The sequence below is a fragment of the Microbacterium terricola genome, assembly GCF_027943945.1.
Taxonomy (GTDB): Bacteria; Actinomycetota; Actinomycetes; order Actinomycetales; family Microbacteriaceae; genus Microbacterium; species Microbacterium terricola.
In genome coordinates this window covers 1,025,429-1,140,527 of sequence record NZ_AP027141.1, presented here as the reverse complement: position 1 = coordinate 1,140,527, position 115,099 = coordinate 1,025,429, and the positions used below count along the sequence as shown (strand labels likewise).

Annotated in this window: 105 protein-coding genes, 1 tRNA gene and 3 rRNA genes (1 of these 109 only partly in view); 26 read left to right on the top strand and 83 right to left on the bottom strand. The window is 69.0% G+C overall.

Features of this window, described 5'->3' with window-relative positions:
• The 13 genes from ftsZ to Microterr_RS05230 all read right to left on the bottom strand — a co-directional run.
• Positions 1-813: the 5' portion of a cell division protein FtsZ gene (gene ftsZ, locus Microterr_RS05290; RefSeq protein ID WP_263795739.1), read on the bottom strand. Its footprint begins 333 nt before the window's first position; the window shows 813 of its 1,146 coding nt (coding positions 1-813); it begins with the start codon at positions 811-813; its stop codon lies off the left edge, out of view.
• Between the two features lie 181 nt (positions 814-994).
• Positions 995-1,966, bottom strand: a complete 972-nt coding sequence (locus Microterr_RS05285; RefSeq protein ID WP_263795740.1) for an FtsQ-type POTRA domain-containing protein — start codon at positions 1,964-1,966, stop codon at positions 995-997.
• A gap of 1 nt (position 1,967) precedes the next feature.
• Positions 1,968-3,362, bottom strand: coding sequence for a UDP-N-acetylmuramate--L-alanine ligase (gene murC / locus Microterr_RS05280; RefSeq protein ID WP_263795741.1), 1,395 nt, complete (start codon positions 3,360-3,362; stop codon positions 1,968-1,970).
• 56 nt (positions 3,363-3,418) lie between these two features.
• On the bottom strand, positions 3,419-4,492 hold the full coding sequence (locus tag Microterr_RS05275; protein WP_263795742.1) for a UDP-N-acetylglucosamine--N-acetylmuramyl-(pentapeptide) pyrophosphoryl-undecaprenol N-acetylglucosamine transferase: 1,074 nt from the start codon (positions 4,490-4,492) through the stop codon (positions 3,419-3,421).
• A 46-nt stretch (positions 4,493-4,538) separates the two neighbouring features.
• Positions 4,539-5,789 (bottom strand): putative lipid II flippase FtsW, encoded by a 1,251-nt coding sequence (ftsW, locus tag Microterr_RS05270; RefSeq protein WP_263795743.1) that lies wholly within the window; start codon positions 5,787-5,789, stop codon positions 4,539-4,541.
• A complete protein-coding gene (gene murD, locus Microterr_RS05265) occupies positions 5,740-7,287 on the bottom strand; it encodes a UDP-N-acetylmuramoyl-L-alanine--D-glutamate ligase (protein WP_263795744.1) in 1,548 nt (515 codons plus the stop codon). The genes ftsW and murD overlap by 50 nt, the downstream gene beginning before the upstream one ends.
• The gene (gene mraY / locus Microterr_RS05260) at positions 7,284-8,390 is read right to left on the bottom strand and encodes a phospho-N-acetylmuramoyl-pentapeptide-transferase (RefSeq protein ID WP_263795745.1); all 1,107 of its coding nucleotides are present in this window, start codon (positions 8,388-8,390) and stop codon (positions 7,284-7,286) included. Before mraY ends, murD begins: the two co-directional genes overlap by 4 nt.
• Positions 8,387-9,799 (bottom strand): UDP-N-acetylmuramoyl-tripeptide--D-alanyl-D-alanine ligase, encoded by a 1,413-nt coding sequence (locus Microterr_RS05255; protein WP_263795746.1) that lies wholly within the window; start codon positions 9,797-9,799, stop codon positions 8,387-8,389. Before Microterr_RS05255 ends, mraY begins: the two co-directional genes overlap by 4 nt.
• 20 nt (positions 9,800-9,819) lie before the next feature.
• Complete coding sequence (locus Microterr_RS05250; RefSeq protein WP_263795747.1) at positions 9,820-11,610, bottom strand: peptidoglycan D,D-transpeptidase FtsI family protein; 1,791 nt, start codon at positions 11,608-11,610, stop codon at positions 9,820-9,822.
• Positions 11,611-11,614: 4 nt separating this feature from the next.
• On the bottom strand, positions 11,615-12,190 hold the full coding sequence (gene ftsL / locus Microterr_RS05245) for a cell division protein FtsL (RefSeq protein ID WP_263795748.1): 576 nt from the start codon (positions 12,188-12,190) through the stop codon (positions 11,615-11,617).
• A complete protein-coding gene (gene rsmH, locus Microterr_RS05240) occupies positions 12,187-13,140 on the bottom strand; it encodes a 16S rRNA (cytosine(1402)-N(4))-methyltransferase RsmH (RefSeq protein ID WP_263795749.1) in 954 nt (317 codons plus the stop codon). The genes ftsL and rsmH overlap by 4 nt, the downstream gene beginning before the upstream one ends.
• Positions 13,141-13,238: 98 nt before the next feature.
• Complete coding sequence (mraZ, locus tag Microterr_RS05235; protein ID WP_263795750.1) at positions 13,239-13,670, bottom strand: division/cell wall cluster transcriptional repressor MraZ; 432 nt, start codon at positions 13,668-13,670, stop codon at positions 13,239-13,241.
• A gap of 216 nt (positions 13,671-13,886) precedes the next feature.
• Positions 13,887-14,258 carry a DUF3040 domain-containing protein gene (locus tag Microterr_RS05230; protein WP_263795751.1) on the bottom strand — a complete coding sequence of 124 codons (372 nt, stop codon included), beginning with the start codon at positions 14,256-14,258 and terminating at the stop codon, positions 13,887-13,889.
• Between the two features lie 66 nt (positions 14,259-14,324).
• On the opposite strand from Microterr_RS05230, the gene Microterr_RS05225 reads away from it, so the two are divergent.
• The gene (locus Microterr_RS05225) at positions 14,325-15,419 is read left to right on the top strand and encodes a polyprenyl synthetase family protein (RefSeq protein ID WP_263795752.1); all 1,095 of its coding nucleotides are present in this window, start codon (positions 14,325-14,327) and stop codon (positions 15,417-15,419) included.
• Between the two features lie 18 nt (positions 15,420-15,437).
• On the opposite strand, the gene Microterr_RS05220 is transcribed toward Microterr_RS05225, so the two are convergent.
• The gene (locus Microterr_RS05220) at positions 15,438-15,767 is read right to left on the bottom strand and encodes an Rv2175c family DNA-binding protein (protein ID WP_263795753.1); all 330 of its coding nucleotides are present in this window, start codon (positions 15,765-15,767) and stop codon (positions 15,438-15,440) included.
• Positions 15,768-15,906: 139 nt separating this feature from the next.
• On the opposite strand from Microterr_RS05220, the gene Microterr_RS05215 reads away from it, so the two are divergent.
• Both Microterr_RS05215 and pknB read left to right on the top strand, forming a co-directional pair.
• Complete coding sequence (locus Microterr_RS05215; protein ID WP_263795754.1) at positions 15,907-17,184, top strand: LysM peptidoglycan-binding domain-containing protein; 1,278 nt, start codon at positions 15,907-15,909, stop codon at positions 17,182-17,184.
• Between the two features lie 43 nt (positions 17,185-17,227).
• On the top strand, positions 17,228-19,177 hold the full coding sequence (gene pknB, locus Microterr_RS05210; RefSeq protein WP_263795755.1) for a Stk1 family PASTA domain-containing Ser/Thr kinase: 1,950 nt from the start codon (positions 17,228-17,230) through the stop codon (positions 19,175-19,177).
• 503 nt (positions 19,178-19,680) lie between these two features.
• Here pknB and Microterr_RS05205 read toward each other — a convergent pair.
• From Microterr_RS05205 to Microterr_RS05195, 3 genes are read right to left on the bottom strand one after another with little or no spacing between them, the layout of a single operon-like run.
• Complete coding sequence (locus tag Microterr_RS05205; RefSeq protein ID WP_263795756.1) at positions 19,681-21,018, bottom strand: class II 3-deoxy-7-phosphoheptulonate synthase; 1,338 nt, start codon at positions 21,016-21,018, stop codon at positions 19,681-19,683.
• Between the two features lie 50 nt (positions 21,019-21,068).
• Positions 21,069-21,755, bottom strand: coding sequence for a lysophospholipid acyltransferase family protein (locus Microterr_RS05200; RefSeq protein ID WP_263795757.1), 687 nt, complete (start codon positions 21,753-21,755; stop codon positions 21,069-21,071).
• A gap of 2 nt (positions 21,756-21,757) precedes the next feature.
• Positions 21,758-22,693: an ROK family glucokinase gene (locus tag Microterr_RS05195; RefSeq protein ID WP_263795758.1), complete on the bottom strand. Its 936-nt coding sequence runs from the start codon at positions 22,691-22,693 to the stop codon at positions 21,758-21,760.
• Positions 22,694-22,853: 160 nt separating this feature from the next.
• Here Microterr_RS05195 and Microterr_RS05190 point away from each other — a divergent pair, with 160 nt between their 5' ends.
• Positions 22,854-24,680, top strand: a complete 1,827-nt coding sequence (locus Microterr_RS05190) for an AMP-dependent synthetase/ligase (protein ID WP_263795759.1) — start codon at positions 22,854-22,856, stop codon at positions 24,678-24,680.
• Between the two features lie 85 nt (positions 24,681-24,765).
• Here the strand turns inward: Microterr_RS05190 and Microterr_RS05185 are convergent, their stop codons facing one another.
• The 3 genes from Microterr_RS05185 to Microterr_RS05175 form a co-directional block, all read right to left on the bottom strand.
• On the bottom strand, positions 24,766-25,254 hold the full coding sequence (locus tag Microterr_RS05185) for a peptide deformylase (RefSeq protein ID WP_263795760.1): 489 nt from the start codon (positions 25,252-25,254) through the stop codon (positions 24,766-24,768).
• A gap of 8 nt (positions 25,255-25,262) precedes the next feature.
• Complete coding sequence (locus tag Microterr_RS05180) at positions 25,263-26,687, bottom strand: MinD/ParA family ATP-binding protein (RefSeq protein ID WP_263798824.1); 1,425 nt, start codon at positions 26,685-26,687, stop codon at positions 25,263-25,265.
• A gap of 108 nt (positions 26,688-26,795) precedes the next feature.
• Positions 26,796-30,203: a pyruvate carboxylase gene (locus Microterr_RS05175; RefSeq protein ID WP_263795761.1), complete on the bottom strand. Its 3,408-nt coding sequence runs from the start codon at positions 30,201-30,203 to the stop codon at positions 26,796-26,798.
• A gap of 71 nt (positions 30,204-30,274) precedes the next feature.
• Between Microterr_RS05175 and Microterr_RS05170 the strand changes: the two genes are divergently transcribed.
• The gene (locus Microterr_RS05170) at positions 30,275-31,096 is read left to right on the top strand and encodes a ParA family protein (RefSeq protein ID WP_263795762.1); all 822 of its coding nucleotides are present in this window, start codon (positions 30,275-30,277) and stop codon (positions 31,094-31,096) included.
• Positions 31,097-31,166: 70 nt separating this feature from the next.
• Here the strand turns inward: Microterr_RS05170 and Microterr_RS05165 are convergent, their stop codons facing one another.
• The 3 genes from Microterr_RS05165 to Microterr_RS05155 all read right to left on the bottom strand — a co-directional run bounded on the left by Microterr_RS05165 (position 31,167) and on the right by Microterr_RS05155 (position 33,014).
• On the bottom strand, positions 31,167-31,712 hold the full coding sequence (locus Microterr_RS05165; protein ID WP_263795763.1) for a MerR family transcriptional regulator: 546 nt from the start codon (positions 31,710-31,712) through the stop codon (positions 31,167-31,169).
• A 103-nt stretch (positions 31,713-31,815) separates the two neighbouring features.
• A complete protein-coding gene (gene ftsR / locus Microterr_RS05160) occupies positions 31,816-32,505 on the bottom strand; it encodes a transcriptional regulator FtsR (RefSeq protein ID WP_263795764.1) in 690 nt (229 codons plus the stop codon).
• Positions 32,505-33,014 carry an FHA domain-containing protein gene (locus Microterr_RS05155; RefSeq protein WP_404810161.1) on the bottom strand — a complete coding sequence of 170 codons (510 nt, stop codon included), beginning with the start codon at positions 33,012-33,014 and terminating at the stop codon, positions 32,505-32,507. Before Microterr_RS05155 ends, ftsR begins: the two co-directional genes overlap by 1 nt.
• A 185-nt stretch (positions 33,015-33,199) precedes the next feature.
• Between Microterr_RS05155 and Microterr_RS05150 the strand changes: the two genes are divergently transcribed.
• Positions 33,200-33,550: a hypothetical protein gene (locus Microterr_RS05150; protein WP_263795765.1), complete on the top strand. Its 351-nt coding sequence runs from the start codon at positions 33,200-33,202 to the stop codon at positions 33,548-33,550.
• 15 nt (positions 33,551-33,565) lie between these two features.
• Here Microterr_RS05150 and Microterr_RS05145 read toward each other — a convergent pair whose 3' ends face one another.
• Entirely contained in the window at positions 33,566-33,964 is a 399-nt protein-coding gene (locus tag Microterr_RS05145; RefSeq protein ID WP_263795766.1) for a four-helix bundle copper-binding protein, read from the bottom strand.
• 109 nt (positions 33,965-34,073) lie between these two features.
• Here Microterr_RS05145 and Microterr_RS05140 point away from each other — a divergent pair, with 109 nt between their 5' ends.
• Together Microterr_RS05140 and lpdA are read left to right on the top strand one after the other, a co-directional pair.
• Positions 34,074-34,709: a copper resistance CopC family protein gene (locus tag Microterr_RS05140; protein ID WP_263795767.1), complete on the top strand. Its 636-nt coding sequence runs from the start codon at positions 34,074-34,076 to the stop codon at positions 34,707-34,709.
• 10 nt (positions 34,710-34,719) lie between these two features.
• Positions 34,720-36,117, top strand: coding sequence for a dihydrolipoyl dehydrogenase (gene lpdA, locus Microterr_RS05135; RefSeq protein WP_263795768.1), 1,398 nt, complete (start codon positions 34,720-34,722; stop codon positions 36,115-36,117).
• 225 nt (positions 36,118-36,342) lie between these two features.
• Here the strand turns inward: lpdA and Microterr_RS05130 are convergent, their stop codons facing one another.
• Positions 36,343-36,972: a CYTH domain-containing protein gene (locus tag Microterr_RS05130; RefSeq protein ID WP_263795769.1), complete on the bottom strand. Its 630-nt coding sequence runs from the start codon at positions 36,970-36,972 to the stop codon at positions 36,343-36,345.
• Positions 36,973-36,974: 2 nt separating this feature from the next.
• Positions 36,975-37,205 (bottom strand): response regulator, encoded by a 231-nt coding sequence (locus tag Microterr_RS05125; protein ID WP_263795770.1) that lies wholly within the window; start codon positions 37,203-37,205, stop codon positions 36,975-36,977.
• Positions 37,206-37,307: 102 nt separating this feature from the next.
• Here Microterr_RS05125 and Microterr_RS05120 point away from each other — a divergent pair, with 102 nt between their 5' ends.
• Positions 37,308-38,039 (top strand): glutamine amidotransferase, encoded by a 732-nt coding sequence (locus Microterr_RS05120; protein WP_263795771.1) that lies wholly within the window; start codon positions 37,308-37,310, stop codon positions 38,037-38,039.
• Positions 38,040-38,159: 120 nt separating this feature from the next.
• Here Microterr_RS05120 and Microterr_RS05115 read toward each other — a convergent pair whose 3' ends face one another.
• Together Microterr_RS05115 and Microterr_RS05110 are read right to left on the bottom strand one after the other, a co-directional pair.
• Entirely contained in the window at positions 38,160-40,664 is a 2,505-nt protein-coding gene (locus Microterr_RS05115) for a glycogen/starch/alpha-glucan phosphorylase (protein ID WP_263795772.1), read from the bottom strand.
• Positions 40,665-40,756: 92 nt separating this feature from the next.
• Positions 40,757-41,800: a YihY/virulence factor BrkB family protein gene (locus Microterr_RS05110; protein WP_263795773.1), complete on the bottom strand. Its 1,044-nt coding sequence runs from the start codon at positions 41,798-41,800 to the stop codon at positions 40,757-40,759.
• Between the two features lie 171 nt (positions 41,801-41,971).
• On the opposite strand from Microterr_RS05110, the gene Microterr_RS05105 reads away from it, so the two are divergent.
• Positions 41,972-43,642: a GspE/PulE family protein gene (locus tag Microterr_RS05105; protein WP_404810162.1), complete on the top strand. Its 1,671-nt coding sequence runs from the start codon at positions 41,972-41,974 to the stop codon at positions 43,640-43,642.
• A gap of 69 nt (positions 43,643-43,711) precedes the next feature.
• On the opposite strand, the gene Microterr_RS05100 is transcribed toward Microterr_RS05105, so the two are convergent.
• The 11 genes from Microterr_RS05100 to Microterr_RS05050 form a co-directional block, all read right to left on the bottom strand.
• Entirely contained in the window at positions 43,712-44,950 is a 1,239-nt protein-coding gene (locus tag Microterr_RS05100) for a type II secretion system F family protein (RefSeq protein ID WP_263795775.1), read from the bottom strand.
• A complete protein-coding gene (locus Microterr_RS05095) occupies positions 44,950-46,086 on the bottom strand; it encodes a type IV pilus twitching motility protein PilT (RefSeq protein WP_263795776.1) in 1,137 nt (378 codons plus the stop codon). Before Microterr_RS05095 ends, Microterr_RS05100 begins: the two co-directional genes overlap by 1 nt.
• Complete coding sequence (locus Microterr_RS05090; RefSeq protein WP_263795777.1) at positions 46,083-46,775, bottom strand: hypothetical protein; 693 nt, start codon at positions 46,773-46,775, stop codon at positions 46,083-46,085. The genes Microterr_RS05095 and Microterr_RS05090 overlap by 4 nt, the downstream gene beginning before the upstream one ends.
• Complete coding sequence (locus tag Microterr_RS05085; RefSeq protein ID WP_263795778.1) at positions 46,772-47,422, bottom strand: hypothetical protein; 651 nt, start codon at positions 47,420-47,422, stop codon at positions 46,772-46,774. The genes Microterr_RS05090 and Microterr_RS05085 overlap by 4 nt, the downstream gene beginning before the upstream one ends.
• Positions 47,422-48,477 (bottom strand): pilus assembly protein PilM, encoded by a 1,056-nt coding sequence (gene pilM / locus Microterr_RS05080; RefSeq protein WP_263795779.1) that lies wholly within the window; start codon positions 48,475-48,477, stop codon positions 47,422-47,424. The genes Microterr_RS05085 and pilM overlap by 1 nt, the downstream gene beginning before the upstream one ends.
• 13 nt (positions 48,478-48,490) lie before the next feature.
• On the bottom strand, positions 48,491-49,315 hold the full coding sequence (locus tag Microterr_RS05075; protein WP_263795780.1) for a prepilin peptidase: 825 nt from the start codon (positions 49,313-49,315) through the stop codon (positions 48,491-48,493).
• Positions 49,312-51,279 (bottom strand): hypothetical protein, encoded by a 1,968-nt coding sequence (locus Microterr_RS05070; RefSeq protein WP_263795781.1) that lies wholly within the window; start codon positions 51,277-51,279, stop codon positions 49,312-49,314. The genes Microterr_RS05075 and Microterr_RS05070 overlap by 4 nt, the downstream gene beginning before the upstream one ends.
• Entirely contained in the window at positions 51,270-51,887 is a 618-nt protein-coding gene (locus tag Microterr_RS05065; RefSeq protein ID WP_263795782.1) for a hypothetical protein, read from the bottom strand. The genes Microterr_RS05070 and Microterr_RS05065 overlap by 10 nt, the downstream gene beginning before the upstream one ends.
• Positions 51,888-51,916: 29 nt before the next feature.
• On the bottom strand, positions 51,917-52,330 hold the full coding sequence (locus Microterr_RS05060) for a type IV pilus modification PilV family protein (protein ID WP_263795783.1): 414 nt from the start codon (positions 52,328-52,330) through the stop codon (positions 51,917-51,919).
• Between the two features lie 82 nt (positions 52,331-52,412).
• On the bottom strand, positions 52,413-52,808 hold the full coding sequence (locus Microterr_RS05055) for a prepilin-type N-terminal cleavage/methylation domain-containing protein (RefSeq protein ID WP_263795784.1): 396 nt from the start codon (positions 52,806-52,808) through the stop codon (positions 52,413-52,415).
• A 224-nt stretch (positions 52,809-53,032) separates the two neighbouring features.
• Positions 53,033-53,320 (bottom strand): DUF1905 domain-containing protein, encoded by a 288-nt coding sequence (locus Microterr_RS05050; RefSeq protein ID WP_263795785.1) that lies wholly within the window; start codon positions 53,318-53,320, stop codon positions 53,033-53,035.
• Positions 53,321-53,351: 31 nt separating this feature from the next.
• On the opposite strand from Microterr_RS05050, the gene Microterr_RS05045 reads away from it, so the two are divergent.
• Positions 53,352-53,960: a GNAT family N-acetyltransferase gene (locus Microterr_RS05045; protein WP_263795786.1), complete on the top strand. Its 609-nt coding sequence runs from the start codon at positions 53,352-53,354 to the stop codon at positions 53,958-53,960.
• Here Microterr_RS05045 and Microterr_RS05040 read toward each other — a convergent pair.
• Positions 53,905-54,318 carry a DUF2809 domain-containing protein gene (locus Microterr_RS05040; protein WP_263795789.1) on the bottom strand — a complete coding sequence of 138 codons (414 nt, stop codon included), beginning with the start codon at positions 54,316-54,318 and terminating at the stop codon, positions 53,905-53,907. The two genes, Microterr_RS05045 and Microterr_RS05040, sit on opposite strands and share 56 nt — an antisense overlap.
• Positions 54,319-54,449: 131 nt before the next feature.
• Here Microterr_RS05040 and Microterr_RS05035 point away from each other — a divergent pair, with 131 nt between their 5' ends.
• Positions 54,450-55,937, top strand: a complete 1,488-nt coding sequence (locus Microterr_RS05035) for an HNH endonuclease signature motif containing protein (RefSeq protein ID WP_263795790.1) — start codon at positions 54,450-54,452, stop codon at positions 55,935-55,937.
• A gap of 16 nt (positions 55,938-55,953) precedes the next feature.
• On the opposite strand, the gene Microterr_RS05030 is transcribed toward Microterr_RS05035, so the two are convergent.
• From Microterr_RS05030 to Microterr_RS05005, 6 genes are all read right to left on the bottom strand, one after another.
• Positions 55,954-56,958, bottom strand: coding sequence for an aldo/keto reductase (locus Microterr_RS05030; RefSeq protein ID WP_263795791.1), 1,005 nt, complete (start codon positions 56,956-56,958; stop codon positions 55,954-55,956).
• Positions 56,959-57,337: 379 nt separating this feature from the next.
• Positions 57,338-58,246, bottom strand: a complete 909-nt coding sequence (locus tag Microterr_RS05025) for a L,D-transpeptidase (RefSeq protein ID WP_263795792.1) — start codon at positions 58,244-58,246, stop codon at positions 57,338-57,340.
• 50 nt (positions 58,247-58,296) lie between these two features.
• On the bottom strand, positions 58,297-59,493 hold the full coding sequence (locus Microterr_RS05020; protein ID WP_263795793.1) for a cation:proton antiporter: 1,197 nt from the start codon (positions 59,491-59,493) through the stop codon (positions 58,297-58,299).
• 80 nt (positions 59,494-59,573) lie between these two features.
• Positions 59,574-60,674, bottom strand: coding sequence for a fatty acid desaturase family protein (locus Microterr_RS05015; RefSeq protein ID WP_263795794.1), 1,101 nt, complete (start codon positions 60,672-60,674; stop codon positions 59,574-59,576).
• A gap of 31 nt (positions 60,675-60,705) precedes the next feature.
• Entirely contained in the window at positions 60,706-61,788 is a 1,083-nt protein-coding gene (locus tag Microterr_RS05010) for a sensor histidine kinase (RefSeq protein ID WP_263795795.1), read from the bottom strand.
• Positions 61,781-62,488: a response regulator transcription factor gene (locus Microterr_RS05005; RefSeq protein WP_263795796.1), complete on the bottom strand. Its 708-nt coding sequence runs from the start codon at positions 62,486-62,488 to the stop codon at positions 61,781-61,783. Before Microterr_RS05005 ends, Microterr_RS05010 begins: the two co-directional genes overlap by 8 nt.
• Positions 62,489-62,574: 86 nt before the next feature.
• On the opposite strand from Microterr_RS05005, the gene Microterr_RS05000 reads away from it, so the two are divergent.
• Together Microterr_RS05000 and Microterr_RS04995 are read left to right on the top strand one after the other, a co-directional pair.
• Positions 62,575-63,183 (top strand): M15 family metallopeptidase, encoded by a 609-nt coding sequence (locus Microterr_RS05000; protein ID WP_263795797.1) that lies wholly within the window; start codon positions 62,575-62,577, stop codon positions 63,181-63,183.
• The gene (locus Microterr_RS04995) at positions 63,180-63,746 is read left to right on the top strand and encodes a VanZ family protein (protein WP_263795798.1); all 567 of its coding nucleotides are present in this window, start codon (positions 63,180-63,182) and stop codon (positions 63,744-63,746) included. Before Microterr_RS05000 ends, Microterr_RS04995 begins: the two co-directional genes overlap by 4 nt.
• 38 nt (positions 63,747-63,784) lie before the next feature.
• Here Microterr_RS04995 and Microterr_RS04990 read toward each other — a convergent pair whose 3' ends face one another.
• A complete protein-coding gene (locus tag Microterr_RS04990) occupies positions 63,785-65,707 on the bottom strand; it encodes a bifunctional diguanylate cyclase/phosphodiesterase (RefSeq protein ID WP_263795799.1) in 1,923 nt (640 codons plus the stop codon).
• Positions 65,708-65,895: 188 nt separating this feature from the next.
• Here Microterr_RS04990 and Microterr_RS04985 point away from each other — a divergent pair, with 188 nt between their 5' ends.
• Together Microterr_RS04985 and Microterr_RS04980 are read left to right on the top strand one after the other, a co-directional pair.
• Positions 65,896-67,272, top strand: coding sequence for a TrkH family potassium uptake protein (locus Microterr_RS04985; protein WP_263795800.1), 1,377 nt, complete (start codon positions 65,896-65,898; stop codon positions 67,270-67,272).
• Positions 67,265-67,963 (top strand): potassium channel family protein, encoded by a 699-nt coding sequence (locus Microterr_RS04980; RefSeq protein ID WP_263795801.1) that lies wholly within the window; start codon positions 67,265-67,267, stop codon positions 67,961-67,963. Before Microterr_RS04985 ends, Microterr_RS04980 begins: the two co-directional genes overlap by 8 nt.
• A 480-nt stretch (positions 67,964-68,443) precedes the next feature.
• On the opposite strand, the gene Microterr_RS04975 is transcribed toward Microterr_RS04980, so the two are convergent.
• A complete protein-coding gene (locus Microterr_RS04975) occupies positions 68,444-69,181 on the bottom strand; it encodes an NYN domain-containing protein (RefSeq protein WP_263795802.1) in 738 nt (245 codons plus the stop codon).
• A gap of 286 nt (positions 69,182-69,467) precedes the next feature.
• Here Microterr_RS04975 and Microterr_RS04970 point away from each other — a divergent pair, with 286 nt between their 5' ends.
• Positions 69,468-70,166 (top strand): hypothetical protein, encoded by a 699-nt coding sequence (locus Microterr_RS04970; RefSeq protein ID WP_263795803.1) that lies wholly within the window; start codon positions 69,468-69,470, stop codon positions 70,164-70,166.
• A 215-nt stretch (positions 70,167-70,381) separates the two neighbouring features.
• Here Microterr_RS04970 and Microterr_RS04965 read toward each other — a convergent pair whose 3' ends face one another.
• Complete coding sequence (locus tag Microterr_RS04965; RefSeq protein ID WP_263795804.1) at positions 70,382-71,068, bottom strand: hypothetical protein; 687 nt, start codon at positions 71,066-71,068, stop codon at positions 70,382-70,384.
• Between the two features lie 147 nt (positions 71,069-71,215).
• Between Microterr_RS04965 and Microterr_RS04960 the strand changes: the two genes are divergently transcribed.
• A complete protein-coding gene (locus Microterr_RS04960) occupies positions 71,216-71,659 on the top strand; it encodes an SRPBCC family protein (protein ID WP_263795805.1) in 444 nt (147 codons plus the stop codon).
• 131 nt (positions 71,660-71,790) lie between these two features.
• On the opposite strand, the gene Microterr_RS04955 is transcribed toward Microterr_RS04960, so the two are convergent.
• Both Microterr_RS04955 and Microterr_RS04950 read right to left on the bottom strand, forming a co-directional pair.
• Positions 71,791-72,261: a hypothetical protein gene (locus tag Microterr_RS04955; protein WP_263795806.1), complete on the bottom strand. Its 471-nt coding sequence runs from the start codon at positions 72,259-72,261 to the stop codon at positions 71,791-71,793.
• A gap of 101 nt (positions 72,262-72,362) precedes the next feature.
• The gene (locus tag Microterr_RS04950) at positions 72,363-72,956 is read right to left on the bottom strand and encodes a hypothetical protein (RefSeq protein ID WP_263795807.1); all 594 of its coding nucleotides are present in this window, start codon (positions 72,954-72,956) and stop codon (positions 72,363-72,365) included.
• Positions 72,957-73,395: 439 nt separating this feature from the next.
• On the opposite strand from Microterr_RS04950, the gene Microterr_RS04945 reads away from it, so the two are divergent.
• Both Microterr_RS04945 and Microterr_RS04940 read left to right on the top strand, forming a co-directional pair.
• Positions 73,396-73,716: a hypothetical protein gene (locus Microterr_RS04945; RefSeq protein WP_263795808.1), complete on the top strand. Its 321-nt coding sequence runs from the start codon at positions 73,396-73,398 to the stop codon at positions 73,714-73,716.
• A 97-nt stretch (positions 73,717-73,813) separates the two neighbouring features.
• Positions 73,814-74,173: a nuclear transport factor 2 family protein gene (locus Microterr_RS04940; RefSeq protein ID WP_263795809.1), complete on the top strand. Its 360-nt coding sequence runs from the start codon at positions 73,814-73,816 to the stop codon at positions 74,171-74,173.
• A 164-nt stretch (positions 74,174-74,337) separates the two neighbouring features.
• Here Microterr_RS04940 and Microterr_RS04935 read toward each other — a convergent pair.
• Positions 74,338-74,411 (bottom strand) — tRNA-Pro (locus tag Microterr_RS04935).
• 240 nt (positions 74,412-74,651) lie between these two features.
• Between Microterr_RS04935 and Microterr_RS04930 the strand changes: the two genes are divergently transcribed.
• Positions 74,652-75,233 (top strand): GNAT family N-acetyltransferase, encoded by a 582-nt coding sequence (locus Microterr_RS04930; protein WP_263795810.1) that lies wholly within the window; start codon positions 74,652-74,654, stop codon positions 75,231-75,233.
• A gap of 65 nt (positions 75,234-75,298) precedes the next feature.
• On the opposite strand, the gene Microterr_RS04925 is transcribed toward Microterr_RS04930, so the two are convergent.
• Positions 75,299-77,182, bottom strand: a complete 1,884-nt coding sequence (locus Microterr_RS04925) for a glycoside hydrolase family 55 protein (protein WP_263795812.1) — start codon at positions 77,180-77,182, stop codon at positions 75,299-75,301.
• 175 nt (positions 77,183-77,357) lie between these two features.
• Here Microterr_RS04925 and Microterr_RS04920 point away from each other — a divergent pair, with 175 nt between their 5' ends.
• Positions 77,358-78,074 carry a lysoplasmalogenase gene (locus Microterr_RS04920; protein WP_263795813.1) on the top strand — a complete coding sequence of 239 codons (717 nt, stop codon included), beginning with the start codon at positions 77,358-77,360 and terminating at the stop codon, positions 78,072-78,074.
• Entirely contained in the window at positions 78,071-78,433 is a 363-nt protein-coding gene (locus Microterr_RS04915; protein WP_263795814.1) for an RNA-binding S4 domain-containing protein, read from the top strand. Before Microterr_RS04920 ends, Microterr_RS04915 begins: the two co-directional genes overlap by 4 nt.
• A 12-nt stretch (positions 78,434-78,445) precedes the next feature.
• Here the strand turns inward: Microterr_RS04915 and Microterr_RS04910 are convergent, their stop codons facing one another.
• The gene (locus Microterr_RS04910; protein ID WP_263795816.1) at positions 78,446-79,345 is read right to left on the bottom strand and encodes an NUDIX hydrolase; all 900 of its coding nucleotides are present in this window, start codon (positions 79,343-79,345) and stop codon (positions 78,446-78,448) included.
• Positions 79,346-79,466: 121 nt separating this feature from the next.
• On the opposite strand from Microterr_RS04910, the gene Microterr_RS04905 reads away from it, so the two are divergent.
• Positions 79,467-79,880, top strand: a complete 414-nt coding sequence (locus Microterr_RS04905) for a GNAT family N-acetyltransferase (protein ID WP_263795817.1) — start codon at positions 79,467-79,469, stop codon at positions 79,878-79,880.
• A gap of 21 nt (positions 79,881-79,901) precedes the next feature.
• On the opposite strand, the gene der is transcribed toward Microterr_RS04905, so the two are convergent.
• From der to tyrS, 21 genes are all read right to left on the bottom strand, one after another.
• The gene (gene der / locus Microterr_RS04900; protein WP_263795819.1) at positions 79,902-81,428 is read right to left on the bottom strand and encodes a ribosome biogenesis GTPase Der; all 1,527 of its coding nucleotides are present in this window, start codon (positions 81,426-81,428) and stop codon (positions 79,902-79,904) included.
• Positions 81,418-82,140 carry a (d)CMP kinase gene (gene cmk, locus Microterr_RS04895; protein WP_263795823.1) on the bottom strand — a complete coding sequence of 241 codons (723 nt, stop codon included), beginning with the start codon at positions 82,138-82,140 and terminating at the stop codon, positions 81,418-81,420. The genes der and cmk overlap by 11 nt, the downstream gene beginning before the upstream one ends.
• Complete coding sequence (locus Microterr_RS04890) at positions 82,133-83,260, bottom strand: prephenate dehydrogenase (RefSeq protein WP_263795824.1); 1,128 nt, start codon at positions 83,258-83,260, stop codon at positions 82,133-82,135. The genes cmk and Microterr_RS04890 overlap by 8 nt, the downstream gene beginning before the upstream one ends.
• The gene (locus Microterr_RS04885) at positions 83,257-84,033 is read right to left on the bottom strand and encodes a pseudouridine synthase (protein ID WP_263795825.1); all 777 of its coding nucleotides are present in this window, start codon (positions 84,031-84,033) and stop codon (positions 83,257-83,259) included. Before Microterr_RS04885 ends, Microterr_RS04890 begins: the two co-directional genes overlap by 4 nt.
• Entirely contained in the window at positions 84,030-84,620 is a 591-nt protein-coding gene (scpB, locus tag Microterr_RS04880) for an SMC-Scp complex subunit ScpB (RefSeq protein WP_263795826.1), read from the bottom strand. Before scpB ends, Microterr_RS04885 begins: the two co-directional genes overlap by 4 nt.
• On the bottom strand, positions 84,610-85,431 hold the full coding sequence (locus Microterr_RS04875) for a segregation and condensation protein A (protein ID WP_263795827.1): 822 nt from the start codon (positions 85,429-85,431) through the stop codon (positions 84,610-84,612). Before Microterr_RS04875 ends, scpB begins: the two co-directional genes overlap by 11 nt.
• Positions 85,415-86,248: a ParA family protein gene (locus Microterr_RS04870; RefSeq protein WP_263798826.1), complete on the bottom strand. Its 834-nt coding sequence runs from the start codon at positions 86,246-86,248 to the stop codon at positions 85,415-85,417. The genes Microterr_RS04875 and Microterr_RS04870 overlap by 17 nt, the downstream gene beginning before the upstream one ends.
• 178 nt (positions 86,249-86,426) lie before the next feature.
• Positions 86,427-87,341 (bottom strand): site-specific tyrosine recombinase XerD, encoded by a 915-nt coding sequence (xerD, locus tag Microterr_RS04865; protein WP_263795828.1) that lies wholly within the window; start codon positions 87,339-87,341, stop codon positions 86,427-86,429.
• A gap of 9 nt (positions 87,342-87,350) precedes the next feature.
• Positions 87,351-87,980 (bottom strand): NUDIX domain-containing protein, encoded by a 630-nt coding sequence (locus tag Microterr_RS04860; protein WP_263795829.1) that lies wholly within the window; start codon positions 87,978-87,980, stop codon positions 87,351-87,353.
• Positions 87,973-89,667: a CTP synthase gene (gene pyrG, locus Microterr_RS04855; protein ID WP_263798827.1), complete on the bottom strand. Its 1,695-nt coding sequence runs from the start codon at positions 89,665-89,667 to the stop codon at positions 87,973-87,975. The genes Microterr_RS04860 and pyrG overlap by 8 nt, the downstream gene beginning before the upstream one ends.
• 46 nt (positions 89,668-89,713) lie before the next feature.
• On the bottom strand, positions 89,714-91,408 hold the full coding sequence (recN, locus tag Microterr_RS04850; protein ID WP_263798828.1) for a DNA repair protein RecN: 1,695 nt from the start codon (positions 91,406-91,408) through the stop codon (positions 89,714-89,716).
• Positions 91,405-92,370, bottom strand: coding sequence for an NAD kinase (locus Microterr_RS04845; RefSeq protein WP_263795831.1), 966 nt, complete (start codon positions 92,368-92,370; stop codon positions 91,405-91,407). Before Microterr_RS04845 ends, recN begins: the two co-directional genes overlap by 4 nt.
• Positions 92,367-93,167, bottom strand: a complete 801-nt coding sequence (locus Microterr_RS04840) for a TlyA family RNA methyltransferase (RefSeq protein WP_263795832.1) — start codon at positions 93,165-93,167, stop codon at positions 92,367-92,369. Before Microterr_RS04840 ends, Microterr_RS04845 begins: the two co-directional genes overlap by 4 nt.
• Positions 93,164-93,328 (bottom strand): hypothetical protein, encoded by a 165-nt coding sequence (locus Microterr_RS04835; protein ID WP_263795833.1) that lies wholly within the window; start codon positions 93,326-93,328, stop codon positions 93,164-93,166. The genes Microterr_RS04840 and Microterr_RS04835 overlap by 4 nt, the downstream gene beginning before the upstream one ends.
• Before the next feature lie 47 nt (positions 93,329-93,375).
• Complete coding sequence (locus Microterr_RS04830; RefSeq protein ID WP_263795834.1) at positions 93,376-94,410, bottom strand: HAD-IIA family hydrolase; 1,035 nt, start codon at positions 94,408-94,410, stop codon at positions 93,376-93,378.
• Complete coding sequence (locus Microterr_RS04825) at positions 94,410-95,936, bottom strand: primosomal protein (RefSeq protein ID WP_263795835.1); 1,527 nt, start codon at positions 95,934-95,936, stop codon at positions 94,410-94,412. Before Microterr_RS04825 ends, Microterr_RS04830 begins: the two co-directional genes overlap by 1 nt.
• Before the next feature lie 77 nt (positions 95,937-96,013).
• Positions 96,014-96,130: ribosomal RNA gene (rrf, locus tag Microterr_RS04820) — 5S ribosomal RNA — on the bottom strand.
• Between the two features lie 99 nt (positions 96,131-96,229).
• Positions 96,230-99,333, bottom strand: a 23S ribosomal RNA gene (locus Microterr_RS04815).
• A gap of 404 nt (positions 99,334-99,737) precedes the next feature.
• A 16S ribosomal RNA gene (locus Microterr_RS04810) occupies positions 99,738-101,259 on the bottom strand.
• The 16S, 23S and 5S rRNA genes sit together here, the layout of an rRNA operon.
• 690 nt (positions 101,260-101,949) lie before the next feature.
• A complete protein-coding gene (locus Microterr_RS04805) occupies positions 101,950-102,768 on the bottom strand; it encodes a DUF4184 family protein (RefSeq protein WP_263795836.1) in 819 nt (272 codons plus the stop codon).
• Positions 102,769-102,794: 26 nt separating this feature from the next.
• Complete coding sequence (gene tyrS / locus Microterr_RS04800) at positions 102,795-104,099, bottom strand: tyrosine--tRNA ligase (protein WP_263795837.1); 1,305 nt, start codon at positions 104,097-104,099, stop codon at positions 102,795-102,797.
• Between the two features lie 105 nt (positions 104,100-104,204).
• Between tyrS and Microterr_RS04795 the strand changes: the two genes are divergently transcribed.
• Positions 104,205-104,795, top strand: a complete 591-nt coding sequence (locus Microterr_RS04795; protein WP_263795838.1) for a hypothetical protein — start codon at positions 104,205-104,207, stop codon at positions 104,793-104,795.
• On the opposite strand, the gene Microterr_RS04790 is transcribed toward Microterr_RS04795, so the two are convergent.
• A complete protein-coding gene (locus tag Microterr_RS04790) occupies positions 104,796-105,434 on the bottom strand; it encodes a SatD family protein (RefSeq protein ID WP_263795839.1) in 639 nt (212 codons plus the stop codon).
• Positions 105,435-105,587: 153 nt separating this feature from the next.
• On the opposite strand from Microterr_RS04790, the gene Microterr_RS04785 reads away from it, so the two are divergent.
• Entirely contained in the window at positions 105,588-107,204 is a 1,617-nt protein-coding gene (locus Microterr_RS04785) for an L-lactate permease (RefSeq protein ID WP_263795840.1), read from the top strand.
• 3 nt (positions 107,205-107,207) lie between these two features.
• Here the strand turns inward: Microterr_RS04785 and argH are convergent, their stop codons facing one another.
• The 7 genes from argH to argC are packed head-to-tail and all read right to left on the bottom strand — an operon-like array spanning position 107,208 to position 115,087.
• The gene (gene argH, locus Microterr_RS04780; RefSeq protein WP_263795842.1) at positions 107,208-108,638 is read right to left on the bottom strand and encodes an argininosuccinate lyase; all 1,431 of its coding nucleotides are present in this window, start codon (positions 108,636-108,638) and stop codon (positions 107,208-107,210) included.
• On the bottom strand, positions 108,635-109,768 hold the full coding sequence (locus tag Microterr_RS04775; protein WP_263795843.1) for a heparan-alpha-glucosaminide N-acetyltransferase domain-containing protein: 1,134 nt from the start codon (positions 109,766-109,768) through the stop codon (positions 108,635-108,637). The genes argH and Microterr_RS04775 overlap by 4 nt, the downstream gene beginning before the upstream one ends.
• Positions 109,747-110,670, bottom strand: coding sequence for an ornithine carbamoyltransferase (argF, locus tag Microterr_RS04770; RefSeq protein WP_263795844.1), 924 nt, complete (start codon positions 110,668-110,670; stop codon positions 109,747-109,749). The genes Microterr_RS04775 and argF overlap by 22 nt, the downstream gene beginning before the upstream one ends.
• The gene (locus tag Microterr_RS04765; protein WP_263795846.1) at positions 110,667-111,923 is read right to left on the bottom strand and encodes an acetylornithine transaminase; all 1,257 of its coding nucleotides are present in this window, start codon (positions 111,921-111,923) and stop codon (positions 110,667-110,669) included. Before Microterr_RS04765 ends, argF begins: the two co-directional genes overlap by 4 nt.
• On the bottom strand, positions 111,923-112,819 hold the full coding sequence (gene argB, locus Microterr_RS04760) for an acetylglutamate kinase (protein WP_263795847.1): 897 nt from the start codon (positions 112,817-112,819) through the stop codon (positions 111,923-111,925). Before argB ends, Microterr_RS04765 begins: the two co-directional genes overlap by 1 nt.
• Complete coding sequence (gene argJ, locus Microterr_RS04755; protein WP_263795848.1) at positions 112,816-113,973, bottom strand: bifunctional glutamate N-acetyltransferase/amino-acid acetyltransferase ArgJ; 1,158 nt, start codon at positions 113,971-113,973, stop codon at positions 112,816-112,818. The genes argB and argJ overlap by 4 nt, the downstream gene beginning before the upstream one ends.
• Positions 113,974-114,019: 46 nt before the next feature.
• A complete protein-coding gene (argC, locus tag Microterr_RS04750; RefSeq protein ID WP_263795849.1) occupies positions 114,020-115,087 on the bottom strand; it encodes an N-acetyl-gamma-glutamyl-phosphate reductase in 1,068 nt (355 codons plus the stop codon).
• Positions 115,088-115,099 lie beyond the last annotated feature (12 nt).

Below are 115,099 nucleotides of genomic sequence, written 5' to 3'. Positions count from 1 at the left end.
CTCGAAGATGCCGAGGTTCGACCCGCCCTGGATCGACAGGAGCACGCCGTGGGCGCCCTCGATCGAGGCTTCCAGCAGCGGCGATTCGACCGCGAGCTCCGCGGCCTTGATCGCGCGGTCGGCGCCGCGCGCCGACCCGATGCCCATGAGCGCCGAGCCCGCACCCTGCATGACCGACTTCACGTCGGCGAAGTCGAGGTTGATCAGACCGGGCGTCGTGATCAGGTCGGTGATGCCCTGTACACCGGCGAGGAGCACCTGGTCTGCGGTGGCGAACGCCTCGATCATCGAGATGCCGCGGTCGCTGATCTCGAGGAGACGGTCGTTCGGCACCACGATGAGGGTGTCGACCTCTTCCTTCAGCTTGCCCACGCCGGTCTCGGCCTGGCTCTGCCGGCGGCGGCCCTCGAACGAGAAGGGCTTGGTGACGACACCGATGGTGAGCGCACCGATCGACTTCGCGATCTTGGCCACGACCGGAGCACCTCCGGTGCCCGTGCCGCCGCCCTCGCCCGCCGTGACGAAGACCATGTCGGCGCCGCGCAGGGCCTCTTCGATCTCCTCAGCGTGGTCTTCGGCCGCGCGTCGCCCGACCTCGGGGTCGGCGCCCGCGCCGAGCCCGCGGGTGAGCTCACGCCCGACGTCGAGCTTGACGTCGGCGTCGCTCATCAGCAGCGCCTGCGCATCGGTGTTGATCGCGATGAACTCGACTCCGCGCAGCCCCAGCTCGATCATCCGGTTCACGGCGTTCACGCCGCCGCCACCGACTCCGACCACCTTGATCACTGCGAGGTAGTTCTGGTTCTGGCTCATGCCCTTGTTCTCCGTCTCGTCCGAACCAAACCTTGAACCTCTACTAGAGGTTTAAAGAATTGCTCGGTATGCAATTCCTGACTCGAAAGTAGAACGCGCACGTCGACCGGGATGCAGCGCGGTGGGCGTGTCGCCGCATCCGCGCCGGAATCGGCCTCAGCCTTCGAGGACGGGTTGAAGGTCAGCGGATGACGACGGCTTCGGGCGACGAGACGTCGTACGCGCTGACCGATTCGGGCGACCGCGCCTTCATCGCCTTGGCGAGGACGACGGCCTTCGTGGCGGAGTCCTCCGCGCTCCCCCACACCACGTCCGTCCGGGTGCCGCCGAGCCTCAGGGTGACGTCGTCGGGCGTCGAGGCCCTGATGCCGGTCACCTGCTTGCGGATCGACGACGGCAGCGAGCGCATGACCTGCCCGACTGCGGCGAACGCCGGCGAGTCGACGCCACCGGTGACCCGGAGCAGCGGACTGCCGGCCTCGGGCTCCTGGGTGGTCGAGAGGGCGACTCCGGCCGCGTCGACGAGCGTGTAGCCGGCGGCGCTCTTGATCACGCCGATCGGTGTGCGCTCCACGATCCGCACCACGAGGTCGTGCGGCGGCCGCGCCTCCAGGGTGTACGTCTCCACAAGCGGGAAGGTGACCAGCGCCGCCTTGACGGCGCTCTCGTCCACCAGCGGCAGCGGGGTGCCCATCTGGCCGGCGAGTGCGGCCTCGACGTCGGCGGCATCGAGCTGCTTCGCTCCGGCGACCGTGATCCGCTCGACCGCGAACAGCGGGCTGTAGGCGGCGCCGAGGGTGATCAGCGCGAGGATCACGAGCGAGCCGGCGACCCCGATCCAGATGAGGCGACGGCGGCGCTGCCGAGCCGTGAACCGCCGCACCTCCGCCCGCAGTGCGCGCCGGCGCGCCCAGGCGGCGCCCCACACGTCGCGGAGGCGCACAGGCGGGGCGGATGCGGCATCCGCCGTCTCGTCCTGATCTGCGTCGATCGCGGGCTCGCGCTCTTCGATCGGGTCGTCGCCCCGCAGTCCGTCGGCCACCTTCCGTGACGGCGCGAGGAAGCCGGCCGGCTCTGCCGGCTCGTCGGCCGGCTCGTCGAGCGCCGCGGTCGGCCGGGAGACCGGCGGGGGCAGGGGCGAGGGCCGGCGCATGCTACGTCCGCGCCGCCAGCGCCTCGAGGACCTGCGGGATGATCAGGTAGACGTTGCCGCAGCCGAGGGTGATGACGTAGTCGCCCTCTTCGGCGACGGCGGCGGTGTACTCGGCCGCCTGCTGCCAGTCGGGCACGTAGTGCACGTGCGCGGGGTCGGCGAAGGCGCCGCTGACCAGCGCGCCGGTGACGCCGGGCACCGGGTCTTCACGGGCGCCGTACACGTCCAGCACGACGGTGTGGTCGGCGTTGCGCTCGAGCACCTCCGCGAACTCGCGGTACATGTGCTGGGTGCGCGAGTAGGTGTGCGGCTGGTGCAGCGCGATGATGCGTCCCTCGCCGACGACCGTGCGGGCGGCGGACAGCGCCGCCTCGACCTCGGTCGGGTGGTGCGCGTAGTCGTCGAAGACGCTGACGCCGTGTGCGACGCCGTGCAGCTCGAAGCGCCGCACGGTGCCGGTGAAGCCCTCGACGGCGCGCACGGCGCTCTCCAGGTCGTGGCCGAGGGTGAGCAGGACCGCCACGACGCCCGCGGCGTTGACCGCGTTGTGGGCGCCCGGCACCTGCAGTCGCCCCTCGACCGCGCGGCCGTCGTGGGTGAGGGTGAAGGCGACCGGCCCATCGGTGCGCACCTGCGAGAGGCGCACGTCCGCAGCATCCGACTCTCCGAAGGTCATCACGCGGTCGTGCGTGATCCGCTCGGCGACGATCCGCGCGCCGGGGTCGTCGGCCGAGATGACGACCGCTTCGCGGGCCTTGTTCGCGAAGGTCGCGAAGCCGTCGTAGAACGCGTCGGCGCTGCCCCAGTGGTCGAGGTGGTCGGGGTCGACGTTCGTGATGAGCGCGATCGAGGTGTCGTAGAGCAGGAAGGTGCCGTCCGACTCGTCCGCCTCGATGACGAAGAGCTCGTCGGAACCCGTCCCGCTGGAGACGCCGAGCTGGGCGATCACTCCCCCGTTCACGAACGTGGGGTCGACGCCCTGCGCCTGCAGCGCGGTGACGATCATGCCGGTCGACGTCGTCTTGCCGTGCGCACCGGCGACCGAGACGAGCCGGCGTCCGCCGATCAGCCAGTGCAGCGCCTGGGAACGGTGGATCACCGGCAGCCCGCGCTCCTTGGCGAGGACGAACTCGGGGTTCTCCGGCCAGATCGCGCCGGTGTGGATGACCGTGTCGGCGTCGCCGAGATTGGCGGCGTCGTGTCCGACGTGCACGCGCGCACCGAGGTCCGCGAGATCGCGCAGCGCCTGGCTGTCGGCGCGGTCGGATCCCGACACGCGGATGCCCCGCGCGAGGAACATGCGGGCGAGCCCCGACATGCCGGAGCCGCCGATGCCGATGAAGTGCGCGGCCTCGATGTGCTCGGGGATGGGAAGGCTCAGGTCGGGTCTGATCATGACCCGTCAAGTCTAGGTCGGCCCTCCTGCGCGACGGCTCTGCGCCGCGCCCGCGCTCAGCGGCCGAGGGCTCCGTCGATGAGCGCGATCACGTTCTCGGTGCCTGTGCGCGTGCCGACGGATGCTGCTGCCGCCGTCATGGCGGCGCGCCTGGCCTCGTCCGCGAGCAGCGGGACGACGTCGCTGCGCACCCGGTCGCCGGTGAACTCGGCGTCGGGGATGAGGATCGCGGCGCCCGCGTCGACGGCGGACGCGGCGTTCAGGGCCTGCTCGCCGTTGCCGACCGCGTACGGCACGTACACGGCGGGGATGCCGAGCGCACTGATCTCGCTGACGGTCGCCGCGCCCGAGCGGGACACGATGAGGTCGGCCAGGGCGAAGGCGAGGTCCATCCGGTCGACGTAGCGCCGCAGGGCGTAGCCGGGCACCTCGGGATCGGTGAGGTCGGACGCCTCACCGGTGACGTGCAGCAGGTTCCAGCCCTCCTCGAGCACGGCGCTCCACGCCTCGCCGAATGCGACGTTCAGGCGCAGCGCCCCCAGGGATCCGCCGAACACGAGCAGGGTCGGGCGCCCCGCATCCAGTCCGAAGTGCGCCGCCGCCTCCGCGCGCAGGGCCTCGCGGTCGAGCGCGACGATCTCGCGGCGCAGCGGCATGCCGACGACCTCGCCACGGCGCAGCGGCGTGCCATCGAAGGCGACGCCGACGCGGGCCGCGCGGCGCGCCCCGAGCACGTTCGCGAGCCCCGGCTTGGCGTTGGCCTCGTGCACGACGAACGGCACTCCCGCGCGCCGGGCGGCGAGGTAGGCCGGCGCGGCCGCGTAGCCGCCGAACCCGACGACGACATCGACACCGTGCTCGGCAATGTGGCGTCGCACCTGCGCGATGGCGCCCCGGAACCGGGCGGGGAACTTCGCGGCAGCAGAGTTCAGTCGCCGCGGGAACGGGACCTTGTCGACGATCAGCAGCTCATAGCCGCGGTCGGGCACGAGCCGCGCCTCGAGGCCTTCGGCGGTGCCGAGCACGAGCACGCTCGCCTCCGGGTCGCGCGCGCGGAGTCCGTCGGCGACAGCCAGCAGCGGGTTGACGTGTCCGGCGGTCCCGCCGCCGGCGAGCAGGTAGGTCGTCACCCGTCGACCCTACCCGGGCGGCGCCGTGGTCCTGGCAGCGGCAGTGTCAGCGCGCCTGGCGGGGCGCGACCCGCTGCTGCACCGGGTGGATGCCGCCGCGGACCGGCAGCGTCCGGGCGAACGACAGCAGCGCGCCGCAGGCGACGAGCACCGAGAGGAGGGACGTGCCGCCCTGCGACATGAACGGCAGCGGCACGCCCAGCACCGGCAGCACCCGCAGCACGACGCCGATGTTGATGAGGGCCTGGCCGACGATCCAGACGATGATGCCGCCGGAGACGATGCGCACGAACGGGTCGGGCGTCTTCCGGATGACGTGGAACGCCCCCACCGTGAACAGCGTGAACAGGGCGAGCACCACGATGCACCCGATGAGGCCGAGCTCTTCGCCGACGATCGCGAAGATGTAGTCGTTCGACGCGGCGGGCAGCCAGTCGTACTTCTCGCGCGAGTTGCCGAGGCCCAGGCCGAAGATGCCGCCGCCCGCGAGGGCCCAGATGCCGTGCAGCGGCTGGTAGCAGCTGTTCAGGTAGTCCGCGAGGCAGTCCGGGTTCAGGAAGCTCATGATGCGCTTCATGCGGTTCGGGCTCGTGACGGCGAACACGCCGAGGATGCCGACGGCCGCGATCAGCGGCAGCAGGAAGATGCGCAGCTTCACCCCGGAGAAGAACAGCGCGCCGAGCACGATGAGCACGAGGATGATCACGGTGCCGAGGTCGTGGCCGGCGAGCACGGTGCCGATCACGAGCGCGGAGACGGGGACGAGGGGGATGAACACGTGCCGCCAGAGCGCGAGGAGCGTCTGCTTGCGGAACAGCACGTAGCCGATCCAGAGGCAGAGGGCGAGCTTGAGGAACTCGGACGGCTGCGCCTGGAACCCGCCGATGGTGATCCAGTTGCGGTTGCCGTCGTTGGTCACACCGAGGGGCGTGAAGACGAGCAGCTGGAACAGGGTCGCCCCGATCAGGGCGGGCCACGCGATCTTCTTCCAGAACGACACCGGGAACCGGCTGGCCACGAACATCAGCGGGATGCCGATCATGGCGAACACCGCCTGCTTCAGCACGTCCTCGTACGGCGGCTCCCCCGCGGCGGTCGCGGTGGCCGACGTCGCCGACAGCACCATCACCAGCCCGAACCCGGTGAGCATGAGCGCCGTCGAGGCGATCAGCAGGAACTCGCTGGGCACCGGTGCGAAGACGGCGCCGAGCGAGACGCGTGCGGCGAGGCCGCGCCGGGCGGGGGCCTCAGCCTGCGGGTTCGCGGGGCGGAGGGTCGGTGCGTCGGTCGTCGTCACCGGCTGTCCTCCCGATCCGTTCCCTCACCGCGCTCGCGAAGCGCGTGCCGCGGTCGGCGTAGGACGAGAACTGGTCGAAGGATGCTGCGGCGGGGGCGAGCAAGACCACGTCCCCGTCACGCGCGATCCCTGCCGCCAGTTCGACGACCCGTGCCATGACCCCTTCAGTCTCAGGGGCATCGACCTCGAAGACGGGCACCGCCGGCGCGTGTCGTGCGAACGCCGCGACGACCTCGGTCCGGTCGGCGCCGATGACGATCGCCGCTTTGGCCGTGCGCCCGCGTCCCGCGACCAGCTCGGAGATGTCGACGCCCTTGAGCAGCCCGCCGACGACCCACACCGCGCCGGGGTAGGCGGTCAGCGAGGACGAGGCGGCGTGCGGATTCGTGGCCTTCGAGTCGTCGACCCACGTCACGCCCTCGGCCACGGCGACGACCTCGATCCGGTGCGGGTCGAGGCGGAACGTCTCGAGCGCCTCGCGGATGGCCCGAGGCGGCACGTCCAGCGAGCGGGCGAGAGCCGCGGCGGCCAGGATGTTGGCCACCACGTGCGGGGCGGCGAGGCCCCGGGCAGCGAGGTCGGCGACGGTCGTCAGCTCGAGCGCGCTGGTGCGGCGGTCCTCGAGGAAGGCACGGTCGACGAGGATCCCGTCGACGACGCCCAGGTCGCTCGGGCCCGGCACGCCGAGGTCGAACCCGATCGCCCTCGCGCCATCGACCACATCGGCGTCCTCGACCATCTCGCGTGTCGCGACGTCAGCCTTGTTGTAGACGCAGGCGACCCTGGTGAGGTCGTAGACGTGGGCCTTCGCCGCTCGGTAGGCCTCAGCGGAGCCGTGCCATTCGAGGTGGTCGTCGGCGAGGTTGAGGCAGACGGAGGCGTGCGGTGACACCGGCTGCGGCCCGCTCTGCAGGCCGAGGTACCAGAGCTGGTGGCTGGACAGCTCGACGACGAGCACGTCGAACCCCGCGGGGTCGCGCACGGCGTCGAGCACCGGCGTGCCGATGTTGCCGACCGGAGCCGCGCGCAGGCCGCCCGCGACGAGCATGGTGGCGGTGAGCTGCGTGGTGGTGGTCTTCCCGTTCGTGCCGGTGATTAGCATCCACTCCGCAGGCGAGCCGTCGGCGCGGACGACCTTGTCGCGCACGCGCCAGGCCAGCTCGATGTCTCCCCACAGCGCGATGCCCTCCCGCTGCGTCCACTCGATCAGCGGATGCTGGGGCGGGAACCCCGGCGAGGCCACGACGACCTCCGGCGCGAACTCGGCGAGCTCGGCGGGCACCTCGGCGAGCGACCCCACCCACAGGCGCGCGCCGATGACCGGCAGCAGACGCTCGTACTCCTCGTCGGCGCGCTCGGTCACGACGAGCACCTCGGCGCCGAGCTCGGTGAGCGTGTCGGCGACCGAGAAGCCGGTGGTCGACAGCCCGAGCACGGCGACGCGCAGGCCCTTCCAGTCGGCGTGCCAGCTCGTCAGGGCGTCCAGCCGCGCGGTCATGTCCGCGAGAGCCACTCGACGTACGCGAGCCCGACGCCGCTGACGGCGAGGATCGCGGCGATGATCCACATCCGCACGACGATCGTCGCCTCCGGCCACCCGCGCATCTCGAGGTGATGGTGGAACGGACTGTTCAGGAACAGGCGTCTGCCGCGCGTCGCCCGGAAGTACACGCGCTGGAGGATGACGGAACCCGGGCCGATGATGAAGGCGCCGGCGACGAGGATGCTGAGGATCTCCGTGCGCGACAGGATCGACATCGAGGCGATCACCCCGCCGATGGCGAGCGAGCCGACGTCTCCCATGAAGATCTGCGCGCGCGGCGCGTTCCACCACAGGAACCCGATGAGCGCGCCGACGAACGCGGCGGCGACGATCGTGAGGTCGAGCGGATCGCGCGTCTCGTAGCAGGCCGACTGGTAGGCGGCGACCAGCGCCTCCGAGTAGCAGCGCTGCTGGTACTGCCAGAAGGTGACGAGGCTGAGCGCCCCGATCGTGAAGATGCCGATGCCGGTCGCGAGCCCGTCGAGACCGTCGGTGACGTTGGTGCTGTTGGACCAGGCCACCCCGATGAAGGTGATCCAGAGCAGGTAGATGAGGACGCCGGCGGCGCCGATGGCCATGAACGACAGTGCAGGCACGTCGCGGAACACCGAGATGAACGGCGAGGCGGGCGTCTGGTCGTACTGGTTCGGGAACTGCAGGGCGACGATGGCCCATGGCACGGTGACCAGCACCTGACCGAAGATCTTGCGCCAGCCGGTGAGACCGAGGCTGCGCTGGCGGTGCACCTTCATGTAGTCGTCGATGAAGCCGACGATGCCGAATCCGACCATCATCCACAGCACCAGGAGGCCGGAGATGGTGGGAGGGAATCCGCCCGCGTACGTGCCGACGAAGTAGCCCACCACGGTGGCGACGATGAAGATCACGCCGCCCATCGTCGGAGTCCCGCGCTTGGCCTCGTGGGCCGGGACGTTGCCGTCGGCCTCGGTGCGGATGATCTGACCCCAGCCCCACTGGCGGAAGAGCCGCAGGATGACCGGGGTGAGCAGAAGGGTGAACGCCAGGGAGATCGCCGCCGCCGTCAGTAGTGATCTCACGAGACCGATTCTCCCAGACGATCACCCAGGAACCGCAGACCCGCCGCGTTGGACGACTTCACCAGTACCCGGTCGCCGTCGCGCAGTTCGCCCTGCAGGTAGTCGAACGCCTCGTCCGCCGTCGCGAAGAACACGGCCTCGCCGTCCCAGGAGCCCTGCGAGATGGCTTCGAGGAACATGCGGCGGGCGTCGGCGCCGACCACCACGATCCGCTGGATGCCGAGGCGGACGGCGAGCAGCCCGACGCGGTCGTGCTCCTCTTCGGCGAACTCGCCGAGCTCGCTCATGGCACCGAGCACGGCGACGGTGCGTTCGCCCGGCCGTGTGATCTGGGCGAGGGTGCGCAGCGCCGCAGCCATCGAGTCAGGGCTCGCGTTGTACGCGTCGTTGATGATGCGGATGCGGTCGGTGCCCAGCGGCTGCATGCGCCACCGCTCGGCGAGCTCGAGCGTCTCCAGTCGCGCGACCGCGGCGGCAGCGTCGACGCCGAGGGCGGTCGCCGTGGCGATGGCCGCGAGGGCGTTCATGACGTGGTGCGCGCCGAGGACGCGCAGGCGCAGCGCGTGCTCCACGCCGTCGACGGTCACCGTGGTCGACGTGCCCGTCGCCGTGACCTCGATCTCGCCGGCGCGGACGTCGGCGCCCTCGCCCCGCCCGAACCAGCGCACCGAGACTCCGCGCTCGTCCGCGATGGGCGCCATCGCCGCCACCCGCGGATCATCGGCGTTCAGGACGGCGAGCCCCCCAGGGCGCAGGGCGCGGACGAGCTCCGACTTGGCATGGAACGTCGCCTCGATGCCGCCGAAACCGCCCGCGTGGGCGAGGCCGACCATCAGGACGACGCCGAAGTCCGGTTCGACGAGACCGGCGAGCCGTGCGATCTCGCCCGGCGCGCTCGCGCCGAACTCGCTCACCAGATAGCGCGTGCCGTCGCCGACCCTGAGCATCGTGAGCGGCGCGCCGACCTCGTTGTTGAACGAGGCGCGCGGCGACACCGTCTCGCCCTCGTCCTCGAGGATGCGGGCCAGCATGTTCTTGGTCGTCGTCTTGCCGTTGGAGCCCGTGATGCCGACGATCTGCAGCCGGCCGTGCGCGCGCACTCCGGCCACGTTCTCCCTGGCCAGGTCCGCAAGGGCCGTGACGACGTCGGCGACGACGATCTGCGTGATCTGCGCGTCGACCGGATGCTCGACGATGGCCAGGGCCGCACCGGCTTCGGCGACGGTCGGCACGAAGAGGTGCCCGTCGGTGTGCTCGCCGGGTTTGGCGACGAAGACGTCACCGGGGCCGATCAGGCGGGAGTCGGTGTCGACGGCGCCGGACACGGTGGTGGCCAGGGTGTCGCCGCCGGCGAGGAAGGGTTCACCCGAGAGGGCGTGGACGATCTGCGCGATGGTGAGTGTGATCATGGGGTTCTCCGGCCCCGGCGTCACTGGGCGAACTTGGCGAGCTTCACCAAGTCCGTCGTCGAAGGCATCACCCGGTAGGTCTTCAGCACCTGGGTCATCGCCTTCTGCCAGGCCGACGCGTTGGCCGCAGACGACTTTATCCTGCTGGGCTCGTCGAGCGTGACCGCGACGATGTACTGCGGGTCCTCGAGGGGTGCCATGCCGATCATCGTCGTGAAGTAGGCGCCCGCCTTGTAGCCGGTGCCCGCATCGTTGATCTTCTCGCCCGTGCCCGTCTTCACGCCGATGTTGTAGCCCTCGATCTTGATCCGCTTGGCGTTCGTGCTCTGCGTGGCGACGTTGCCGATGATCTCGCGCACCTGCTCCGCCGTCGACGCGCTCACGACCTTCACCGGCTCGGGCAGCTCGGGCTTCACCACGGAACCGTCGGCCTTCGTGCACGATTCGACCAGCTGCAGCGGGAGCCGCACACCGTCGTTGGCGATGGCCCCGTAGGCGCCGACCAGTTCGGGGAGGGTCGTCGTGAGGCCCTGACCGTACGACGTGTTGTAGGTGGTCTGCGCCCCCCACTCCTCGACCGGGTAGATCAGCCCGTTCTGCTCGCCCAGGAAGTTCACCGAGCTGCCGTCGCCGATGCCGAACTTCTTCAGGTAGGTGTAGCGGGTCTTCGCGCTGACCTTCTCGCTGAACTTCGAGATGCCGACGTTCGAGGAGTCGATGAGCACGCCCGCGAGCGTGTAGTTGTAGGCAGGGTGGGCGAACGAGTCGCGCACACGCGCCCCGTTCGGGAAGGTCTCGCTGCCCGAGGCGGTGATGCTGGACTGCGGCGTCTGCCCGCCCGCGTCGATCACGGTCGCCGCGGTCAGCGCCTTGAACGTCGAGCCCGGTTCGAACCAGTTGGTGAAGATGCGGCTCGCGCGGTCGCGGACCTTCGCCTCGCCCGGCTCGTTCGGGTCGACGCTGGGCCATTCGGCGGCCGCGCGGATCTTGCCCGTGGCCACCTCGTAGACCATGATCGATCCGCTCTTCGCCTTCATGTTCTGGCCCTGCTCGGCGATCAGCTGCTGCATGTACCACTGCAGGTCGTTGTCGATCGTGAGCTGCACGGTGCCGCCGTCCGCGGCCTCCTGCCGCACCTCGGTGCCCGGGATGATCACGCCGTCCTTGCCGCGCTGGTACGACTGCTTTCCGTTGGTGGGCGTGAGGCAGTCGTTCTCGAGGACCTCCAGGCCCGCCAGGGCCTCGCCGTCCGAGCTGACGAACCCGACGAGGTTGCCGGCGACCGCACCGTCCGGGTACGACCGCGCCGGATGCGACAGGCACACGAGGTAGGGCGCGCCCAGGTCGGCGAGCCCCCGGTAGACCTCGGTGTCGACGCCCTTGTCCAGGTACACGAATCGCGAGTCGGGGTCTTCGGCGAGGGTGTCGGCGACGATCTGCTGCACCTTCTCGACCTTCTGACCCGTGATCTCCGCGATCTGCACCGACACCGTCGACCACGGGTCTGCGGTGGAGGTGCCGTCGATGATATCCGCGTCGATCTGCGTGATGAGCAGCGGATCGAGCTGGCAGTCGTACTGGAGGATGCTGCCGGCGAGCAGGTTGCCCCCGGCGTCGACGATCGACCCGCGCGCGCCGTAGAGGGTCTGACCGCCCGCGAGGGCGTTCTCCATCGAGTCCTCGATGTGCTCCTCGGCGTTGACCACCTGGATGTCGACGAGGCGCACGATGAAGCCGGCCAGCACCGCCAGGACGACGGCTAGCGCGACGACGGTGCGGCGACGTTGGCTTCGGGTGCTTCGCGTCGACATGGATTCAGTGTGTGGCCGGCGTGGGCAGACCGTCGGTCAGCGGCACCGGAGTGTTGAGGACTGCGTCGTCGGCGATCACCGGCTGGCCGACGATCGTCGCCTCGGGGTCGGTGACGAGCGGGGTGTCGGTGATGAGCGCGTTGGCGACGGCGCCGCGGTTGATGGCGTCGACCGAGGTCGCGCCGAGAGCGACGTCGCCGCTGCCGAGGAGCTTTCCGTCGCTCAGGCGCAGGTACGACGGCGACTCGTTGATCACCATGCCGAGTGCGGAGGCGTTGGCGGCGAGGTACTGGGGCGAGCTGAGACCGGCGAGATCGTCGGCGATGATCTCCTTGTCCCAGTCCAGCTGCCGCTTCTGCTGGGTGAGGTCGGCGATCTCGTACGAGCCCTGCGTGGTCAGCACCGAGAGCGACATCTGCGCCGCGCCGATCGCGATCGCGCCGGCCACGGCGACGATGCCGTACAGCAGCCTCGGCCGCCTGGCCGGTGCCGGCGCCGCGACCACGTGGAGGCGCCGAACCGGCGGGTCCTCCCAGAACGGGACGACGGATGCTGTCGCCGACTGCTGTGCGATGCTCATGCCCCCTCCCGCAGACGCTCGGCGGCGCGCAGGCGCACGGGGGTGGCGCGCGGGTTGCGCGCGCGCTCGTCGTCGGACGCCTGCTCTGCACCCTTGACGAGGAGCTTGAAGCGAGGGGCGTGCTCGGGGAGCTCGACCGGGAGGCCCGGTGGGGCCGTCGAGGCGGACGCCTGCGCGAACTCCCGCTTGACGAGCCTGTCCTCCAGCGACTGGTACGACATCACCACGATGCGCCCGCCCACGGGAAGCAGATCGAGCGCGGCCGGGATCGCGCGCTCCAGCACGCTGAGCTCGCGGTTGACCTCGATGCGCAGCGCCTGGAACACGCGCTTGGCGGGGTGCCCGGCGCTCTTGAGCGCTGCGGGGGTCGCCGCCTGCAGGATGTCGACGAGTCGGCCGGAGCGATCGATCGGCCCGTCGGCGCGTGCGTGCACGATCGCGCGGGCGTAGCGGGCCGACAGCTTCTCCTCGCCGTAGCGCTCGAAGATGCGGCGCAGCTCACCCTCGCTGTACGCGGCGAGCACGTCGGCTGCCGTCGTGCCGGCGGACTGGTCCATCCGCATGTCCAGCGGAGCGTCCTGCGCGTAGGCGAAGCCGCGGTCGGCGACATCGAGCTGCAGCGACGAGACGCCGAGGTCGAACAGGATCGCGTCGACCCGGTCGCGACCGGTCGAGGCGACGGCCTTCGCGATGCCGTCGTAGACGGTGTGCACGAGCGTGACGCGGTCACCGAATGGGGCCAGCCGCTCCCCCGCGATCCGCAGCGCGTCGGTGTCGCGGTCGAGGCCGATCAGCTGCAGCCCGCTGAATCGCCGGAGGAACGCCTCGGAGTGCCCGCCCATGCCGAGCGTGGCGTCGACGAGGACGGCGCCGTCGCGCTCGAGCGCGGGCGCCAGCAGTTCGACACAGCGGTCGAGCAGCACAGGGGTGTGGATGTCGTCGGAGCTCATGATGCGGGGCGGGTCCCTGGGTCCTGATCCCCATCCGCTCGACCTGGCGCCGGGGAAGTGCGTCAGGGCGTCAGCGGCTGGGAGTCAGGACCAAGGGCTCAGAACAGGCCCGGGATCACCTCCTGCTCCAGTTCGGCGTAGGTCTCCTCGTTGCCCTCGGCGTAGGCGTTCCACGCGTCGGCGTTCCAGATCTCGGCGTGCGCGCCGACACCCGTGACGACGAGCTCGCGCTCGAGGCCGGCGTAGGTGCGCAGCGGCTGCGGGATGGTCACGCGGTTCTGACCGTCCGGCTTCTCGGCGCTCGCGCCGGACAGGAACATGCGCAGGAAGTCGCGCGCCTGCTTGTTGGTCAGCGGGGTCTCTCGGATGCGCTCGTGGATGCGCTCGAACTCAGCCGCGGAGAAGACGTAGAGGCACCGCTCCTGTCCGCGGGTGATGACGACGCCGGCGCCGAGATCGTCGCGGAACTTGGAGGGAAGGATGACGCGCCCCTTGTCGTCGAGCTTGGGAGTGTGCGTGCCGAGAAGCATCTGCGCCGCCTCCCGTTCGCCCCGATCCGTCGGATTGCCACCACATTACTCCACTTCCCTCCACTTTGTCTCCCCAAATGTGCGCGATCTCCACCGGCCCTCCACTCGCCCCACAAGAGGGCAGATGCCGGACGGAGAGACACCCCTCGGCGCACGAAAAAAGCACCGACCGTGAAGGTCGGTGCTCAGTCGGCTGGCGTCAGCGGATGGTGCGGATCAGCGATCCTCGTTGCGGCGGTCCCAGCGGTCGTTCATGCGATCCATGAAGGATGCGGACGGCTGCGGCGAGGCGGGCGCACGGTGCGGCTTGTCCGTGGGGACGACCGGCGTGCCCCTCGTGGGCGTGACCGCGAGGACGACGCCGCCGAGCATGGCGACGAAGCCGAGCACACCGACGACGACGAGCTGCGTGGAGACGCCGATGACGAGGGCCCCGAGGCCGAGGAGCACGAGGATCGTGCCGTAGACGATGTTGCGGTAGCTGAGCGTCCGACCGTTCCGCGCGGCGCTGACGACATCTGCGTCGTTGTGCATGAGATGGCGCTCCATCTCATCAAGCAGACGCTGCTCCTGTTCTGACAGTGGCATGCATCCCCCTCTTGCTCGATCGGACGCTTCGAGTCTACGCGTCACGCTGATCACTAGGCTAGGCCCGTGTCTTCCTCTGTGGACCCGATCGCGGCGGTTTCCCAGCGAGTGGATGCCTTCCTCACGTCCCAGCGCGTTCTCGCCGCCGATCTGGGCGCCGAGGCGCAGCTGTTCGTCGAGGCGGGCGCCAGAGCTCTGAGCGGCGGAAAGGGTCTTCGCGGGCGCTTCTGCCTGGCCGGCTGGCGCGCCGTCGCCGAGGCCGGAGGCCCCGCCGCGACGCCGGACGATGCGGTGGTGACGGCCGCCGCCGCGCTCGAGATCTTCCAGGCCGCCGCGCTGGTGCACGACGACATCATCGACAACTCCGACACCCGACGTGGCCGCCCTGCCGCGCACCGCGCGCTCGAGCAGCAGCACCGCGAGGCGGGCTGGATCGGCGATGCGGCGGCGTTCGGCCGTTCGGGCGCGATCCTCCTCGGCGACCTGCTGGTGGCGTGGAGCGACGACCTCTTCGAGGAGGCCCTGGCGGCGACGCCCGCCGATCGCGCGGCCGATGCGCGCGCCCGCTACGCCACCATGCGGCGCGAGGTGACGATCGGCCAGTTCCTCGACATCGCCGAGGAGTCGGCCTACCTCACCGAGTCCGATGACCGCCACGCGGAGCGCGCGCTGCGGATCGCCTCGCTCAAGTCGGCGCGCTACAGCATCCAGCATCCCCTGGCGATCGGCGCCGCGCTCGCCGGAGCGGATGCTGCGCAGCAGGTCGCGCTGGAGGGCTTCGGGCATCCGGTGGGGATCGCCTTCCAGCTGCGCGATGACGTGCTCGGCGTGTTCGGCGACGAGAGCCGCACCGGCAAGCCGTCCGGAGACGACCTGAGGGAGGGCAAGCGCACCGTGCTCGTCGCCTATGCACGGGAGGCCCTCGCCCCCTCAGCGCGTCGGATCATGGATGAGCTGATCGGCGACGCCGAGCTCGATGCGGATCAGATCGCGTCACTGCAGCGCACCATCGTCGACACCGGCGCCCTGGAGCGGGTCGAGCAGCTGATCGCCGACTCCGCCCACCGCGCCGACCGGGCACTCTCGGGCGCTCGGCTCGGCAACGCCGCGGTCGGCGAGCTGCGCGACCTGGCGCGCGCCGCGACCGTCCGCGTCACCTGACGCGGCGCACCGACCGGATCAGAGCAGGGTGCGCGCGACGCGCCTGACCTCGCTCTTGCGCCCCTGACGCAGCGCGTCGATGGGCGCGGCGCCGATGGAGTCGTCCACGCCGAGCAGCCAGTCGATCGCCTCGTCGTCGGTGAAACCGGCGTCGTGCAGCACGATCACCGTGCCGCGCAGCGACGGCAGCGGCGCCCCGTCCACGAGGAAGACGGCCGGCACCTTGAGCGGCCCGTCGCGTCGGGATCCGACGAGCTGGTACTCGTCGAGCAGACGGCGGACGCGACCGAGCGGTTCGCCCAGCGCCTCCACCAGTTCGGGCAGGGACAGCCATTGGGTATCCGTCACGAAGCAACTATCTCATCCTGACGGGAGCCCTTGGTTCTGCACTTCTGTCACTCCAGCCTCGTGCTTCACTCCCTTTATCACCCGTTGACAGGAATTGACTTCCATGACACGGTCTTTTGAGGTGAAGAGGGGGTAGCTCTTGCGTTCAACCGATCGTCGATTCCGCATCCGCACCACACGCACACTCGCCGCAGGAGTCCCGGCATCCCTCGTGGGATCGCTCGCTCTGGTCTTCGGCGCAACGCCCGCACAGGCCGCAGAGCCGGTGAGCGCGATCGATCGCCACCCGGTGATCCGCGGCACGGGCCATGTCGCCGGCACGACCGCTGCGCACGCGCTGAAGGCCCCGGCGAAGAAGTCGAAGCCGAAGACCTACACGGTCCGGGCCGGCGACACCGTCTGGGCGATCGCCGTCCGCCACGGACTGCGCACCGCCGACGTGCTGGCCCTCAACGGCCTCACCGCGCGCTCGGTGATCTTCCCCGGGCAGAAGCTGCGGCTGAGCGGCAAGGCATCCGCCGGCTCGGCGCCCGCGAAGGCCGAGGCGTCGGGGAAGGCGTCGGCGAAGACTTCCGCGAAGGGCAGCCACACCGTCCGCGCCGGCGACACCGTCTGGGCGATCGCCCAGCGGCACGGCACGTCGGTCGGCGCGATCCTGCGGGCCAACGGCATGAGCGCGTCCTCGATCATCTACCCCGGCCAGAAGCTGGCACTCCCCGGCTCCGGCGGGCACACGACGAAGCCCGCGAAGAGCTCGAAGAGCACCCCCGCCGCCAGTCGTGCCTCGGCGGTTTCGGTGAAGAAGGCGCACACGGTGCACGCGGGCGACACGGTGTGGTCGATCGCGCAGAAGTACGGCACCTCGGTCGACGCCGTCCTCCGCACCAACAAGCTGAGCGCGGACTCGATCATCTACCCGGGTCAGAGGCTCGCGATCCCCGGCAAGTCGGCCGCGGCTGCTCCGAAGAAGCACGCCGGGAGCACGACGAGCACGAAGACGCCGATCGTGAAGCTGGACGGCGAGCAGGCGAAGAACGCGAAGCTCATCATCCGGGTCGGCCGCTCGCTCGGCGTCTCCGAGCACGGCATCGCGATCGCACTCGGCACGGCCATGCAGGAGTCGTCGCTGCGCAACCTCGCCGGCGGCGACCGCGACTCGATCGGGCTCTTCCAGCAGCGGCCCAGCACCGGCTGGGGCACGAGGATGCAGATCCACAACGCCACCAGGTCGACCAAGGTCTTCTACGGCGGGGCGCACGATCCCAACGGCCACCGCACGCGCGGGCTGCTCGACATCCCCGGCTGGCAGAAGCTCAGCTACACCGAGGCCGCCCAGGCCGTGCAGATCTCCGCGTACCCCGATGCGTACGCCAAGTGGGAGCGTCATGCCCGCGCGTGGCTTGCCGCGCTGGGGTGAGCCGCTGCGGGGCCGCGCGGCCCGTCGTCCGTAGACTCTCAGAGTGAGCACGAGTCAGCAGACCGACCCGCTCATCGGCCGCCTCGTCGACAACCGATACCGGGTGCGCGCGCGGATCGCGCGCGGCGGGATGGCGACCGTCTACGTGGCGACCGACATGCGCCTCGAGAGGCGCGTCGCCCTCAAGGTCATGCACGGCCACCTCAGCGACGACACCGTGTTCCAGAGCCGGTTCATCCAGGAGGCGCGCGCCGCAGCGCGGCTGGCCGATCCGCACGTCGTGAACGTGTTCGACCAGGGCCAGGACGGCGACATGGCCTACCTGGTCATGGAGTACCTGCCGGGCATCACCCTGCGCGAGCTGCTGCGCGAGCAGCGCCGGCTCACCATCCCGCAGACCGTGACGATCATGGATGCGGTGCTGTCCGGCCTCGCCGCCGCGCACAGGGCGGGGATCGTCCACCGCGACGTCAAACCCGAGAACGTGCTCCTGGCCGAGGACGGCCGCATCAAGATCGGCGACTTCGGCCTCGCCCGCGCCACCACGGCCAACACCGCCACCGGGGCCCAGCTGATGGGCACGATCGCCTACCTCGCGCCCGAGCTGGTCACCCGCGGAACCGCCGACGCGCGCAGCGACATCTACTCGCTCGGGATCATGCTCTACGAGATGCTCGTCGGCGAGCAGCCGTACCGGGGCGAGCAGCCGATGCAGATCGCGTTCCAGCACGCCACCGATTCGGTGCCGCGCCCGAGCGTGCGCAACCCCGGCGTGCCCGAGCAGCTCGACGAGCTCGTGCTCTGGTCGACCGAGCGCTCCCCCGACGACCGTCCGACCGACGCGCGCGAGATGCTCGACCGGCTCCGCGAGATCGAGCGCCAGCTCGGCATCACGCCGCAGGTGACGCGCACGACGCCGACGGGCATCATCCGCGACGAGAGCGGCGCGTCCGGCGAGCTCACCAAGGTGCTTCCGACCGCGATCACCGGGCCGACCGCATCCGTCGACGACATCGACAACGCCAACACGCTGCGAGCCGCGACCAAGCGGCGTTCGCGCCGGGGTGGCTGGCTCGTGCTGCTCGTGCTGCTGCTGGCCGCCTCGGCGGCCGGGATCGGCTGGTGGTTCGGATCGGGGCCCGGATCGCTCGTGGCCGTGCCGCAGATCGCGAACCTGTCGTTCGACGATGCGCAGGGCGCCCTCGCCGAGCACGACCTGGTCGCCGTCGAGGGCGAGGCCTTCAGTCTCTCCGTCGCACCGGGGCTCGCGGTGAGCAGCGATCCCGCGGCCGGGACCTGGCTCGACAAGGGCGACGAGGTGACCGTCCTGATCTCGCAGGGCCCCGCTGAGACCGAGGTCGAACCCCTCGCCGGCAAGACGACCGAGCAGGCGACCGGCATCCTGCAGAGTCACACCATCGAGGTGACCGAGACCCGGCACGAATTCACCGACCAGGACGAGGACACCGTGCTGCGCGTGAGCGTGGTGCCCCGGGCCGGCGGAGACAAGGTCAGCTGCGCCAAGGGCTGCACCGTGCACGAGGGCGACAGCGCGATCCTCGTCGTGTCGGCAGGCCCGGTGCCCGCCGTCCAGGGCAAGACCCTCGAGCAGGCGACGAGCGACCTGAACGCGGTCGACCTGAAGGTCGCGGCCGATGCCCCGACGGAGTACAGCAGCGACGTGCCCGAGGGGCAGGTGCTGTACATGTGGGAGCGCGACGGCGGCGGCAACTGGCGACCGGGCGAGACCGTCACCCTCGTGGTGTCGGCGGGGCCCGAGCCGATCGCGGTGCCCGATGTGAACGGGTGGACGATCCGCGACGCCGTGGCGGAGCTGGAGGCGCGCGGCTTCGCGGTCAACCCGAGCATCGAGGACACCGAGCTGCTCCTCGGCTTCAAGTCCTGGGACGTCTACCACGTCCGCGGGATGAGTCCCGGTGCCGGCGAGCTGGTCGACCCGTCGACCGTGATCAACCTCACCGCCGGTCCCTGACTTCGACGGTCTGGCCGCCGCATCCGCTCTCCCGCTGTCGGTCGATCCGTCCATGCGTGCGGAGGACGATCGGCGACCCGAGGAGAATCTGCCGACCGAAGATCCTCAGATCGCCGATAGTCCTCACGACGGATCCCCGAACCGGCGGATCCCCGAACCGGCGGATCCCCGGGTATCAGGATGCGGCGGCTGCGGCATCCGGCGGTTGCGCCGAGCTCACCATGTCGCGAGATAAGGAAATGGCACGGCGGGCGGAGCGGATCGCCCCGATGGCACCTCCACTCACGGCATCTCCTTGTCTCGCGACAAAGAGTGGGAGGGGTCTCACCGGACGACCCCTGAGTGAGTCGGATGCGGCGGCTGCCGCATCCGATCTCCGCCCCACCCGTGGGTTCGTGAGGAAGATCGGCGAACTGAGGAGAATCTGCCGACCGAAGATCCTCAGATCGCCGAAAGTCCTCGCGACGACGGCGAGCGGGATGCTGCGGGCCTCCGCAGCGGGATCAGCGCTTCTCGAGCTCCTCGGCGACCAGGAACGCCAGCTCCAGCGACTGCATGTGGTTCAGGCGCGGGTCGCACAGCGACTCGTAGCGCGTCGCGAGGGTGGCCTCGTCGATGTGCTCGGAGCCGCCGAGGCACTCGGTGACGTCGTCACCGGTGAGCTCGACGTGGATGCCACCGGGGAACGTGCCCACGGCGCGGTGCGCCTCGAAGAAGCCGCGCACCTCGTCCACCACGTCGTCGAAGCGCCGCGTCTTGTAGCCGGTCGGGGTGGTGATGCCGTTGCCGTGCATCGGGTCGGTGACCCACAGCGGCGTGGCGCCCGAGTCGCGCACGGCCTCGAGCAGCGGGGGCAGCGCGTCGCGGATCTTCCCCGCGCCCATGCGCGTGATGAAGGTGAGGCGCCCCGGCTCCCGCTCGGGGTCCAGCTTGTCGATGAGCTCCAGCGCGGTGTCGGGCGAGGTCGTCGGCCCGAGCTTGACGCCGATGGGGTTGCGGATCTTGGAGAAGTAGTCGACGTGCGCGCCGTCGAGCTCGCGCGTGCGCTCGCCGATCCACAGGAAGTGCGCCGAGGTGTTGTACGGGGTGCCCGTGCGCGAGTCGATGCGCGTCATCGGCCGCTCGTAGTCCATCAGCAGGCCCTCGTGGCCGGTGTAGAACTCGACGCGCTTGAGCTCGTCGAAGTCGGCGCCGGCGGCCTCCATGAAGCGGATGGCGCGGTCGATCTCGCCGGCCATGCGCTCGTACTGCTGGTTGGCCGGGTTCTCGGCAAAGCCCTTGTTCCACGAGTGCACCTCGCGCAGGTCGGCGAAGCCGCCCTGCGTGAACGCGCGGATCAGATTGATGGTCGATGCGGCGGTGTGGTAGCCCTTGAGCAGCCGCGCGGGGTCGGCCTGACGGGACCCCTCGGTGAAGTCGAAGCCGTTGACGATGTCGCCGCGGTAGGCGGGCAGGCTCACGTCGCCGCGGGTCTCGGTGTCGCTCGAGCGCGGCTTGGCGAACTGCCCGGCCATGCGGCCCATCTTCACGATGGGCATCGAGGCGCCGTAGGTCAGCACGACCGCCATCTGCAGTACCGTCTTGATGCGGTTGCGGATCTGCTCGGCCGTGGCGCCCGCGAACGTCTCGGCGCAGTCGCCGCCCTGCAGCAGGAACGCACGACCGGATGCTGCCCGCGCGAGGCGATCGCGGAGGTTGTCGACCTCGCCGGCGAAGACGAGGGGCGGCAGACCGGCGAGCTCGGCGGAGGTCGCGGCGACCGCATCCGCATCCGGCCAGTTCGGCTGCTGCTTGATGGGCAGAGTGCGCCAGTGGTCGAGGGGATCGAGCTGCTCGGGCATCCGCTCAGTCTATCCGGGCTGATCCGGCACGCGGCTCCACGTGACGGGCGTCACGCACCGCCCGTGGCGCGGTCCTTCACGGTCGAGGCGTACACGTCGTCGTACTGCTGCTCCCCCAGTCGCTGGAGCGCCACCATGATCTCGTCGGTGACCGAGCGGAGGATGTAGCGGTCGCCCTCCATGCCCGCGAAGCGCGAGAAGTCGATCGGCTCGCCGATGACGACGCCCACGCGGACGACCCGCGGGACCGTGGTGCCGATCGGCATCATCGTGTCGGTGTCGACCATCACCACGGGGACGACCGGCACGTGCGCCTCGAGCGCCATCCGGGCGATGCCGGTGCGGCCGCGGTACAGGCGCCCGTCGGGGCTGCGGGTCCCCTCCGGGTAGATGCCGAGCAGGTCGCCGCGCCCGAGCACCTGGAGGCCGGTGTTCAGCGACGCCTCGGACGCCTTGCCGCCGGAGCGGTCGATCGGGATCTGGCCGGTGGCCTTCATGAAGACGCGGGTCGCCCAGCCCTTCAGTCCCTTGCCGGTGAAGTAGTCGCTCTTGGCGAGGAACGACACCGGGCGGTCGATCATGAGCGGGAGGAAGACGGAGTCGCTGACGGAGAGGTGGTTGCTCGCGAGGATCGCGGCGCCCTCGACCGGGATGTTGCGGCGGCCGACGACCCATGGGCGCCAGATCGCCTTGACGATCGGACCGATCACCACGTACTTCATCAGCCAGTAGAACATCGTCAGTCCCTCGTGACCGCCAGGTCGGCCGCGCCGATCAGGCCGGCGTCGTTGCCGAGCTCGGCGATCGCGAACTCGGCCACAGGGCGGTCGCCGTAGCCGGGGAGCGACGTGCCGTAGGCCAGGCGCACCGGGTCGAGCAGGTCGGCGCCGAGCTCGGCCACTCCCCCGCCGATGACGTAGAGCTGGGGGTCGAGCACGGCCTGGAAGCCGCCGCACGCCTCGCCGAGGGCGGTCGCCACGCGGCGCAGCGCCTCGATCGCACCGGGGTCGCCCGCCAGCACGAGCCGCGAGACCGCGGGACCCGAGATGGCGCCCTTCTCCGCGCGCAGCTCCGCGAGCGCTGCGCCGATGCCGCCGCCGTCGGCGATCTCGCCGGCTTCGCGCTGCAGTGCACGTCCCGACGCGTACTGCTCCAGGCAGCCGTTCTGCCCGCATCCGCAGGGTCGTCCGCCCCGGATGAAGCGGATGTGTCCGAGCTCGCCGGCCAGGCCGTGGCCGCCCCGGTACAGAGTGCCGTGCGAGATGACCGCACCGCCGACGCCGGTGCCCATGGTCAGCATCACCATGTCGTCCACGTCGCGGCCCGCCCCGAAGCGGAACTCCGCCCAGCCGGCCGCGTTCGCGTCGTTGTCGACCGTGACGGGCAGGTCGATGCGCTCCTCGAGGCGCGCCTTCAGCGGCTCGTTGCGCCACGCGATGTTCGGCGCGTGCACGACGACGCCGCGGTCGCCGTCGACGAAGCCCGCCGCGGCCACGCCGACGGCGGAGATGTCGTGGTGGGCGGCGAAGTGGTTCGCCATGTCGATGACCGCATCCGCCAGCTGCGCCGGCGCGACGGGGGTCTCCACTCGCAGCTTCTCGACGATTCGACCGTCTGCGTCGACGACGCCTCCGGCGATCTTCGTCCCACCGATGTCGATCCCGACCTTGAGCACTGCGCACCTTCCGAAGACACTGTCGCCCCCGCGTGCGCGACGGCGCCTTGCAGTCTATCCAGGCGTCGCGCCCGCGCATCCCCCGTGGAGCCGCCTGACGGCGGGTTAGACTCGATCCGAGGTTCACCCGATCCCCCCAACCGGTACCGAAGGAGCTGCCGTGGTGCAATTCGAAGTCCCCGCGATCGTCCCCGCCGACCCGCAGGCGAACGTCGCCGACCTGCTGGTCGAGCGAGTCAAGGCCACACCCGATCTGGCGCTGTTCGCCGTCCCGGACGGTGAGGGCTGGCGCGACATCACGGCCAAGGAGTTCGAGTCGCAGGTGATCGCGCTGGCCAAGGGCCTCGCGGCCGCCGGCATCGAACCCGGCGACAAGGTCGGGTTCATCGCCCGCACCACGTACGACTGGACGCTGGTCGACTTCGCGCTCTTCTACGCCGGTGCGGTGATGGTGCCGATCTACGAGACCAGCTCGGCCGCGCAGATCAAGTGGAACCTGACGGACTCCGGTGCGATCGCCTGCATCGCCGAGTCGCACGACCACTCCGAGCGCCTGGCCGAGGTGCGCGCAGAGCTGCCCCTGCTCCGCTCCGTCTGGGAGATGCACGCCGGCGACCTCGACAAGCTCGTCGCCGACGGCGCCGAGGTCACCGACGCCGAGATCGAGCGCCGCCGCCAGATCGCGAACGGCGCCGACATCGCCACCCTCATCTACACGTCCGGCTCGACCGGGCGCCCGAAGGGCTGCGTGCTGACGCACAGCAACTTCGTCGAGCTGTCGCGCAACTCCGCGCTCTCGCTGAACGAGGTCGTCTCGACGCCCGGCGCCTCGACGCTGCTGTTCATCACCACGGCGCACGTGTTCGCGCGCTTCATCTCCATCCTCGACATCCACGCCGGTGTGAAGACGGGCCACCAGCCCGACACGAAGCAGCTGCTGCCGGCGCTCGGCTCGTTCAAGCCCACGTTCCTGCTGGCCGTGCCGCGCGTGTTCGAGAAGGTGTACAACTCGGCCGAGCAGAAGGCCGAGGCCGGCGGCAAGGGCAAGATCTTCCGCGCCGCCGCCCACACCGCGATCGAGCACTCCAGCCTCCTGCAGGACGGCAAGAAGGTCCCGCTGCTCACGAAGATCAAGTTCGCCCTGTTCGACCGGCTCGTGTACTCGAAGCTGCGCGAGGCCATGGGCGGCCGGGTCGTCTACGCCGTGTCGGGCTCCGCCCCGCTGGGCCCGCGCCTCGGGCACTTCTTCCACAGCCTGGGCGTGACGATCCTCGAGGGCTACGGCCTCACCGAGACGACCGCCCCGGCATCGGTGAACATCCCCAGCAAGGCGAAGATCGGCACGGTCGGCCCCGCGCTGCCCGGCGTCGGCATCCGTCTGGCCGAGGACGGCGAGGTCGAGGTCCGCGGCATCAACGTGTTCCGCGAGTACTGGCGCAACGAGGAGGCCACCGCGGCGGCCTTCAACGACGGCTGGTTCAAGACCGGCGACATCGGCTCCTTCGACGACGAGGGCTTCCTCACCATCACGGGTCGCAAGAAGGAGATCATCGTCACGGCCGGCGGCAAGAACGTCGCTCCCGCCGCGCTCGAGGACCCGATCCGCGCCAACCCGATCGTCGGTCAGGTCGTCGTCGTCGGCGACCAGAAGCCGTTCATCTCGGCGCTGGTCACCCTCGACCCGGAGATGCTGCCCACCTGGCTCGCGAACAACGACCTGCCCAAGGACCTGTCGCTGGCCGACGCCGCCAAGAACGGCGCCGTGCGCGCCGAGATCCAGCGCGCGATCGACGAGGCGAACACCGTGGTCTCGCGGGCCGAGTCGATCCGCAAGTTCACGATCCTCGACAGCGAGTGGACCGAGGCGAGCGGGCACCTCACCCCGAAGATGAGCATCAAGCGCAACGTGATCCTCGACGACTTCGCGGGCGAGATCGCCGAGCTCTACAACGTCCCCGTCTCCACGACGAACGTCTCGCTCGGCTGACGAGCGATGTGCAGGAAGGCCCGGCCCCTCTGGGGTCGGGCCTTCTTCGTCGGCGGATGCTGCGCCGTCGCGGTGGGGTGAGCCGCTACCAGCTGCTCTCGCGGATCTCGCGCATCGCGATCTTGCGCTCCTCCGGCGTGAGTCGCGCGAGGTACAGCATCCCGTCGAGGTGATCGGTCTCGTGCTGGAGCATCTGGGCGAAGAGGCCGTCGCCTTCGAGCTCGACCTCGTCGCCGGCGAGGTCGATGCCGGTCACCCGCGCATGCGGGTGGCGCACGGCGTCGTGCCAGAGGTTCGGCACGGACAGGCAGCCCTCGCCGATCGGCTCCGGCTCGCCGGACACCTCGACGAGCACGGGGTTGAGGATGTAGCCGATGACGCCGTCGACGTTGTAGCTGAAGGCGCGCAGGCCCACGCCGATCTGCGGGGCGGCGACGCCGGCGCGGCCGGGGAGTGCGACGGTGTCGAGGAGGTCGGCCACGAGGGCGTGCACGCCCTCGTCGATCTCGGTGATCGGGGCACAGGCCTGCCGCAGGACGGGGTCGCCGAACACACGGATGGTGCGAACTGCCATGGTGCGGCCTACGCTGCCGGCGCCTGGGCGCGCAGGCCCTCGACGACCGCGGCGGCGAGCTGCCTGGCCGCCTCACGGGTGGCCGGCTGCAGCTCGGTGAACGAGATGGCCGAGCCGGCGGCGATGTGCGCGTCGTACGGCACCCGCACGACCGCGCGGACGCGGCTGCGGAAGTGCGCCTCGAGCTCGTCGGCGCGCACGAGCGGGGCGCCGGGACGAGAGTTGTTCAGCACGACGACCGCATTGCGCGCGGCGACGCTGTATCCGTTGCTCTCCAGCCACGTGAGCGTCTCCGACGCGAGACGCGCCTCGTCCACGCTGAGCCCGGCGATGATGACGAGCTGATCGGCGATCTCGAGTGTGGCGCCCATCACCGAGTGGACGATGCCGGTGCCGGTGTCGGTCAGGACGATGGAGTAGTAATGCGCGGCGATCGCGGCGACGTCGTTGTAGTCGTGGTCGCTGAAGGCCTCGGAGACCCGCGGGTCGCTGTCGGAGGCGAGCACATCGAGGCGCGTGTCGTCACGGGCGACGATGGTGGAGACGTCGTTGAAGCCGCCCACCTCACCGCGGGTGCGGACCAGATCGCGGACGGTGCGGCCACTGCGGTGCGCGATGCGCTCGGCGAGGGTGCCGCGGTCGGGGTTGGCGTCGATCGCGATCACGCGGTCGTCGCGGGCGTCGGCGAGCGCCATGCCCAGGATGGTGGTGACGGTGGTCTTGCCGACGCCGCCCTTGCGCGACATCACCGGCACGAAGCGCGCGGCACCGGTCAGGGGTGCGGCGATCCGGCGATCGAGCGCCTTGCGCTCCCTGGCGCGCCTGCCGTCGCCGAGGTTGATGCGGTGGCCTGACACCGAGTACACGAACTGCTGCCAGCGGCCCTCCGGCTCGGGGTGCACGATCTGGTGCGGATCGAGCAGCCGGTCGGGCGTGAGCAGATCTGCGGTCTCGCGGCTCGGTTCGAACTCGCCCACGCGCTTCGACGTCATCGGCACCTCCAGCTGGTGCGCCTCGCGGCGCGTCGACGGGTGCGACCCCGTCGTGGTCGGGACGACCTCGCCGATGGGCGCGATCACAGGGACGTGGCTCTCGTATCGAGCGGGCGCGGCATCCTTGTCCACTCGCGCCTCCTCCGGCTCCTGCGAGACGTGATCGACGGCGTCCTGCACCTCGACGGCGTCCTCGATCCGGTCTTCAGCCTCCTCGCCGGGATAGGCATGGTCAAGCGCCTCGTCGACCGGCTCATCGTCGACGACCTCGCCTTCGACGGTGTCGGCGGACAGTCGCTCGTACTCCACCTCGTCGCCCAGCACGTCGTCGTCGCCCAGGTCGTCGTCCTCGTCGTGCGGCAGCGCCACCGACACCTGCGCGGTGTGGGTGCCGAGGATGTCGAAGCCCGCGGTGGCGAGGCTGCCCGAGTCGGACAGCATCCCGTTCTGGTCGTCATCGGCCGGGGTCAGGTCGGTGCGGTCGGGCGTCAAGAGTTGCGTCTCCAAAGGGCGGGCTCGGGTGGGCGACAGCGGTCGCCACCCTCCAGGCTACTGCGCGGGGCGGACGACGACCAAAAGGTCGCCGGCATCCACCTGCGCCGTGGCGGCGATCGCGAGGCGCTCGATGACGCCGTCGACGGGGGCGGTGATGGCCGCCTCCATCTTCATCGCCTCGATCGACGCGACCGGCTGACCGGCGCTCACGGTGTCGCCGACCGCCACCTTGACGGTCACGACACCCGAGAACGGCGCCGCGACCTGGCCCGGCTTGGACGTGTCGGCCTTCTCGGCCTGACGCGCTTCGACCTCGATGCTGCGGTCGCGCACGAAGACCGGCCGCAGCTGTCCGTTGAGGGTCGTCATCACGGTGCGCATACCCTTGTCGTCGGCCTCGCCGATCGCCTCGAGACCGACGAACAGCTGCACGCCCTTCTCGATCTCGACGACGTGCTCACTGCCGGGCGCGAGCCCGTACAGGTAGTCGACCGTGTCGAGCACGCTGAGGTCGCCGAACAGCTCGCGCGACTGCTCGAACGCGCGCGTCGGCGCGGGGAAGAGCAGCGTGTTCAAGGTGCGGCGACGCGATGCGGGGTCGCTCGCCAGCGCCGCCGACTCCTCGCCCGTCAGCGGGGTGACGTCGATGCTGATGTTCCGCCCCTTCAGCACCTTGGTGCGGAACGGCTCCGGCCAGCCGCCTGGCAGGTCGCCCAGCTCCCCCGCCATGAAGCCCACGACGGAGTCGGGGACGTCGTACTTGTCGGGGTTCTCGGCGAAGTCGGCCGGATCGGCCTTCACCGCGGCGAGGTGCAGGGCGAGGTCGCCGACCACCTTCGACGAGGGCGTCACCTTCGGCACGCGGCCGAGGATGTCGTTCGCCGCGGCGTACATGTCCTCGATGAGCTCGAAGTCGTCGGCGAGGCCGAGGGCGATCGCCTGCTGACGGAGGTTCGACAGCTGTCCGCCGGGGATCTCGTGGTGGTAGACGCGGCCGGTGGGGCCGGGCAGTCCCGACTCGAACGGACGGTACAGGTGGCGCACGGCCTCCCAGTACGGCTCGAGGCTCGCGACCGCGCCCAGGTCGATGCCGGTGTCGCGCTCCGTGTGCGAGAGCGCGGCGACGAGCGCCGACAGGGAGGGCTGGCTCGTGGTGCCCGACATCGGGGCGGCCGCCGCGTCGACCGCGTCGGCGCCGGCGGCGCTGGCCGCGAGCAGCGTGGCGAGCTGTCCGCCGGCGGTGTCGTGCGTGTGCACGTGCACCGGCAGGTCGAACCTCTCCCGCAGTGCGCTCACGAGTCGCGACGCCGCGGTCGGCCGAAGGAGCCCCGCCATGTCCTTGATCGCGAGGACATGCGCACCGGCCTCGACGATCTGGTCGGCCAGGCGCAGGTAGTAGTCGAGGGTGTAGAGGTCCTCGGCCGGATTGAGCAGATCGCCGGTGTAGCAGACCGCGACCTCCGCGACCGCGGTGCCGGTGTCGAGGACGGCCTGGATCGCCGGACGCATCTGCGAGACGTCGTTGAGGGCGTCGAAGATGCGGAAGATGTCGACGCCGCTCGCGGCGGCCTCGCGGACGAACGCGTCCGTCACCTCGGTCGGGTACGGGGTGTAGCCGACCGTGTTGCGACCGCGCAGCAGCATCTGGATCGCGACGTTGGGCAGCGCGGTGCGCAGCTTGTCGAGGCGCTCCCACGGGTCCTCGCCGAGGAAGCGCAGCGCGACGTCGTACGTCGCGCCGCCCCACGCCTCCACCGACAGGAGCTGCGGGGTGAGCTGCGCGACGTAGGGCGCGACCGCCGCGAGGTCCTTGGTGCGCACCCGGGTGGCGAGCAGCGACTGGTGGGCGTCGCGGAACGTGGTCTCGGTGACGGCGAGGGCGTTCTGGGCGCGCAGCGACTGGGCGAAGCCGGCCGGTCCGAGCTCGAGCAGTCGCTGGCGCGAGCCCGGCTGCGGGGCCGCCGACAGGTCGATCTTCGGCAGCTTCTGCCGCGGGTCGATGGAGATCGGGTTCTCGCCGTAAGGGCGGTTGACGGTGGTGTCGACCAGCCAGTTCAGGATCTTCGTGCCGCGGTCCTTCGACTCGCGGCCGCGCAGCAGCTCCGGTCGCTCGTCGATGAACGACGTGCTGAGGTCGCCGGCCTCGAACGCGGGGTCGTCGAGCACGGCCTGCAGGAACGGGATGTTCGTGGAGACGCCGCGGATGCGGAACTCGGCGAGGGCGCGACGGGCGCGGACGACCGCGGAGTGGAAGTCGCGGCCGCGGCAGCTGAGCTTGGCGAGCATCGAGTCGAAGTGGGGGCTGATCTGCGACCCGGCGGCCGTGGTGCCGCCGTCGAGGCGGATGCCTGCGCCACCCGGCGAGCGGTACGTCGTGATCTTCCCGGTGTCCGGGCGGAAGCCCTGCGACGGGTCCTCCGTGGTGATGCGGCACTGCAGGGCGGCGCCGCGCAGCTGGATGCGGTCCTGCGTGAGCCCGAGCTCGCCGAGGGTCTGTCCGGCCGCGATGCGCATCTGCGACTGCACCAGGTCGACGTCGGTGACCTCCTCGGTCACGGTGTGCTCGACCTGGATCCGCGGGTTCATCTCGATGAACACCACCTCGCCGGTGCGGGGTCCTGCTGTCTCGAGCAGGAACTCGACCGTCCCGGCATTCTGGTAGCCGATCGACTCGGCGAAGGCGACGGCGTGCCGGTGGAGCGCATCGCGCACGTCGTCGGCGAGGTTCGGCGCCGGTGCGATCTCGATCACCTTCTGATGGCGACGCTGCACGGAGCAGTCCCGCTCGAACAGGTGCACGGTGCCGCCGGCCGCGTCGGCGAGGATCTGCACCTCGACGTGGCGGGGGCGCAGCACGGCCTGCTCGAGGAACATGCGGCTGTCGCCGAACGCGCTGCCGGCCTCGCGCATGGCCTCGGCCAGCGCAGGCGCGAGCTCATCGAGGTTCTCCACCCGGCGCATCCCCCGACCGCCGCCGCCGGCGACGGCCTTGGCGAACAGGGGGAAGCCGATGTCATCGGACTGCGCGACGAGGGCGTCGATGTCGTCGGAGGCGGGGGTCGAGCGCAGCACGGGCACGCCGGCGGCGATGGCGTGCTCCTTGGCGGTGACCTTGTTGCCCGCCATCTCCAGGACGGATGCGGGCGGCCCGATGAACGTGATGCCCTCTGCGGCGGCCCGCTCGGCCAGGTCGGGGTTCTCGGAGAGGAACCCGTACCCCGGGTAGATCGCGTCGGCGCCGGCTTCCTTGGCCACACGGACGATCTCCTCGACGTCGAGGTAGGCGCGGACCGGGTGCCCGACCTCGCCGATCTGGTAGGCCTCGTCCGCCTTCAGCCGGTGCAGCGAGTTGCGGTCCTCGTAGGGGAAGACGGCGACGGTGCGCGCCCCCAGTTCGAATGCGGCGCGGAACGCTCGAATGGCGATTTCTCCGCGGTTTGCGACCAGAATCTTGCGGAACATGGGCACCTCGTGGGGCGTCGTCGGTGGGCCTGAGTGTGCTCACAGCCTAGGGGACGGTAACGTAGACGCTTGTGCACGTACTCTCCGTCAGCTCGCTCAAGGGCGGGGTCGGTAAGACAACCGTGACGCTGGGACTCGCTTCCGCTGCTTTCGCGCGAGGGGTTCGCACGCTCGTGGTGGACCTCGACCCCCAGTCCGACGTCTCGACGGGCATGGACATCCAGGTCGCGGGTCGTCTCAATGTCGCCGATGTCCTCGCGAACCCGCGCGAGAAGACCGTCCGCCAGGCCATCACCTCCAGCGGGTGGGCCAAGGTGCACCCCGGCACGATCGATGTGATGATCGGCAGCCCGTCCGCCATCAACTTCGACGGACCGCATCCGAGCGTCCGTGACGTGTGGAAGCTCGAGGAGGCGCTCGCGACGATCGAGGCCGACTACGACCTGGTCCTGATCGACTGCGCTCCCTCGCTCAACGCGCTGACCCGCACGGCGTGGGCGGCATCCGACCGCGTCATCGTGGTGACAGAGCCTGGTCTGTTCTCCGTCGCCGCCGCCGACCGCGCGCTGCGCGCGATCGAGGAGATCCGCCGCGGCCTCTCCCCCCGCCTGCAGCCGCTGGGCATCGTCGTCAACCGGGTGCGCCCGCAGTCGATCGAGCACCAGTTCCGCATCAAGGAGCTGCGCGACATGTTCGGCCCCCTCGTGCTGTCGCCGCAGCTGCCGGAGCGCACGTCGCTGCAGCAGGCGCAGGGCGCGGCGAAGCCGCTGCACATCTGGCCCGGCGACTCCGCGCAGGAGCTCGCCGCCGATTTCGACGCGCTGCTGGATCGCGTGATCCGCACGGGCCGCATCCCGATCCCCGACGAGTTCGGGACGACCCGCCAGTCCTGACACCGCACCGCGAAAGGGCAGGTTCTCGTGATCGAGAACCTGCCCTTTTCGCGAAGGAGGCGGGTGCGGCCTAGGCCGTGCGCACGGCGCGACGAGCGGCGAGCTCATCGACGGGGTCGGGCAGCTGCGGGTCGAAGTCGAGCAGTGTCGACTCCACCTCGTGCAGGACCTTGCCGACGGCGATGCCGAAGACGCCCTGACCGCGGCTGACCAGGTCGATGACCTCGTCGTTGGACGTGCAGAGGTAGACCGAGGCGCCGTCGCTCATGAGCGTCGTGCCGGCGAGGTCGCGGATGCCGGCTGCCCGGAGCTGCTCGACCGCGGTGCGGATCTGCTGCAGCGAGATGCCGGTGTCGAGCAGGCGCTTCACGAGCTTGAGCACCAGGATGTCTCGGAAGCCGTAGAGGCGCTGCGAGCCGGAGCCGGAGGCACCGCGGACCGTGGGCTCGACGAGCTCGGTGCGGGCCCAGTAGTCCAGCTGACGGTAGGTGATGCCGGCGGCGCGCGCAGCGACCGCTCCGCGGTAGCCGACCTCGTCGTCCATGGCGGGCAGTCCGTCGGTGAAGAGGAGCTCCGTGACGAACTGCGAATCATCGCCTGAATCGTTTCCGGTCATGCGCATCCTCCTCTCGGTCCGAACATCTCAACGCTAGATGAGCGGGGGGTCTCGGGCAACGACATCCGCTCCGAGCGGCTCGGCGTGTCGCGCCTCGGGCGGGTCAGCCCAGCAGTCGGTCGAGTGCCGCGCGCACGAACACCGCACGGATCTCGTCGATGCGCTTGGCCAGTTCGGGGGCGATCTCTCCCCCGCGTCCACGGGACGCGGCGTCCGTCCTGCGCAGCAGCGGCGCGAGGGCCGAGCCGATCAGGGCGACGTCGCGCTCGGCGCTCTGCCGCATCGACCGCAGGTGGCGCGGCTCGATGCCGTGCCGGTCGAGGGCGACGAGCGCCCGCAGGGTCGACGCGGACTGCTCGGTGTACGTGTCGCCGCCCGGGATCATGCCGGAGCCGATCGCGTCGTTGAGCAGCTGGGCGTTCGCGCCGGTCGCGTGCAGCAGCTCGTCGCGGCGGTAGCGGCGGCCCGCCGGCACGATCGACGGCGGCGCGGCGGTCGGGGTGGCCGGCTCGCGGCCCGCATCGAGGTCGTCGAGGTAGTCGCGGATGACGCTGTGCGGCAGGTAGTGGTCGCGCTGAAGCGTCAGCGCGAGCCGCAGCCTGTCGAGGTCGGCGGGCGAGAACTTGCGGTATCCCGACTCGGTGCGGGTGGGCGTGATGATGCCCTGCACCTCGAGGAAGCGGAGCTTGGATGCGGACAGCCCGGGGAACTCGGGATTGAGCCGTGCGAGCACCTGACCGATGCTGAGGTATCCCGCGGACGTCGAACGTTCGCGGGCGGAAGCGGTCGCCATCATCCTTCGGTGACCTGCGTCAGGTCGGCGGGCGAGACGAAGAAGTTGAGACGGAACTTGCCGACGCGCACCTCGGAGCCGTTGCGGAGAGTGGCGCGGTCGGCGCGCTCCCCGTTGACGTAGGTGCCGTTGAGCGAGCGCTGGTCGACGAGCTCGAAGGTGTTGCCCGTGCGGGTGATCTCGGCGTGACGCCGCGAGACCGTGACGTCGTCGAAGAAGATGTCGGCCTCGGGGTGGCGTCCGACGGTGGTCACGTCGGTGTCGAGCAGGTACCGCGCGCCGGTGGTGGGGCCGGAGCGGACGATGAGGAGCGCGGAGCCCTTGGGCAGCGCCTCGATCGCTTCGAGCTCTGCCTCGTTGAGCTCGGCGCCGAACGGGACGAACGAGAGGTCGGAGTCGTGGCCGAACGTCTGAGTGGTGTCCGTGGAGCGCTCGGTGTGCCCCTGTCCGGAGTCGCCACCGGCAGCCCGGCGGATGTCGTCCGGTTCGGGTCGGTGATTGTCCTGCACGGTGGTCCTCCTCTTGTCCCAGCCTAGTTGATCGACCGCCTCCCGACAGTGCGATTTCGTGCCACGACGGCGCGCGTCGGAGCACTGAGGCCGGATGTGTCGTCGTGTGTCGGTCGGGGTGCCGCACTGCGAGGACTCGATTTAGCCTGACGGGGGTAATTGAAACTACCGACGAGGAGCCCACCGTGTCTACGCCTTTCCGCCCGTCTCCGCCCCTTCAGGTGCGTGAGGTCTCGGCGTGCATGTGCGTCCACGGAAACCGGTGCTCCTCCTACGCCCCCGGACACGCCCTCCACCTGATCCAGGCGCGGCTCGCCTCGGCCACCCCGACGGAGTGGGTGGACGCGATCGTCGAGGCCGCGGATGCGCCCACCGGCGAGGTCTCGCTGCGCACGATCGACGGCGTCGCCATCACCGTGTGGAACGCCGCGGGCGCTGCGGAGCAGGTCACCGCCGGGACGCCCGTCGCCCTGCACGCGCGCTACGACGTGCTGTCGCTCGGCACGCGCCGCTTCAACATCTCCCGCCTCGACTGAGGCGGCGGGCGGCCGTCAGGCCGTGGCCATCGTCGCCTTCATCGCCATGCAGGCGTCCATGCATGCCTGGCACGCCTGCGCGCACATCTTGCAGACCGGGCTCTCATCGGCGTGGGCCATGCACATGTCCATGCAGACCTGGCACATCGCGATGCAGGCGTCGAGCATCGCCATCATGGCGGCGGGCGTCATCCCCTGCATGCGCATCATCGAGCGCATCATCGTGTTGCACATGTCGGCGCAGTTCATGCACGCCGGTGCGCAGTCCATCATCTGAGTCGAGCACACCGTGCACGCCTGCTCGCAGGCCGAACACGCATCCATACAGGCCTGCATGGCGTCCATGTCCATCGACTCCATGCCGGGCATCGACATCATGTCCTTGGACATGGCGTCCATCATCATCGCGTCCATTCCACCACTCGCTTCCGTCGGGCTGTGGCGGGCAGGAGAGCCCGCCTGTGCGGGCCATGCTAGACGCGCCCGATCGCCGCGTGAACCCCGGAGTAGGCTCGAACGGGTGTTGTCACATGGAATTCACAATCCCCGCTCACGCCGCGCCCTGGGGGCCATCGCGGCCGCTCTGATCGCCGGCTCGGCGGTGCTCTTCTCGGCCGCTCCGGCCAGTGCACACGACGAGCTGCTGTCCACCGATCCGGCCGACGGCTCGACGGCGGCGGCCATGCCCGAGCAGATCACGTTCACCTTCAGCGCGAACATCTCCCCCGACGACGGTGCGACCGAGATCGCGGCGACGGATGCCGGGGGCACGTCCGTGCTGGCCGGTGATCCGGTGGTGCAGGACAACACGGTGACCCAGCCGCTCGCCGCGGGCGGCTCAGGCGAGATCACGGTGCTCTGGAAGGTGGTCTCCAGCGACGGCCACCCGATCTCGGGCGAGTTCGCCTTCACCGTCGAGGCGGCCGAGCCGACGGCGTCGGCCTCCGCAGCACCGACGGCGACAGCATCCGGCTCCGCGTCGGCGTCCGCGCAGCCGAGCGAGACGCCGTCGCCGACCGCGACCACCGCCGGTGACGAGGCCGGCTCGTCGAGCGCGCTGCCCTGGATCATCGGCGGCGGCATCGCCCTCGCCGTCGTGGCCGCCGTGGTCTACCTGGTGGTCCGCCGCCCACGAACCTCGTCCTCCTCCGACCAATAGACTGGGAACCATGCCTCATTACGACGTCGTCATCCTCGGTGCCGGCCCCGGCGGTTATGTCGCGGCTGTGCGTAGCGCCCAGTTGGGCCTGTCTGTCGCGGTCATCGAGGAGAAGTACTGGGGCGGTGTCTGCCTGAACGTGGGCTGCATCCCCTCCAAGGCCCTCCTCCGCAACGCCGACCTCGCCCACGTCTTCCACGACCAGGCCGAGCTGTTCGGCATCTCCGGCGACGTGCACTTCGACTTCGGCACCGCGTGGGACCGCAGCCGCAAGGTGTCCGAGACGCACGTCAAGGGCATCCACTTCCTGATGAAGAAGAACAAGGTCACCGAGTACGAGGGCCGTGGCACGTTCACCGGCCCCAACGCGATCACGGTCGCCAAGGCCGACGGGTCGACCGAAGAGGTCACGTTCGCCAACGCGATCATCGCGACCGGCTCGAAGGTGCGCTTCCTCCCGGGTGTCGAGCTCACGCCGAACGTGGTGACCTACGAGGAGCAGATCCTCACCCGCGACCTGCCCGAGTCGATCGTCATCGTCGGCGCCGGCGCCATCGGCATGGAGTTCGCCTTCGTGCTGCACAACTACGGCGTCAAGGTCACGATCATCGAGTTCCTCGACCGGGCGCTGCCCAACGAGGACGCCGACGTGTCGAAGGAGATCGCGCGCCAGTACAAGAAGTACGGCATCGACATCCTCACCTCGACGAAGGTCGACACCGTCGTGGACTCGGGCGACAAGGTCACCGTCACCTACACGCCCAAGGACGGCGCTCAGACGTCGATCGAGGCGTCGAAGGTGCTCATGTCGATCGGCTTCGCCCCCAACATCGAGGGCTTCGGGCTCGAGGCGACCGGCGTGAAGCTGACCGACCGCGGCGCGATCGACATCGACGACTACATGCGCACCTCGGTGCCGCACATCTACGCGATCGGCGATGTCACCGCCAAGCTGCAGCTGGCGCACGTCGCCGAGGCGCAGGCCGTCGTCGCCGCCGAGACCATCGCCGGCGCCGAGACGCAGACTCTGGGCGACTACCGCATGATGCCGCGCGCCACGTTCTGCTCGCCGCAGGTGGCGTCGTTCGGCCTCACCGAGCAGCAGGCGCGCGACGCCGGCTACGACGTCAAGGTGGCGAAGTTCCCGTTCTCGGCCAACGGCAAGGCGAACGGTCTCGGCGAGCCCATCGGCTTCGTCAAGCTCATCGCCGACGGCGAGCACCTCGAGCTGCTCGGCGGCCACCTCATCGGCCCCGACGTCTCCGAGCTTCTGCCCGAGCTCACGCTCGCACAGAAGTGGGACCTCACCGCTCTGGAGGCCGCGCGCAACGTGCACACCCACCCGACGCTGTCGGAGGCCCTGCAGGAGGGCTTCCACGGCCTCGCGGGGCACATGATCAACCTCTGATCGCGGATGCAGAGGGGCCCGGGCTTCGGCTCGGGCCCCTCTGCGTGGTGCGGGCGGCGTATTCCAGGCTTCAGGTGTCAGCTCCTGCCGCCCGCAGCCGCGCATGCGACCACAACTGCCACCTCACCGCGCGACAGCATCCTCCGCCCGGGAATGAGGTGTCAGTTCGTGCCGCATGCAGACGCGCACGCGGCCACAGGTGCCACCTGATGCCCGGCCGGGCTGTCAGGCCCCGAGGGCGCGCGCGAGCTTCGAATCGGATGCTGCGGGCCGGGCGCCTGCGGCGGTCGCGGCCGCTTCCACGGCGGCGAAGAACGCGTCGTGGTCGGCGGGTGCGGCGGGGCCGAGCTCGATCTCCCACTCGCGCCAGGAGCGGGCGTCGCCCGTGCGCTCGTCGAGCGCGTCGACGTGGTCGTCGACGAACTCGGCGACCACTCCCCCTGCACCGTCGCGCAGGAGGTAGGCGATCCGCCGGTTGCGGATGCGCGCCAGCGGGAGCAGCTCGGACTCGGTGATGGCCGACGTCTCGGTGCGGACAGCATCCGGGATCGTCTCGTCGTCACCGAGCGGCCACCCGGTCTCGACGCGGCCGGCGCCGATCCGCGGCCCCTTCAGGTGCCAGCCGGCGTCATGGCCGCCCGTGCGGCGGCGCAGCGCGGAGCCTGCGCGGGCGAGCGCCGCGTCGGCCGAGTCGAAGTAGCGGGCATCCAGCTCACGCACCTCGGCGGCGTCGACGGCGGCGACCCCGGGCAGCCCGGAGAAGTCGGGCAGCGGGGTGTCGGCGTCGACGTCGAACTTCAGCTCGACCTCGAGTGACCGCGTCGGCTCATCCCCGGCCTGCGCGGCGAGACCCACCGCTAGAGGTCCTTGTCGTCGTCGCGATCCGGGTCGATGTCATCCTCCGCCGCGACGAAGCGGTATGCGGCCTCCGACGGCCCGTCGCTGTCGCCCGTGTGGTCGAGCGAGCCCTCGCGCGCGTAGACGATCTGCGTCTCGCTGTACGGGAGGATGAGCCGGTCCTGGGCGTCGTCGTCGAGTGGGATGACCTGCCCGTCCAGCGGGCCGCCGTGCAGTCGTGCAATAGCCATGTGATGACCTCCTGATCCGACCCTATCCGCACACGGCGACAGGCTTGCGGTGGTTGCCGGCGCGTGGCCGTCGGTGCTACACCGCACCATAGGCTGGAAGGCATGAAGCCGTTCCTCCTACTGGCCACGCGCGCCGAAGACGTGCCGGCCGACGAGGAGTACGCGCTGTTCCTGCGCTACACCGGCCTCGACGAGCAGCACCTCGTGCGGGTGCGCATGGAGGCGGGCCCGCTCGGCGCGGTCGACCTCGACGAGTACTCCGGGATCTTCGTCGGCGGCGGACCGTTCAATGCGTCAGACCCGGAGGAGAAGAAGTCGGCTGTGCAGCACCGGGTCGAGGCCGAGTTCGCGGCGCTCCTGGACGAGGTGGTCGCGCGCGACTTCCCGTTCCTCGGCGCCTGCTACGGGGTGGGGACGGTCGGCACGCACCTGGGGGCGCTGATCGACGGCACCTACCGCGAGCCGATCAGCGTCGTCGAGGTGACCCGCACCGAGGCGGGTGCCGCCGATCCGCTCCTGGCTGAGCTGCCCGATGTGTTCCCGGCGTTCGTCGGGCACAAGGAGGCGATCACGGTCCTGCCGCCCGCGGCCACCCTGCTGGCACGCGGCGAAGGCTGCCCGGTGCAGATGTTCCGGGTCGGCGAGAACGTCTATGCCACGCAGTTCCACCCCGAGTGCGATGTCGAGGGCATCTCGACGCGCATCCGCGAGTACGCCGGGCACGGGTACTTCGCCGAGGGCGAGCTGCAGCTCACGCTCGATGCCGTGCGGCGGCTGCCGGTGACGCACACCGGCAGCATCCTGCGCGCGTTCGCCGAGCGCTACGCGCGGTAGCGCGAAGCGCCGGATCCCGGCATCCGCGCCATCGATCGGCAGCGCGGACGCAGGGAACAGGAGCGGATGCGGTCGCCCCGCCGTTTCGTCTCGCGTCGCTCGCTCGACGACCCGCGGGGACTACAGCGAGGGCGGAGTGTGCCAGATGCGCTCGATGTAGTCGCGCATCGAGCGGTCGGACGAGAAGAAGCCGCAGCGAGCGACGTTGAGGATCGCGGAGCGGGTCCAGGCATCCTGGTCGGCGTACGCCGCGTCCACCTTCGCCTGCGCGTCGATGTACGCCGAGTAGTCGGCGAGCACCATGAAGCGGTCGTCGTACAGCAGGTTGGAGACGATCGGCTCGAACACCGACTTGTCGCCGTCCGAGAACGCCCCGCTCGCGATCAGGTCGATGGCTCTGCGCAGGTGGTCGTCCGCCTGGTAGAACTCGCTCGGCTTGTACCCGCGCGCCCAGAGGCCCTCGACCTCGGGCTCGCTCATGCCGAACAGGAAGAAGTTGTCGTCGCCGACGAGCTGGCGGATCTCGACGTTCGCGCCGTCGTCGGTGCCGATCGTGAGCGCGCCGTTGAGGGCGAACTTCATGTTGCCGGTGCCCGAGGCCTCCTTGCCCGCGAGCGAGATCTGCTCGGACAGGTCGGCTGCGGGGATCAGGCGCTCGGCGAGCGTGACGTTGTAGTTCGGCGGGAACAGCACCTTGAGCCGGCCCTCGACCCGCGGGTCGTCGTTGACGACCGAGCCGACCGCGTTGATGAGGTGGATGATCCGCTTGGCCATCGCGTAGCCCGGTGCGGCCTTCGCGCCGAAGATGAAGGTGCGCGGCTGGACGTCGGATGCGGCGACCGCCCCCGACACGATGCCCTCGTACGCGGTGACGATGTGCAGGAGCTTGAGCATCTGCCGCTTGTACTCGTGCAGGCGCTTGACCATCACGTCGAGCATGTGGCCGTCGCTGACCTCGAATCCGTCGCGCGCGAGCAGCACGTCGTTCAGCCGGCGCTTGTTGGCCGCCTTGACCTCGGCGAACGCGGCGCGGAAGTCGGGATCCTCCGCGTAGGCCTCGAGCTCGCGCAGGCGCTCCATGTCGGTGAGCCAGCCGCCGCCGAGCGCCTCGGTGATGAGGCCGGAGAGCTGGGGGTTCGCGAGGCGCACGAAGCGCCGGGGCGTGATGCCGTTGGTGACGTTGGTGAACTTGCCGGGGTAGAACTCGTCGAAGTCGGGCAGCACCTTGTCGCGCAGCAGCTGAGAGTGCAGCTCGGCGACGCCGTTCACCTTGGCGCCGGCGACGGTCGCGAGGTACGCCATCCGCACCGAGCGCTCGGGGAACTCCGAGATGATCGACATGTTGCGGATGCGCATCTCGTCGTCGCCGAAGCGCTCGCGCACCGCCACGAGGAACTCCTCGTTGATGCGGTAGATGATCTCGAGGTGCCGCGGCAGGAGCCGCCCGAGCAGGTCGACCGACCACACCTCGAGCGCCTCGGGCAGCAGCGTGTGGCACGTGTACGCGAAGCACTGCTGCGTGATCGCCCACGCAGCATCCCAGTCCATGCCCTTCTCATCCGTCAGCACGCGCATGAACTCGGGGACCGCGATCACCGGGTGCGTGTCGTTGAGCTGGAAGATGACCCGCTCGGGGAGCTTGGTCAGGTCGAAGTCGGGGAGCAGCTGGTGGTCGAGGAAGTCGCGGATGGAGGCGGCGACGAAGAAGTACTGCTGCTGCAGGCGCAGTTCCTTGCCCTGCGGGGTGGAGTCCTCCGGGTACAGCACCTTGGAGATGTTCTCGGCGAAGGTCTGCGCGCGCACGGCCTCCTCGTAGTCGCCCGAGTTGAACACCCGCAGGTCGAAAGAGTTGGTGGCCTTGGCGCTCCACAGGCGCAGCGTGTTGACGCGGCCGTTCTGATACCCGGGGACCATGTAGTTGTAGGGCACGGCCTCGACGTCCCAGCCGGGCACCCAGCGGTTGCGGGTCACTCCCCCGTCGTCGTACGTCTCGGTGTGGCCTCCGAAGGAGATCGTCTGGGCGGCCTCGGGGTGCGGGAACTCCCACGGCGAGCCGAGCGACAGCCAGGCGTCCGGCTGCTCGACCTGCTGTCCGCCGACGAACGTCTGGCGGAAGATGCCGTACTCGTAGCGGATACCGTAGCCGACGTTCGGCACGCTCATCGTCGCGAGCGAGTCGATGAAGCACGCGGCGAGGCGGCCCAGGCCGCCGTTGCCGAGGCCCGGTTCGACCTCGAGCTCGCGCAGCTCACCGATGTCGATGCCGCAGGCGGCGAGCGCGTCGGTCGCGATATCGGTGAGCCCGCTCGCGAGGAGGTTGTTGTCGAGCTGGCGCCCGAGGAGGTACTCGGCGGAGAGGTAGCAGACGCCCTTGGCCTGCGTCTCACGCTGACGGCGCTGGTCTTCGAGCCAGCGCGCCACGAGGTAGTCGCGCACGGTGTACGCGAGTGCGATGTACCGGTCGTTCGGGTTGGACGCCGACAGCGTCACGCCCCGCTCGAGGTTGAGGTTCTGCAGGAACTCGCGGACGAAGCCGTCGACGGTGCTCGGAGGTGCGATGACGGGGGCCAGTGCGAGCGGGTGGGTCGCTCCCGTCGAGTTCGACGGAGCGGTGGGACCGGTCACAGCAGAATTCTCAGACACCTGTACAACGTACGACAGCGGCCGCCCGGATCCCAGCCGGTTCGCCGTGCCGTAACAAGAGCCTTACGCGGGCGTCACGCGGACGCGGCCGCCTTGGGCTTCTGCTTCTGCTTCTGCTTCTGCTTCTGCTTCTGCTTCTGCTTCTCGTCGGCGAGCGCCGCGCGTGCGCTGGTGAGTTCGTCGGTCGCGGTCTGCACCGCGTCCTCGGCCTGCCGCACCCGGCGCTGCGCGAACGTCTCGGCGCCGTGACGCGCCCGCACTCGATCGTGCTCCTCCGCGACCGAGGTCACGATGTACGCGCTGGAGATGAGGATGACCTGCGACGACAGGTTGAGCCACAGCAGCAGGGCGATGAGCGAAGCGAACGACGCCAGCAGCGGGTTGGAGGAGGCTCCCCCGATGAACAGCCCGGAGAGCTGCTGCAGCACGGTGAGTCCGACCGCGCCCAGCAGGGCCCCCGTCCAGAGCGAGCGGGCGCTCGCGGCGACCCCCGACAGCACGCGGAACAGGACGGCGATCGCGAGAGCGTCGAGGGCGAACACGACGATCAGCGAGAGGATGCGGGTTCCCCAGACGACCAGGGTGTCGTCGGCCGGCACGCCGAGCTGGTCGGTGACGATGCCGATCCCGGCCGTGGCTCCCATCGTGGCGACCGCAGAGGCGCCGAGCGCGGCGCCGATGCCGATCGCGAGTGCCAGGTTGCGCAGCAGCACCCACACGAACATGACGTCGTCGTGCACCTTGCCGGCGATCAGCCGGAACGCGGTGCGCAGCGACCCGATCGCGCCGATCGCGGCGCCGACGAGACCGATCGCCGAGATCGCCCCGGCGATCGACAGACCGACGGGCGCCTGGATCGTCGATACGTCGATGAGGCCGTTCTCGCCCACGAGCCCGGGGATGGCAGCATCCACCGCGTCGACCAGCGCCTGCCAGGCCGCGGGATTGCCCGCCAGCCAGAGCGAGGCGAGTGAGAATCCGAGCAGAACGCCCGCGAAGACGCTGAAGAGGGTGCGGTACGTGACACTGTCGGCGAGCATGGGTCCGCGCCGCTCGCCGTAGAGCAGGAACGCGCGGACGGCCTTGAGGGTGAGCACCCACGCGATGAACCGCTTCATGGGGTCAGAGTAGCCCGCGACGGTTCGGCGCGAGCGGGGGGTTGACAGGGTGGCGGGGTGGCCCTGACGCGCGGCGCGAAGCGAGTCACACCAGTCACATGAGTCACAGAAATCTCGCTATTCACATTCATGGCCCAAGCGGCATAGGATAGCCGCGGGGAAGGGGTTCACGTGAAGGGACTCGCCGAAACCCTCGTGCGCACTGGGGCAGTCCGCGCCGAGGATATGAGAGGTGTCGTTGCAGAAGTCGGGGAAGGACCCGCTCTGCGACAGCAGCTGATCCTGTCGCGCCTTGCGACCGAAGTGCAGGTCGCCCAGGGCATCGCCGAGCAGACCGGCTTCCCCTACATCGACCTCGCGACCGTGACCCTGAACGCCGAGACGATCGGCGCCGTGCCAGCCGCGCTCTGCCGCCGCTACCACCTGATCCCCGTCGAACGCGGGCGTCGCAGCCTGACGATCGGGATGCTGGATCCCACCGATCTCATCGCCCTCGACGACATCGCGACGGTCACCGATCTCAACATCCGGCCCGCGGTCGTCGCGGCCGATGCCCTGAACTCCGCGTTCACCCGGTTCCTGCGCTCCGATGAGGAGCTCAGCGACCTCTCCGAGCAGATCGGCGAGATCGCCGCCGCCGAGGGCACGGCAGGTTCCACCGAGACGCTCGACGACCAGGTCGACGACGCGCCCACCGTGCGCTTCGTGAACCTGCTCATCACCCAGGCCATCAACGACCGGGCCAGCGACATCCACATCGAGCCGGGCGAGAAGCAGCTGCTCGTGCGCTACCGCATCGACGGCGTGCTGCACGAGATGCAGCGGGCCGACCGGTCGATCCAGGACGGCGTCATCTCGCGCCTGAAGATCATGGCGTCGATCGACATCGCTGAGAAGCGCAAGCCGCAGGACGGCCGCCTCTCGGTGAACCACGACGGACGCAAGGTCGACCTGCGTCTGGCGACGCTGCCGACGGTGTGGGGCGAGAAGATCGTCATGCGCATCCTCGACAACACCGCGCAGTCGCTGTCGCTCAAGGACCTGCGCTTCTCGATGATCAACGAGAAGCGGTTCACCGACTCGATCACGCGGCCGCATGGCATGGTGCTCGTCACGGGCCCCACCGGCTCAGGTAAGTCGACCACGCTCTACACGGCGCTCAACACGGTCGCGAACCCGCGCATCAACGTCATCACCGTCGAGGACCCGGTCGAGTACCGGATGGCCGGGATCAACCAGGTGCAGGTGAATGCCCGCGCCGGCATGACCTTCCAGGCCGCGCTGCGGTCGATCCTGCGATCGGACCCCGATGTGGTGCTGGTCGGCGAGATCCGCGACCAGGAGACGGCGACGATCTCGATCGAGGCGGCGCTCACCGGTCACCTCGTGCTGTCGACGCTGCACACCAACGACGCGCCGAGCGCGCTGACCCGCCTCGTCGAGATGGGCTGCGAGCCCTTCCTCGTGGGCACGGCGCTGGCCGGTGTGGTCGCCCAGCGCCTGGCGCGGCGCCTGTGCCTGAACTGCCGCGAGGCGTATCACGAGTCGCGTGACGTGCTCGAGGCCGTGCGCTTCCCCTACAACCCGGCGGACCCCCCTGTGCTGTTCCGCGCGGCCGGCTGCACCGAGTGCTCGGGCACCGGCTATCGCGGTCGCGTCGCCCTGCACGAGATCATGACGCTCTCGGACGAGCTCGAGAAGATGACCGTCGCGCACGCGACCGGCACCGAGCTGCGCATGGTCGCCATCAAGGAGGGCATGGTCTCGCTTCGCGAGGACGGCTTCAGCAAGGTGACCCAGGGCATCACGACGATCGAGGAAGTCCTGCGCGTCTCGATCTGACGTGGAGGGGTGGTGTCGGATGCCGGCTGCACCCCCAAGCTGCAGCCGGCATCCGAGTCTGTGGGTGGATCAGCCCGTCTTGGCGATCTCGCCGTAGATGGAGAAGATCGGCAGGTAGAGCGAGACGACCATGCCGCCGATGATGACGCCGATGCCGACGATGAGGATGGGCTCGATCGTCGCCGTGAGCTGCTCGGTGGCCGTCTTCACCTCGGCCTCGTAGAAGTCGGCGATCGACGCGAGCATGTCGGCGAGCGTTCCGGATTCCTCGCCGACGGACGCCATCTGCGCGACCATCGGCGGGAAGACCTCGGCCTTCGCCAGCGGCGCGGAGAACGAGCGACCCTGACGCACGGAGTCCTGCACCTCGCGCACGGCCTGCTCGATCTTCCAGTTGTTCGAGGCCTCGCCGACGATCGACAGCGCCTGGATCAGGGGGACGCCCGATTTGAGCATCATCGAGAGGCTCCGCGCGAAGCGCGCGACGGCGATCTTGGTCGCGAGCGGGCCGAACACCGGCAGCTTGAGCTTGATCGGGTCGACGACCCGCCGCACCTTCTCATCGTCCTTGTGACGTGTCCACCAGATCCAGCCGATGACACCCAGCAGGATCATGGACGGAAGGATCCACAGCATGTTGTTCGAGAGCATCACGAGGATCTGCGTCGGGATCGGCAGCTCCGACCCGAACCCCTCGAACATCTGCTTGAAGATGGGCACGACGAACGTGATCATCGCGAGGGAGCCGAGGATCGCGATGACGAACACCACGATCGGATACGTCGTCGCCGACTTGATCTTGTTGTGCAGCTCGGCTTCGCCCTGGTAGGTCTCCGCGATGGTGTTCAGCGCGTCGCCCAGGAAGCCGCCGCTCTCGCCGACCTTCACGATGCTGACCATCAGCGGGGGGAACACGTCGGTGTGCTGGGCGAACGCCCCCGACAGCGACATGCCCGACTCAACCCCGGCGTGCACGGCGACGAGCGCGCTCTGCAGCTTCTTGTCCTCGGACTGCTCGATCAGGATGCCGAGGGTCCGCATCAGCGGGAGCCCGGCGTTGATGAGGCCCGCCATCTGCTTGGCGAAGACGGCCAGACTGTCGACTTTGACGCGCTTCTCGAAACCGGGGATCACGAGCTCCTGATTGAGGCCGGTCTTCGACAGCTCGACCACCTCGAGCGGTGTCAGTCCCTGCGCACGGAGCTTGGCGGTGACGGCGCTGGTGCTGCCCGCCTCGATCACGCCCTTGACGACGTTGCCGATCTTCGCGTCGACCGCGCGATAGCTGTACTCCTGGACGAGCGACATCAGTAGCTCCCGCCGACGGGCTGCGGCGCGCGAACGCTCCACGCCTCCGCGTCGTAGTCGCGCGGTCGCACCCGCACGCCCTCGAGGGTCGACGGATCCATCGCGAACGACTTGGCGACCGAGAGAGCCAGCGTGCCGTCCTCGACGAGCCTCTTGAGGTCCTGGTCGAGCGTGTGCATGCCGAGCGAGCCGCCCGCCTGCAGCATCGAGTAGATCTGGCTCACCTGGCCCTCGCGGATCAGGTTGGCGATGGCCGGGGTGTTGATGAGCACCTCGGTCGCGATGACGCGCCCCTTGCCCTGCGCCTTCGGCAGCAGCGTCTGGCTCATGATGCCCTGCAGCGTGTCGCCGAGCTGCGTGCGGACCTGATCCTGCTGGGAGGGCGGGAAGGCGTCGATGATGCGGTTGATCGACTTCGCCGCGCTCTGCGTGTGGAGCGTCGAGAGCACGAGGTGACCGGTCTCCGCCGCCGAGAGGGCCGTCGAGATCGATTCGGGATCACGGAGCTCACCGACGAGGATGACGTCGGGGTCCTGACGCAGGATGCGGCGCAGCGCCTCGGAGAACGACGCGGTGTCGCTGCCGATCTCGCGCTGGTGCACGAGCGACATCTTGCTGGTGTGCTGGAACTCGATGGGGTCTTCGACCGTGATGATGTGCGAGGGCATCGTGCGGTTGACGATGTCGATCATCGCGGCGAGGGTCGTCGACTTGCCCGAGCCCGTCGGTCCGGTCACGAGCACGAGGCCGCGCGGACGCTTTACAAGATCGGCGGCGACGAGCGGTACGCCAAGTTCCTCGAGCGGGATCGCCTTCTCGTTGATGAATCGCAGCGCCGCTGCGACCTCGCCGAGCTGCCGGAAGACGTTGACGCGGAAGCGCGCCACACCAGGAGCGTTGTACGAGAGGTCGACCTCGCCCTTCTTCGAGAACTCCTCGTACTGGTCGCTGGACAGGAGTCCGCCGACGGCGCTCTCGATCCACGCCGGCGGGGTGACGCCCTCGTAGCCGGGAATCGGCTCCAGGTCGCCGTCCACGCGCATGCGGGCGGGGTGCTTCGCCGTGAGGTGGACGTCGGAGGCGCGGGCGGCGAGTGCGACGCCGAGCATGCCGAGCAGGTCGTCTGATGCGGTCATGATGCGTCCTCCGTGCGGATGAAGGCGAGGGCGGACACCGAGAGCGTGAGCGCGCCCGTGCTGCCTGTCAGGGTGGCCTTCTCGATGCCGATCAGGCGCGGTCCGGCTCCGAGCGCCTCGAGGAAGTCGGCCGCGACCTCGGCGTCAGCCACCTCGACGTTGATCGAGATGGGCACCTGCTGCTGCGGCGAATCGACGTCCTCGGGCGCAGCCGGCGTCTCCTCCGTGGTCGTGGTGGTCTCGCCTTCCGCGGGAGCCTCGCCCTCGTCGGTCGTCGCCTCCGCGTCAGCGGGCGCCTGGGCCGCGGCAGCGACGCCTTCGAGGTCGATCGACGTGCGGGGCACCCACGCGACGGACTCGCCGGCGACGGTGCTGACAATCCGCGCGTCGGTCTCCTCGGCCGCGTCCGCGATCAGCTCGTGCACGTCGTCGAGCTTCGCCAGCGCGGTGATCTCGGTGCGCAGCTCGGCGACGTGGTCGTCGATCTGCTCGCTGTTCTCGGCGGCCGCGTTCAGCTGGTCGACCTGGATCTGGTACACGTCGTTCGACTGCGCGACGGTCTTCGCGCTCGCGAGCGTCGTCTGGGCGTTGCCGTACAGAGGCAGCGCGATCAGCGCGATGCCGGCGATGACGATGGCTGCCGTCAGCACGGCGCCGAGCAGGTTGATGAACTGCTTGGGGAGGTTCACTCCGCCTCCTCCTCTGCGTAGTCGCCGGTGTACAACGACTGGTCGAACGCCACGGCGAGCGTGTAGGTGTAGGACGTGGATTCGTCGCCGCCGCTGTTGAGCTGGGGGCCATCGGCGTTGATCACCGATTCGAGATCGCGGGTGTCGCGGATCAACGGCACGATGTCCATCGGCGACGAGGCCGAGAGCGCGAAGGTGCCGATCAGTCCGACCTCGACCGCCCTGTCCTCCCCCGCCGGCACAGGCCCGACGGTCAGGTCGAAGCCGGAGATCGTCACGTCGTCCGGCAGCACGCCCGCGAGTTCCGCCACGGCGGCGGGCCAATCGAGATCTGACGCCATCGCGTCGACGCGGAAGTCGGAGAGCTCCGACTCGAGGTCGAGCGCGGCCCGGATGTCGGCGTGTGCTGCGAGGTCGGTGAGAAGCTGGGTCGTGCGCGCATTCTCGGCGGCCAGGGTCTGATCCGCCGTCCACTGGATGGCGTAGACGCCAGCGCTCACGGCGACGACGAGCAGCAGGGCGGCGACGATGCCCCATCCCCAGCGACGCAGCAGCGCCGAGCGCTCGCGGCGATCGGTCTCCGCTCGAGGCATGAGGTTGACGCGCGGCGCACCGCCGAACGTGATCGTGGAGGTGTTGACCGACATCAGCGACCGTCCTTCATGGCGATGCCCGCCGTCGTCAGGAGATCGAGGGCGAGATCTCCCTCGGGGGCCTCGCCCTTGACCGACATCACCTGGGCGACGCCGACGTATTCCACCGGCATCGGCAGATCGGCGCCGAGCGCCTCGGCCACGCCGGGCACCGCCGCTCCGGCGCCGGTGAGGAGGACCCGTGTCACCGGCTGCTCGCCCACCCGCTCGGAGTAGAACGCGATGGTGCTGCGCAGCCGCGCGACCAGGTCGCCGATGGCCGCGTCGGACATGCCGACGGATGACCGCACGCGACCGCCGACGCGCGAGCGGCGTCCCTGCGGCTCAGGCGGCACGGTCTCGAGCACCTCCTCGAGTACCACCGGCGCGGCCTGCTCGCTGTCTTCCGACGTGAGCGAGAGCGACCGCGCCTGCACGGCGGGAGTGGCGATGTCGATGGGGATGATCCGCACGAAGTGCGGGATGCCGTCGCGCATCACGACCACGTTGCTGGTGTGGTCGCCGAGCGCGAGCACGGCGACGGTCTCGCCGGCGGCAGCGACGCGCTTGGCTGCTCGGGCGACGGCGAAGGCGGAGAGGTCCACCTCGTCGACGACGAGCTTCGCCTTGCCGACGGTCGTGATCAGGTCCTCGATCGTCTCCGCCACGGCGGCGACGAGCAGACCGGTCAGCTGGTCCCGATCCTGCGACACCGGATAGAAGTCGAGCACGGCCTGCTCGGCGGGCACCGGCAGCAGATCCTGCACCTGGTAGGGCAGCGCCTGACGCAGCAGATCAGGGCGCATGGCCTGGGTGGTGTACTCGCGGACGAGGATGCGGCGGCTGCCGACGCCGAGCACGACGTTCTTCGCCTTGAAGCCGGCACGGCTCCACAGCTGCCGCAGCGCCAGCGCGATCGCATCGCGATCGATCACCTCGGAGTCCCGCGCCGCCTCCGGCGGCAGGGGGACCGAGCCGTACGCGACCAGGGTCGGGTTGCGCCCCATCGTCACCTCGGCAGCGCGCACGCTCTCCTCGGTGATCTCCAGCCCGATGACGGTTTTGGCCATGATCATCCTCCTTCTAGACCGCGAGCAGCCCGATGTACCAGCGTGCGATCGGCTCGCCCGCGAAGATTCCCACCCACGCGCCGGCCAGCATCCATGGTCCGAACGGGATGGCCGTCTTGCGACCGGCACGCCGGCGTGCCAGCAGTGCCACCCCGTAGATCCCACCCAGCAGGAATGCCGCGAACGCACCGACGATGAGCGCCCCCCAGCCGAGCCAGCCGAGATACAGGCCGACCACGCCGGCGAGCTTCACGTCTCCCCCGCCCATGCCGTCCGGGCGCACGAGCCGCAGGAGGAAGTAGAACCCGTAGAGCGCCGCACCGCCGATGGCCGCGCGCGCGAGCGACTCCCATTCCGCACCGAGCACACAGGCGACGGTGAAGAGCACCAGCGCGACCAGGTAGGACGGGAGCACGATCGCATTCGGCAGTCGTCGCGTGTCGAGATCGATGAGCGTCAGGGCGATGCTGATGGCCGCGAAGTAGAGGTACGCCACCAGGACGATCCATTCGCTGGCGTCGGGTCGTTGAGCGAGCGAAGCGAGACGAAACGCATCGAGCCACGCCGACGCCACGGCAACGAACGCCACTCCGGTCGCCAGTTCCACGAGCGGATAGCGCGCAGAGATCGGCGCGCCGCACGAGGCGCACTTCCCACGGAGCGCGAGCCACGACAGCACCGGCACGTTCTGCCACGGCCGCACCGGCGCATCGCAGCCGGGGCACTGGCTCGGTCGGTTGAGCGAGATGCCGGCGGGCACGCGATAGACGACGACGTTCAGGAACGAGCCGATGATCAGCCCGAACACGCCGGCGCAGAGGAGGACGAAAAGGGTCACGGCGCTCCCATGTCGCGCCTGCTGATCAGGGCGCCGAGAGCTGCTGCCGACGCGGTGCTCACGCCGAACCCGGGCACACCGATGGGCTGATACACGAGCTGGTAACCCGGCGCGCCACCCGCGTCGAAGATCATCGATCCGCTGTAGAGCTGCCCGGTCCAGTTGCCGTTCGCACCCACGTTCGCGATCGACAGCGTGCACGGCGTGTAGATGAGCCCCGAGATCAGCGGGCTCGTGCTCGCCTTCGTGGCGTAGAGGTTGATCTTGGACCCGCTCTTCTTGCAGGTGGGTGAGTCGTTGTCGACCGTGTCGGGCATGAGGAAGTCGAGCTTGTGAGGCTGGCCGTCCTTCGAGGAGAACGTCACCTCCTGGAACTTGTGCTCCACGTCATTGTCCGGCAGCAGGATGAGCAGGTCGGCATCGAGTTGAAGGGTCGTCTGGAAGCCGTACACCTTGGCGCACTTGCGAAGGTCGACCACGGTGGGCGTCGTGTACGACGCGATCTTCGCGACATTGGCGGGATGCCAGGTGTCGAACGTGCAGTCCGGTGCCGTCGGCCACACATCGACGGTGTATCCGCCGGCAATCCAGTTGTCCTGCACGTAGTCGTAGTCATCCCACTTGTACGTGCCGGTCTTCAGCTCGTCGGGAATCGTCATGATCGGCTTCGCGGGAACCGTCGGTGCGGTGAGGCCGGTCACGTTGTAGCTGTTGCCGCCGGCGGCGGTCGGCGGTCCCCATCCGGTCGACGCCGTGCCCGCGAGACGCAGCTTGCCGCCGATGATGGTGTCGGGCGCGATGTAGCTGACACCGCCCGCCTTCGTCGAGACGACGTCGCCGGTGATCTTCGATGTCTGCAAATTGGCCTTGTAGGTGCCGGCGACCGTCATCGATGCGGCCTTCACGTTGTAGAAGTTCTGGTCACCGGGATGCGCTCCGATGATCGCACCGCCGATCGTCGTGCTCTGGACATCGAGCTGACCGCCGGCCGTCAGATTGCCGGCGACGGGCGAAGCTCCGATGGTGACCTTGCCCGTGGCGGTGAGGTTGCCGTTGATCTTGGCGCCCGAGCTCATGCTCACGTCCCCGCCGACCGCGACGTTGCCGCCGATGGTGGTCGGGCTGTTGGTGATCGACAGATTGCCTTCGGTGATGACCCCGCCGGAGACCGTCGCGCCCGCGGTCATGGAGACATTGCCCTTGGCGACGATGTCGCCGCCGACCGTGTTCCCGGCATTCGCCAGAGTGACGGTGCCCAGTGCGTAGATGGACCCGCCGACCGTTGCGCCCGCACTCATCTTCACGTAGCCCGCGACGTACACGTTCTTCATGAACTTGCACGAGTTCGTCGGCTCGAGGTTGCCGTTGTACAGGATGACGTCGGTCTCGAAGGTGGTGATGTTGTTGCACGTCTTGAAGTCGCCGCTGAGCATCAGCGCCGAACCGTCTGCCCCGCCCGCGCCGACCTTGAGCATGAGCGAGGTGGCACTGAACGTGCCGCCGCCGATGACGACGGCGTTGTCGGGGACACCGGTCGCCACGCCTCCGGTGTAGAAGTAGGTGGCCTCGACCGAGGTGGTCCTGCCGTCTTCGCCGGTGCCGATGGAGAGGAACGTGACCTTCCCGCCCGCGCCGCAGGCCGTCACATCGGGGCGCTCCGGGCTGGGCAGCGCGGGCTTGACGTGGTACCGCGGCGTGCTGCTGGTGATGTCGATCGTGCAGACGTCTGCGGGGTGAGCCTTCGCCGCCGCGACCGCGGCGGCGATGCCGGCGTCGGCCGCAGCCTGCGCCTGCAGCGACGAGCCCACGCCGAGCGTCGTCTTCGTCGTGTTCACGACCGCAGCCGAGAGCGTCACGGTCAGCAGACCCAGGATCATCGCGACGATGAGGACGGCGATCAGCGTCGAGCCGTCCTCCCCCTCGGCAGTGGCGCGCAGCCGGCGCGTGAGGCGGTTCACCAGCATTTCGTCGTCCCTTCATCATGGGCGCGAGCGACGGCGGCGCCCGTGAGTGCGACGGTCTCGCCGTCATTGAACGAGGCGTTCGCCGAGGCGAGCGCGGCGAGGTTCCACGAGAGCGCGCCGCCGGTCAGCGCGAAGTAGGGCAGGTGGCTCGGCGTGGGAGCCGGCGACGGGGTCGCGGCGACCTCGACACGCTGCACATCCCTCGAGAGCACACCCCACGCGGTCGTCGGGACGGGGGCCGTGATCGTGGCGGCGTCGTCATACGTGAGCACCCGCAGCTCGAAGCGGCCATCGGCTCCGTTGGTGACGGTGCTGTCATTCCATGTCTGCAGGTCGACCACGGCGTATGCGCGGCACTCCCAGTCGGTGCGCCCGGTCGCGACCTTGGCGCGGACGATGGTCGACGTGCCGGTCTGGGTGAGGGCGACGGCAGATGCATTGCGGATGTCGCTCGACAGCGACGTGCTGATCGCCTGGACCGTGCCGGTCGCCAGATCGCGGTCGCCGGTCGTGATGGTCGAGCGCATCCCGGCGATGAGGATGCCGCCGATCACCCCGAGCAGGAGTGCCGTGATCACGACGTAGATGACGAGCTCGATGGCGGTCATGCCCCGATCGTCCCGGAGCCGCTCGCGGATCATGATGCGGTCACCACGATCTGGGTCGCCATCGTCACGACGGCGTCGGTGGAGGATTCCGCGGGGTCGTAGACGGTCGCGGTGATCGTCACGACGCCCGGATACGAGGCGGGACACGCGGACACGACGAGGTTTGCCGTGAGGTCGGTCTCGGCGGGGTCCTTCACCTGCGTGATCTGCGTCGCACGGACCGCGGCGCACGAGTTGGTGCTGTCGTCCGGAAAGCTCGAGCGGATTCCCGCGAGCTGCGACGACGCCAATGCGTTCGCCGCAGCCTGGTCCCGATTGACGGTGCTGAGGGCTGCGGCCTGGATGGCGAGAGGAAGGATGGCGAGCGAGATCACGGCGAACACGAATATCGCGATGACCACCTCGATGAGGCTGAAACCGCGCTCTTGGTGACGCTCTGCCATGACTCACCTCCCCTGGTCCGTCATAGAGGGATGCCGAGGCCGGCCCGACGGATCGGGACCGGCCTCGGCGGAAGTGGCTTGATTAGCAGCCGGGGCCCGACGTAACCGAGGTGAGGCCGGTGGCAGCACCCGTGACGCAGTAGCCGTCGATCGTCGTCACACCGTTGTTGGTGAGCGTGATGCCGTCCAGCTGCGCATCGCTCTGACCGGCGAGAGCGGTCAGGTTGGCGGCGATGTCCGCCTCGTTGCCCTGTGAGATGTCCGACGCGGTCTGCGAGGCACCGTTGGCGGTGATCGACTCGAGGGCGCTCTGCTGGGCCTGGCCCTGCAGGCCGAGGAACACCGGCACCGCGATCGCGGCGAGGATGCCGAGGATCACGACGACGACGATGAGCTCGATGAGCGAGAAGCCGGCCTCGCCGGACTCCTCACGGCGTGCCTTCTCGGCCGCCAGGTAGTTGTGGATGGTTGTGCGCATGTGTGCGGGTCTCCCTGACTCGTGTGATTGAGATCAGCTCTCGAGCGCTGCACGACATTCGCGGGTCCGAGGATCACTCCTCGGCATCACAAGTACCGCCCAGCCCCCCAAAAGCCGGGTTGGTGGTACTCGCTCCCCAGCGGTACTTCCCTCTCCAGGGCCAATCATGAGAGATCTCTCATGTTCCTGTCAATACTCAACTTTGTTAACTCTTGTCACACGAGTCACAAGATCAGCGCAAGAACCGCAACGTCGCCCTCCGCGAGGGCGCCGGCATCCCTCGCCGCCTTCTTCAGCGGCAGCACGAACGTGCCCTGTGCCGAGTCGGGGAAGATCGAGGTCCGCCACTCGAAGTCGCCGATGCGCGCGGTGACGGGGATGGACCCGAAACCCCGCGGTGGCCGCGGAATCTCGCGGATCATCTCGCTGAGCTCCACGGGCAGCGCGACGAAGAACCAATCCTGCTCGCGCGCCCTCCAGCGGTAGACGTCGCCCTCGAATTCCACGTGCACGGGTCCAGCGTACGAGGGCTACTCTCTCGGCATGGGCACCGCTCCCCCGTCGTCGGACGATCTGCGCGTCGTCCCCGCGAACGAGGCGACGTGGGACGACCTGCAGGCGATCCTCACCGGCGCGGCGGGCGTCTGCCAGTGCGAGCGACAGCGCCTGGGCGACCACGACTGGTGGCACCTGCCGGTCACGGAGCGGGCCAGCATCCTCCGTTCGGAGGTCCACTGCGGCGATCCGCGTGCGAGCGAGACGATCGGCATCGTCGGGTACCTCGACGACGAGCCGGTCGCGTGGTGCGCCGTCGACCGCCGCGGCGTCTACGGGCGCCTGCGCGGCTCTCCCGTGCCGTGGAAGGAGCGCGCCGAGGACAAGGACGACCCGACCGTGTGGGCGATCGCCTGCATGATCGTGCGCAAGGGCTATCGCGGACGCGGGCTGACCTATCCCCTGGTCGCGGCCGCCGCGGAGTACGCCCGCGACCACGGTGCCGCGGCGGTCGAGGGCTACCCGATGCTCACCGGCGGCACCCAGGTCATCTGGGACGAGATGAACGTCGGCGCGGTGGGGCCGTTCCTGGCAGCCGGCTTCAGCGAGGCGTCGCACCCGACGAAGCGGCGCGTCGTGATGCGACTCGAGTTCTGACCACCGCGTCGAGAGCGGATGCTGCCCCCACCGCGACGAGATAGATCACCAGATCGCGCGGGTCGAAGACGGTGCCGAGCACGAGCATCGCGGGCGCGAACACCTCGCCCAGCCGCAGCGGGATGCCGGTGAGCTGGAACAGCTCGATGGCGAGGCACCAGGCGGCGGCGACCGCGCCCGCGACGAGCGGCGACCACCATGGCGCGATGAGCACGACGGCGAGGTAGGCGGCCACCGCGTAGAGCGCGTCGCCCGCGATGTCGGATGCGGCGTTGTCGGGCAGCGTCGCGTGCACCAGGAGGCCGGCGGCGATCACGCCGAGGAGCAGTGCGAGAGCGGTCAGGCGACGGGCGGGCATCGTGCCACGGTACCGCGTGGATGCGGTGACCGTTCCTCCCCAGACACGACATCCGGAAGGTTGTCCACAGGCTGCTTTCTGCCGCTTGATCTGGGTGTTTCAATGTCGGAGGCCCTCACCAGAATGGGGGCATGGAAGACCTCATCGCCCGACTCGGAGAGCTCGACACCGCGCTCTCCGCGCTGGTCGCCGAGGTCTTCGATTCCGACCTGCTGGGCGCGGCGACCGACCCGCAGATCCTCGCGACGATGGCCGCCGCGGCACGAGTCAGCAGGCATGCCGAGGCCCTTCTGGCCGCGGCCGCAGGGCACGTCGACGAACGCTCAGATCGGTGGCTCGATCGCGACCAGCGACTCAGCTCGCGCATGGGGTGCCGCTCGGTCGCCGAGCTGGTCGAGCGCGTCTCCCTCGTGGCACCGCAGACGGCGAACCGGTACGTGAAGGCGGGGCGCGCCGTGATCGGGCGCGTCGATGCGACCAGCGGCGAACGTCACCCGCGGTACCCGGGTCTGTACGCCGCGCTGGCAGCAGGATTCGTCGGCATCGACGGCGTACTCGCGATCTCCGGCCCGCTCGACGAGCTGGCTCCGACGGTATCGGCAGAGGCTCGGGCGGCTGCCGACGACGAGCTCGGGCGCGCCGCACGCGGCGAGGGCGCCGGGGACGCTCCTCCGGCCACGGCGGCCGATCTGCGGCAGATGGCGCTCGTCTGGGCGATGTACCTCGACCCCGACGGCTCCGAGCCGCGAGAAGACCGCGCCGAGCGCAAGCGCGGCCTCGTGTTCGGCCACGAGCGCAACGGGCTCGTGCCGTTCCACGGTCACCTGCTGACCGAGGTGGCGGCGCAGTTCCGGCTGCTCAGCGACAGCATGCTGAACCCGAAGGTCGATCCCGCGTTCACGCGCGGTCCCTGGTTCTGCGAGGATCCCGACGACGCGGCTGCCGGGTCAGAGAATACCGACGCCGACGCCGATGGCGACCCGATCGCCGAGCCCGACGCGGACTACACCGACCCTCGTACGCATCCGCAGAAGCAGCACGACGTGCTCGCGACGATCCTCGCGAAGGTGGCCGGCTCGGGCAGCGTGCCGAGCATCGGCGGCGCTCCCCCGACCCTGGTGGTCTCGGTGCGGCAGGAAGACCTCGAGAGCGGTCGCGGGCACGCCTTCCTGCAGGGCGTCGACGCACCCCAGCCGCTCGGCCTCGCCCGCCACACCGGGTGCGTCGGCGCGATCCAGCGCGTGGTCTTCGACCGGAACGACCGCATCATCTCCCTCACGACCACCGATCGCGTCTTCACCCACCATCAGCGTCGGGCAATCTACGAGCGCGACGGCGGATGCATCATCCCCGGCTGCCATGTGCCGCCCGCGTGGTGCGAGATCCACCACGTCACCGAGCACAGCAAGGGCGGACCGACCTCGACGTGCAACGGCGTCCCGCTGTGCTGGCATCATCACCGCACGTTCGAGGCGAGCGGCTGGCAGATCCGGATGAACCACGGCGTGCCCGAGATCCGCGGACCGGTCTGGTGGGATCCCCTCCAGCGGTGGCGATGCGTCACGGCCTCGCCGACGCGGCTGGTCACCCGGCACGAGCGCGCGCACGCGGGCGCGTGAGCGGACTACCCCAGGGTCACCACTGCGGGTGGATCGTCGCCCGGAGCCGGGAGTCGTACACCTCGCGCACCGCCGCGTCGAACGCCTCGACGTCGAATGCACCGGCGGTCGCCGGGTCGAGCAGGGCAGCGGCCGCCGCGTTCGACTCCGCCTGCGCCACGGTGCGTGCACCGGGGATCACCGAGGTCACCCCGATCCGCGACGCCACCCAGGCGAGCGATGCCGCCGGCAGCGACACTCCTGCGGGGAGCGCAGCGGCGAGGGCGGCGACAGCATCCAGTCCGGTCTCGAAGTCGACGCCCGAGAACGTCTCGCCCTTGTCGAATGCTTCGCCGTGCCGGTTGTAGCTGCGGTGGTCGTCGGCCGAGAAAGTCGTCGACGTCGTGTACTTGCCGCTCAGCAGCCCCGACGCGAGCGGCACACGGGCGAAGATCGACACCCCCGCGTCGGCGGCGGCGGGCAGCACCTCGTCGAGCGGCTTCAGCCGGAACGGGTTCAGGATGATCTGCACGTTCGTCACGTGCGGCCGCGCGATGGCGGCGAGCGCCTGCGCGGTCGTCTCGACCGACACGCCGTAGGCGGCGATCGTCCCGTCGGCGACCAGCGCGTCCAGTGCGTCGTACGTGGCATCCGCCTCGATCACCGCGGTGGGCGGGCAGTGCAGCTGCACAAGGTCGAGAGTGTCGACCCCGAGATTCCGGCGCGAACGGTCGGTCCAGGCGCGGAAGTTCTCGGGCGAGTAGTTCTCAGGCTCCTGAGCGAGACGACGGCCCATCTTGGTGGCCACGGTGATCCCGTGACCGGGCCGCTCCGCGAGGAAGCCGCCGATGATCGACTCGCTGCGACCGTCGCCGTACACGTCCGCCGTATCGAAGAGGGTGACGCCCTGATCGACGGATGCTGCCAGCACCGCCCGCGCATCGTCCTCGCTGACGGCGCCCCAATCGGCGCCGAGCTGCCAGGTGCCGAGTCCGATGGCGGAGACCTGCCGGCCGGTACGCCCGAGTTCACGCGTGTACATGGAACCGCTCCCTTGAGGTGACTTGAATCCCAAGCTTGTCACGGTATTGTGTTCCTACGACACGCCGATTCATTCGGTGAAATACATGCGCCGGCCCGCGATGACCGGTACGTTCTGAATAAGACCACCCCGGAGGCTTCGGCCGAAGGGAAGGTGACGCGAAATTCCCCCCGGTATCGAGCGACACCGCCTAGACCGTCGAACCGACGGCTGGCACGGCCCTGCGCCGATGACGGCCCTCGACCCGACACAAGAAGCACCGGATCCCCACCTGTGGGGCAACCGAACCAGTCACACAGGTCCGGTGTTGGCACTGCTTGCAGTGCTTAGGTGCGCCGCTGTCCAACCCCCCGGACAGCGGCGCACCCCCTTTCCCGCCTCAGTCGCGGATGATCACGGGGGTTCCCAGCGGCAGCTTCGCCAGCGCCGTGATGGCGTCGACGTCGACGCGCAGACAGCCGTTCGAGATGTTGCCCGACCGGGCATCGTGGTAATGGAACGCCGTCACGGCGACGCTCGCCCCGCCGAAGCCGTCGAGCGTCGGGGACTGCACCCCGAGATAGACGATCGGGTGGCCGCGGGTGTACGAGTACTGCGGCACCACGGCCGCTTTCATGATGAACGTGCGGCCGACCGGCGTGGGCGTCTGATCCGTGCCCCAGCCGAAGTCATCGGCGATCCGGTCACGATCGCCGGAGCGCACGATGTCGATGGTCCGCTTCGAGATGCTCACCTCGACGACGGGGTCGATGGTGCCGAACTCGACATCCGCCACGCGCAGCCAGCCGGTGACCTGGGAGGGATCCCCCTTCGAGGGCACGGCCTTGCGCCCGGGCAGCAGCACCCGCACCCAGTGCGTCTGCCGCTCGATCACGGGCACCGTGTTGCCGCCGTGGACGTACTCCCTCAGCAGCGCGCCGACGGGCTCGCCCTCCGGGTCGGCGAAGACTGGCGCACTCTCCTCGCGCGGGGTGACCACCGTGCCGGTGAACGCACCGTACGGATCGTCATCGACCTCCAGTGCGGGATTCACGGCGAACACGGTGATCGCGGGCAGCGTGGCGCCCTCGTACTCGGCGGTGTTCGCCGCGTAGCCAGCGGGGGTGCGGGTCGGTGAGGGGGTGACGCTCGGCGTCGGCGTCAGCGTCTGCCTCGGCGTAGCCGTCGAGGACGGCGATGCGGCCGGCTGTTCGGCAGGGCGCAGCATCCACGCCGCCGCGAGCACCGCCACGACGACGGCGGATGCGGCGATCAGCGCGACGCGAACGCCACGACGAGGGTGGGCCATGACCCTTTTGTAGCACTTCGGCCTGAACGTCGGTCCCGTGCGGGCTCCCGTCACGCCCCGTCGTCGCGCAGCTGGGCCGGGGCCTTGGTCGAGTCGCCGCGCAGCGTCATCGCGATCAGCGGGAACAGGAGCACCGACAGCATCCCGGCCCCGACGAGCACGGCAGCCTGCGCGCTCGTCATCATCTGCTCGTCGACGCCGATCGAGGTGACCGCGACGATGATCGGCAGGCCCGTCGCCCCCATCAGCATCACCGCGGCCCGCTCGCGCGCGCCGGCCCCGACGGGCGCGGCGAGCACCGACGGACCTCCGCGCACCGCGAGCAGCACGATGAGCGCCGCGACGACGAGCGCGAGCAGCAGGGGGTCCGCGAGCAGTGCGGCCAGGTCGAAGGTGACACCTGTGTAGATGAAGAAGATCGGCACGAGGAACCCGAAGGCGACGCCCTCGATCTTGCTCTCCACGGCGTGACGGTCGTGCTCGGTGGCGTCGCGCATGATGAGGCGCCACACGATGCCGGCGGTGAAGGCGCCGAGGAGCATGTCGATGCCCATCACCAGGCTGAGGAACACGAGGGACGCCACGATCGCGAAGACGACGCGGATCGCGAACTGGCCGGAGGTGTGCAGGGTCGAGTTGACGAACTCATGCAGGCGCCCCTGCGGCATGCGGAGCGCGAGCATGATGGCGGCGACGGCGATGACGGCGAAGAGCAGCAGTACGACCGTCGCGGCGCCCGGCGACCGCCCGCCGAGCAGGATCGAGATCGCGATCAGCGGTCCGAACTCCCCGACGGCGCCGAGCGCCATCACCGACCGGCCGAATGGCGTGGAGAGCTCGTTCGCGTCGCGCATGATCGGCAGCAGCGTGCCGAGCGCCGTCGACGACAGCGCGATGCCGATGACGACCGCGCCGATGCCCGGCGCGATGATCCAGCCCAGTGCGGTGCCCGCGCAGAAGCTGACGACCCAGCCGAACCACGCCCGCCGACCGGTGCGTCCGCGCAGCGCGGACGCCTCGATCTCGGTCCCGGCTACGAAGAACAGGAGCGCCAGACCGAACTCCGAGAGCACGTCGATGAACTCGGTCGGCGCGACGATGGCGAGCACGCTCGGGCCGACGAGGATGCCGAGCAGCAGCTCGAACACGACGATCGGGATGCGCACCCATCGCCCCACGAGTCGCCCCAGCAGCGGCGCTGCGACGGCGAGCAGCGGGATCACGAACAGGCTGACGTCGAGGTCCACCCGCCCAGGCTAGGCGCAGCCGCCCCGCTGAACCGGGAGGCGAGGCCCCGGCCGGTTGACTCGTCCGCCGCCAGCCGGCCTCAGACGGCCGCGGTGAGGTGGCTGCGCTGGTCGACGAGCGGGCAGCTGAACACGTCCCGCTCGCCCAGTCCGACGCGGTTGATGTAGCGCGTGACGATCACGTACGAGGCGAACAGCCGCGTCTGGGTGTACGGCACACCGTGCTCACGGCAGTAGGCCGCGATCAGCGGCGCGGCCCGCCGCAGATGGGGCCGCGGCATCGAGGGGAACAGGTGGTGCTCGATCTGGTAGTTCAGTCCGCCCATCGCCGCGTCGAGGAAGCGGGAGCCCTGGATGTTGCGGCTCATCGCGACCTGCCGGCGCAGGAAGTCGAGGGTGACGTCGCGCGGCACCACCGGCATGCCCTTGTGGTTCGGGGCGAAGGAGATGCCCATGTAGAACCCGAACAGCCCGAGCTGAACGGCGAGGAAGACGAAGGCGATCCCGGGCGAGAGCACGAGGAACACGAGCGTGAGGAATCCCCCGATGCGCACCGCCATGAACCCGATCTCCACCCATCGCCGGTCGAGATGGCCGGGCGTCGCCACGCGGCGGATGCCGGAGGCGTGCAGCGAGACGCCTTCGAACAGCAGGATCGGGAAGAAGAACAGGCCTTGATGCGCACGGAGCCACGCGCTCACCCGATTGCGCTGGATGAGCGCGGACTCGGGTGTCACGGCGATGACCGGCAGCTCGATGTCGGGATCCGAGCCGAGCTTGTTCGGGTTGGCGTGGTGCCGGGTGTGCTTGTGCTGCCACCAGCCGTAGCTCATCCCGACGAGCAGGTCGCCCAGGATGAGGCTGATCCAGTCGTTCCACCGGCCCGACACGAAGATCTGCCGGTGCGCGGCGTCATGCCCGAGGAAGGCGATCTGCGTGAACACGATGGCGAGGACGGCCGCGGTGAACAGCTGCCACCATGTGTCGCCGATGATCACGAACCCGACGATGCAGCCGGCGAGGACGAGCGGGGCGGCGATGAGTTTGGTCCAGTAGTACCCGTAGCGGCGACGCAGGAGCCCGCTGCCGCGGATGATCTGGGCCAGTTCGGTGAACTCGCTGGGGGACTGCCGATTCTGTGGGCGACCACGGCCAGGGGTCGTCGAGCGTACGGTGCTCATGTCTGGAAGCTACGCCCCGAGTCTGTACGCCTCACAGGTTGGCGGCGGGCAGCCTCACCTCGGCGATCAGCCCGCCGGTCGCGCGCGGTGTGAGGGTGAGGATCCCGTCGTGCGCGCGTGTGATGCTCTGCACGATGGCGAGCCCGAGGCCGACTCCGGTGTCGTGCGTGCGGATGCGTTCGGCACCGCGCTGGAACGGCTCCGTGAGGGTGGCGACCTGGGCCGGCGAGAGGATGCTGCCGGTGTTCTCGACGCGCAGCACCGCCGCCCCCGGCTCTACAGCGGTGCTCACCTGCACCGTGCCGGTGTGGGGCTGGTTGTGCACGATTGCGTTGTGCACGAGGTTCGTCGTGAGCTGCAGCAGCAGCGCGGATGAGCCGAAAGTCGGGGCGACCTCGCCGCTCGTGTCGATGCTCACCCCGCGCTGCTCGGCGAGGGGAAGGAGGGTCTCGGTGGCCTCCTCGACCAGCAGCGACAGGTCCACCGCTTCGCGATGGAAGGAGCGCTGATCGCTGCGGCTGAGCAGCAGCAGAGCCTCGGTCAGCTCGATCGCCCTGGCGTTGACGATCCGGAGGCGCTCGACGAGCTCTTCGGGGTCGCGCTCGGGGTCGCTGCGGGCGACGTCGAGCAGGGTCTGGGTGATCGCGAGCGGCGTCCGCAGCTCGTGCGACGCGTTCGCCGCGAACCGCTGCTGCTCGGCCACATGCGCCTCGAGCTGCGCGAGCATCGCGTCGAAGCTGTCGGCGAGCTCACGGAACTCGTCAGCCCTGCCCTCCAGCGCGATCCGGTGCGAGAGCGAACCCTCCGCGGCGCGGCGGGTGGCGGCGGTGATCCGGTCCAGGGGCACCAGCATCCGTCCGGCGAGGAACCAGCCGCCCACGAGACCGAAGACCAGCAGGAACAGCAACGCCCACGCCGCACGCGGCGCGAAGGCGCGGATGAGGTCGTCGCGACCAGGCACGAACCCGCCGATCGTCTGCGTCGCCTCCGTCGGCACGTAGCGCAGCAGGAAGGCCCACACCACAGCGAGAAGCAGGAGGCTCGCGAGCATCAGGAAGCCGGCGTAGCTGAGGGTGAGTTTCAACCGGACGCTCGGGCCGGGCTCCCTAGCCACGATCGTCTGACCCCTGCGCCTCGCCGGGCCGGCTGGCCTCGCCGATGTCGATCCGGTAGCCGACACCAGGCACCGTCGCGATCAGCCAGGGCTCCCCCAGGCGTTTGCGCAGCGCGGACACGGTGATGCGGACGGCGTTCGTGAAGGGGTCGGCGTTCTCATCCCACGCCCGTTCGAGCAGCTCTTCCGCGCTGACGACGCCGCCCTCGGCCGCGACGAGGACTTCGAGCACGGCGAACTGCTTGCGGGTGAGCGCGACGTAGCGGTCGTCCCGGTACACCTCGCGGCGAAACGGGTCCAGGCGCAGACCGGCGAGCTCGCGAACCGGCGGTCGGCTGTGCGCCCGCCGCCGGTCGAGGGCGCGGAGCCGGAGCACCAGCTCGCGCAGCTCGAACGGCTTGGTGAGGTAGTCGTCGGCGCCGAGGCCGAAGCCGGTGGCCTTGTCGTCGAGCCGGTCCGCCGCGGTGAGCATGAGGATCGGCATGCCGCTGCCGGAGGCGACGATGCGCTGCGCGACCTCATCGCCGGACGGGCCGGGGATGTCACGGTCGAGCACGGCGATGTCGTACGAGTTGATGCTCAGCAGCTCCAGCGCGAGGTCGCCGTCGCCCGCGATGTCGGCCGCGATCGCCTCGAGGCGCAGCCCATCGCGGATCGCCTCCGCCATGAAGGGCTCGTCCTCGACCACCAGCACGCGCATGACTCGATCGTAGGAGTCCGGGCATATCGTCGGCCTATCGAAAACTGCATACGGTCTCGCAACACGCGCGCGTGTGGAGTGGGAGCATGTCGTCGACCGTCTCCCCCGCACCCCGCGCCCGCCGCGTGGGCGCTGTCGTACTCGTCCTCACGCTCGTCACGGCGGCCACCGCGGTGACGCTGGCCGTCCTCAACGCCCCGCGGTCCGCGGCCACCTCCGAGCTGACGGCCACCCCTCCCCTGCTCGGCGCCGACGGCGACGTGCCGGATGGGGTGACGGTCTTCGACGACGAGTACGCAGCCGTGGCCCGGCTCGACCCGGAACTGCTCGCCGCGCTGCGGGCGGCAGCATCCGATGCGTCAGCGGACGGCATCACGTTCACCGTGAACAGCGGATGGCGGTCGCCGGAGTATCAGAATGAGCTGCTGAGCGAAGCGGTGGCGGAGTACGGGTCGGAGGCCGAGGCGGCACGGTGGGTGGCGACCGCTGACACCTCGCCGCACGTGCAGGGGGATGCTGTCGACATCGGCGGGTGGGATGCGGCGGCCTGGCTGTCCGAGCGCGGCGCCCGCTACGGGCTCTGCCAGATCTACGGCAACGAGTCGTGGCACTTCGAGCTGCGCCCCGCCGCGGTCGACAGCGGATGCCCTGAGATGTACCCGGATCCCACGTACGACCCGAGGATGCGGCGATGACCGGCGTGAGCGCGCCTCTCCGCACGGACGGCGGCCTCCGGAGCCGCCTGGCCGGACTGTTCGGCGTCTACCTCGTGCTGCTCGCGTGGCTCGTGCTGTGGAAGCTCGACATCCCGTGGGTCGGCGGCGTGGATCGGGTGATCAAGCTCGTGCCGTTCGTCGCCGGCAACGGCCTCGGATCCAGCGCGCCGTCGGAGGTCCTCGCGAACCTGGTGCTGTTCCTGCCGTTCGGCGTCCACCTCGGACTTCTCGCGCCGTCGTGGCGGTGGTGGCGTGTGCTGGCGACCGCGGCCGGGGCGAGCCTCGCTCTCGAAGTCACGCAGTATGTGCTGGCCGTCGGCAGCTCCGACATCACCGACGTGATCATGAACTCCGCGGGCGGGCTGCTCGGATTCGGCGCGCTCACGCTGATCCGACGGCGGCTGCGCGGGAAGACCGCGGCCGTCATGTCGGTCGCCTGCGCGATCGGGACCGTCCTCGCGGTCCTCGCCGTCGCGTGGTTCCTGGCGATGCCTCTGCACTATGGGCCACCGCCCGGTGGGATCGCGCCGCCGCGGGGATGACCTGGTGCGGGGCATCGCCACGTGTCGGGCGCGTCGCGTCAGGCCGAGACCCGATTCCGGCCGGCTCGCTTGGCGCGGTACATCGCCGCATCCGCCGCCTCGATGAGGTCTGGTCCCGGCGCGCCGGACTCCGTCATCACCACACCGCACGACGCCGTCACGGTCAGCGACGCCCGACCGGTGACGATCGGGGCCGCGATGGCCTCCACCATCCGCTCGGCGATCCCGTGGACATCGTCTCCGGCAGCGACGTCGAGCAGGACGACGAACTCGTCGCCCCCGAGACGCACCACCGCATCGGTCTCGCGGGAGTGCGCGACCAGGCGGTGCGCCACCTCGCGGATCACCGCGTCTCCCGTGTCATGGCCGTGCACGTCGTTGACGCTCTTGAAGTCGTCCAGGTCGATGAACAGCAAGGCCAGCCGATGCTCCTCGGCGGCACGGAGGCGCTCGACCAGGTAGCGCCGATTGTGCAGCCCTGTGAGGGCGTCCCGCATCGCGAGACGGGCGAGCTGGGCCTCTGCGCGACGCTTCAGGGCGACCTCGAGCTCATGCGCGAGCTCGCCGGCCTCCTGCACGACCGTCCCCCACGGCTCGGAGCGACCTCGCACCGTCTGCTTCCATGAGCTGAAGGACGTGCGGGGCGAGAGCCGGTCCGGGCGATTGGTCTGCCCCGGATCGCCGAGCCAGGAGATCTCGCGCGAGACCTCGCCGCGGAAGAACATCAGCACGTCGTCCGTGCCGTTCAGCGGCACGACGAGGAGGCCGGCGACCTCGGGTAGGACGCTCGCAAGGTCCGGCCGGTCTGCCTCGAGGCATTCGGACGCGAGAGGGGCACCCTCGAGCACGGCGAGCGCGCGGGTCACCCCGTCGAGCGGAGGCGTTCGGCCGAGGGCATGCGAGGTGCCGCCGATGCGGACGAGCACGCCGTCGGCCGGAATGAGCCCGAGCACCGTCTCGGACCCGCCGAGCAGGGTGGTGTGGATGTCGTCGGAGGCGTAGAGAGGTGCGAGCAGCGCGGTCCGGCGCTCCCGGGCGGCGATCACGTGCTCGAGGCGGGCGACCTCCCGCATGTGCGTGAGCTGCATCGTGATCTGGGCGGCGAGCACCTCCAGAGACCTGCGCAGCAGCACCGGGAGGCGCCGCTCCGTGCGATGCGCGCACGTGATCATGCCCACCAGCCGTCCGTCTTCGACGAGCGACAGGGAGAACGTCGACGCCTGCCCCATGTTGCGCATGTACTGCAGGTGATACGGCGACACGCTGCGCAGCTCCGCGTGGGAGAGGTCGACGGCGCGCGGATCTCCTGACACCGAGAGCAGGGGGATGCCGGCGGCCTGCGTGCTGGCGATCGCCCGCCCGATCTTCGAGATGTACAGCTCGCGCGCCTGCGGAGGGATGTCGGATGACGGGAAGTGCAGGCCCAGGAACGGTTCGAGCTCGTCGTCCCGGTCGTCGGCGACCACCTCGCCGTGACCGTCCTCATGGAAGTGGTAGATCATCACGCGATCGAAGCCCACGATCCGGCGGATCTCGGCCGCCGCGCTCGCGCGCAGTTCCGGGATGGTGCCGATCGCCGACAGCCGGCCGAGCGCAGAGACGACCGCGGTGCGGGCGTACTCCGCTCCCGTCGGCACGGTCTCCAGCTCGACCATCGTGAGCCCGCCTGTGGCGTGCACGATCGCGTCGGCGGGTGCGCCGCCCCAGCTCACCCGGACGGGGTCGACGGCCGTGCCGGTGCGCACGGCATCCGCCAGCGCCGGGTTCCCGATGTCGGCGAACGGGCGGCCGAGCCACTCCCGCGCATCCTCACTCACCACCGCGATCACCTGGGTGGCGGTATCGACGGCGAGCAGCGTGCCGTGACGCTGGATCATGCCCGGCGTGCGGATCGGCTCCTTCGCGCAATCCGCGAGTCGCCGGACCTCGTCCGGATCGATGGCGAGTTCCGCCGGGTCCACAGGCGTCTCCGTCTGCCGACGGTGGAAGGGGCTGCGCCGGCTCGCTCAGGCTATCCCAGCCGACGTCGGGCGGCGCTGACCGCGCGGTGAAACGACGGATCCCCGCTGGGGCTTCTCGGTCTCACCGCGGATTTCTCCGTGCCGTCGCGCCGACCGTGTCCGCGATGGTGCCGCGGTACAGTGTGCCGATGAGGCTGCGGCGTGCGCCCTGGGCCGCGGGCAACCGGCCTGTCCGGGTACGGACTGGGCTGCGACCCGCCCAGGCCGTCGTCGTCGGATTCGGTCTCGCCGTGGCGATCGGCACGGGGTTGCTGATGCTCCCGATCGCGGCGACGGGTCCCGGTGGCGCATCGTTCGTCCAGGCGCTGTTCACGTCGACCAGCGCGGTGTGCGTGACGGGGCTGACAGTGGTCGACACGGAGACGTTCTGGACGCCGTTCGGCCAGGCGGTGATCATGCTGCTGATCCAGGTCGGCGGTCTGGGGATCATGATCTTCGCCGCGCTGATCGGTCTCGTGCTGGCGCGGAAGTTCTCGGTGCGCTCCAGGTTGAACACCGCCGCCGAGGCCAAGACCGTCGGGCTCGATGATGTCCGCGGCATCGTCCGCGGGATCGTGCTGACGGCACTCGCGCTCGAGGCGGCGACGTTCGTGTTCCTGTTCGTGAGGTTTCTCACCGGGTACGGCTATCCCCCGGGTCGAGCCGCGTGGTACGCCACCTTCCACGCGGTGTCCTCGTTCAACAACGCGGGATTCGCGCTGTACAGCGACAACCTCATCGGCTTCGTCGACGATCCGTTCATCTGCCTGCCGATCGCGGCGGCGATCATCCTGGGCGGGCTGGGATTCCCCGTCCTGCTCCAACTGCGGAAGGAACTCCCCCGACCTCTCCACTGGTCGATGAACACAAAGCTGGTGCTGTCCGCCACCGTGCTGCTCCTGATCGTGGGGACCGCCTACATCACCCTCCTCGAATGGGACAATCCCGCCACGTTCGGCCGGCTGGATCCGTGGGCACGAGTGCTGGCCGGGTTCTTCCACTCGGTGCAGACCCGCACGGCAGGGTTCAACTCAGTCGACATCGGGGCGATGCACGGCGAGACGTGGCTGGGCATGGACGTGCTGATGTTCATCGGCGGCGGCCCGGCCGGCACCGCCGGCGGCATCAAGGTGACCACCTTCGCCGTGCTCTTCTTCGTCATGGTGACCGAGCTGCGCGGCGAGGCGGCAGTGAACATCTTCGGCAAGCGCCTCCCCCGCGACGTGCATCGTCAAGCGATCACCGTGGTCATCATCGCCATCGCTGCGATCATCACCGCGACGGGGCTGCTGATGGTGCTCTCCGGAGAGAGCCTGGACCGTACCCTGTTCGAATCGGTCTCCGCCTTCGCCACGGTGGGTCTGTCGACCGGAATCACGCCCGAGCTGTCCGCCCCAGCCCAGCTGGTGCTGGTGGTGCTGATGTTCCTGGGCCGGCTCGGCCCGCTCACCCTGGGTTCCGCCATCGCGCTCCGCGACCACCGGATCTTGTACGAGTACCCGAAAGAAAGGCCCGCCATTGGCTAAGTTCTCGCTGAGTTCCGCCGGCGTCTCCCGCCGCATCGCAGAAGCGGACTCCGTCGCCGTGATCGGTCTGGGTCGCTTCGGCAGCGCTCTGGCCCTGGAGCTGATGGACTACGGCACCGAGGTCCTCGGAATCGACCTCGACGAGGACCTCGTGCAGACCCTCAACGGTCGGCTCACGCAGGTCGTCCGCGGCGACTCCACTCGAGCCGAGGTGCTCACCCAGCTCGCCGTCAACGAGTTCGACCGGGTCGTCGTCGGCATCGGCGGCGACATCTCCGCATCGATACTCACCTGCTCGGTCCTGCTCACGATGGACATCCCGGTGATCTGGGCGAAAGCGGTTGACGATCGACACGGGCTGATCCTGGAGCAGCTCGGCGTGCACCATGTCATCTATCCGGAGGAGGACATGGGCCGCCGCGTCGCGCATCTGGTCCGCGGCGCCGCGCTGGACTACATCGAAGTGGCCCCGGGTTACGCGCTCGTGAAGGCTCCGGCCCCCACAACGGTCCTGGGAACGCCGCTCGGCGATACCCAGATCCGCCGCCGCTACGGCGTCACCATCGCGGCATTCCAGCACTCCGACCAGGCATGGACGAACGCGGACAACTCCACCGTCCTCGAGAGTGGCGACACCATCCTCATCGTCGGCCGCACCAAGGATGCAGAGGCGTTCGCGCAGCTCCGCTGAAACGACGAATGCCCGGGGAGGCTTATCAGGGTCGACGAGTCTTCGGCCGCTCGTTCCCACGTTTGTAGTTGCCTGTGACTCGCGCCATCACGTGCTGCGGGTCATCGCGCTGAACATCGTCGAGGAACTTGGCCGCCGCCGACTTTCGCAATGTTGCCGCCACCCGACCGTGATGGCGTATCTCCACGTGTTCGCCGCGCACGGTGAACTCGAACCCATTGGGTGAACCTGCCATAGCTTCGAGCATGCCCGACGGCCGTGCGCGGCACGCGGTAACCGGCACGGTCAGGGACCGGCAATTGACGCGCGTCGCATGTTCGTGGGTGCGTACCGGCCCGATGCCGCTCACCCGGGCGCGGGGCCGCGGTGATGCGTGCCTGGCAGTTGAGCTTCGTCTCCGGCAGGAGCGGACGGGACTCGAACCCGCAACTCTTCAACAGTCGGCTGCGGACACACGAGGATAGAAGCGGATCGCGATGGCTACTTCGCGCGCGGTGTGAGCTTGACCCGCACACCGCCGCCGGGACGGGGTCCGACCTCGAAGAGTCCGATCTCGCGCACGAGGTCGGAGAGTTTCGCGTATCCCCAGTTGCGTGAGTCGAAGTCTGGTCGCTGCTTACGCACGAGCGAGCCGACCGCGGCGAGGTCGGCCCATCCGTCGTCGAGGGACGCGCCGCCGATCGCGGCACGCAGCGAGCTGACCAGGGGACCGTCGATGCGGAGCTGCGCCGACGGGATGCGCGACTTCAGAGCGGCGGTGTCGGTGTCCGCCGTCGACGGCTCAGCGAGCACATCGAGATAAGTGAATCGATCGCAGGCGTTGCGGAACGCCTCGGGCGTCTTCCGTTCCCCGAACCCGTAGACGGTGACGCCGTCTTCCCGGATGCGGGACGCGAGGCGGGTGAAGTCGCTGTCGCTAGAGACGATGCAGAAAGCCTGGAACCGCCCGGTGTACAGCAGGTCCATCGCGTCGATGATGAGGGCGCTGTCGGTGGCGTTCTTGCCGGCGGTGTTCGCGAACTGCTGCATGGGTTGAATGACGTGCTCACTCGCCGCCGTCTTCCAGCTGGCCAGCTGCGGTTTCGTCCAGTCGCCGTACACCCGCTTGACGGACGCTGTCCCGTACTGGGCGACCTCAGTCATCACGGCGCCGATGCGTGCGGGAGAGACGTTGTCCGCGTCGATGAGGACGGCGACGAGGTCGTTCTGCTGAGCCACAGAGACAGCATGACAGGGACGTCGGCGTTCCTCCCGCGCTCACACTGATCATGGGCCCTTCCGGCCCGGGTCCTCCCGCCTGTCGCTGAGCACAGAAGTCCGGTGTCGGCACATCGCGCTGGCTTTTCTCGGCAACAGCTCGTCAGGACTCGATGGAAGTAGCGCGCTGATCGCGCAGCGTTACCGGGCGCGATCTCCGATGAGCCGCCTCCTCATCGAGTGAGGCGAGCTGTCCGCTAGTATCAGCGCAATCGCGCACGCGGCGGCAGCATCCCCCTGGAGCATCGTGAGAAGAACCACCATCCCCGCGCTGGCGTCGGCGCTCGCGCTCGTCGCGGCGCTCGGCGTCTCGGCCCCTGCGGCTGCGGCGTCGGCCGAGCCCGCGTACCCGAACGTCATCGCCCGGGAGAAGGTGGATGTCGACGGTGACGGGGTCAAGGACGCGGTCACCGTGACCCAGCCCAAGCGTCTGAGGTACACGATCGAGGTGAAGACGGCGGCCGGCGAGCGCTCCTCCGTGACCGTGCGGGGGAACGTCTACGAGCGGTACCGCGTCAGCCCGGTCAAGTGGGCAGCGAAGATGGATGGGGTGAAGGGGTACGAGCTCATCGTCGAACTCTTCGAGCGGGCCACCATCGTCAGGTACTACGTGCTGACGTGGCGTGACGGCGAGCTCGTCAAGCAGATGGCACCCCACCCGCGGCCGGAGTGGGACAAATACCTGTGGAGGGTCGGCGGGGCCCTTACGGATTCCTTCCCCGTCACCCGCGGCTACAAGTTCTACACCTCGAACGACAACATCTACATCGTGAGCTACAAGGCGGTCAAGAACGGGGACGCCTACGGCCTGGTCACAGCGAAGTCTTCCTGGTCGTCCGCCCGCAACGAATGGGTGAGGTACTGGGTGATGGATTCGGACATCTCGAAGGCACAGGCCGACAGGCATCCCCAAATCTTCGAGGGCGCCAAGATCAAGCTGGGCTGACCCTGCACAGGTTCGTTCGGCCCCGGAGCGTGAAACCCCGGGTCAGTCCTTCCCGCGACTGCCACAGGTCCACCCGCGTCGGGCATCAGGGCCCCGTTGAACGCGGAGCCCGACATGCTCGCGGACCCACTTTCGGGTGGCCGTTGAACGACCGAGTTACGGTCGCGCAAGCACTGACGACGCATGCGGCGGCAGATGCCCAATGTGTGGAGCGGCTAGCTGGGCGGTTCGCAGTCGGCGAGGGAGCCTTGCTGGAACCAGATGGTGTTCCATTCCGCGGGTGACTTCGTCGCTGATACGCCGTTCACAGACACCGACACATCGGGGATGTTCAGCCCGCCTGCGCTGCACTGTTCGTAACGCGCGCCACCGTGGTAGTCGATCAGGGCCTCAAGAAGCTGGTCTTCCCCGGCGGCGACGTGCACCGGCGAAAACATGGTGAAGGTGACCCCGCCAACCTCGTCGAAGCTGGCGGTCTGCCCGTTGGGGTTCACCATGAGCGGCTCCACCCCCAGCGCGTTGTCGTCGCCCATCATCGCCAGGGTGACCGAGTCGACACTGATCGTGGACCCGCTGTTGTTGAGCACGTGCACCCGCAGTCGGCACTGCATCCCCGGGGTCAACACGACCACCGGCTCGTAGAACTCCGCATCCGACCAGGTGGCTATCTGACCCACTTCCGCACCATCGCAGACCAACGGCCGCGAGTCATATGTGATGGCCACGCCCGACAGCGCCACCTGAGAGCTGATCCACCACGCGCTCGCCGCCCCCACGACCGCCAGCACAACCCCGAGCACAACCCATCCCCGTCCCCGACGTCGACGCGAACGAGACCCGGCAGCGGGCTCGGCCGGTTCTTCGGGAGCATGAGGGTCGGACGACTCGACAGTCGCGGTCATGCGCCGATACTGGCAGAAACAGGGCCCACCCGCGCACCGCCCCATTGCACCCGTCCCCGGCGGTTCACGCCGGGCTCGGTTGGGTCGCGTCGAGCGACCGAGCTGCGGACGGCCAGAACGCCGGCCGACAGCGCGCAGAATGAGAGCATGCCGTCAACATTCGTCATCGTGACCGACGCCGATGTGAGCGCGCGGAAGCTGTTTGAGATCTCTCTCGACATCGATGCGCACGTGTCGTCGATGCACCAATCCGGCGAGCGGGCGATCGCGGGCACGACCTCCGGCACGATCGGTCTGGGTGAGACCGTGACCTGGCGCGCACGTCACTTCGGCATCTGGTTCTCGATGACGTCGAAGATCACCGCACTCGAGAGCCCTACCCGGTTCGTCGACCAGCAGGTGCGCGGGCCGTTCAAGGCGTTCGTGCACGAGCATAGGTTCGAGTCCGTGGCGGATGGATGCCGGATGACCGACACCATCACCGTCGGATCTCCCATCTTCGGGCGGCTTGCGGAGCGCGCAGTCCTCGTGCCCTACTTGCGGCGCTTGATCACCAAGCGCAACCATCACCTGCTTGCAGAGATCGCGTGAAGCGCCCGCTCCACGACGGCCAGAGGGCAGACGTTGCAGCGGAAACCAACTAGCAGCGGAAACCAGCTAACTGTCGCGTAGGCGACCGGTCCTTGCGCGTGGTCGGCGTCGGGGATCAGTGAGTTGGCGGGTCACACGGCCGGCACGGTGGTCGTCCGCCGTTCGAGCCGTCGGGTCAGCACGTAGGCAGCGGCGAGGGGGATGATGCCGCCGACGGCGAAGGAGATGTCGATGAGCTGCCAGCCGAGCGGGAGCCCACGGACCCATCCGGCGATCAGCGCGAGGGGAACGATGCCAGCGCACGCGAGCATGCCCCACTGAAGTACCCAGACGTTGCGCACCGGGTCCTGCAGTGGGCCGATGAACGCGAGGGCGATGAGCAGATGCGCGAACGCGAGCCAGTCCGTCCCGTACGCGATGAACGGGTATGCGGCGTACGTGGCATCCAGCCCGTGCGACACACGGTCCACCCACTCGGCGAGACCAGGGAGAGCGTCAGCGAAACCGACCCCGTGGAGCGTTGCCGCGGCGAGTTCGAGTTCCTGCTGCAACGGGAATGCGGTGATGCCGCTCACGACCAGCCCGACCATGAGCACGGCCACCCACACTCGAATCCATCGGAGAGTCTTTGCGTTCGCCGCTGCCTTCATGAGTCCCTCATTCGCGGTCCGTGGCCGGGATCCCACCTCCGTGGCCGGGTGAGTCACCAGTTGGCATCCTTGTGCGTGACGACGTAGGCGCCATCGCTGTTGCGATCGAACTCGACGTAGACATCGCCGTACCCGATGTAGGTCTTCGACGGATTGTCGGGTACCGGCCAGAGGTAGGACTTTCCGTGGAGAAGCCCGTCACCGAAGTTGTAATGGGTATCGAAAGAGAGGCTCCCGGCCGACCCGATGATGTCTCGCACCTTGTCGACGGACTGGCCCCGCTTGATCTTCGAAAACTCGCTCTTGGTGGCTGGGTTCTGCGACTGGTTGGCCCAATGAGTCCAGACCGCTACCCAGGACTCGACGCGGAAGACGCCGCCGCGATCCTTGGCGTAGAAGACATCCACGGCGTAGTCCTTGTCGCCGTACGCGATCCGGTACTGCTTCCAGATGGAGCGCCCATCGTGTTTGCGCGTCTGACCGCCGGTGCCGAACAGATCGGAAATCGCGGTCCGGGTCATGCCGGACTTCACCCTGGCGAACTCGGTCTTCGTGACGTACGGCGTGTTCGTTGCGGCAGTGGCCGTGAGCGCCGGGGTGACGGCCAGCGACAGGCCCATCGCAGCGGCAACCAGCGCCTTTGCCATCTTGCTCATTCTTCGGTGATCGTCTCTTCCACGTGTTGTCGTTCCGGACACGCCACCCGGCGAATGCCACCCACCAATTCAACCAGGTGCAATCCTCGGTCAAGTCGCTTGGTCAGCGTCCGCATGACGCTCTCTCCGAATACGTCGACGAGGAGCGCCACACAGCAGACTGCGGATCGCGAGGAGGATATCTGGTGTCCGAGGACACGTCGCCATACCAACGCCTGACCGTGATGGCCGAGTGCGATACGTTCCCCGTGTGGGATCGCAACCCCGCCAATGAGACCTTCGGTCCCGCAGATCCAGCCAGTCTCCAGGTATCAGACGAGCTCGTCGAAGCCCTCAGCGAGTGGGCTGAACGGTACAACGAGAGGGCTCCATCGGACGAGGACGAGCGCACGCGATGAACGGACACGCGAACCCACGAAGCCTCAAGGTGATGGCCGAGTATGACACCGATCCGGTCTGGGATGAGGGCGGCGGGATTGAGCTTGCGTCCCTGCCTCTGTCACAGGAGCTTTCTGATGAACTCAGGACTTGGGGTGAGGAGTACTTCTATAACGATGGGCGCAGCCCCTTCGAGAGCTTCGAGGCCGAGAAGAACTGGGTCGTGCGCGGTAAGAAGCTCGCCGATCGAGTGCAGCAGGAACTTGGCGCCGGCTACGCGGTCAGCTACGGGGAGCAGATGCCGAAGCCCCCCAAGCAGACCAAGAAGCGCGTCGCCAAGAAACGTTGGCGCTACAAAACCCGCAAGCGTTAGTCGCCACCCACGACACCGGCTTACGGTCCGCAGTGGAATATCGCGTCGTCGCCGGAATGTTGGACTTGCTGACGGAACTCGAACGATTGGATGACGGATGCCCAGCGTCTCTGACCTGCTCTCAGCCAACCTGCACGAGGTGTTCGGCAACCGAGACGCCCTCGCCAGGCGCAAGGCAGTCGATTGGGTGTACTCCGAGGACGTCACGTTCACCGACCCCGAGGGCACCGTTCAGGGACGATCAGCCGTCAACGACAAGGCAGCAGCGCTGCTGGCAGACGTTCCCGGCGACTTCGTGTTCGTCGAGGATGGAGAGCGCTACGTCGGCACAGACATCGGTGCGCTCGCCTGGGCATTCGGTCCGACCGGTGCTCCCGTCGCTCGCGGCATTGACGTCATTACCGTCGCCAACGAGACCATCACAAGCGTTCGCACCTTCTTCATCGACACCATTTGACGTGGCGCGCCGCCCCGTCCACCGAACCTCTCCCCCGCGGGTACCCCTACGACTGCCGACGCGCGGGGTCTGCTCGAGACAAACGAGAAGGGCACTGGCTTGAAGCCAGTGCCCTTCTCGTTTTTCCGACCGTTTTGCTGTCAGCATTTCCGACAGCGTTTCTGTCGGGATGACAGGATTTGAACCTGCGACCCCTTGACCCCCAGTCAAGTGCGCTACCAAGCTGCGCCACATCCCGATGCCCTCGCCGCGGCGCGGACAACTCCCCTATCCTACCCGCTCGCCGCGCCGCCCGCGAATCAGCGCGGACGCTTCGCGCCGGTCACGTGGACACAACAGCGGGATCCCTTTGCGACACGCCGCGGCTAGCCGACGGTGCACGGCGTGTCCCGGAAGATCTCTCGCCGTTGTGCTCGCCGGGCCGCCCGCGAACCGCACGCCCCTTGGCGGTGTCGCACACCGCGGGTAGCGTCACGGCATGCCGACGATCACGATCGAGCCCGCCACCGCATCCCGCTTCGATGACGCGGAGCACGCCCTCACCGGCGGGGGCGACGGTCCCAGCTGCCAGTGCCAGTGGTGGATGCTGAGCAGCACCGAGTTCAACCGCACCACCAAGCCGGAGCGCCTCGAGCTGCTGCGCGCGCAGACCGGCGACGACCTGCCGCCCGGACTCATCGCCTATGTCGACGGCCAGGCTGCGGGCTGGGTCAAGGTCGCGCCGCGCACGGCGCAGCCGCGACTGGCCCGCACCCGCGCGTACGCCGGTTCGCCCGAGCCATGGGACGACCCGGACGTCTGGGCCGTCAGCTGCTTCGTCGTGCGCCGGGAGCACCGGGGCGCGGGCCTGAATGCGGCGCTCCTCGACGCGGCGATCGACTTCGCCCGCGCCCATGGCGCGCGCAGCATCGAGGCCTACCCCATCGACACCCGCATGGGCACGAAGGTGTCGTCGAACGAGCTGTTCCACGGTGCCCTGTCGACATTCGTCGGGGCCGGCTTCCGCGAGGTCGCCCGCCCGAAGCCGCACGTCGTGATCGTGTCGCTCACGCTGGCGTGACCTGACCGGTCGGGCGCCGTGGCGATGTCCTGGGCGGCGGATCCGCCGCCCAGGACACGCCGCGATCAGGACGCCGGGTAGTCCACGATGAACTGCGGAGACCCGGTGTTGGTGTTGTCGGCCTGACCGCCGACCCCGTTGACGACGTGCGTGATCGTGCCTGCCGACAGGTTCACCGTCATGATGTGATGCAGCTTCACGCCGGGCGCGTCCGGCACCGAGAATCCGTTCTCGGTGATGATCGACGGGTTGTTCTGGTTGAAGACGTACACCCCGCCGCCGTCCAGCCGGTGCGACTTCACATCGTCGCCGACGACGTAGCCCGGGTAGCCGAGCGTCCCGTCGCGCTGCGTCCAGTCCTTCTGCGTGGGCGGGTCGTACGGCAGTTCGTTCTGGTACAGGATCACCCGCCCCTTGTCGCCCTTCCAGAGCAGGTTGTACCGCTGGAAGTGCTCCACGAACAGGCCCGTGGCGGTGACGTTGTCACCGTTGACGATGACACCGTTGCGTCCCGTGTTGGTGCGCCAGCGATCGGTGTCGCCGTTCACGCCGTTCGTGAACCCCTCGACGCCATGGTCGGCGCGCCAGACCCACGTGTGATCGATGAGGACGTTGTCCGCATTGATCTCCAGCGCCGTCGTCGCCTTGCCCACGTGCGGTCCGCCGACGCGGAAGTACACGTCGCTGAGAGTGATCGGGTCCTTCTTCGACAGCTTGCCGAGGTGGCCCGATCCCTGGCCGTGACCGACCTTGACGAGCACGCGCGACAGCTTCTCGCCCGCATCCACGGTCAGACCGGCGAGGACCACACCAGGCACATCGGCGACCGTGATCGGCGTCGCACCCTTCTTTGCGGTGAGCGTCGCGTGCCCCATGCCGAGCACGACGGTCCCGGGTCGCCACACCTGGAGGGTGCGGTCGATGTCGTAGACACCCGGTGTGAACAGGAGGTTCTTGCCGAGCGCGAGCGCAGCGTTGATCTTCCGCGCCGAGTCGCCCGGCTTGGCGATGTAGAAGTCGGAGATCGGGATGCTGCGCCCCGCCGTCTCCCCGTCTGCCCACGAGACGCCGCTCGTGTTCGTCCGCACCGCGGGCACGCGCACCTTGTATCGCCCGGCGTCGTCCACGTACAGGTACGGCTTCTCCCGGCTGACCGGCGTCTGCGCGACGGTCGTGTACGGCTCTGCGGGGAAGTTCGCCTCACTCGGCGCGCCCACCACCCCGGAGAACACCTGGTTCCACACGCCGTTGCTCCAGCCGGCCACCTCGCTGTTGCGGGTGAGCCACTGCTGCTGCGATCCGCTGATCACGAAGGGCAGCCGAGAATCGGCGATGAACCCGCCGCTGGCGTACTGCGGCCCGGCGGTGCAGTAGTCCATGAGTGACAGGTTTGCGCCCGAGATGTCCAGCCGACGCATCGACACCGCCTGCGACACGGCCCAGAAGTTCGCGCTCGCCCGGCATCCGTCCTGTCCGGCGCCGTTGACTTCCAGCGACAGGTTCGAGATCGTGCGCCAGAAGTTGACGAGCGCGATGCAGTTCGGATTCGCCTCATCGCCGAGGCAGCGGTTGTACACCTCGATGGCTCCGTTGACGTTCACGTCCTCCGGTGACGCGCCCAGCCCCGCGACCTCGGTGTAATACCCGACCTCGAATTGCAGCGGAGCCTCCGCGGTGCCGTAGTCGCCCGGCAGGAAGTAGACCGCGTGACGCTCGGCGCTCATCTCCGCGTCGCGCTGTTCGTCGGCGAGAGCGTCGAGTTCGCTCTGGATCTGATCCAGCGGGGTATCCGGGCCGTAGATCGTGACGTTCGGACCGAAGTCAGGATGCGCCGAGTCGCCGTGCCTCGGGGCTGCCGAGGCAGGAACGGCGGTGAGTGCGGCGGCGATCAGGGCGACGCCGAGGCCGGCCGCAGCCAGCTGTCGAGCATGGAAAGAGCGTGCGGTCATGCGATGTTCCTTCGTCGTTGGAGGGTCGCTTCCAGCGCAGATTGCGCCTACTGACAGTAAAGTAACCTTCCGGGTGTCTCCCCGCAATGGGCCCCACGACGGCGCTGCCGCAGCCCGAGTCGGCGGGGTGCGCCCGTCGGTCGCCGTACGATGGGAGCGACCACGAAGGAGTGCCGTGCCCCTCGCCGCCGACTCGCGCATCGCGCCGCGCGATGCATCCGCACCATCGCGCCGTGCCGCATGGGGCTTCGTCCTCTACGCGGTCGTCTCGATCGCGCACGTGCTGTTCCTCGCCGTCGATTCGCCGCTGGCCGCCCCGACCAAGCTGATGCTCATGCCGGCTCTCGCCCTCGCGGTGGCGCTCGGTCTGCGCGGCGCACCGTGGGGTGCGGGCCCGGCACTCATGATCTCCGCCATCACCCTGTCGTGGATCGGCGACGGCGCCGGCACCTTCCTGCCCTTCCTGCCGACGGTCCCGGCGATGCTGCTCTTCTTCGGACTCGCGCACATCTGCTACATCCGGCTCTTCTGGCGCCACCTCGCCGTGCGCGCACTGCCACCATGGTCCGCGGTCTACGCGCTCTGGTGGGGCGTGCTCCTGGCGGTGCTCTGGCCCCACCTCGGCGGCCTGCTCGTCGCCGTCGCCGTGTACGGCGTGGTGCTGGGCGGCACGGCGGTCGCCGCATCCCGCTGCAATCCGCTCGTGATCTGGGGCAGCGTCTTCTTCCTCTCCTCCGATTCGGTGCTGGCCTTCCGGCTCTTCCTGCCCGACGCGATGCCCGATTGGACCAGCCCGCTGGTCATGGCCACCTACTGCCTCGGGCAGGGGCTCATCGCCGCCGGCGCCCTCGCGGAGATCCGCATCCGCACGGTGAGGGCGGCGTCGGAGTGACCGATGCCGGCTCCGCGCGCGTCGACTCGTGGCTCTGGGCGGTCCGCATCTACAAGACCCGCTCGGCAGCCACGTCGGCATGCCGCGCCGGGCATGTGCGGGTGAACGGCGAGAAGGCCAAGGCGGCGCAGCCGGTGCGACCGGGTGACGAGCTGCGCGTGCGCATCGCCGGTTTCGACCGCATCCTGGTCGTGAAGCAGCCGATCACCAAGCGCGTCGGCGCGGTGCCGGCCGCCGCCGCGGTCGACGACCGCACTCCCCCGCGCGATCCGACCCCGCGGGTCGCGGAGCGCGACCGTGGTGCCGGACGCCCGACGAAGCGCGAGCGTCGCGACATCGAGAAGTTCCTGGGGCGGTAGCGGCGGACGAGCTCAGTCGAGCAGGTCGAGCAGCCAGCGGGCACCCCGCGCGATCGCGCCCGCCTGCGTCACGCGGGCCGCGAGTTCGCGGTCGCTGGTGACGACGGTCACGGTGCGACCAGCCTCGACGAGCCGCACGGTCTGCGCGACGATCTCGTCGTCGCCGGAGCCGGGCGCCCTCACCAGCTCGACGCCGGCCGCACCGCGCGCGTCGGATGCCCGCCCCTCCACGACAGCGACCCACTCCGGGAACCAGGTGTGACCCGGCAGATCCAGGACGCCGGCGGGAGCACCCGCCTCGGCGAGCGCGGCGATCCGCCCGGTCAGACGTCCGGCGGCACCTGCGCGATCGCGCCACCAACCGTCGGGGACGGCGCCGACGACATTGGCGATGTCGACGACGACCGCCGGGCGGACTGCCAGGAGGGGGCGCAGCGTCGTCCACGAGTCCGCGAAACCCGGATGCAGGGGGTATCGGTCGATGGCATCGGCCGCGACCCAGGCGAGCTCCCGGCTCTCCGGGTCGCTGATCTCCGGCTCGAACGCCTCCGCCACGTCGCCGACGAGCGTGGTGTACGACCAGTACCCGAGATCCAGGACGCTCAGCATCCGCGGCCGGATCGCGCCATCGGGGACGCCGGCCTCCTCGGCCGCCTCACGCAGTGCGCCGTCGGAGGCGGACTCGCCCTCATGTCGCGCACCGCCCGGCAGCGCCCAGGTGTCGCCGTGATGACTCCAGGAGACACGGTGCTGCAGCAGGATGCCGCGCTCGGCGTCGATCGCGAGCAGTCCAGCCGCACCGAACCGCCCCCAATAGCGGGTGCCGTCGGGGGCGACGACCCACGCGTCGCCGGGGTTCCGCGACCCGAACGGGCGTCGCGGCTCACCGGGGGCAGGCGGCTCGATCGTCACGCTTCCACACTGTCACACGCCCGACGCGGAACCGCGATCCGACGACACGAAGGGAAAGAGCGGGCCACCGATCCTGTGGTGGCTGCCTTCACCCGCGGCGAGGTGCCCTCAGGATGGACCGATGGACTACGAACTCGACGACGACCCCGCACGGATCCAGGCGGATGTCGTGTGGGGATGGCTCTCGACCGACGCGTACTGGGGTCGCTGGCGCACGCGTGCCGACATCGACGCCCAGCTCGCCTCGGCGTGGCGGGTCGTCGGCGCGTACCGTGCCGACACCGGCGAGCAGGTCGGCTTCGCCCGCGCCGTCTCGGACGGCGTGGGCTTCGCGTACCTCGCCGATGTCTTCGTGCTGCCCGAGCACCGCGGCCACGCGCTCGGCAAGCGCCTCATGTCCCACATGATCGACCAGGGCCCTGGTCGCGATTTCCGCTGGGTGCTGTTCACCGGGGACGCGCACGGGCTGTACGAGCAGTTCGGCTTCGCCGCGCCGGATCAGACCGCGATGGTGCGCCCCAGCCGCCAAGGCTGACGCGGGGCAACGCCCGACCGGTCAGCGCTGGCGCTTCTCCCGCACCCGCATGTTGACCACGATCGGCGTGCCCTCGAAGCTGTACAGCTCGCGGAGGCGGCGCTGGATGAAGCGCCGGTACCCGGGGTCGAGGAAGCCGGTCGTGAACAGCACGAACGTCGGCGGCCTGGTCGAGGCCTGCGTGCCGAACAGGATGCGCGGCTGCTTGCCACCCCGCAGCGGGTGCGGGTGCTCGGCGACGAGCTCGGACAGGAACGCGTTGAACTTGCCGGTGGGGATACGGCGATCCCACGACTCGAGCGCCGTCTCGAGCGCGGGCACGAGCTTGTCGAGGTGACGCCCCGTGCGGGCGGAGATGTTGACGCGGGGCGCCCACGCGACATGCGCGAGGTCCTGCTCGATCTCGCGCTCGAGGTAACGACGGCGGTCGGCGTTCTCGAGGTCCTCGTCGTTCAGACGGTCCCACTTGTTGAAGGCGAGGACGAGCGCACGGCCAGACTCGAGCACGAGGTCGATGATGCGCACGTCCTGCTCGCTCAGCGACTCCGACACGTCGAGCACGACGACGGCGACTTCGGCCTTCTCGAGCGCGGCCGAGGTGCGCAGGGACGCGTAGAAGTCGGCGCCCTGCTGCAGGTGCACGCGACGGCGGATGCCTGCGGTGTCGACGAAGCGCCAGAGCTTGCCGCCGAGGTCGACGATCTCATCGACCGGATCGCGGGTGGTGCCGGCGAGGTCGTTGACGACGACCCGCTCCTCCCCCGCGGCCTTGTTGAGCAGCGAGGACTTGCCCACGTTCGGGCGACCGAGGATCGCCACCCGGCGCGGGCCGCCGATCTCGTGCTTGGCGACAGCGGAGATCTCGGGCAGGACCTTCAGGACCTCGTCGAGGAGGTCGGCGACACCACGGCCGTGGATGGCGGAGACCGGGTGCGGCTCGCCGAGGCCGAGGTTCCAGAGCGCGGCGGCCTCTGGTTCGTGGCGGGCGTCGTCGATCTTGTTCGCGACGAGGAACACGGGCTTGCCGCTCTTGCGCAGCAGGCGCACGACGTGCTCGTCGGTGGAGGTGGCGCCGACCATCGCGTCGACGACGAACAGCACGACGTCGGAGAGGTCGATGGCGATCTCGGCCTGCGCCGCGACCGACGCGTCGATCCCCTTCGCGTCCGGCTCCCAGCCGCCGGTGTCGACGAGCGAGAACCGGCGGTCCATCCACTCGCCCTTGTAGGTGACGCGGTCGCGGGTGACGCCGGGGGTGTCCTCGACGACAGCCTCGCGGCGGCCGAGGATCCGGTTCACCAGCGCGGACTTGCCGACGTTCGGGCGGCCGACGATGGCGATCACGGGGAGCGCGGGCAGGAACTCGATGCCGTCCTCGCCGAGCTCGACGCCGGCGAGGAGCGCCGCATCCTCATCATCCAGCTCGTAGTCGCTGAGCCCGGCCCGCAGGGCGGTGGCGCGCTGCTCGGCGAGCACCTCGTCGAGGTCTGTCAGCTTCTCTTCGAGGCGGTCAGGACCGCCCACGTACTCTTCATCTTCAGCGCCCATGGGTCGCTCCCGTCTGTGCCGACGTGACCGTGGAGATCACGCCGATGACCGCTTCCACGGTCTGATCGAAGTCCAAATCGGTCGAATCCACCACCGTGACGCCGGGCGCCGCGGTCAGGAAGTCGACCACGGTCGAGTCCGCCGCGTCGCGGCGGTGCAGCGCCTCGGCGACATCGGCCGCCGACTGCGTGGTGACCTCGGCGCTGCGACGCGCCGCCCGCACGGCGGGCGATGCCGTCAGCAGGATCCGCACAGGCGCATCCGGGGCGACGACCGTCGTGATGTCACGCCCTTCGATGACGACGCCGGGGCGTCCGGATCCGTCGACCAGCGACCGGAACAGCGCGTTCACCGACTCGCGGACGGCGGGCACGCGGGCCACACCGCTGACGGCCTCGGTGACGTGGGTCTCTCGGATCGCCGCGGTGACGTCCGTCTGCCCGACGCGCACCCAGTACGCGTCGGGGTCGAGCGAGATCGCATAGTCGAAGTCGCCGACGACGTCGAGGACGGATGCCGAGTCGGATGTGTCCACGCCGTGCGCCAGCGCGTGCCAGGCGAGCGCGCGGTACGCGGCTCCGGTGTCGAGGTAGCCGAAGCCGAGGCGCCGTGCGACCTGCTTGGACACACTGGACTTGCCGCTGCCGGCGGGTCCGTCGATGGCCACGACGATCGGCTCGTCGACGCCCGCGGGGGCCGATGGGTCAGTCATTGGTGGTGCTCGCAATCTTCCAGCCGCGCGCCTCGAGCCCGTCCACCGCACGGCGCACGGCGTCGGGCACGACACTGATCTCGGCCAGGCCGAATTGGGCGCCGGGAGAATGCTCCAGGCGCAGGTCTTCCACGTTCACATCGAGCTCGCCGAGCTCGCCGAAGAGGCGCCCGAGCTGGCCCGGGGTGTCGTCGACCATGACGACCACCTGCTCGAAGCGGCGGTTCTGCCCGTGCTTGCCCGGCAGCCGCTCGACACCCTCGTTGCCGCGGCGGATGGTGTCGGCGACGGCGCGGCGCGAACCGGGTGCGTCGGGAAGCCGCAGCGCCTCGGCTACATCGGCCAGGTCGCCGGCGAGCGCGTCGAGCACTTCGACGACCGGCGCGGCGTTCGCGCCGAGGATCTGGACCCACAGTTCTGGGGCGGATGCGGCGATCCGCGTGGTGTCGCGCACGCCCTGGCCGGCCAGTCGCAGCGATTCGTCTGCGGCACCGACGAATCGGGCGGCCAGCACGCTGGCGACGATCTGCGGCACATGCGAGACGAGGGCGACCGATCGGTCGTGGTCTTCCGGAGACATCTCGATGGGCGTCGCGCCCAGGTCGAGCGCGAGTCCCTCGACGACAGCGAGGTCGGCCGACGAGGTCTCGCCGTCGCGGCAGACCACCCAGGGGCGCCCCACGAAGATGTCGGCGCGGGCGGAGATGGCGCCACCCCGCTCGCGGCCGGCCAGCGGATGCGAGCCGATGTAGCGGGACAGATCGACCCCGCGGGCGCGCAGTGCGTGGAGCGGCTCGAGCTTCACGGAGGCGACATCGGTGACGACGGCATCCGGGTAGTCCGCGAGCTCGCGCTCGATCACATCGGCGGTGACGTCCGGCGGCACCGCCACGACGATGAGCGACGGCGCATCGTCGGCAGCGGCGAGACGCCCGGCGCCGTAGTCGACGGCGAGGCGCAGCTGGGCGGGCGACGCGTCGGCGAGCGCGACATCGACGCCCAGCGCCGAGAGGGCGTGGCCGATGCTCGATCCGAGCAGACCGGACCCGACGATGCGGACGGTTCCCGACGTGCGCGCGGCCAGCGGCGCGGCGGCGCGCGCGTCGGTCGTGGTGCTCACTCGGTCTCCTGGTCCCCCGGGTCACGGCGCGCGAGTGTCAGCAATGCGCCCTGTTCCACCTTAGTCAACTCGCGACTGCGGCCGGCTGGGAGCGTCCCCAGGTGCAGGGGCCCGAACTGGCGGCGGACGAGCTCCACGACGGGGTGCCCGACAGCGGCCATCATGCGCCGCACGATGCGGTTCCGCCCCGAGTGCAGGGTGAGCTCGACGAGGCTCGTGCCGGCCGACGCATCCAGCAGCCGCGCCTTGTCGGCCGAGATCGGGCCGTCGTCCAGCTCGATGCCCTTCGTGAGCTTCGCGATCGTCTGCGGGGTCACGCGCCCCTCGACCTTCGCGATGTAGACCTTGGTCACGCCGAACGACGGGTGCGCGAGCACGTGCGCGAGCTCGCCGTCGTTGGTGAGGACGAGCAGGCCGCTGGTCTCCGCATCGAGCCGCCCCACATTGAAGAGCCGCTCGGGGTAGTCGGCCGTGAAACGACGGAGGTCGGTGCGCCCGCGGTCGTCGCTCATCGAGCTGACGACCCCGGTGGGCTTGTTGAGCATGACGTACCGCTTGGACTGGTCGAGCTGGATGGCGGTGCCGTCGACGTCGACCAGATCGGTCTCCGGATGGATGCGGCTGCCGAGCTCGGTGACGACCTCGCCGTTGACGCGCACACGGCCTTCCACGATCAGCTGCTCCGACACGCGCCGCGACGCGACGCCCGCGTTGGCGAGCACCTTCTGCAGTCGTACGCCCTCGTCTGCCGGGTCATGTCCCTCAGCGGTCATCGCACTGCCTCGCTCTCGAATCCTGCCGACCCGTCGTCGAGCAGCGGCGACACCGGCGGCAGCTCGTCGAGCGAGTTGATGCCCAGATGCACCAGCAGCGCATCCGTGGTGCCGTAGTTGATGGCGCCGGTCTCGGCGTCGGTGAAGACCTCGGTGATGAGCCCACGGGCCAGGAGCGTCCGCACGACCGAGTCGACGTTGACCGCACGGATCGACGCGACCTGACCGCGGGTGACCGGCTGCTTGTACGCGATGACGGCGAGCGTCTCGAGCGCCGCCTGCGACAGCCGAGACGGGGCCTGCGAGTTGACGTACTCGCTGATGAGGTCGTCGTGCTCCTCGCGGGCGTACAGGCGCCAGCCGCCTCCGACCTCGCGCAGTTCGAAGCCGCGACGCGGCCCGCCGGACTCGCCGTCGTAGTCGGCGACGAGTCCCTCGATCGCCTGGCGCACCGCCGGGACGGGCGAGCCGATCGCGGCGGCGAGCGAGACGAGGCTCTGCGGCTCCTCGACGATCAGAAGGATCGCCTCGAGCCGCCGAGCGACATCTCCCCCGGTCGAGCCTCCGGTCGCAGCGTCATCGGTCATAGTCGGCCCCCAGACTGGCGAGGTTCTCGTCGGACCACCGTTCGGCGGTCCAGCGCAGGGTGAGTTCGCCGAGCGGCTCCAGCTGCTCGAACGAGAGTGCGGCGTGGCGGTACAGCTCGAGCACCGACAGGAAGCGGGCCACGACGATGCCCGGCTGGGCGACACCGGCGACGAGCTCGCGGAAGTTCAGCGAGCCGGCGTTGCGGAGCAGCGTGACGACGACGGCAGCCTGCTCGCGGATGCTGATCAGCGGCGCGTGCAGGTGGTCGAGGCCGACGTGCGGGATCTCCTTGGGTGCGAACGCGAGCAGCGCGAGCGCGGCGAAGTCGTCGGGTGTGAGGGTCCAGACCAGCTCGGGCACCGCGTTGCGGTACTTCGCGTCGAGCTTGACCGTGCGCGCATGCCGGCCCTCCTCGCGCTGCAGGCAGCGCGCGAACCACACCGACACCTCCTTGAACGCGCGGTACTGCAGCAGGCGCGCGAACAGCAGGTCCCTGGCCTCGAGGAGCGCGACGGACTCGGCGTCGACGAGTTCACCCTGCGGCAGGAGTCCCGCCACCTTCATGTCGAGGAGGGTGGCCGCGACCACGAGGAACTCCGAGGCCTGCTCCAGCTCCTCGTCGACCTCGAGCTCGCGCAGGTAGGCGATGAACTCCCCGGTGACGGTGCTCAGCGACACATCGGTGATGTCGAGCTCGTGCTTGGAGAGCAGCGTCAGCAGCAGGTCGAACGGCCCGTCGAAGACGCCGAGTGAGACGCGGAACCCGTCGCCGGCCTCCGTGCCCGAAGCGGATTCAGGCGACGGCGCCACGGGAGACCAGCTCCCGCGCCAGACGCAGATAGGCCTGTGCGGCCGGATGCTCGGGCGCGAAGTCGGTGATCGGCATCCCCGACACCGAGGCGTCCGGGAACTTGACCGTGCGACCGATGACCGTCTCGAGCACCTGGTCGCCGAAGGCGTCGACCACGCGCTCGAGCACCTCACGGGAGTGCAGCGTGCGCGGGTCGTACATGGTGGCCAGGACGCCGTCGAGCGTGATCGAGGGGTTCAGGCGGTCGCGCACCTTGTCGATCGTCTCGATCAGCAGCGCGACGCCGCGCAGGGCGAAGAACTCGCACTCGAGCGGGATCAGCACGCCGTGGCTCGCGGTCAGTGCGTTCACGGTGAGGAGGCCGAGCGACGGCTGGCAGTCGATGAGGATCACGTCGTAGTCGCCGGCGACCTTGCGCAGCACCCGCGCCAGGATCGCCTCGCGCGCGACCTCGTTGACCAGGTGCACCTCGGCGGCCGACAGGTCGATGTTCGCCGGGAGGACGTCGAGCCCCTCGACGCTCGTCTGGACGATCACATCCTTCGGCTCGCGCTTGGTGTCCAGCAGCAGATCGTAGATCGTGGGCACGTCATGCGTGGGGATGCCCAGACCGGCCGACAGGGCGCCCTGCGGGTCGAAGTCGACGGCGAGGACCTTCCGGCCGTACTCGGCGAGGGAGGCGGCCAGGTTGATGGTCGTCGTCGTCTTGCCGACGCCGCCCTTCTGGTTGCACAGCGAGATGATGCGCGCAGGGCCATGGCCGTCGAGCTTGGGAGGGGTCGGGAACCCGTGATACGGACGACCGGTCGGCCCCATCGGGGTCTCGTCCGTTGAGGCCTTCGTCGCGCCTCGCTTGCTGACCGCCACCGGCACTCCTTGCTTTCCCATGTCGTTCACCGATTCTAGTCACCGACCGGGCCCCGCCCACGGCGCATCGCCGCACCGAGATGCGCCGGGTCGAGTGCCCGCGGAGCGGGCGCATCGAGATCGGCGATCAGCGCGCCCGAGGGTGCGAGGTCGCATACACGTCGCGGAGCGCGTCGACCGACACGTGGGTGTAGATCTGGGTGGTCGCCACCGACGCGTGCCCGAGCAGCTCCTGCACGACGCGCACGTCCGCGCCGCCCTGCAGCAGGTGCGTCGCGAACGAGTGTCGCAGGGTGTGCGGCGACACGTGCGCGGTGAGCTGCGCGCGTTCGGACGCCCGCTGGATCACGAGCCACGCGCTCTGGCGCGACAGCGGCGCCCCGCGTGCGCCGAGGAAGAGTCGCGGCGTCGCCCTGCCCCGCCGAGACAGCTCGGGCCGGGCCCGCGTGAGGTAGGCGTCCAGCGCTGCCCGCGCGAACGAGCCGACCGGCACGATCCGCTCCTTGGAGCCCTTGCCGCGCACCCTGAGCACATCGCCGTGCGACACGTCGTCGACGTCCAGCTGCACCGCCTCGGAGACACGCGCGCCCGTCGCGTACAGCAGCTCCAGGAGCGCGCGATCGCGAAGTCCGGTGAGATCACCCTCCGCCTCGGCCGGGCCGGCAGCATCGAGCAGCTGCTCCACCTGCTCGATCGTCAGGGCCTTCGGCAGCGGACGCGGCGCCTTCGGCGGGCGCAGTCGCCCGGTGGGGTCGTCCGCGCTGATCCCCTCGCGCGCGAGGAAGCGGTGCAGCCCGCGCACGGACGACTGCAGGCGGGCGAGGCTGGATGCTGCCGGCGCCGGCTCGGCCGACGCCCGGGCGGCGGCGAACGCCGCCACGACGGCAGGGGTCACCGCATCCGTGTCGGTGATGCCCTGCTCCCGCAGCCAGTGCGCGTACCCGCCCAGATCGTGCCGGTAGGCGCCGATGGTGTGCTCGGAGAGCCCGCGCTCGATCGTGATGTGCCGCAGGTAGGCGTCGATCGCACGAGCCGGCTGCATGCGGAGAGCCTAGTCGTGCAGCGCTCGGGAGCGGCGGGGCCAGGCGCTGTCGGCGGGAGCGAGCGTTGCCCACCCGCGCGCACGTGACGTGTGCGCGGCGAGCGCGCCCACGACGAGCGAGGGGTTCTGCAGCCGGCGATCGAGGATCGCGTCGACGACCTCATCGAGGGGCGCCCAGCGCACCTCGATGTCGGCCTCCTCCGCCGTGCGGGCGAAGGTCTCGTCCGCCGAGCGGAGCCCGCGCGCGAGGTAGATGCGGATGGCCTCGTCGCTGCCACCGGGGGTGGTGTAGAACTCGCCCAGCACATCCCAGCGATCGGCGACGAGGTCGGCCTCCTCGGCGAGCTCGCGCTGCGCCGAGGCGAGCGGATCCTCACCGGCGACGTCGAGGAGCCCGGCAGGGATCTCCCAGTCGCGCATGCGCACGGGGTGCCGGTACTGCTTGATCAGCAGCATCCGATCCTCGTCGTCCAGCGCGAGGATCGCCACCGCACCGGTGTGGTCCATGTACTCGCGGACGATCGTCTCGCCGTTGTAGTCGACCTCGTCGCGGCGGATGTTCCACACGCGGCCGCGGTAGACGGTCACGCTGCGCGTGACCGTCCCCTCGGACGGGTCGTCGCTCAGCAGGTCAGCCATTTTCGACGTCGAAGAGCTCGCTCGCGCTGTGACGCTCGAGCGCCGCGCCGATGAGTCCGCGGAACAGCGGGTGCGCCTGCGTCGGCCGCGAGCGCAGCTCCGGGTGGGCCTGTGTGGCGATGTAGTACGGGTGCACGTCGCGCGGCAGCTCGACGTACTCGACGAGGTTGCGGTCGGGCGACAGCCCGGAGAAGATCAGGCCTGCGGCGGCCAGCTGCTCGCGATACGCGTTGTTGACCTCGTAGCGGTGGCGGTGACGCTCCTGCGACTGCGACGCGCCGTACACCTCAGCGGCCACCGAGCCCTCGGCCAGGTCGGCCGTGTACAGGCCGAGACGCATCGTGCCGCCCATGTCGCCGTGATCGATGATGTCGACCTGCTCGGCCATCGTCGCGATGACGGGGTGCTGCGTGCCGGGGTCGAACTCGCTCGACGAGGCGCCGTCGATGCCCGCGACGTGGCGGGCGTACTCGATCACCATGCACTGCAGGCCCAGGCAGATGCCGAGCGTGGGGATGCCCTGCTCACGGGCGAAGCGCAGCGCGCCGAGCTTGCCCTCGATGCCGCGGATGCCGAAGCCGCCGGGCACGACGATGCCGTCGAGGTCGGCCAGCGCCTTCTCGGCGCCCTCCGGCGTCTCGCAGGTGTCGGACGGGATCCAGCGGATGCTGACCTGGGTCTCCTGCGCGAAGCCGCCGGCCTTGAGCGCCTCGGTCACCGACAGATAGGCGTCGGGCAGGTCGATGTACTTGCCGACCAGGCCGATGGTGACCTCGTGCTTGGGGTTGTGCACCGCGCCGAGCACCTTCTCCCAGCGCGACCAGTCGACCTCGGCGGCCTTGGTCAGCCCCAGCGAGCGGACGATGTACTCGTCGAGGCCCTGATCGTGGAGCATCGAGGGGATGTCATAGATGCTGGCCGCGTCGGTGGCGTTGACGACCGCGTCCTCGTCGACGTCGCACATGAGCGCGATCTTGCGCTTGTTCGACTCGGTGACGGGACGGTCGCTGCGCAGCACGAGGGCGTCCGGCTGGATGCCGATCGACCGCAGCGCGGCGACCGAGTGCTGGGTCGGCTTGGTCTTCTGCTCGGCGGAGGCGCCCATATAGGGCACGAGCGACACGTGCACGAAGAACACGTTGCCGCGCCCGAGCTCGTGGCGGATCTGGCGAGCCGACTCGATGAACGGCTGCGACTCGATGTCGCCGACGGTGCCGCCCACCTCGGTGATGATGACGTCGGGGCGCGGGTCCTCGGTGGCCTGCAGGCGCATCCGGCGCTTGATCTCATCCGTGATGTGCGGGATGACCTGCACGGTGTCGCCGAGGTACTCGCCGCGGCGCTCGCGGGCGATCACCTGCGAGTAGATCTGACCCGTCGTGACGTTCGCGGCCTGGTTGAGCTCGACGTCGAGGAAGCGCTCATAGTGCCCGATGTCGAGGTCGGTCTCGGCCCCGTCATCGGTCACGAACACCTCGCCGTGCTGGAACGGGTTCATGGTGCCGGGGTCGACGTTGAGGTACGGGTCCAGCTTCTGCATGACGACGCGGAGGCCGCGCGCCGTGAGCAGATTGCCGAGGCTTGCCGCCGTCAGGCCCTTGCCCAAAGAGGAAACGACACCTCCGGTCACGAAGATGTGCCTGGTGGTGTCGTTCGTCGTTTCCGCGGCTGATTCTGAAGTCTGCATCACGGGCTTTGATCCTATCAGTCGGAATCGGCAGGAAGCTGACGACTCACCCGGACGCCGCGGCGCCGGTGGCGAGCAGCTCGCGGGCGTGGGTGAGCGCGGCCTCTGAATCGGGGGTGCCCGAGAGCAGCCGCGCGATCTCGGCCTCGCGGTCCGGGCCGTCGAGGCGGCGCACATCGGATGCGGTGACCGAGCCGTCGCTGGCCTTGACGACGGTCAGGTGTCGCCCCGCGAAGGCGGCGACCTGAGCCAGGTGGGTGACGGCGATGACCTGGGAGTTCTCCGCGAGCCGCGCCAGGCGCCTGCCCACCTCGATGGCCGCAGCACCGCCGATACCGGCGTCGACCTCGTCGAAGACGAACGTCGGAACCGGATCCACTGCGGCGATCACGACCTCGATCGCGAGCATGACCCGGCTGAGCTCTCCCCCGGACGCGCCCTTCGAGACCGACCGCGGCTGCGCACCGGGGTGCGGAGCGAGGAGGAGCGCGACGTCGTCCCGACCGGCGGCGGAGGGCGTTCCCTCGGCGACCGCGACGCTCAGCGTCGCGTCCGGCATCGCGAGCGCGCGCAGTTCGGCGGTGACCGCGGCCCCGAGCCGCTCGGCGGCGGGCGAGCGGGCGGCGGTGAGCGCGGCCGCCGCGTCGTCGAGGGCAGCGGCAGCAGCATCCCGCGATGCGGTCAGCCGCTCGATCCGGTCGCCGTCGTCGTCGAGTTCGACGAGGCGCGCCGACCCGGTCTCGAGCAGCGCGATCGCGGCGTCGATGCTCCCGTGCTCGCGGATGAGGCCGCCCAGGACGGCACGGCGCTCCTCGACGGCGGCGAGTTCGTGCGGCCCGGTCTCATCGAGATCCGCGAGGTATCCGGCCAGTTCACCGGCGAGATCCGCTGCCCGGTAGCCGAGTTCGGCGATCTGCGCGCCGAGGCCCTCCAGGCGGGGATCGCCCGCACGCTCGAGCACGCGGCGCGCGTCGGCGAGCAGCGCCTGCACGTCGGGGGCGCCGTCGTCGCTGGACAGCGCCTGATGAGCGGATGCCGCGGCCTCCCGCAGCTGCTCGGCGTTGGCCAGGCGCTCGGCGCGCTGGGTCAGCTCCGCGTCCTCGCCCTGCTGCGGCGCCACCTGCTCGATCCCGTCGATGGCCGCGCGCAGGTCGGCTGCCTCACGGGCGCGGTCATCGCGGTCGGACGTGAGTGAGCTGAGCTCGACGTCAAGGGCCCTGAACCGCTCGTACTCGTCGCGATACGCGGCCAGCGCGTCCGCCACCGGTGCTCCCCCGAACCTGTCGAGGGCGTCGCGCTGTGCGACGGCAGAACGCAGCCGGAGCTGGTCGGACTGCCCGTGCACGACGACGAGGTGGTCGGCGAGATCGGCGAGCACCCCGGCCGGTGCGGCGCGACCTCCGACGGACGCGCGGCCGCGACCCTCGCTCGAGACCGTCCGGCCGACGATGAGCTCCGCGCGTCCGTCGCCGATGGACTCCACGTCGCCACCCGCTTCGCGGACGCGCTCAGTAACGGGTCCGGTCTCCGGCACGATCCAGACGCCCTCGACGGAGGCCTGCGCGGCGCCCGAGCGCACCACGCCCGAGTCGGCGCGCTGGCCGAGCAGCATCCCGAGGCCGGTGACGACCATCGTCTTGCCCGCGCCGGTCTCACCGGTGATCGCGGTGAATCCGGGTCCGATGGGGAGCGTGGCTTCGGCGATGACGCCGAGATCACGCAGGCTCATCTGCTCGATCACTCGGCCGCCCCGGTGGTCGCGACGGTACCGGTGGTCGGGGCGCCGTTCGACGCCGTCGGGCCCCGCCATCCTTCGACGGGAAGGCGGAACTTGCGCACGATCCGGTCGGTGAACGCGGCAGGGTGCAGCCGCGCGAGCCGCACGGGCCGCTCGGAGCGCCGCATGACGACGCGGGCGCCAGGGGGCAGCTCGTGCGATCGGCGTCCGTCGCACCAGAGGATGCCGACGCCGTTCGTGCGCTCGAGCACCTCGATCGCGACGGCGTGCTCCGGGCCGACGACGAGCGGCTTGGCGAAGAGGGCGTGCGCCGACAGCGGCACCACCGACATCGCCTGCACCGTCGGCCAGATCACCGGCCCGCCTGCGGAGAAGTTGTAGGCGGTCGAGCCGGTCGGGGTCGAGACGACGACGCCGTCGCACCCGAACGACGACAGCGGGCGTCCGTCCACCTCGATGACGACCTCGAGCATCCGCTCGCGGCTGGCCTTCTCGACGGTCGCCTCGTTGAGCGCCCAGGTCTCGAAGATGACCGCATCCTCGGAGTCCTTCACCCGCACCTGCAGGGCGAGGCGCTCCTCGACCTCGTAGTCGCGGGCGATGACGCGGTGCACCGCGTCATCCATGTCGTCGCGCTCGATCTCCGCCAGGAAGCCGACGTGACCCATGTTGATGCCGAGGACGGGAGCCGTGCCTTCGCGTACGAGCTCCGCCGCGCGCAGTATCGTCCCGTCACCGCCGAGCACGATGGCCAACTCGATGTCCTCGACGGCGACGTCGTCGCCGAGCGTCGCCACGTCGCGGAAGCCGTCGACGGCGGCCGCCAGGATCGCCCTGTCCTCGAGCGGCAGGACGGGCCGGGCGCCTGCTTCGCGCAGCGCAGTGATCACGCGCGCGGCAGCGTGCACGGTGTCGTCGCGCTGGGCGTGCACGACGACCAGGATGCTGCGCTCGTCGTCGCTCATCGGCTCCCCGCCAGTCGGTTCACGGTCTCCAACCATTCTGTCGGATTCTCACCGCGGCCCGGCGCGAGGTGCACGACGAACTCGGCGTTGCCGTGGGTGCCCGCGATCGGCGAGGCGATCACGCCGAGCGTGCCGAGTCCGTTGTCCCACCCCGCCCACAGGACCGTGGCGAGCGCATCGGCACGGAGGCCGGCATCGGTGACGAGCCCGCCCTTCACGGCCGTGCGGCCCACCTCGAACTGCGGCTTCACGAGCAGGACGAGATCGGCGGTGTCCGCGGCGACGGCCCGGGCTGCGGGCAGCACATGCGTGAGGGATATGAACGACAGGTCGCCGGTGATCACGTCGGGCCGCGCGGTCACGCCGCTGGCTGACGCGAGGCTCTCGGGCGTCATGTAGCGGACGTTGAACCCCTCGATGGGGATCACGCCGCCGTCGATCGCGATCGGGGCGGCGAGCTGCCCGTGCCCCACGTCGACCGCGATCACGGGGTCGGCACCGCGCTCGCGCAGCACCTGGGTGAACCCGCCCGTCGATGCGCCCATGTCGAGAGCGAGGCGCCCGCGGACATCCACACCGAACGCGTCGAGCCCGGCGATCAGCTTGTGCGCGGCGCGGCTGACGTAGTGATCGGCGACGGCGACCTCGAGCAGCACGTCGTCGCCGACCTGTGCGGAGGGCTTGACGACCGGGCGGCCGTCGACTGTCACGAGCCCCTCGGTGATCAGGCTCTGGGCGTGCGTGCGCGAGCGGGCCAGCCCCCTGGCGGCCAGCGCCGCGTCGAGGCGTGCGGTCACGGACGCGCGGTGGTCGTCGGCGCGGACTCGAGCCGCCGGGCGAGCGCGTCGTGGAGGCTCTCATAGCCCTGTGCCCGGGACGCGAGCGGCTGCGCCTCGATCACCTCGAGCGTCGAGACCAGGTCGTTCTGCTCGTCGGCGGGGTCGAGGGTGCGCTCCATCTGCCCAGGATACGACGGGCGTCGCGCGGACGCGGCGCGACGTGCGGCTACGGGCGATGGAACGGGTCGGCGTAGAGCTGCTCGGGCACCCGGAACCCGAAGATCGCACGGCCGGTGTCCCAGATCGCCCTCGTGCCCGCACGCAGCAGGTCGATCGGCCGGTCGCCGGCGGAGAGGATCCGCACGTCGGCACCCTCGATACGCACGCGCGCCTCGCCGACCGCAACCACGCCGTCGCGGACCTTCGCGACCGGATAGGGCTCGTGCAGTTCGCGCAGATCGGACAGCAGGAACGTCGGCTGAGAATCCGCGGGCGCGGCGAGCAGGTGCTTGGGCCGGTCGACCCCGGTGATCACCAGTGCCGAGGGGATACCTGCGCGGTTGGCGCCGAGGATGTCGGTGTCGAGCCGGTCACCGAGGAAGAGCGGATGCTGTGCCCCGAACCGGGCGACGGCCTCATCGAAGATCGGCACCTCCGGCTTGCCGGCGACGGTCGCCAGTCGCCCGATGGCCGTGTGCACAGCGGAGACGAGCGTGCCGTTGCCCGGCGCCATGCCCCGCGCCTGCGGGATGGTCCAGTCGGTGTTCGTGGCGATCCAGGGGATGCCGCCCTCCTCCTCCGGGACCTTCAGCGCGAACGCGGCCTCTGCCAGATGCGTCCAGCCGACCTCGGGCGCGAAGCCCTGCACCACGGCTGCCGGGTTGTCGTCGGCGCTGCGCGTGACAGCGAAGCCGGCCTTCTCCACCTCGGTGACGAGGCCGTCTCCCCCGACGACCAGCACGGTCGAGCCGGGCGCGATGCGTGCGGTCAGCAGGCGCATCGCCGCCTGTGGACTGGTCACGACCTCGTCTGCGCGGGTCGGCAGACCGAGGTCGCTGAGGTGCGCGGCGACGGAGATGTCGGTGCGCGAGGCATTGTTCGTAATGTAGCCGAGCCGGCGCCCCTCACGGGCGAGATTCAAGCTCTCGACGGCGTGCGGCAGCGCGCCGGCTCCCGCGTAGACGACACCGTCCAGGTCGGCCAGGACCACGTCGACGCCGTCCAACGGCGTCGCCCCGGCAGGCCGCGAGAACCACGCCATCAGCGCTCGTCCTCGACGGGCGCCTCCGCGTCGTCATCGCCGGACGCGTCGTCAGCAGCTGTGTCATCACCGGGTACGACATCAGCGGGTGCGACGTCCTCGTCCGACGGGTCAGCCTCGACCGCGGCATCAGCCTCTTCGGAGGCGTCGTGCGCGGAATCGTCGACGTCGGAATCGTCGAACTCGTCCTCGATCGACTCCACGAAGACGACCTCGGTGTCAGCCAGGCCCGCCGCGGCGTCAAGGGCATCGGCGGCGACCAGCGCACGCCGGTTCCACTCGGCCGCCTCATCCGCTCGACCGAGTTCTTCCAGCACCGCAGCGCGTGCGGCGAACAGTGCCGGACTCCACTCGAAGGCGTTGTTCGGGTCGAGTTCCGGGATGTCGAGCTCGAGCAGAGCCCTCTCGGTCTCGCCGAGGTCGAGACGGGCCCCGGACATCGCGATCGCCAGCTCCACCCGCACACTCGTGGGCAGGGATGCGCGATCGACGGCGCGGCCCACCTCGAGAGCGCGATCCGCGCGACCGACACCGCGCTCGCTGTCGACCATGAGCGCGATCTGGTCATCGCGGCCGGAGATCCGGCGGTACGTGCGCAGCTCGCGCAGCGCCAGCGCGTAGTCGCCGATGCCGTATGCCGTGATCGCCGCGGTCTCGCGGACGATGGCGATCCGGCCGGCGCGACGCGTTGCGGCGATCGCATGCGCGTGCGCGCGCTCGGGGTCTTCGTCGATGAGCTGCGCCGCCATCGCGAGGTGACGCGCGACCCAGTCGGCGTTCTCCTTGCTGAGCGTCTTCAGCTCGTTCCGCGCACTCGAGTGCAGGTCCTGAGGAGTGATCTCCTCCGGAACCTCGGGCTCGTCGTGACGAGGCCGCACCGAACGAGTGTCGATCTCACGAGGATCACGGGCCGGCCGATCGGCACCTCCGCGAGTCGGGTAGGAGCGACGCTCTCCGTCACGCGGCGCGTACGATCGGTCGCCGTCACGCTTCTGGTACGGCTTACGGTCTCCGTCGCGGGGAGCGTACGGCTTACGGTCGCCGTCGCGCTTCGCGTACGGCTTGTCACCGTCACGCTTCACATACGGCTTCCGCTCCCCATCGCGAGGAGCGTACGGACGGTCGCCGTCACGCTTCACGTACGGCTTCCGTTCGCCATCGCGAGGAGCGTACGGACGGTCGCCGTCACGCTTCACGTACGGCTTGCGCTCGCCATCGCGAGGAGCGTACGGCTTACGGTCGCCGTCGCGCTTCGCGTACGGCTTGTCGCCGTCACGCTTCACATACGGCTTACGCTCCCCGTCGCGAGGAGCGTACGGCTTACGGTCGCCGTCGCGTTTCACGTACGGTTTCCGCTCCCCGTCGCGAGGAGCGTACGGCTTACGGTCGCCGTCGCGCTTCGCGTACGGCTTGTCGCCGTCGCGCTTCACGTACGGCTTCTTCTGGCCGTCGCGCGCAGCCGGCGGCTTGCGATCGCCGTCACGTCGGGGACCCGAAGCCCGCTGGGGTCGTTCATCATCCGACATGGTCTCGATCCTCCCGCAAATTCTGCGCGTTAACGCGAAATGGCCACCCAGCTCTGGGTGGCCATTTCTCGAAAGAAGTCCGGCGGTGTCCTACTCTCCCACAGGGTCCCCCCTGCAGTACCATCGGCGCTGTGAGGCTTAGCTTCCGGGTTCGGAATGTAACCGGGCGTTTCCCTCACGCTATGGCCGCCGAAACACTATTGATGTTTCAGTCTGCACAACGAATGATCGTTATGCGGTTCTCGACCGTACATCGAGAACCACTCAGTGGACGCAAGCACCAAAAACGGTGTGTTATCAAGTCATCGGCTTATTAGTACGAGTCAGCTGCACGTGTTACCACGCTTCCACATCTCGCCTATCAACCCAGTAGTCTGGCTGGGAGCCTCTCGCCCGAAGGCATGGAAGTCTCATCTTGAGGCCGGCTTCCCGCTTAGATGCTTTCAGCGGTTATCCATCCCGAACGTAGCTAATCAGCGGTGCTCCTGGCGGAACAACTGACACACCAGAGGTTCGTCCAACCCGGTCCTCTCGTACTAGGGTCAGATCCTCTCAAACTTCCTACGCGCGCAGCGGATAGGGACCGAACTGTCTCACGACGTTCTAAACCCAGCTCGCGTACCGCTTTAATGGGCGAACAGCCCAACCCTTGGGACCTACTCCAGCCCCAGGATGCGACGAGCCGACATCGAGGTGCCAAACCATGCCGTCGATATGGACTCTTGGGCAAGATCAGCCTGTTATCCCCGAGGTACCTTTTATCCGTTGAGCGACAGCGCTTCCACAAGCCACTGCCGGATCACTAGTCCCGACTTTCGTCCCTGCTCGACCTGTCAGTCTCACAGTCAAGCTCCCTTGTGCACTTACACTCGCCACCTGATTGCCAACCAGGTTGAGGGAACCTTTGGGCGCCTCCGTTACTTTTTGGGAGGCAACCGCCCCAGTTAAACTACCCATCAGGCACTGTCCCTGAACCGGATTACGGTTCTAAGTTAGATATCCAGAGTGACCAGAGTGGTATTTCAACAATGACTCCACATGAACTGGCGTCCATGCTTCAAAGTCTCCCACCTATCCTACACAAGCCACACCGAACACCAATACCAAACTATAGTAAAGGTCACGGGGTCTTTCCGTCCTGCTGCGCGTAACGAGCATCTTTACTCGTAATGCAATTTCGCCGAGTTCGCGGTTGAGACAGTTGGGAAGTCGTTACGCCATTCGTGCAGGTCGGAACTTACCCGACAAGGAATTTCGCTACCTTAGGATGGTTATAGTTACCACCGCCGTTTACTGGGGCTTAAATTCTCAGCTTCGCCTTGCGGCTAACCGGTCCTCTTAACCTTCCAGCACCGGGCAGGCGTCAGTCCGTATACATCGTCTTGCGACTTGGCACGGACCTGTGTTTTTAGTAAACAGTCGCTACCCACTAGTCTCTGCGGCCTCCAAACGCTTTCGGAGCAAGTCCTAATACGTCGAAGGCCCCCCTTCTCCCGAAGTTACGGGGGCATTTTGCCGAGTTCCTTAACCACGATTCTCTCGATCTCCTTGGTATTCTCTACCTGACCACCTGAGTCGGTTTGGGGTACGGGCGGCTTGAACCTCGCGTCGATGCTTTTCTTGGCAGCATAGGATCACCCACTTTTTATCCGCATCGTGTCTCAGCCTATGTGAGAGACGGATTTGCCTATCTCTCGGCCTACGCACTTGCCCCGGGACAACCATCGCCCGGGTTGGGCTACCTTCCTGCGTCACACCTGTTAATACGCTAACCGCACCAGAATGGGGTCGTGCGCTAGGCCCAACGCTTCACCCCGAAGGGATCCGTCAGTGGGATTCAGACACTTAGCACTACTGGATTAGCTTGGGCGGTTCTTCGCCGGTACGGGAATATCAACCCGTTGTCCATCGACTACGCCTGTCGGCCTCGCCTTAGGTCCCGACTTACCCAGGGAAGATTAGCTTGACCCTGGAACCCTTGGTCTTTCGGAGGACGTGTTTCTCACACGTCATTCGCTACTCATGCCTGCATTCTCACTCGTGTAGCCTCCACGGCTGGTTCACACCGCCGCTTCGCTGGCCACACGACGCTCTCCTACCCATCAACACGGCTGGACCACGAAGGCCTACCAATAATGTCAATGCCACAACTTCGGTGGCGTGCTTGAGCCCCGTTACATTGTCGGCGCGGAATCACTTGACCAGTGAGCTATTACGCACTCTTTCAAGGGTGGCTGCTTCTAAGCCAACCTCCTGGTTGTCTAAGCAACTCCACATCCTTTCCCACTTAGCACGCGCTTAGGGACCTTAGTTGGTGGTCTGGGTTGTTTCCCTCTCGACTATGAAGCTTATCCCCCACAGTCTCACTGCTGCGCTCTCACTTACCGGCATTCGGAGTTTGGCTGACGTCAGTAACCTTGTAGGGCCCATCGGCCATCCAGTAGCTCTACCTCCGGCAAGAAACACGCAACGCTGCACCTAAATGCATTTCGGAGAGAACCAGCTATCACGAAGTTTGATTGGCCTTTCACCCCTATCCACAGCTCATCCCCTCAGTTTTCAACCTAAGTGGGTTCGGTCCTCCACGACGTCTTACCGTCGCTTCAACCTGGCCATGGATAGATCACTTCGCTTCGGGTCTAGGACACGCGACTGAATCGCCCTATTCAGACTCGCTTTCGCTACGGCTACCCCACTCGGGTTAACCTCGCCACGTATCGCTAACTCGCAGGCTCATTCTTCAAAAGGCACGCTGTCACCCCTACTAAGGAGGCTCCAACGGTTTGTAAGCAAACGGTTTCAGGTACTATTTCACTCCCCTCCCGGGGTACTTTTCACCTTTCCCTCACGGTACTTGTCCGCTATCGGTCATCTGGGAGTATTTAGGCTTATCAGGTGGTCCTGACGGATTCACACGGGATTTCTCGGGCCCCGTGCTACTTGGGATACTCTTCGCGCTGTGGGAGACATTTCGACTACGGGGTTGGCACCCTCTATGACCGGCCTTTCAATGCCGTTCGTCTATATCGCCACATCACGCTCGCTGCTCGGCAGAGCAGCATGAAAAGTCCCACAACCCCGAATACGCAACTCCTGCCGGATATCACACGTACTCGGTTTAGCCTGTTCCGGTTTCGCTCGCCACTACTAACGGAATCGCGGTTGCTTTCTCTTCCTGTGGGTACTGAGATGTTTCACTTCCCCACGTTCCCTCTACCCGCCCTATATATTCAGGCGGGAGTCACTGGGTCGGCACGCCGCCCAGCGGGGTTTCCCCATTCGGAGACCCTCGGATCAAAGTGTGCTTATCCACTCCCCGAGGCTTATCGCAGATTGCTACGTCCTTCTTCGGCTCCAGATGCCAAGGCATCCACCGTTTGCTCTTAAAGACTTGAAATCACATGAGTTTTATCAGAATCGACGTGGACCCGAAGGTCCACATGAAATTGACTAATGATCTTTAAGATCATCTATATGAACCGACCGAAGTCGGTTCAAAGATGCTCGCGTCCACTGTGTAGTTCTCAAAGTACGGGCGGTACCCTTCCCGCTTGCCGTTCGCCGGCAGCCAAGAAAGGCCCTGAGGTTGGTCGCCGCATGAAGCGGCATCCGGTCCCTCAGGACCCAACAGCGTGCATGTGCCGGCGGCGTCACCAGAACCTTTCCAGCTGCAAGCAGCGTACTGAGTTCGAGATCTTCCGATCGGCACCTTGTCTAATGTTCCACCCATGAGCTAACCAGCAGCACACATTCGGTGCTGATCTGGCGCCTGGACACCCGAGGGTGCCAGATGCTCCTTAGAAAGGAGGTGATCCAGCCGCACCTTCCGGTACGGCTACCTTGTTACGACTTAGTCCTAATTACCGATCCCACCTTCGACGGCTCCCTCCACAAGGGTTGGGCCACCGGCTTCAGGTGTTACCGACTTTCATGACTTGACGGGCGGTGTGTACAAGACCCGGGAACGTATTCACCGCAGCGTTGCTGATCTGCGATTACTAGCGACTCCGACTTCATGAGGTCGAGTTGCAGACCTCAATCCGAACTGGGACCGGCTTTTTGGGATTCGCTCCACCTTACGGTATTGCAGCCCTTTGTACCGGCCATTGTAGCATGCGTGAAGCCCAAGACATAAGGGGCATGATGATTTGACGTCATCCCCACCTTCCTCCGAGTTGACCCCGGCAGTATCCCATGAGTTCCCACCATTACGTGCTGGCAACATAGAACGAGGGTTGCGCTCGTTGCGGGACTTAACCCAACATCTCACGACACGAGCTGACGACAACCATGCACCACCTGTTTACGAGTGTCCAAAGAGTTGACTATTTCTAGCCCGTTCTCGTATATGTCAAGCCTTGGTAAGGTTCTTCGCGTTGCATCGAATTAATCCGCATGCTCCGCCGCTTGTGCGGGTCCCCGTCAATTCCTTTGAGTTTTAGCCTTGCGGCCGTACTCCCCAGGCGGGGAACTTAATGCGTTAGCTGCGTCACGGAATCCGTGGAATGGACCCCACAACTAGTTCCCAACGTTTACGGGGTGGACTACCAGGGTATCTAAGCCTGTTTGCTCCCCACCCTTTCGCTCCTCAGCGTCAGTTACGGCCCAGAGATCTGCCTTCGCCATCGGTGTTCCTCCTGATATCTGCGCATTCCACCGCTACACCAGGAATTCCAATCTCCCCTACCGCACTCTAGTCTGCCCGTACCCACTGCAGGCCCGAGGTTGAGCCTCGGGTTTTCACAGCAGACGCGACAAACCGCCTACGAGCTCTTTACGCCCAATAATTCCGGATAACGCTTGCACCCTACGTATTACCGCGGCTGCTGGCACGTAGTTAGCCGGTGCTTTTTCTGCAGGTACCGTCACTTTCGCTTCTTCCCTGCTAAAAGAGGTTTACAACCCGAAGGCCGTCGTCCCTCACGCGGCGTTGCTGCATCAGGCTTTCGCCCATTGTGCAATATTCCCCACTGCTGCCTCCCGTAGGAGTCTGGGCCGTGTCTCAGTCCCAGTGTGGCCGGTCACCCTCTCAGGCCGGCTACCCGTCGACGCCTTGGTGAGCCATTACCTCACCAACTAGCTGATAGGCCGCGAGCCCATCCCAGACCGAAGTTCTTTCCAGACGTTGAAGATGCCTTCACGTCTCGTATCCGGTATTAGACGCCGTTTCCAGCGCTTATCCCAGAGTCCGGGGCAGGTTGCTCACGTGTTACTCACCCGTTCGCCACTGATCCACAGAGCAAGCTCTGCTTCACCGTTCGACTTGCATGTGTTAAGCACGCCGCCAGCGTTCATCCTGAGCCAGGATCAAACTCTCCGTAAAGAAATGTTGCTGACAAGACCGGAATAAGGTCGAGGCAGCGAGTTTGATGCTGACCAATGTGGATGTCATTGCTGACTTATCCATAAATTGATCCAAAGGAATCTCATCCAGCCGAAGCTGGAACGAGGTTATTTGGCATTTGACAAGTGCACGCTGTTGAGTTCTCAAGGATCGGATGCTCCTGCTGCTCAGCCTCTCAGCCTCGCCCGCAGGGCAACTTCTCTATCTTATTCTTCGTGATCCGCTTGTCAAATCGGCGCTTTTCGGCTGGAAGCCGGCGAGCAGCTGACACAAGCTGTGTCTCACGAAGAGAGATCCGCTGCCCTGCTCTGCGACCGTTTCGGCCGACTCGCTGGGGCAACTTCTCTATCTTATCCCGCTCGCTCTGCTTGTCAAATCGGCTGTCCGTGACTGTTTTCAGCGTCTCCGGCAGCACCCTTCGACAGCTTCGAGGAGTGGGAACCTCCATCCTAGACCAGAAGGTCATGACTCACAATGAAGTGTGTCGTTCAGATGGGGGGTGGTTCTCCGCTTGAGGGGGGTAAGGCTCTCGGCCTCTCCGCTTCCCTGTGGGGCGAACAAGTAATAAGTTACGCGGGATGCGGGGATCGGGCAAATCAGGGCCGCATCCCGGGCGTGTCTCGCAGGTCAGAGCGGATTTCCCGTTCCAGGCCCCATCGGCGCCCGCGGTCAGGCGCCGGCCGGTCGACGCCGGCGCAGCACCTGCACAGCGACACAGAGCCCGAGGGTCAGCACTCCCCATGCGGCGGATGCCGGCGGCAGCACGCGGTATGCGAGGTGCGCGGGCGTCCACTCCGCAGTGAGCGGACCGTAGACAGCGAGACCGATCAGCCAGCCGGCGACCAGGACGATGGGCAGCGAGATCCACCAGCCCACCCGGATCGCGGCAGGGAGCACGCGGTCCACCGGGGTCGCAGCATCCCTCCCGCGCATCCAGAGTGCGGCGGACACCGTGAGGATGACCACCCCGATCACGCCGGACCCGTACTGCAGCCACTTGTAGCCGAGCAGCGGTCCCCAGTACTCGCCCAGTGCGGGAAAGAGCGACACACCCCAGCGGCCGTCATGCGTGAACGCGTCCCACGCGATGTGCGAGACGACCCCGAGGACGAGGGACAGTGCCAGGAGGATGGCGAGCACGCCACCGCTGCGCCACACCGCGCGACGCGCACCCGGTCTCGGTGCCCGGACCGTCGCGACGATCTCGCGTCCCGTTGCGTCCCACTCCCCCGGCAGCCGCGCCGCGAGCCATCGAGGAGAGAGCTCGCGCACAGCCGGGCGCAGCAGCGCCCACCACACGAGCAGCAGCGCGAGCGAGACCAGCACGGCCACCGCGATGTTGGTGTGGGTGACCTGGTAGGTCAGCGGACTGTCGCGCACGAACAGCGGCAGATCCGGCGCCATCGCGCCGACCGCGATGGCCGCGGGCACCAGCGGTGTGCGGACGAACGGCAGAGCGACGACGGCGTGGCTCGGCGTGAACGGCATGCGGCTGCGTTCGGGATCGCCCGGGGTCAGGCCCCGACGAACACCCCGGCGAGCGTCTTCTTGCCGCGCCGGAGTACCGACACCCCGCCGGGCAGCGAGCCGGACACCGTGGCGGACTCGTCGTCGACCTTGGCGCCGTCGAGGGAGACGCCGCCTTGGGCGATCGCGCGACGGCCCTCCGAGATGCTCGCGACCAGGCCGGTGTCGACCAGAGCCTGCAGGATTCCGGTGCCGGCGGGAACTGCCGCGTGGGGCAGCTCCTCGAGCGCGGTGCGCAGCGTCTCGGCGTCGAGCGCGGCGAGGTCGCCCTGCCCGAACAGCGCGTCGGATGCGGCGACCACCGCTGCGGCGGCGTCCGCGCCGTGCACGGTGGTGGTGACCTCGAGCGCGAGGCGCTTCTGCGCCGCTCGCCGGAACGGCTCCGCCGCGACCAGGGCCTCGTACTCCTCGATCTCGGCGCGGGTCAGGAAGGTGAACACCTTGAGCCGCGAGATGACGTCGGCATCGTCGGTGTTCAGCCAGAACTGGTACATCCGGTACGGGCTGCACATCGCGGGGTCGAGCCAGATGGCGTTGCCCTCGCTCTTGCCGAACTTCGTGCCGTCGCTGTTCGTGATCAGCGGCGTCCCGATCGCGTGCACGGACACGCCTTCGACGCGGTGGATGAGGTCCGTTCCGCTGGTGAGGTTGCCCCACTGGTCGGACCCGCCCGTCTGCAGCACGCAGCCGTACTGCCGGTGCAGCTCGAGGTAGTCCATCCCCTGGAGGATCTGGTAGCTGAACTCGGTGTAGCTGATGCCGGCCTCTGAGTTGAGGCGGGCGCTCACCGCATCCTTCTTCAGCATCGTGCCGACCCGGTAGTGCTTGCCGATCTCGCGCAGGAAGTCGATCGCGCTGAGGGGCGCGGTCCAGTCGAGGTTGTTCACCATCCGCGCGGCGTTGTCTCCCTCGAAGCTGAGGAAGCGCTCGACCTGGGAGCGGAGGTACCCCACCCACTCGGCGACCGTCTCGCGCGTGTTGAGGGTCCGCTCGGCGGACGGCCGGGGATCGCCGACGAGGCCCGTCGAGCCGCCGACGAGTCCGAGCGGCTTGTGACCGGCCAGCTGGAGCCGGCGCATGAGCAGCAGCTGCACCAGGTTGCCCAGGTGCAGGCTCGGGGCGGTCGGGTCGAAGCCGCAGTAGTACGTCGCGGGCGTCCCGGCGAGCAGGGCGCGCAGCGCCTCCTGATCGGTGGACACATGCACGAGCCCGCGCCAGACGATCTCGTCCCAGACGTTCGGGAACGTCGGATCGTTGGCGGGCGCGGTCGCGCTCACGACGGTTTCAGACACGTCTTTCAGGCTATCAGCGGCCGCCCCCCGTGCCCGCCGCCGGCACGGCCTCGCGCGGCGCAGCCCCGACCCCGTTCCGTCGGCGGCGCGTGCCAGACTGACGGGATGCTGCTGTCGCCCGATGTGCTGATCGCCACCGTGACGTCGATCTTCCTGTTCCTCGCGCTGTGCGGGGTGCTCGTGCTGATCGTCGTGAGCATGCGGCGGCCGACCACTCTCCCGCTGCTGATCGCCACCGGCATCCTCATCCTGGCGCTCATCGTGGTGGCCGTCTCGCCGACGAACGTGCCCACGATCGTCGGCATCATCCTCGCGCTGCTCGGCGTGACGATCGGCGTGCTGGGCGGCAATCCGGTCACCCGGCGGGTCCTCGAGATCGCGACGCACGGCCGGGTGCACGAGACCGAGGACGGCGGGATCATCGTCGGCGCGGCCGAACCCGGCAGCCCGGAGCCCGGCACGACGGCGGTGCTGCGCGGCGGCACCACCATCGGCTACCTCGAGCGGCTCGGCACGGTCGTCGCCCTCGTCGCCGGGTTCCCGGAGGCGCTCGCGGTCATCGTGGCGATCAAGGGCGTCGGCCGGTTCTCCGAGCTCGCCGGAGCCGAGGCGCGCGAGCGGTTCATCATCGGCACGCTCGCCAGCCTGCTGTGGGCGTGCGCGGCCGGGGCCCTCATCCGCCTCGCGATCTGGTAGTCAGAACCCCCGCAGCAGCGCGAAGCCTTCGACGACGGCGGCTGCTCCCGCGGTCGACAGCGCCTGCGACACGGCCGACTGGGTGATGCCCTCCTCCTGCGCGAGCCGCCGCTGCGTCGTGCCCAGGCATCGGCCGTACACCAGCCGGCGCGTGCGCTCGCTCATCGGCGTGACCAGCTGGTCCCTGGCCACGAGGTAGGCGTTGGCGAGCGTGGCATCGCGGGCGTCGGCAGCATCCGTGCCCTCCCCCGCGACGACCCACGTGCGTGCTCCGGGGATCGCGCGCTGCTGCGTGGCGTGCACGAGGTCGATCGCGGCGCGCGCCGCCCACCACGCCGGTCCTTCGGGGATGTCGCCCGTCGCGGACGGGATGACCCCGACCTCGCCGATGCCGAGTCCGAACCGGCACTCGATCCCGTCGGGCAGCGCGAGGCGCAGCAGCAGAGTGGTGGCCATCGCGTCGCCGAGCGTCGCGTAGACGCCCTGCATCTCGTCTCCGACGATCGGACGCAGTGCGCGCACCGCCACGGGCAGATCGTCCGCGACGCGAGCGATCGCGCGATCGAGGTGCTGCTGCGCGGCGGGGCGATCGGGCAGCAGCCGGGAGCCGATGATGTCGGCGGTCAGAGCGACGGGCACGCGATAAGAATAACACTTATGCGCCAGAGATATCAGTATTTGCCTTATGAGCCACCATGCATAAGGCGGAACACCTCTTCCGCACCGCCGCGCGCCCCCGATACGCTACGCGCATCGCCGCGCCCGCGGCCTCGGTGCTGAGGGGACGTCGTCATGTGGGACCAGAGCATAGATCCGGTCGGCCGCCTGTGGCTGTCCGCACTGATCGCCATCATCCCGATCCTGGTGTTCCTGCTCTGCCTGGTCGTCTTCAAGATGCGAGGGATCACGGCGGGAGTGATCGCGGTGATCCTGCAGATCGTGGTGGCCATCTGGCCGTTCGGGATGCCGGTGCCCTCCGTCGCAGGCGCCGGGCTGCTCGGGCTGCTCACCGCGATCTGGCCGATCGCCTACATCATCGTGATGGCGGTCTGGCTGTACCGCCTGACCGTCGCCAGCGGCCGGTTCGACGTCATCCGCACCAGCATCTCGGGCATCTCGCCCGACCAGCGCGTGCAGGTGCTGCTGATCAGCTTCTGCTTCGGCGGCTTCCTCGAGGGCGCGGCCGGCTTCGGGGTGCCGATCGCGATCTGTGCCGCCCTGCTGGTGCAGCTGGGCTTCGGCGCCGTCAAGGCGGCGATGCTCTGCCTGGTCGCGAACGTCGCAGCCGGCGCGTACGGCGCGATCGGCATCCCGGTCATCGTCGGCGCCCGGGTCGGCGAGGTCGACGTGATGGCGCTGAGCTTCCAGATGGTGCTGGTCCTGCAGCTCCTCTCGCTCGTCACCCCGTTCCTGCTCGTGCTGATCCTCGACGGCGTGAAGGGCGTGCGGGAGACGTTCCCGATGATCCTGGGCGTCACGGTCGCCTACAACGGTGCGCAGGCGCTCATCCTGACCACCCTCGGCCCCGAGCTCGCCGACATCGTGCCCGGCCTGTTCGGCATGGCCGTCGTGTTCATGATCAGCCGGGTCTGGAAGCCCAGCCGCGTGTACCGCGAAGACGGCGGCGTCGCACCCGCTCGTGTGCAGCAGGACTTCTCGGACGTCGTGGTCGCGTGGAGCCCGTTCTACATCCTCACCGGCGTGATCTTCGTATGGTCGATCCCGTGGTTCAAGAACCTCTTCGTCCCCGGCGGGCCGCTGGACGCGCTGGTCTTCTCGGTGCCGATACCCGGCATCACGGGGGTGGTCATCCCGGCGGGGGCGGATGCCGCCACCACCACCACGTGGGACTGGACGCCGATCAACGCGACCGGCACGGCGATCCTCATCGCAGTGCTCATCATGTTCTTCACGACGCCTCAGCTGAGCGCCCGACAGCTCTGGTCGGAGCTGGGCGCGACGGTGGCGCAGCTCTGGCAGGCGATCGTCCTGATCGCCCTGATCCTGATGGTCGCCAACATCGCCAACTACTCCGGCGGCTCGGCCAGCATCGGGAACGCCCTGGCGGCGGTCGGCCCGATCTTCCCGCTGTTCGCCCCCATCATCGGATGGTTCGGCGTGTTCATCACCGGGTCTGTCGTGAACAACAACACGCTCTTCGCCCACCTGCAGAGCATCACGGCCCAGCAGATCGGGGTCGATCCGACGCTGCTGGTCGCGGCCAACACCGCGGGTGGCACGGTCGCCAAGCTGGTCTCGCCGCAGTCGATCGCGATCGCGGCGGGCGCCGTCGGCCTCGTGGGCCGCGAGAGCGAGATCCTGCGCGCCTCGATCAAGTACAGCCTGGCGATGCTGGCCTTCATCTGCGTGTGGGTGTACCTGCTGTCGCTGGCGCGCCTCAGCCTGTAGTCGTCAGAGCCCGAGCGCGTGCCCCACGGCCTGCGCACGGGCGACGAGCTCTGCCCGCTGCTCAGCCACCCGCACGGGCGCGGTGCCGCCGACGCCGGTGCGGGATGCGACCGAGCCCTCCACCGAGAGCACGTCGCGCACCTCCGGGGTCAGCTCTCCGGAGACCGATGCCAGCATCTCGTCGGTCGCCTCGTGCAGCTCGATCCCGCGCTGTTCGCACAGGGCGACGAGCGCGCCGGAGATCTCGTGGGCGTCGCGGAACGGCACCCCCTGCCGCACCAGCCAGTCGGCGACGTCGGTGGCCAGCGAGAAGCCCTGGGGCGCGAGCCGCGCCATCCGCTCCGTGTCGAAGGTGAGGGTCGCGACCATGCCGGCGAACGCGGGCAGGACGGTCTCCAGCGTGACGACGGAGTCGAACACGGGCTCCTTGTCCTCCTGCAGATCGCGGTTGTACGCGATCGGGAGGCCCTTGAGCGTGGTGAGCAGACCCGTCAGATTGCCGACCAGCCGCCCCGACTTGCCTCGCGTCAGCTCGGCGATGTCGGGGTTCTTCTTCTGCGGCATGATGCTCGAGCCCGTGGAGTATCCGTCGTGCAGGGTGACGAACCCGAACTCGCGCGTGTTCCAGAGGATGATGTCCTCCGAGAAGCGCGAGAGGTCGATGCCGATCTGCGCGGCGATGTAGGCGAACTCGGCCACCACGTCGCGTGCCGAGGTTCCGTCCAGCGAGTTCTCGGCCGGGCGGTCGAGGCCGAGCTCGCGGGCGACGAGGGCGGGGTCGAGACCGAGGCTGGAGCCGGCCAGGGCGCCGCCGCCGTAGGGCGACACCGCGGCACGCGCCGACCAGTCACGCAGCCGCTCGAGGTCGCGCACCAACGGCCAGGCATGCGCCTGCAGATGATGGGCGAGCAGGATCGGCTGCGCGTGCTGCAGGTGCGTGCGCCCGGGCATGATCGCGTCGGGGTGCGACTCGGCCTGCGCGACGACCGCATCGATGAGGCGGAGGATCTCGCGCGCGATGGTGCGGGAGTGGTCGAGCAGGAACATCCGCACGAGCGTCGCGATCTGGTCGTTGCGACTGCGGCCGGCGCGGAGCTTGCCGCCGAGCGCGGGGCCGACGGTGTCGATCAGCGCGGCCTCGAGGGCACCGTGCACGTCCTCATCGGCGTCGCCCGGCTGCAGCGACCCGTCGGTGATGCGTCCGGCGAGCACGTCGAGCCCCCGGTGCATCTCGGTCTCCTCATCGGAGGTGAGGTAGCCGGCCGCGGCGAGCGCCTTCGCATGGGCGTGGGAGCCCGCGATGTCGTAGAGCGCGAGCTGCCAGTCGAAGTGCGTGGAACGACTCAGCGTCGCCAGCTCGGGAGCGGGTCCTGACGCGAACCGCGCCCCCCAGAGTGCGCCCTCGTTCGTGCCTGTTCCCTTGTCGTCGCTCACTCGATCAGCCTATCCGGGCGCACCGCATCCCGATCGGCGGCCGCGTCCTCGCGCGCGACGGCCGCCCTCGTCATCCGGTCCGTCAGCCATTCGAGCGGGCCGCGCCCCACCCAGAGCGCCCAGGCCGTGCAGCCCAGCAGCGTCACGACGACGAAGACCCAGAAGGGCTGCAGGTCGCGGAAGCCCGCGAGATCCTCTGGCGCGCCCAGGATCAGTCCCGCCGCGATCGCCCAGCCGACGAGCTGACCCACGTACGCGGTCAGCGGCATCGACCCGACGGCGCGCACGGGCAGCACGATCGCGCGCACCGGTGTGCGGCAGAGCAGGAGACACGCGCCGATGACGGCGAGCGCGAAGCCGCCGGAGCCGATCACCTCGAGCAGTCCGCTGGAGTGCGCGTCGGCGGTCCACACCGCGGCCCACCCCGAGGCGTCCTCCGGAGCGCCGGCGACCGCATCCCAGGTGTAGCCGACGAACGCGAGCACCGCGCCTGCCCACAGCAGCCACACCTGCACGAGGAGCCGGTCGAGGCCGGCACGCGCGATGCCCAGCCCGGCGACGACGAACGCGCTCCAGGTGACGAACGGGTAGTGCCACCCGAGCACGGCCGACAGCGCCACGCCTGGCGTGGTCTGCCAGAGCGGCAGCGCATCCAGCGGCGCCTGCGCGAACGGGGTGATCAGGGCGAGCGCACCCGCCACCACCAGCAGCGTCCGCGCGCTCAGCGAGGTCAGCGGGATCGCGATCAGGAACAGCACCGCGTACGTGGGCAGCACGACGTACACCGGGACACCCGTCGCGAGCAGGACGACGCCGAGCAGCCACAGCAGCAGGCCGCGCGCGACGAGGCGCCGGCGGGCGAGCGACAGTGCGCGATCCTGCAGCGGGGTCGCTCCCCCGGTGAACAGGCCGATCGACACCCCGGCGAGGGTCGCGAACAGGATCGAAGACCGCCCGCGCGTGATGTCGTTCCAGGTCTCGGGCTGCGCCCAGTCGAACGCGTCGATCCAGAGCAGGTGCGCCGCGAGCATGCCGAAGACGGCGAGACCGCGCGCGAGGTCGACCCCCGGTATCCGCGGCGGATCGGTCAGCCGCCGCAGGTTGCGGGTCAGTCCTGGCGCAGCAGCCACACCAGGAGGGCCTTCTGGGCGTGCAGGCGGTTCTCCGCCTCATCCCACACCACGCTCTGCGGGCCGTCGATCACCTCGGCCTCGACCTCGTATCCGCGGTCGGCGGGCAGGCAGTGGATGAAGATGGCCTCCGGCGAGGCGAGACCCATGAGATCGCGGGTCACCTTGTACTCGCCGAGGTCGCGCAGGCGCGCGAGCTTCTCCTCCTCCTTGCCCATCGACACCCAGGTGTCGGTCACGATGACGTCCGCTCCCGCGGCCGCCTCGTTGGCGTCCGTGTAGAGCTCGACGGACCCGCCGGTCTCGGTCGCGCGGCGGTCAGCGTCGGCGACGACGTCCTCGCGCGGCGCGTACGACTCCGGCGACGCCACCCGCACGTGCATGCCGGCGGTGACGCCGGCGAGCATGTACGAGTGCGCCATGTTCGAGCGGCCGTCGCCGAAGAACGCCAGCGTGAGGCCCTTCAGCTCGCCCTTGTGCTCGCGGATCGTCAGCAGGTCGGCCAGGAGCTGGCACGGATGGAAGTCATCGCTGAGCGCGTTCACGACGGGGACCCTGGTGCCGCGCGCCATCTCCTCCAGACCGGCCTGGGCGTATGTGCGCCAGACGATCGCGGCGACCTGGCGCTCGAGAACGCGCGCGGTGTCCGACGGGGTCTCCTTGCCGCCGAGCTGGCTGTTCGCGGTCGAGATGATCAGCGGCGAGCCGCCGAGGTCGGCGATGCCGACGGCGAACGACACCCTCGTGCGGGTGGACGACTTGTCGAAGATGACGGCGACGGTCTGCGGACCCTCGAGCGCCTTGAGCTTCCAGCGGTCCTTCTTCAGCTCCACGGCGAGAGCGAGGATCTCGTCCTGCTCCGCCGGGGTCAGGTCGTCGTCGCGCAGCAGGTGGCGGGTCACTTCGTGGTCTCCTCAGTGGTCGTGCTCGGGGTGTGTCCGCTCGCCGCATCGAGCACGAGCGCCTGCTCGACGGTGCGGAGGGCGGCGGTGAACAGTTCGACGAACTCGTCGATCTCGACATCGCCGATGTTCAGCGCGGGCACGAGCCGGATGGTCTCGTCGTTCGGGGCGTTGATGATGAGCCCGTGCTCCTGTGCGGCCGCGACGACCGCCTTCGCGACCGGATGCTGCAGCGCGACGCCGATCAGCAGCCCGCGCCCACGGCATCCGCCGATGAGCGGAGAGTCGATGCCGTGGATCGCCTCGCGCAGCTGACGGCCGCGCTCGGCGGCGTTGCGGACCAGCTCGGCGCGCTCGATCTCGCCGAGCACGGCATTCGCGACCGCCGTGCCGAGGGCGTTGCCCCCGAAGGTCGAGCCGTGGGTGCCTGGGTAGAACAGCTCGCTCGCATGCCCGTAGGTGATCAGCGCACCGATCGGGAATCCGCCCCCGATGCCCTTGGCGACGGTGATCGCGTCAGGGGTGATCCCGGCGTGCTGGAACGCGAACCATTCGCCGGTGCGCCCCGCGCCGGTCTGGATCTCATCGATGATCAGCAGCGCGCCGTGCTGCGCGGTGAGTCGCCGCGCCGCCTCCAGGTAGCCGTCCGGCAGATCGATGACGCCGGCCTCGCCCTTGACGGGCTCGACGAACAGCGCGGCCACCCTGTCGTCGATCGCCGCCTCGAGCGCGTCGGCCGTCGAGTCGATGAACTCGACGCCGGGCGTCATCGGCAGGAAGGGCTCCTGCATGTAGGGCTTGCCGGTGAGGGCCAGGGTCCCCATCGTGCGGCCGTGGAAGGCGTCGCGCAGCGCAAGGATGCGGGGGCGCTCGGTGCCGCCGTGGAGGCGGGCCAGCTTGAACGCGGCCTCGTTGGCCTCCGCGCCGGAGTTGCCGAAGTAGACCCGGCCCTCGGCACCGGTGCCGGCGACCCGCTTGAGGGTCGCGGCGAGCGCGAGCTGCGGTGGCGTGGCGAAGTAGTTCGACACGTGCGCGAGGGTCGCGGCCTGGGCGGCGAGCGCCTCGACGAACACGGGATGCGCGTGCCCGAGCGAGGTGACGGCGATGCCCGCGAGGAAGTCCAGGTAGCGCTTGCCGTCCTCGTCCCAGAGGTAGGCGCCTTCACCGCGCGTGAGCAGCGCCAGCCGGTCGCCGAAGCTGCGCACGAGGTCGCGGCCTGCGTCCTCCTGCCACGTCGTCTGCTGTTCGCCCATCACGCCACCACCTCCGTGCCGATTCCCTTGCTCGTGAAGATCTCCACCAGGACCGAGTGCGGCACGCGGCCGTCGATGATGGCGGCCGTCTCGACGCCGCCTTCGACGGCGTCGAGGCACGCCTGCATCTTCGGGATCATGCCCGACTCGAGCGTCGGCAGCATCGCGCGCAGCTCGGTCGAGGTGAGGTGGGAGACGAGCGACTCGCGGTTCGGCCAGTCGGCGTAGAGACCAGCGACGTCGGTGAGCACGACGAGCTTCGACGCCCCGAGGGCGACCGCCAGCGCGGCGGCCGCGGCATCCGCGTTGACGTTGAGCGAGTGGCCCGGTGTGTCCAGGTCCGGCGCGATGCTCGAAACCACCGGGATGCGCCCTGCCGCGAGGTGATCGAGGATCGGCTGAGGGTCCACCTCGACGACGTCGCCGACGCGGCCGAGGTCGTGCTCGACGCCGTCCACGACGACGCCGCGGCGGCGTCCGCCGAACAGGCCGGCGTCCTCACCGCTCAGTCCCGTCGCCAGCGGACCGTGCGCGTTGATCTTGGCCACGAGCTGCGGATTGATCTGGCCGGTGAGGACCATGCGCACCACGCTGATCGCCTCGGTGCTGGTGACCCGGTACCCGCCCTTGAACTCGCTCGGGATCGCCAGGCGATCGAGCATGTTGGAGATCTGCGGTCCGCCGCCGTGCACGACGACCGGCTTCGCGCCGACGTAGTTCAGGTAGGCGATGTCGGCGGCGAAGGCGTCCTGCAGCTCCTCGCTCACCATCGCGTTGCCCCCGTACTTGACGACGACGATCTGATCGCGGAAGCGGCGCAGCCACGGCAGCGATTCGATCAGCGTCGCGGCCTTGGCAGAGGCTTCGCCCGGGTCGGTGTCCTGGATGTCGGTCATGAGGCGTACGCGCTGTTCTCGTGGACGTAGTCGTGGGTGAGGTCGTTGGTGAGGATCACGGCTGTCGCGTCGCCGATCTTGAGGTCGATGACGAGCTCCGTCGCCCGCGGGGTGAGGTCGACCTCCTCGCGGGGGGCGTCCGGGCCTCCCGCCGAGCAGACGCGAACGCCGTTCATCCAGACATCGACGTCGTAGGGGTCGAAGGCGGCCTGGGTCGTGCCGATCGCGGCGAGCACCCGGCCCCAGTTGGGGTCGTTGCCGAAGATGGCCGCCTTGAACAGGTTGTTGCGGGCGACCGAGCGGCCGACCTCGACGGCGTCCTCCTCGGAGGCGGCGTTCTGCACGACGATGCGGATGTCGTGGCTCGCTCCCTCCGCGTCGCCCTGGAGCTGCTCCGCGAGATCGACGCACACGGCGGCGAGCGCCGCGCGGAACGCGTCGCGGTCTGGAGTGACGCCGCTGGCGCCGCTGGCCATCAGGGTCACCTGGTCGTTGGTCGACATGCACCCGTCCGAGTCGAGCCGGTCGAAGCTCACCCTGGTGGCGTCGCGCAGGTGCGCGTCGGCCTCCGCGGCGGTCAGGACGGCGTCGGTCGTGATCACCACGAGCATCGTCGCAAGGCCGGGTGCCAGCATCCCCGCGCCCTTCGCCATGCCGCCGATCGTCCAGCCGTCCTGGCTGCGCACGGCGCGCTTGGGACGTGAGTCGGTGGTCATGATGGCGAGGGATGCGTCCTCTCCCCCTGCGGCGGAGAGCCCGGCGATCGCCGCGGCGGTGCCGTCGAGCACCTTCTGCCGGAACACCTCGTCGCCGGTGCCGATGAGTCCGGTGGAGCAGATCAGCACATCGCCGGCGCTCACGTCGAGCAGCTCGGCGGCGCGTTCGGCGGTCTGGTGGGTGGTCTGGAACCCGAACGTGCCAGTGAAGCAGTTGGCGCCGCCCGAGTTGAGCACGACCGCCTCGACGGCCCCGTCGGCGACCGCCTGCTGCGACCAGATGATCGGGTTGGCCTTGGCCCGGTTGCTCGTGAAGACGGCGGCGCCCACCTTGAGCGGGCCGCGGTTGACCACCACGGCGACATCGGGCTTCCCTGTGGACTTCAGGCCGGCGGCGACGCCGGCCGCCTCGAATCCCTGCGGCGCGGTGACGCTCACGGCGCGATTCCTTTCTCGACGCGTGCGCCGCCGACGGCGACGACGGTCACGGGGCGACCCCGTTGACGGTGAGGGCCCTGCCCTCAGGCAGCCCCAGAGCGATGTTCATGGACTGGATGGCAGCGCCGGCGGTGCCCTTGACGAGGTTGTCGACCGCGGTGACGACCACGACGCGGTTCGCCGCGCGGTCGATCGCGAGGCCCATGAGCGCCGTGTTGGCGCCGAGGACGTCGGCCGTGCGGGGGAAATCGCCCTCGGGCAGCAGCTGCACGAAGGTCTCGCCGTCGTAAGCGTCCGCCCACGCGCCGCGGATCTGCGCGTCGCTCGCACCAGGGGCGATGGGCGCCGTCGAGGTGGCGAGGATGCCCCGCGCCATCGGCACGATGACCGGCGTGAACGAGATGCGGATCGCCGGCGATCCGCTCCCTCCGTCCGCGGGCCCGGCCGCCGCAGCCAGCGCCTGCTGGATCTCCGGGATGTGCCTGTGCGTGCCGCCGACCGCGTACGGGTTCGCCGAGCCGAGGATCTCTCCGCCGAGCAGGTGGGTCTTCAGGCTCTTGCCCGCCCCGCTCGGGCCGACGGCGAGCACCGTGACGATGTCGGACGGATCGATCACGCCGGCGGCCACACCGGGCGCGAGGCTGAGACTCACGGTCGACGCATTGCAGCCGGGCGCGGCGATGCGGGTGGCGCCGACGAGGTGCTCACGCTGCTTGACACCGTCGACGAGAAGCTCCGGGACGCCGTAGGCCCAGGGGTCGTGGAATGCGCCCCCGTAGAACCGGCCCCACGCGTCCGCCGACGTGAGCCGGTGGTCGGCGCCCGCGTCGATGACGAGCGGGGCGTCCTCGAGCGCGTCGGTGTACTGCCCGGATTGCCCGTGCGGCAGTGCCAGGAACACGATGTCGTGCCCGGAGAGGATCTCGGGGGTGGTCTCCTGCAGCGTCAGGTGCGCGAGCGAGCGCAGGTGGGGCTGGTGCTGGACGAGCGGCTGCCCGGCGGTGGAGTGCGCCGTGACGGTGCGGATCTCGACGTCAGGGTGCCCCGCGAGAATGCGCAGGATCTCGCCGCCGGCGTAGCCGGAAGCGCCGGAGACGGCGACCGAATAGGTCATGGTTCTACCTTA

Bases quoted from the DNA above. Each gene is read 5' to 3' on its own strand.
- Microterr_RS05285 (WP_263795740.1), bottom strand. From the start codon at position 1,966: ATGCGCCGGCCCTCGCCCCTGCCCCCGCCGGTCTCCCGGCCGACCGCG.
- murC (WP_263795741.1), bottom strand. From the start codon at position 3,362: ATGATCAGACCCGACCTGAGCCTTCCCATCCCCGAGCACATCGAGGCC.
- murD (WP_263795744.1), bottom strand. From the start codon at position 7,287: ATGACCGCGCGGCTGGACGCCCTGACGAGCTGGCACGCCGACTGGAAG.
- Microterr_RS05255 (WP_263795746.1), bottom strand. From the start codon at position 9,799: ATGATCACACTCACCATCGCGCAGATCGTCCACGCCCTCTCGGGTGAA.
- Microterr_RS05250 (WP_263795747.1), bottom strand. From the start codon at position 11,610: ATGTCGACGCGAAGCACCCGAAGCCAACGTCGCCGCACCGTCGTCGCG.
- ftsL (WP_263795748.1), bottom strand. From the start codon at position 12,190: ATGAGCATCGCACAGCAGTCGGCGACAGCATCCGTCGTCCCGTTCTGG.
- rsmH (WP_263795749.1), bottom strand. From the start codon at position 13,140: ATGAGCTCCGACGACATCCACACCCCTGTGCTGCTCGACCGCTGTGTC.
- mraZ (WP_263795750.1), bottom strand. From the start codon at position 13,670: ATGCTTCTCGGCACGCACACTCCCAAGCTCGACGACAAGGGGCGCGTC.
- Microterr_RS05230 (WP_263795751.1), bottom strand. From the start codon at position 14,258: ATGCCACTGTCAGAACAGGAGCAGCGTCTGCTTGATGAGATGGAGCGC.
- Microterr_RS05205 (WP_263795756.1), bottom strand. From the start codon at position 21,018: ATGCCCGAGCAGCTCGATCCCCTCGACCACTGGCGCACTCTGCCCATC.
- Microterr_RS05200 (WP_263795757.1), bottom strand. From the start codon at position 21,755: ATGTTCTACTGGCTGATGAAGTACGTGGTGATCGGTCCGATCGTCAAG.
- Microterr_RS05185 (WP_263795760.1), bottom strand. From the start codon at position 25,254: ATGGCAGTTCGCACCATCCGTGTGTTCGGCGACCCCGTCCTGCGGCAG.
- Microterr_RS05180 (WP_263798824.1), bottom strand. From the start codon at position 26,687: ATGCTGTCCGACTCGGGCAGCCTCGCCACCGCGGGCTTCGACATCCTC.
- Microterr_RS05175 (WP_263795761.1), bottom strand. From the start codon at position 30,203: ATGTTCCGCAAGATTCTGGTCGCAAACCGCGGAGAAATCGCCATTCGA.
- Microterr_RS05165 (WP_263795763.1), bottom strand. From the start codon at position 31,712: ATGACCGGAAACGATTCAGGCGATGATTCGCAGTTCGTCACGGAGCTC.
- ftsR (WP_263795764.1), bottom strand. From the start codon at position 32,505: ATGGCGACCGCTTCCGCCCGCGAACGTTCGACGTCCGCGGGATACCTC.
- Microterr_RS05145 (WP_263795766.1), bottom strand. From the start codon at position 33,964: ATGGACGCGATGATGATGGACGCCATGTCCAAGGACATGATGTCGATG.
- lpdA (WP_263795768.1), top strand. From the start codon at position 34,720: ATGCCTCATTACGACGTCGTCATCCTCGGTGCCGGCCCCGGCGGTTAT.
- Microterr_RS05125 (WP_263795770.1), bottom strand. From the start codon at position 37,205: ATGGCTATTGCACGACTGCACGGCGGCCCGCTGGACGGGCAGGTCATC.
- Microterr_RS05120 (WP_263795771.1), top strand. From the start codon at position 37,308: ATGAAGCCGTTCCTCCTACTGGCCACGCGCGCCGAAGACGTGCCGGCC.
- Microterr_RS05110 (WP_263795773.1), bottom strand. From the start codon at position 41,800: ATGAAGCGGTTCATCGCGTGGGTGCTCACCCTCAAGGCCGTCCGCGCG.
- Microterr_RS05100 (WP_263795775.1), bottom strand. From the start codon at position 44,950: ATGTCGCTCGTCCAGGAGTACAGCTATCGCGCGGTCGACGCGAAGATC.
- Microterr_RS05095 (WP_263795776.1), bottom strand. From the start codon at position 46,086: ATGACCGCATCAGACGACCTGCTCGGCATGCTCGGCGTCGCACTCGCC.
- Microterr_RS05085 (WP_263795778.1), bottom strand. From the start codon at position 47,422: ATGTCGGTCAACACCTCCACGATCACGTTCGGCGGTGCGCCGCGCGTC.
- pilM (WP_263795779.1), bottom strand. From the start codon at position 48,477: ATGGCCAAAACCGTCATCGGGCTGGAGATCACCGAGGAGAGCGTGCGC.
- Microterr_RS05070 (WP_263795781.1), bottom strand. From the start codon at position 51,279: ATGCTGGTGAACCGCCTCACGCGCCGGCTGCGCGCCACTGCCGAGGGG.
- Microterr_RS05065 (WP_263795782.1), bottom strand. From the start codon at position 51,887: ATGACCGCCATCGAGCTCGTCATCTACGTCGTGATCACGGCACTCCTG.
- Microterr_RS05060 (WP_263795783.1), bottom strand. From the start codon at position 52,330: ATGGCAGAGCGTCACCAAGAGCGCGGTTTCAGCCTCATCGAGGTGGTC.
- Microterr_RS05055 (WP_263795784.1), bottom strand. From the start codon at position 52,808: ATGCGCACAACCATCCACAACTACCTGGCGGCCGAGAAGGCACGCCGT.
- Microterr_RS05045 (WP_263795786.1), top strand. From the start codon at position 53,352: ATGGGCACCGCTCCCCCGTCGTCGGACGATCTGCGCGTCGTCCCCGCG.
- Microterr_RS05040 (WP_263795789.1), bottom strand. From the start codon at position 54,318: ATGCCCGCCCGTCGCCTGACCGCTCTCGCACTGCTCCTCGGCGTGATC.
- Microterr_RS05035 (WP_263795790.1), top strand. From the start codon at position 54,450: ATGGAAGACCTCATCGCCCGACTCGGAGAGCTCGACACCGCGCTCTCC.
- Microterr_RS05030 (WP_263795791.1), bottom strand. From the start codon at position 56,958: ATGTACACGCGTGAACTCGGGCGTACCGGCCGGCAGGTCTCCGCCATC.
- Microterr_RS05025 (WP_263795792.1), bottom strand. From the start codon at position 58,246: ATGGCCCACCCTCGTCGTGGCGTTCGCGTCGCGCTGATCGCCGCATCC.
- Microterr_RS05015 (WP_263795794.1), bottom strand. From the start codon at position 60,674: ATGAGCACCGTACGCTCGACGACCCCTGGCCGTGGTCGCCCACAGAAT.
- Microterr_RS05005 (WP_263795796.1), bottom strand. From the start codon at position 62,488: ATGCGCGTGCTGGTGGTCGAGGACGAGCCCTTCATGGCGGAGGCGATC.
- Microterr_RS05000 (WP_263795797.1), top strand. From the start codon at position 62,575: ATGTCGTCGACCGTCTCCCCCGCACCCCGCGCCCGCCGCGTGGGCGCT.
- Microterr_RS04995 (WP_263795798.1), top strand. From the start codon at position 63,180: ATGACCGGCGTGAGCGCGCCTCTCCGCACGGACGGCGGCCTCCGGAGC.
- Microterr_RS04985 (WP_263795800.1), top strand. From the start codon at position 65,896: ATGAGGCTGCGGCGTGCGCCCTGGGCCGCGGGCAACCGGCCTGTCCGG.
- Microterr_RS04965 (WP_263795804.1), bottom strand. From the start codon at position 71,068: ATGACCGCGACTGTCGAGTCGTCCGACCCTCATGCTCCCGAAGAACCG.
- Microterr_RS04960 (WP_263795805.1), top strand. From the start codon at position 71,216: ATGCCGTCAACATTCGTCATCGTGACCGACGCCGATGTGAGCGCGCGG.
- Microterr_RS04950 (WP_263795807.1), bottom strand. From the start codon at position 72,956: ATGGCAAAGGCGCTGGTTGCCGCTGCGATGGGCCTGTCGCTGGCCGTC.
- Microterr_RS04945 (WP_263795808.1), top strand. From the start codon at position 73,396: ATGGCCGAGTATGACACCGATCCGGTCTGGGATGAGGGCGGCGGGATT.
- Microterr_RS04940 (WP_263795809.1), top strand. From the start codon at position 73,814: ATGCCCAGCGTCTCTGACCTGCTCTCAGCCAACCTGCACGAGGTGTTC.
- Microterr_RS04930 (WP_263795810.1), top strand. From the start codon at position 74,652: ATGCCGACGATCACGATCGAGCCCGCCACCGCATCCCGCTTCGATGAC.
- Microterr_RS04925 (WP_263795812.1), bottom strand. From the start codon at position 77,182: ATGACCGCACGCTCTTTCCATGCTCGACAGCTGGCTGCGGCCGGCCTC.
- Microterr_RS04905 (WP_263795817.1), top strand. From the start codon at position 79,467: ATGGACTACGAACTCGACGACGACCCCGCACGGATCCAGGCGGATGTC.
- der (WP_263795819.1), bottom strand. From the start codon at position 81,428: ATGGGCGCTGAAGATGAAGAGTACGTGGGCGGTCCTGACCGCCTCGAA.
- cmk (WP_263795823.1), bottom strand. From the start codon at position 82,140: ATGACTGACCCATCGGCCCCCGCGGGCGTCGACGAGCCGATCGTCGTG.
- Microterr_RS04885 (WP_263795825.1), bottom strand. From the start codon at position 84,033: ATGACCGCTGAGGGACATGACCCGGCAGACGAGGGCGTACGACTGCAG.
- scpB (WP_263795826.1), bottom strand. From the start codon at position 84,620: ATGACCGATGACGCTGCGACCGGAGGCTCGACCGGGGGAGATGTCGCT.
- Microterr_RS04870 (WP_263798826.1), bottom strand. From the start codon at position 86,248: ATGGGGCCGACCGGTCGTCCGTATCACGGGTTCCCGACCCCTCCCAAG.
- xerD (WP_263795828.1), bottom strand. From the start codon at position 87,341: ATGCAGCCGGCTCGTGCGATCGACGCCTACCTGCGGCACATCACGATC.
- Microterr_RS04860 (WP_263795829.1), bottom strand. From the start codon at position 87,980: ATGGCTGACCTGCTGAGCGACGACCCGTCCGAGGGGACGGTCACGCGC.
- pyrG (WP_263798827.1), bottom strand. From the start codon at position 89,667: ATGCAGACTTCAGAATCAGCCGCGGAAACGACGAACGACACCACCAGG.
- Microterr_RS04845 (WP_263795831.1), bottom strand. From the start codon at position 92,370: ATGAGCGACGACGAGCGCAGCATCCTGGTCGTCGTGCACGCCCAGCGC.
- Microterr_RS04835 (WP_263795833.1), bottom strand. From the start codon at position 93,328: ATGGAGCGCACCCTCGACCCCGCCGACGAGCAGAACGACCTGGTCTCG.
- Microterr_RS04830 (WP_263795834.1), bottom strand. From the start codon at position 94,410: ATGGCGTGGTTCTCGCGGCCTGCCGGGGCGACGCCGTTGGACGGCGTC.
- Microterr_RS04825 (WP_263795835.1), bottom strand. From the start codon at position 95,936: ATGTCGGATGATGAACGACCCCAGCGGGCTTCGGGTCCCCGACGTGAC.
- Microterr_RS04805 (WP_263795836.1), bottom strand. From the start codon at position 102,768: ATGCCGTTCACGCCGAGCCACGCCGTCGTCGCTCTGCCGTTCGTCCGC.
- Microterr_RS04795 (WP_263795838.1), top strand. From the start codon at position 104,205: ATGCTGCTGTCGCCCGATGTGCTGATCGCCACCGTGACGTCGATCTTC.
- Microterr_RS04785 (WP_263795840.1), top strand. From the start codon at position 105,588: ATGTGGGACCAGAGCATAGATCCGGTCGGCCGCCTGTGGCTGTCCGCA.
- Microterr_RS04765 (WP_263795846.1), bottom strand. From the start codon at position 111,923: ATGGGCGAACAGCAGACGACGTGGCAGGAGGACGCAGGCCGCGACCTC.
- argB (WP_263795847.1), bottom strand. From the start codon at position 112,819: ATGACCGACATCCAGGACACCGACCCGGGCGAAGCCTCTGCCAAGGCC.
- argC (WP_263795849.1), bottom strand. From the start codon at position 115,087: ATGACCTATTCGGTCGCCGTCTCCGGCGCTTCCGGCTACGCCGGCGGC.